The sequence below is a fragment of the Streptomyces sp. NPDC017676 genome (assembly GCF_044329325.1).
GTDB lineage: Bacteria > Actinomycetota > Actinomycetes > Streptomycetales > Streptomycetaceae > Streptomyces.
On the sequence record NZ_JBIRJA010000006.1, the window covers coordinates 113,461 to 228,803 of the forward strand.

The following is a 115,343-nucleotide window of genomic DNA, read 5'->3' on the forward strand; positions in this document are numbered from 1 at the left end:
CCTCGCGGCCCAGGCCGGATTCGTCGACCCCGGCTGGCGGATGCCGCAGGAGACAGGCTTCTTCCAGCCGCTGCTCGTGGCCCGCGCCGGCGAGTAGGGCAGGGCCTCGCTCGGGCACCTCAGCAACCGGGCGTTCGAGCTCATCACGCGGTCGGCCGATGGGCAGCTCCAGTGGGTGCAGGAGGGGGCCAAGTCGCCCGCATTCCGCGGGCAGGCTCGTGCCGCGGTCATCAGCCACAGGACGTGGAGCTCAAGGGGTATCCGGATGCCGAGGCCGCCTTCCAGGGCCGCGATGGCGGCGGGGGGCGGCACCGGCGCGCAGAGCGGCATCATGAGGAGGAGTACGACGTGCCGATCGACATGGGGGAACCGTGCCGTCCGAGACTGGTTCGCAGTCCGTCAGGGAAGCCGCCCGCCGCATCGTGGACTTGGTGCTCACCGAGGACGACGTCTACCTCGACAGCCTCCCGGACGAGGTCGAGGGGGCCATCGGCACTGCGTTGGTCGAGGTGGCGAGGATGCTGGAGGAGCCCAACGGCGACAGGGAGTTCCGGCGCGGCGTCCGGCTCCTGCTGGAGGTGGGCGCGGACGTGGCGCCACGCATGCCGAGCGAACTCCGTGACCTCTTCGAGGAGTTGCGCCTCGCCATGCGTGGGGTGACCGTGCGCTGAACAGGGCCCGCGAAGGGCCGCACCTCCGCGGTGCCGACGTGCGGCACCGGAAGAAGGACGAGGTGATCTCAGGACGGGGCGAGGACGCAGAACTCGTGGCCCTCCGGGTCGGCGAGGCACGTCCACGGGATGTCGCCCTGGCCGACGTCGAGGTCGGTGGCGCCGAGGGCGCGCAGCCGGGCCACCTCCGCCGCCTTGTCGTCACCGGGGTACGGCAGCAGGTCGAGATGGACGCGGTCCGGCACGGTCTTCACGCCGGGCGTGCGGAGGAATTCGAGATACGAGCCGACGCCCTTGGCGGAGCGCAGCACCGCGTGATCGTCGGTCACCTCGTGCAGCGTCCAGTCCATCGCCTCACCCCAGAACCGGGCCATGGCCCGCGGATCCACACAGTCGACCACCACCCGGGCGATGGGCCCGGTGTCCCGGTAGGTCTCCCTCGGCTCCAGCACGCAGAACTCGTTGCCCTCCGGGTCGGCGAGGACCGTCCACGGCACGTGGCCCTGGCCCACGTCGACGGGCGTCGCGCCGAGAGCCTCCAGGCGCGAGGTCAACTCCGCCTGATGGGACGTAGAGGTGGTGGCGAGATCGAGGTGCACACGGTTCTTCGTCGTTGTCCTGGGTTCCGGGACGGGAACGACATCGACGCAGACGGCGACCGGGTCGGGCCAGACGAGGCCGCCGGCGGGGCCGACGTAGGTGGTCACGCCGGGGCTGTAGGCGCTCCAGCCCAGCGCCTCCGCCCAGAACCGACCGACCGCCGAGGCGTCGAGGGCCTTGATGTTCACCTGAACGGGTCGCAGTGCCATGCCGGCGATCCTAGGCGCCCGCTCCGCGCGGACTCCCGCGCCGTCGCTCCTTCGGTCAGCGAGCCTCAAGTGTCGAGGGAGGTCAGGTCGTGGTGGGGTCGCGCTCTCGGAGGTAGGCCTCCAACTCGGCGGCCCCGGCGAGCATCGCGCGCCCGCGGGCGGACAGCCGGCCGTGCCAGTCGCGCAGTGCGGTCTCCAGGGGCTCCAGTCCGCCGGCCGCCCGCACCTGGGCGATCAGTGGGGCGATCTGTTCCAGGAGGTAGCCGCCCCGCCTGAGCTGGTGGGCCAGCCTGGCGTCCCGTACGTCGGCCGCGTCGTAGACGCGGTAGCCGGTCCGCGGGTCGCGGCGCGGACGTACGAGACCGGCGCGCTCCCATTTGCGCAGTGTCGCGGGCCGGATGCCGAGCTTCGCTGCCAGTGGCCCGATGAACGTGTCGCCGCTCCTGGGCACCGCGGTCGGCTCGGACCCCGTGTCGGGCTCGGGCGCGGCGGTGGACGCCAGTTCGCGGAGGGCGTTCTCCACCGCGTGCAGGGTCCGCCGGTCGTCGAGGAGTTGGGCGTGGCTCTCGTCGATGAGGCGGAACGCCTCCTCGACCGCGTCCTGGTTCACGGCTCGCATGATCGACGTCGCCGTCTGGTGGCCGTGGCCGGGCACCAGGGCGAGAAACGCGCGCAGGGCCCGGTCGTGCAGCGAGGTGTAGACGCGGTAGCCGTGGGGTGTGCGACGGGCGGCCGGAAGAATGCCGGCCTCTTCGTAGTTCCTGATCGCCTGCGTGGACAGACCGCTCCCCCGGGCCAGGTCGACCGGTCTGAGTCTGTCGTCGCTTTGAGGGTTTCGTCCCACGGGCCTGCCGATATCGCGGAAAACCTTCCACCGAAGGTTCAAAGATACCGTTTAACGCATGGCTACTGACATCAAGGGCACCGCCCATGCCGTCGAGGCGGCCGCCGTCATGAGGCTGCTCCCCGCCCGGCCGCGGCTTCTCGCCCTGGGCGAGCCCACGCACGGTGAGGACGCTCTGCTCGGCCTGCGCAACGAGCTCTTCCGGCAGCTCGTCGAGCAGGAGGGCTACCGGACGATCGCGATCGAGAGCGACTGCATGAGGGGCCTGATCGTGGACGACTACGTCACCACGGGCACCGGCACGCTCGACGAGGTCGTGGAGCACGGCTTCAGCCACGGCTGGGGCACCTCCGCGGCCAACCGCGAGCTCGTGCGCTGGATGCGCGCCCACAACGACGGCCGGCCCGCGTCCGAGCGGCTCCGCTTCGCCGGTTTCGACGGCCCGTTGGAGATCACCGGCGCCGCGAGTCCCCGGCAGGCCCTCACCGCGCTCCACGACCACCTCGCGGCCCTGGTGGACGCGGAACTGCTCCCCTGCACCGGGGAGACACTCGACCGCCTGCTCGGCACGGACGACCGGTGGACCGATCCCGCCGCGATGACGGACCCGGCCCGGTCCGTGGGGCGGTCGGCCGAGGCCGGTCGGCTGCGGCTGCTCGCCGACGATCTGGTGACGCTGCTGGACACACAGGCCCCGCACCTGATCGCGGCGACCTCGCGGGACGAGTGGGAGCGGGCGCGTCTGTACGGGCGCACCGCCACCGGACTCCTGCGCTACCACTCCTCGATGGCCGACACCTCACCGGCCCACATGACGCGGCTGTGCGCGCTGCGGGACGCGATGATGGCTCACAACCTCCTCGCCCTCGCCGCTCGGGGCCCGGCCCTCGTCCACGCCCACAACTCCCATCTCCAGCGGGAGAGGAGCAGGATGCAGATGTGGGAGGGGCCGGTGGAGTGGTGGAGCGCCGGTGCGCTGGTGAGCGCCGAGCTCGGCGAGGAGTACGCCTTCGTGGCCACGGCTCTCGGCACGATCCGGCACCGGGGGGTGGACACCCCGCCGCCGGGCACCCTGGAAGGACTGCTGTACGTGCTCCCGGAGGACCGCTGCGTCATCGACGCCCCACGGCTGGCCACCGCCCTCGACGGCACACGGCCCGCGCACCGCGTGTCCCCCTGGTTCGGTTACGCCCCGCTCGACCCGGCCCACCTGGCGAGCACCGACGGTGTCGTCTTCGTCAAGGACGTCCCGCGGAAGTAGCCTCGGCCGCGTGAGCCTACGATCGCGGCACCGCCGCGCTCGGACACCCTGTGCGGCAGATCAGAGGCCCACGTCCGACCGGACTTCTGACGGAGCTTCATGGCACGCCTCTGCGGTGGGCCGGCAGCACAGCCGGTCTTCTCACCCTCGGTCCTCGGTGACGCGGATGATCGTGCGGCCGGCGACGCGCTGCTTGCGGGTGAAAGCGGCGGCTGCCTCGGTCAGCGGACGGACCTCGCCGACCCGTACCCGGAGCCGGCCGTCCCGCAGTCGCTGGGCGAGGTCGGCGAGGCGTGCCCGGTCGGGTTCCACGACGAAGAACAGGGCTCGTCCGTCGTCGGGGCGCACGGTGGGCGGGTGGGCGATGGTGACGAGCGTGCCACCGGCGCGCACCAGCGCGGCCGAGCGGTCGAGGATGTCACCGCCGATCACGTCGAAGACGACGTCGACCTGGCCGACGTCCTTGAACCGGTCGGCCTCCAGGTCGAGGAACTCGTGCGCGCCCAGGCCGAGGACGGTGTCCCGGTCGGCGGCGCGGCCGGAGCCGACGACACGGGCTCCCGCCTGGTGTGCGAGCTGGACGGCGATCGAGCCGACCGCGCCGGCGGCGCCGTGGACCAGGACGGTCTGCCCGGTGACGAGGCGGGCGTGGTCGAAGAGGCCCTGCCAGGCGGTCAGTCCGGAGATCGGCAGTGCGGCTGCCACCGTGTGGTCGACGTCGGCGGGCAGCGGGGCGAGGTTGCGGGCTTCCACGGCGACGTACTCGGCCAGCGAGCCGTCGCGGGCCCAGTCGGTCAGCCCGAAGACACGCTGGCCGACGGTGAGACCGGTCGTTCCGTAGCCGAGTTCGCTCACCACCCCCGAGACCTCGTGGCCTGGGACGCTGGGGGTACGGTCGCGGCCGGCCCGGTCGGTCCAGCTGGCGGGCCAGTCGAGCTCTCCTCGGGTGAAGCCCGCGGCGTGCACCCGCACGATGACGTCGTTCTCGGCGGCGTGGGGACGGGGCAGGTCTTCCAGGGTCAGTCCCGTGACCCCGGCTTCGCGGTCCCGGACGGTGATGGCTCGCACGAGCACTCCTTTCTTGGTGTGTGGTGAGAGTTTCTTGGTGTGTGGTGAGAGGTGGAGGACTCAGCGGTCGCCCGGCGGGGAACCGTCGCCGTTCGTGGGTGAGCGATGTGCGACAGCGGGCCCCGCCTGACCGCTACGGCCGGCACAGGCGGTGGGAGCGCCGGCGCCGCGTGGCGATCCGGTGTCGCGCCCCGAGGGCCCGTCGGCCCCCGACCGGGCCGCGTGGACCAGGGCGAGCAGCGACAGGGCGCCGACGAACGCGACGTAGAGAAAGCTGGTGGCCCTCAGGCCGCGTGCCGGTGCCAGGAGGCCGGCCGCGAGGGCGGGAAGACTCAGCGCCGCATAGCTGACGACGTACACGGCCGAGAACACCTCCGATCGTGACTGCGCGGTGGTGACCTCGCCGATGGCGCGGAGACTGCCGTCGTACGTCAGGCCGACGCCCGTCCCCGCCACGACGGCCCCGCACGCGTAGGCGACCGGGGACGCCAGGGCGACGGCCACGGCCAGCCCCGCCGACCCCAGGGTCAGGAGGACGGCGCCCAGCAGTGTGGCCCGCCGTACCGTGTTCCGGGCGGACCACATGCCGCCCAGACCGCCGGCCAGGAACAGGGCGGCGATGTCGAGCCCGCCTGCGGCTCCCCAGGTGACGTGGAGGACACCGGCGACCACCGAGGGGGTCAGTGCGAGGAACAGCCCGGTCACGGACCAGCCCGCCACGAGGGCGGGTACGGCGGCCAGGAACCGGTGCCGGGAGCCGGGCGGGACCCGCACGCTCGGACGGAGCCGGACCGGGCCGCCCGCCGGCCGTGCGACGGTCTCGGGGATGTGCCACACGGCCACCGCGAGGAGCAGGAAGAGGCAGGTGAGGACGGAGAAGACGGAGGTGTCCGGGTGGGCGACCGACTGGACCAGCAGGCCCACCACAGCGGCGCCGGCGGCCAGGCCCACGCTCGTCCCCACCGCCGTCGCCGTGGTTCCCGCGTGCGGACGCCTCGCCGGGGAGAAGTCGACGAGCCCGGCGGCCAGCCCTCCGACGGCGGTTCCGGTGGCGACGCCCTGCACCGTCCGCGCGATCACCAGGGACAGGACACCGCCCGCCGTCCAGAAGATCGCCGTGCTGGCCGCCGCCAGCAGGAGCGCGGTGAGCAGCACGGGACGGCGTCCCAGGCGGTCGCTCACCGGCCCGAGGGTCAGCAGGGCTGCGAGCAGCCCCACGACGTACACGGCGAAGACGACCGTCACCATGGTGACCGAGAAGTCCCAGCGCTCCCGGTACAGGGGGTAGATCGGCGAGGGGGCGCTCGCGGTCGCCATCAGTACGACGGTGGTGACCGTCAGCACGCCGAAGGCGGCAGGCCGGCTCAGACGGCGAGGACCGCGGCGGGGACGCGGCGGTCGCATCGACCCGTGCCCGGCCGTTGCCGGGTCACCGCGGCCAGGGAGCATCGTTGATGCGCTCGACCATGGACGTACGGCGGAATCCGGGAACGAAGTGTTCCAGGATGTCGGCGTTGATGGTGCCGTATGTGGTGTCCGGGCGGTCTTTGAGACCGTCGAAGAATGCCTGCAGGAATTCCTTCTTGAAATCCCCGCGGGGATGTGCGGCGACGATCTCGTCCAGCTGGTCGCCTTCCAGTCTGTCCATCCCCCAGCCGATCGCGTCGGTCAGCACGCCGTAGTTGGTGGCAGCGATCTCGGGGCCCATGCGGCCGGGAATCTCCGGGGTCGTGTGCAGCGCGATCGCCATCCAGACCACCTCGGCGGCGCTCTCGGAGAACCCGCGGTCGAGCAGGAACTTCCGCGCGTGGTCGGCGCCGTCCACCTCGAAACGCTGTGGCGTGTCGGAGAACGGGATCAGAAGGCCCGTGTCATGGAACATCGCGGAGATGTAGAGCAACTCCGGGTCGGGCCGGAGGTCCAGCTTCCGTGCATGCAGGGAACCGATGAGGAACACCCGCCGGGAGTGGTGGAAGATCAGGGGGTTCGTCCGCTCCCGGAGGAATTCCGTGGCCTCCGCGACGGCCGAGGTCTCGGGTATTTCCACGCCTGCGATGATGTCGGTCATGATGTCCGTGCTTTCCGGTGCGATGTGCTACGAGTGGACCGTGCGTCCGTTCTCCACGGTGCCGACCGTGCGGCCTTCGGCGCCGCCTCGGTCCGGCCATGAACCACTCGAATCCAGTCACCTCAGGATGGCTCTGTGAGCTCCGACACGCATCGTGTGGCGATCCTCGTCTACGACGGGGTCAAACTGCTGGACGTCGTCGGCCCCGCCGAGGTCTTCGGGGAGGCGAATCTCCTCGGCGCCGACTACGGCATCGCCCTGGTGTCGACGACGGGTGCCGATGTCGTCTCCTCCATCGGCATGCGGATCGCCGTCGACGGCAGCGCCGCCTCGGAGCCGGACCCGGACACGTTCCTGGTACCGGGCGGAGACGTCTACCCCAGGACCCCGGTCACGCGCGATCTGGTGGATGCCGCCAGGGGTCTGGCGGCCCGTTCCGGCCGGGTCGCCTCCGTGTGCTCCGGTGCCTTCGTCCTGGGCGCGACGGGCCTTCTGGACGGCAAGCGGGCGACCACCCACTGGAAGATCGCGGGGGAACTCGCCGCCCGGCACCCGAAGACCCGCGTCGAACCCGACGCCATCTACGTGCGCGACGGCACGACGTACACCTCGGCGGGAGTCACCGCCGGCATCGACCTGGCGCTCGCCCTCGTCGAGGAGGACCACGGCCCCGACGTCAGCCGGGAGGTGGCCCGCTCCCTGGTGGTCTACCTGCAACGGGCAGGCGGCCAGTCGCAGTTCTCCGCCCCGCTGCAGGGACCCCCGCCCCGGTCGCCCGCCCTGCGCGGGATCGTCGACCTGGTCACGGCGGATCCCACCGGCAACCACTCCCTCACCGAGCTCGCCGGGCACCTCAACCTCAGCACGCGTCACCTCACGAGGCTGTTCCGGGAGGAACTGGGCACCACGCCGGCGCGGTACGTCGAGTCCATCCGGTTCGACATCGCGAAGTCGCTGCTCGACCAGGGGTACACCGCGACGCAGGCGGCGTCCCTGGCGGGCTTCCCGAGTTACGAGAGTCTCCGGCGCGTCTTCGCACGGGAGTTGTCCATCTCCCCCGCCGCCTACCAGCGCCGCTTCGCCAGCGCCCGCCGCGCACAGGCCGAGTAGCGTCCGACCGGCGGCACGGGCGGGGGGCACGGCGACGCCGGTGGGGGGCGGCACGGCGACGCCCGCGGTGTGGCACGGCGACGCCCGCGGTGTGGCAAGGGGACGCCGGTGGGGGGTGGCACGGCGACAGCCGGGTGGTTGACGGTTGAACAAACTCGTTTAAGATTCACCTACCGCGTCGGACAACGTGCCCGCACGGCACCTGCACCCCAGGTGACCTGCGTCCGCCACGGCGCACTGCACGCATCCTCAGGATCGGAGACGACTCCATGACCACCCCTGTCCGCCTCGCCGTCATCTACTACTCCTCCACCGGCTTCTCGGCCGAGATCGCCAAGGAGATCTCGGAGGCGGCCGAGAAGGCGGGCGCCGAGGTGCGCCTGCTGAAGGCCGCCGAGCTGGCTCCGGAGGCCGCCATCGCCTCCAACCAGGCATGGGCCGCCCACGCCGCGGAGAGCGCGGGCGTACCCGAGGCCACGACCGCCGACGTGGAGTGGGCGGACGCGATCGTCTTCGGCACCCCGACCCGCTTCGGCAACATCTCGTCGCAGCTGAAGCAGTTCATCGACACCCTCGGCGGCCTGTGGGCGCAGGGCAAGCTGGCCAACAAGGTCTACAGCGGCTTCGTCACCACCGCCACCGCGCACGGCGGCCAGGAGTCCACGCTGCTCGCCCTTTACAACTCCATCCACCACTTCGGCGGGATCATCGTGTCCCCCGGTTACACCGACCCCGTCAAGTTCGTCGACGGCAACCCGTACGGTACGTCGCACGTCGACGCCCAGGGCAACAACCCCGTCGGCGAGCAGACGCGCAACGCGGCCCGCCACCAGGCCGAGCGTGTGGTTCAGGTCGCCGCCGCCCTGAAGGCCGGCCTGGCCTGACACACCTGACGCGCGGCTCGCCAGTGTGAGTGCCGCGTGCGGCCGGGGCGTTCCTTCCGCGAGATGTCGCGCAAGGAACGCCCCCGCACGTTGTCATCTCCCCCTGGCACACGGCGCGTTGGAGTGGACACGCTCCACCGTGCCGCCTGCGGCGGGTCCGCCGGACGGTGGTGCTCCGCCGCAGACAGCTGCGGCGATCAGGCATCGGTCGCTGCTCCAGCCGGGCCGGTGCAAGCGCACGGCCCGGCTGGAGGAGCGACGCGCTCGTCATCGCACTCACGGCCGCCGGTGCCGGAGGGCTCCGACCTCCGGCACCGTCCGGTCCTCACTGCGGCGGACCGGCTTCTGAGCGGCCACCGGCGTGGCTTCGGGTGGCCCATGCGCCGGACCTGCGGTGCGTCCTCGGTCCGCCCCGGGACGCTCCCCCGACTTCGCGTAGGGTGCTGGTGCGGCGGGGAGCGGATGCGCGACCCGGCTCCGACTGGCCCTGCGTGTCGGGAAGGGATGAGATGGCGAAGGCGAGGACGACGCGTTCCGATGGGCGAGCCGGCGAGCGCGGACGGCGCTCGGGCGCGGAGCAGGCGGCCCCCGCCAGTGGCCGGCCTCGGGATCCGGCGATCGAGGAGGCGATCATCCGGGCCACGCGCAAGCGACTGGCCACGGATGGCTACGCGTCCATGACGATCGGGGACATCGTCGCCGACGCCGGCGTCACCAGGCCCACCCTGTACCGGCGTTGGGCGAACAAGTACGACCTCGTCATCGACGCCCTGCACTACGGACTGCGCAAGCAGCGCGAGGCCTACCCTCCGCTGGACCTGGACCAGCTGGCTCCGCGCGAGGCGCTCGTCGAGGCGGTGCGCCGTCTCGACCCGCGCTATCACAACGAGCGGGCCATGGCCCTGCACGGCAATTTCATGGCCGAGGTGGAGCGGGCGCCGGGCCTGCTGGAGCAGCTACGCGAACACGCCGTGCGGCCCCGCTGCGAGGAACTGCTGATGACGCTCGTCTCGCTGCAGCGCCGGGGCGCAGTGCGTGAGGACGTCGACCTGGACATGATCGTGACCGTCTGTTTCGGCAGCTACTTCGCCGACTACCTGCGGACCGGCCGGGACGTGCCGGCCGACTTCGCCGAGCGGGTCGTCGCAGCCGTGTGGCCCACGCTCGCCGTGGACGGGGAGAGCCACTCCGGCTGAGGAAGGTCCAGTGCCACCCAGTGAGCATCGCCGCCCCCGCTTTACGTTACAGCTATTGACTGTAACGAAAAGCGGAGGGACGGTGGTCGGGTCGGACCCCCTGGCGACACGAGAGGACCCGCGCATGAGCGAGGACAGCCGCAAGGCACTGATCGACCGCAGCATCCCGTTCCTGGCCGAGGTGAGGAACCGTACGGCCGGCAAGGACCTGGAGGCTTGGCTGAACGCCACCTACGGTCCCGGTAGCGGGCTCTACCAGGACTTGGCGCGCCTGATCAGGATCGGTGTCCTGGTAGAGGGGTGGGCGGCGAACATCGAGCTCGACGGCCCCCGCTACCGACGCAGCCGCATCGCCGAACCGACGGAGCAGACCCACTACTTCAGCATCACCGCCGTGTACATGGACAGCGTCGAGCGCTACCGGGGCCAGTACCACGCGCACCCCTACGGCGAGCTGAACCTGGTCGTCCCCGTCGACCCCGGCGCCGAACTGGCCGGACCGAACGGCTGGCAGGGACCGGGCTGGACCGCGCCCGCCCCGGGCAGCCACCACTACCCCGAGGTCCGCGGAGGCGCACTGATCGCCCTCTTCTACCTCCCCGCCGGACGCATCTCGTACGACATCCACCCTTCCCGGCCCGCCGGTACCGTCGTGTAGGAGTCCCCGGGGGAAGGCGTACGGTTCCACGGCCGACCGCGACGAGGAGCGGCCGACCGCCAGGGATCTCGAACGTCAGGCCGTGGCCGGGACACACTTCTCGCCCTCGTCACGCAGCGGGTCCGGGCTCCCCGCCGATGGATTGCTGGTAGACGTCCGCAAAGGTGGGAGAGTCCTTGACCAGGTCGTCGCAGAACGCGGCGACGTCGTCACCGATGAGTTCCAGGACTCCCTTGCCCGCGGCGACGCCCTCCTCGAAGAAGTCGACGATCCCGGGGAGCAGGGGCCCGTCAGTCAGGTCGACCGGTCCGACCTTGAACAGGTACCTCTGCATCTCCTTGTAGACGATCTGGTAGTCCGGCGGGAGCCCCTTGACCCGGGCCATGTGCGCACGCCACTGCTTCTTGCCCTCGATGATGTCCTGGATGCTCACGTCAGCCTCCCAGCCGGCCCAATTTCCTTGCGACGTTCCTGTTCAACTGCTCGCGCCACCGGTCGCGATAGGTGCGAGCCCCCTCTCCACCGACCAGCGCGGTGCAGAAGCCCCGGATGTCGTCGCCGAGCACCTCCTGGACGCTCTGCCCGTCCGCCGCCGCTTCTTCGAGCAGCCCCAGGGCGGCGTCGAGGATCGGGGTCAGGCTGCGGCCGGTGAAGTCCGCATGGGGGAAGAGGTGGCCCTTGATCTGTTCCCACGCCGTGCGGTAGTCGTCCGGCAGGGCCTCGGCCCGGGCTTCGAACGCCTTCCATTCCCTGCTGAGATCGCTGCCGGTGATGGTCTCCCAGAACTTCATCTCCCGCCCTCCTTGAGCCGGTTGATGCGTGATGAGACGTACTGCCATTTCGCCCAGAACTTCGCGAGTTCCTCGTGTCCGGCGTCGTTGAGCGCGTAGAACTTGCGCGGCGGACCGACCCCGGACGGTCGTTTCGTCACCTGGACGAGTCCCTTCCTCTCCAGCCGCAGCAAGATGGTGTAGACCGTCCCCTCGATGACGTCGGCGAAGCCGAGCTCGTTCAGCCGACGGGTGATGGCGTACCCGTAGGTCTCCTCGCTGCCGATGATTTCGAGCACGCACCCTTCGAGCGTGCCCTTCAGCATCTCCGTCAGGTCGTCCATCGCGGGTCCTCCTGAGCCCCCTCGGTACTTGGTGGTACCGAGTACTGCTATACGGTATCACCGACTAGTGGAGGACGGCAGTACCTCCGGCGGACTCGAAGTTCACCCCAGAACCCAGGCCGGCCGAGTCCGGCGAAACCCGGTAGCCCTCCGGGGCCGGCTCCGCATACGTTCGGCCGCATGGCAGACGAATGCTTCGCGCATCCACGACTCGCCGCGATCTACGATCCGCTCGACCCCGACCGCAGTGACCTCGACGCCTACCTCCGGATGGTGGAGGAGTTCGGGGCGCGCCAGGTTCTGGACATCGGCTGTGGCACAGGGGTGTTCGCTCTGCTCCTGGCCGACCGCGGGATCGACGTCGTCGGCATCGATCCCGCCCGGGCGTCCATCGACGTCGCGCGGGCAAAACCGGGGAGTGACCGCGTGCGGTGGTTCTGCGGTGACGTGACGGCCCTCCCGCCGCTGCGGACCGACCTCGTGACGATGACAGCGAATGTCGCCCAGGCGATCGCCGACCCGCTCGCATGGCGGAAGACGCTGCGGGGAGCTCACGAGGCGCTGCGGCCCGGCGGGCACCTGGTCTTCGAGACACGGGATCCGACCAGACGCGCCTGGGAGGAATGGACCCGCGAGAACTCCTACCGCGTCACGGAGATCCCGGGTGTCGGCTCCGTCGAGACCTGGGTCCAGCTGATCGAGGTGAGCCCGCCTCTCGTGACCTTCCGCTCGACCTACGTCTTCGCAGCGGACGGACAGGTGCTGACGTCGGATTCCACGCTGCGCTTCCGGGATCGGGACGAGGTCGAGTCGGACCTGGACGCGCACGGGTACGTGGTGCAGAAGGTGCGCGACGCACCCGACCGGCCAGGCAGAGAGTTCGTCTTCCTGGCACGACGCCCCTGAGCCACAGTGCTCCACGCCAGACGGCACACGCCCGCCTGAACAGCAGCGACTGCTGACACCTTCGCCTGTTACGGCCACTGCGGGATGTCCACGCTCGACCCCGGCGGGGCCGGCTGTTCTCAGCCGGTGTGAAGGACGCGGAAGCGATCCGGGTGCGCCGGGTCGCGGTCAGCGACGTGGATGGGCGCCCCCTCCCACTGCCACACGCTGATGCCCGGGACGCGGGAGAACCGGATCGGCCCGCGGGTGCCTTCGACCGCGACGCCCGGCCAGGATTCGGCGGTGCGCGTCCGGTCCGCGCCGGAAGAGCGGAGCACATCGGCGAGGACGGCGACCGTGTCGTAGCCCTCGAAGGCGACGAAGGAAGGTGCTGCGGTCAGCCGCTCGCGGAGGGCCGTCCCTACTCGTGCGCCGAGCGGGGTCAGGCGCTCGGGCAGGTAACGCAGGAACGGGATCCCGGCGCCGTCCTCGCCCAGCGACGCCGCCCATTCGGCGAACTCCGGCTGCCCGGCCGGAGCACCGATCATCAGCCCGGCGAGGCGCTGGTCGCGGCGGACTGACTCGACGACCGGCACCGCCGGCTCCGGATGGCCGACCAGGAGGAGCAGGGCTGTCGCGCGGTCGTCGACGAGTTCGTCGCACACCTCCGTGGGCGTGAGCGCGCGCATGTCGAGTTCGACGACGGTACCGCCGTACGGAGCGAGGCGGTCCCGCAGCACGCCCGCACCGGATGCCCAGTACACACTCGGCTCGGTTGCCACGGCGATGCGACGGTGACCCTCGCCGAGGAGGAAGTCCGCGTAGAGCCGCCAGCCGCGCGACTGCGGCGGGGCCAGGCGCGCGACCCACTGCGTCGGCTGCTCGGTGAGCCCGTCGAGAACCGCCGACGAACAGAGGAAGGGCAGGCCGAGGGCGTCGGCCCGGGCGGCGACCGCGCGAGCGACGACGCTGTGGTACTCCCCCGCCACGGCGGCCACACCCAGGCCAGCCAGTTCGTCCACGGCCGCCGCGGCCCTGTCAGGATCAGCCGCGGTGTCCCGGACCACCAGTTCCAGTGGCCTTCCGGTGATCCCGCCGGCGTCGTTGACATCGCGCACGGCCAGCTCCAGTCCGGCGAGCAGGTGCCGGCCCGCCTCGGCCCAGCCGGGCCGGGTCAGCGGGGCGAGGGCGCCGATCCGGACGGACGGTCCGCTCGGTCGCCGGCCATCCGGGTCGCGGAGCGGCGAGTCCTGGTGGTACGCGTTCATCTCGTCTCGCCGTGGCCGGCGCACCCGGGTGTCCATGCCGGGCATTGCAGCGACCACCGCCGCCGATCGGCAACCGATTATTCGTCCGCCGGGCTGGGCGGCCCGACCCCGGTCCACGGAGCGGGGTCTCAGGCGGCCATGTCTCCCCCTGGCCGCCGTGCGTCCGACAGCCCGTACGCCAGCCACTCGCGGGGTGTCATGCCGTAGGCGTCGCGGAAGGCCCGGCTGAAGTGGGCGGCGCTCACGAAGCCCCACCGTCGTGCGATGACCGCCACTCCGGTCTCCAGTGCCCGGGGGTGGAGCAGGTCACGGCGGCACCGCTCCAGGCGCTGCGCCCGGATCCAACCGGCCACCGTGGTTCCCTCCTGCTCGAAGATCTTGTGCAGGTAGCGCACGGACATGAAGTGAACGGCGGCGATCGTGCGTGGTGAGAGGTCGGGGTCGCCGAGATTCCTCATGATGTGGTCCTTGACGCGCACCAGAGTGGCGGCGGCCGTCGCCGAGTGCGGCCGGGACAGACGGCCGCTGCGCTCGTCGATGAGCAGGGCCACCAGATCCAGCGCGGTGACCGCGAGCCGGCGGCCGACGGCGTCGTCGACGTCGGCCGCCACGCGCGCCAGGCCCGTGAAGTACTGGGCCAGGACGGCCGAACTGCCCTCACTGCCGGTGAAGGTGGTCGCGGTCAGCAGCCGCAGGTCCTCGGGCCGCACGGAGAGCGCTTCGCGAGGAAAATGGAAGGAGGTGAAAGCGAATCTCTCGTGGAGCGTCTTCCGGAACGCGCGGGAGGAATCCGAGAGGGAGAACTGGCCGGGCCGGACCACGCACTGCCGCCCGTCCTGTTCCTTCATCGCGGTCCCTCGCTCCTGGAGAGTGAGGATGATGAATTCCTGGTCCTCGCCGGTTATCAGGCGTCTGCTCCGCGTCACCGTCTGCGGCCCCGCCTGGACACGGGAGATGCGCAGGACGCCGAGCCGGTCGCTGACGATGTCGGCAGGTGACGGCTCCTCCTCAAGAAGATCGACACCGAGCGGTACGAAGGTGTTCGTCACCGCTTCGTGCCACCGCTCCACCCGGTCGGCGGCGGACAGCTCCGCAGTGGACACAATGACGGGCATCGATCTTCCTCCTCAAGGCGTGCGGTGAACAGGAGGCTGTGGCCGGCATTGGGCCCACCCTTACGCCTGGTGGCCGGAATGTCCACCCATGAGCGGGGCGTATTCATGACCGGCGAGCGGTTGCACCCCGGCCCCGGCCCGAGTGGTCGAGGCGCCTGTGTGGTCCGAGACTGGAGGAGGAGCGCCTTGCTCCTCCAGCGGCGGGTCACAGCGCGCAGGAGATGACGTTGACTTCCTTCTCACCCGGCTTCCGAGGACGACCCCACGCGTTGGCGGGGCGGCTGCCGCCCGGGCAGTATCCGACCGAGTCGTTCCCCGTCCTGTCGGCCGGTCCCACTCCGCGGGTGCCGACCGAGGCGTGGTCCTTCACCCTCACCACGGAGCTCGGTGAGACGCGGAGCTGGACCTGGGACCAGATGATGGCCCTGCCCCAGCAGGACACGGTGACGGACATCCACTGCGTCACCCGCTGGTCCAAGTTCGACACGCGCTGGCGCGGAGTGTCCCTCGACGCCTTCTTCGAAGGAGTGGAGACGACCGCCGAGTACGTGGTGGTCGACAGCTACGGCGGCTACACCACCAACCTTCCGCTCGCCGACCTGCGCGGTGGCAGGGCGTGGATCGCCCACACCTACGACGGCTACGCGCTCTCGCCCGAGCACGGCGGGCCGGCGCGGCTGCTGGTCCCGCACCTGTACTTCTGGAAGTCGGCGAAGTGGGTGCGCGGACTGCGGCTCACGCCCGAGGACGACCCGGGTTTCTGGGAGTCCGCCGGTTACCACAACTACGGCGACCCCTGGCGCGAGCAGCGTCACTGGGGCGACTGACCATGGCACTCGCCTGGCTGCCGGCGCGGCTGGTCGGGCGCCGCGCGCAGAGCGCGACCGCCCGCACCCTGGTGTTCACCGTGCCCGGCTGGCCCGGCCACCTGCCCGGCCAGCACGTCGATGTGCGTCTCACGGCCGACGACGGCTACCAGGCCGTCCGCAGCTACTCCCTGGCCGCGCCCGCCGACGACGACCGGCTGGAACTGGGCGTGCAGGCCGTGGCCGACGGTGAGGTCTCGCCCTACCTGGCCGACCAGCTGCCGCCGGGCGAGGAGGTCGAGGTACGCGGACCGCTCGGCAACTGGTTCGTGTGGCGCCCGGAGCAGACCGAGCCGGTGCTCTCGGTGGCGGGCGGTTCCGGTGTCGTACCGCTCATGGCCATGATCCGCGCCCACCGTTCGGCCGGCTCGCGCAGCCTCTTCCAACTGGTGTACTCCGTGCGCGATCCCGAGGACATCTGGTACCGGGAAGAGCTCGTCGACGGCGGCCCGTTCCTCGACATCCGGTTCGTCCACACCCGTCGGATCCCGCACGGCACCTCCCGCGCGCCCGGCCGCATCACGGCGGCGGACCTGCGGGAGCCGACGGCGCGCCTGGATCCGGTGAGTCCCGTCTACGTCTGCGGTTCCACCGGATTCGTGGAGACCGTCGGCGACCTGCTCGTCGAGCTGTTCGCCGGCCAGGGGAAGGAACCCGCGACCATCCGCACCGAACGCTTCGGCTGACCCTTCTGCTCAGGACAGGGGAGATTCCCATGGGTGACCCCGCCGCCTTCCTCGACGGCAACGCTCTTGCCGGCCCGTTGTCGGAGATCCTCTCCGTGGAGCCCACCACGGCCTGGTGGCGATGCCCGAACTGCCGGCGGTCCGGGACTCTGGCGCAACTCCACCTCTACGGCCCCGAACCAGGGATGACCGCCCGCTGTCCGGGGTGCGCCCATGTCGCGCTGCGCCTGGTCAAGGAGGAGGACCACATCTGGCTGACCCTGGGCAGCGGGAGCGGCGCCTTCCGGTTCCGTACTGCCTGAAGGGAGACGCGCCGGCACGAACCGCGCGCGCGTCCAGGAAGCTCCTGCCGTGTCGCCGTTGGGACATGTCGCAGCTGTGACAGCGCGCGCCAGTGACAGGTCCGGTCTTCTCGCCAAATGATTTCGGACAGTTGTGATCTACGGCTGTTCGAAAGGTGTTCCCCTGATGGCAAAGTTCCGCCTCATGGCGGCGATATCAACAGGATTGATACTGCTTGCTGGAGTCGTACCCACCACCGCCATGGCGCGGACGGCCACCAGCGGTACCGGCACCCGTCCCGCGGCCGGGCCGGGGGCACGCTCCACGACCGTACGGCTGATCACCGGGGACCAGGTGACCGTGACGTCGCTGCCCGGCGGACGGCGCACCGCGTCGGTGCGGCCCGGGCCCGGTCGCGAGCACATCCCCTTCGAGACGTTCGAAGAGGACGACAAGTCGCTGACCGTGCTCCCGTGGGACGCCGAGGACCTGGTGTCCGCGGGCACACTGGACCGCCGGCTGTTCGACGTCACCGCCCTGATCTCCCAGGGCTACGACGAGGCACACGGCTCCGCGCTTCCGCTGATCGTCTCCTCCGAGCCGTCCCGGGAGGGGGCGGCCAGGGTCACCGCCGAGGCGGCACGGGCCGCGGCGGCCACCGCCGACCGGCTCGTGGCGCTCAACACCCCCGGGGTTCCCTCCCGGAACCTGCCGAGCATCAACGCGCGGTCGCTGCGGGTCGCCGACCGCCAACTGGGGAACTTCTGGAAGACGTTGAACCCCGGCGGCAAGGCCGGCGCCGCCCGCGCCGCACTGACCCCCCGGGTGTCGCTGGACGGCAGGGTGAAGGCCGTACTGGACCGCAGCACCGCGCAGATCAACGCCCCCACTGCCTGGAAGGCGGGTGACGAGGGGCAGGGCGTCAAGGTGGCCGTGCTCGACACGGGGGCCGACGCGAACCATCCCGACCTGGCGGGCCGGATCGCCAAGGCCGAGGACTTCTCCGGCAGTTCCAACACCGACGACCACTTCGGTCACGGCACGCACGTCGCCTCGATCGTCGGCGGCAGCGGCGCCGCGTCGGGCGGGACCCGTCGGGGCGTGGCACCCCGGGCCGACCTCCTCATCGGCAAGGTCCTGGGCGACGACGGCTACGGTACCGAGTCGGCCGTGATCGACGGCATGCAGTGGGCGACGCGCGAACACGCCAAGGTCGTCAACATGAGCCTGGGGTCGGGGTCTCCGTCCGACGGCACCGATCCGCTCAGCCAGGCGGTCGACTCCCTGACCGCCTCCAGCGGCACGCTCTTCGTCGTCGCGGCGGGCAACGAGGGGGAGACGGGTCCGTCCAGTGTCAGCTCCCCGGGTGCGGCCGACGCCGCGCTGACCGTGGGGGCCGTCGACCGTGACGACTCCCTCGCCCCGTTCTCCAGCCGCGGCCCGCGCCTGGGCGACGGCGCGGTCAAGCCCGACGTGACCGCCCCCGGGGTCGGCATCGTCGCCGCCCGCGCGTCCGGGACCACCCTGGGCGACCCGGTCGACGCCCACTACGTCGCCCTGTCGGGGACCTCCATGGCCACCCCGCACGTCGCCGGCGCCGCCGCGCTCCTGGCCCAGCGGCACCCGGACTGGGACGCCCAGCAGCTCAAGGACGCGCTGATCAGCACCGCGCACACCGTGCCCCACACCCAGGTGACCGAACAGGGCGGCGGCCGGATCGACGTGGCCACGGCCATGGGCCCCGTCAGGGCCAGCGGTTCCGTCTCCCTCGCCCCGCTGCGGACCGGCGGCCCGGGAGGGCGGCAGCGGTCGGCCACCGTTCGCTACACCAACTCCGGCGACCACCCGGTCACGCTCTCCCTGTCCCTCGCCCTGGCCACCGAGTCCGGGCGCGCGCTCCCGGACGGGGTGGTCGGCCTCGACTCCGACACCGTGCGGCTCGACCCCGGCGCCACGGCGGAGGTACCGCTGAACACCGACGCCCGGCACGCGGTCCGCGGCAACTACTACGGGTATCTCACCGCGAAGTCCGCGGACGGTGCCGTACTCACCCACACCACCGTCTCCCTCGCGGTCCACGCCCCGCAACACCGGCTGACCGTGCTCTACCGCGACCGCGACGGCAAGGTGATGCCGGACTGGCTGCCCACGATCTGGGGCCCCGACGGATTCGTGGACTACGCGGACCGGCAGGCCCACGTCGCCCTCGTGGAGGAGGGCACGTACTACGTCAGTTCGGCCTTCTACGACATGACGGATCACGGCGGCGAGGCGGGCACCGTCGTCGCCCCCGAGGTCAAGGTCACCGAGGACCGGACGGTGACGCTGAACGCCGCCGAGGCCACCCAGGTGCACATCCGCACACCACGCCCGGCCGAGCAGCACGGCGTCCTCAGCACCACCGTGTACCGCCGGATCGACGGGCACGGGCTGATCCAGGGAGCCATGTACTTCGACGACGTCACACGCCTCTACGTCAGCCCGACCTCCCGGGTGACCGACGGCGCCTTCGAGTTCTCCTCGCGCTGGCAGCTGGTGGCCCCGCAACTGCGGGCGAAGGTCTCGGGCGGCTCTCTGGAGTTCGTCCCGTTCTACGAGGCCGACTCCGCCGTCTTCCCGGACCGCGGCGCACGGCTGACCGCCGTGGACGCGGGCACGTCGTCGGCGCCCGACTTCCGCCGCGCACGCGGCAGACTCGCCGTCGTCCGCTACGACTTCTCCGTCACCGGGCCGGAACTCGCCCGGTCCGCCGCGAAGGCCGGCGCCAAGGCGCTGCTGATGGTGTGGCCCGAGGAGCAGGGCAGTGCCTGGACCCGGTGGCAGCCGACGGGTGACCGGACGGCGGTGCCCAGCATGCGAGCCGCCTGGAAGGACGGCACCGCCCTGCTGGAACGCGTCAGGAAGGGCACCACGACGGTGGCACTCTCCGGCACGGTGCGCAGCCCGTACCTGTACGACGTGGTGCAGGTGTCGAAGGACTTCGTCCCCAAGCAGGTCGTGCACACCGTCTCGGAGCGGGAGAGCGCCGTGGTGCGCAGCACGTACACCCGCACCGGTGCCTCGCTGTGGGCCAGCGAGCAGCGTTTCGGGTGGCGGCCGTACCAGGGGACCGCGTGGGACCAGTACAGCCGTTACGTCCCGGTGGGCCGGGAGCGCGTCGAGTACGTGACCGGCGGGGACACGCTGTGGAACCACGTCGTGCACCACAACGTGGTCGACGTCCCCGACCTGCCGTTGGCGGCCGGCATGCGGAACGCGCCGCGTACCTACCGTCCCGGTCAGCGCGCCACGGAGCGGTGGTTCGGAGCGCCGGTGCGCCCGTCCGTCCCCCGCGGCTGGACCATGCCGTCGGTCCGCAACGGCGACACCCTGAGCGTGTACGTCCCGGAGTTCACCGATTCCGGCGCCGGTCACTGGTCGTTCGCGGAGGCGGGTGGCTTCGGCGCCGGCCGGGCGACCGCCGCCGACGACGTCGCCTCGGCGGTGCTGTACCGCGACGGGAAGCAGACCGCGGTCTCCGACAACGGCGCGTGGGGCGGTTTCGAAGTGGCCCCGGGCAGTGCCCGGTTCCGGCTGGACCTGACGACCGCCCGTGTCTCGGACGACTGGCGCCTCGGCGTGCGCACGCGCACCTCGTGGACGTTCCGCTCGGACACCACGGCCGAGTCCACCCCGCTGCCGCTGCTCCAGCTGGACTACGCCGTACCGGTCGACGCGCAGGGCGCCGTGAGCCGGGCGCGCACACATCGCCTGGGCTTCACCGTCCGCATGCAGGACGGCATGGCCGCCCCGCGCGGCGTGCGTCTGAAGGCCGAGGCGTCGTACGACGGCGGGAAGACCTGGACCACGGCGCGCACCGCGCGGCACGGCGACGGCCGGCAGTTCACGGCCACCGTGGAACGGCCGTCGAAGGTGCGTGGTGACGCGTATGTGACGCTCCGCGTGACCGCCACGGACTCCGCGGGTGACAGCGTGCGCCAGACCGTGGAGCGGGCGTACCTCCACCGCGGTACGGCGTGACGCGCGGACGGCGCTGACGCACGCGCGGACACTCGGTACGGCGGGTGCCGGGCTCCTCGTGGGCCCGGCACCCGCCGCGTGTGTCAGAGGACGGGGCGGACCGCGGCAGCGGCCGGCACGCGCCTGCGCGCCGCGTGCCCGTGGTGCGGGCGGCGCCGGGCGGGCCCGTTCACAGCCAGCCGCGTCGCGACGCCTGCCAGGCGAGCTGCATACGGGTCACCGCGCCGGCGCGCTCCATCATCCCCTGGATGCGGCGCTGGACCGTCCGGCGGCTCAGCCCCATCTGCGAGGCGATCGCCTTGTCGGCGACTCCCGCCACGAGCAGCGACAACAGCTTGCGGTCGGTGGCCGAGAGCGAGTCGGCCGGACCGGCACCGTCGGCCCCCGCGAGCATGCCGGTGCCGTCGATGTCCAGGGGGACGGCGTCCTCCCAGTAGCAGTCGAACAGGGCGATGAGGGCCGCGAGCAGATTACTGTCCCTGACCAGCGCCGTGGTCGGTTCCTCCGGGCTGCCGTGCGGCCCGCCGGCCACGAGGGGGAAGACGGCGACGGAGCGGTCGGCGACGGCCAGACGCAGCGGCAGGTGCGGTACGGCACGCGCCACCTCACCGGCCCGGACACCCGCCACCACGTTCTCCAGGGCGCCCTCGTCGTCGAAGAACGCCTTCTCGTACAGCACTCGGTAGCGCACGCCCCGGGCCAGCGCCTCGAACTCCTCGGCGTTGGTGCCCGACGGCATGGCCACGTACTGGGCCTTGCAGAACCACAGCATCTCGTGGCGGGCGCTCGACTGGATCTGCCGGAGCTGCTGGCGCAGGGCCTCCGCCCCGGTGATCACCTCCAGCAACTGGCCGGCGTCATGCCTGCGCATCGTCTCCCGGTAGGACTCGATGAGACGTGCGGCCTCGACCCGGGCCAGGTCCAGCGCGTCGGCGCTGCGCTTCAGCCGGGGCAGCAGCGCCGCCTCCGGCGGAGCCGGACGGAACACGCGAGGTGTCCCGTCCGTGTGGGTGGCGAGGCCCTTGGAGACCAGTGAGCCCAGGATCCGCTCGGTCTGCGCGTCGGTCAGGCGGGCCCGCTGGGCGATGTCCTCCCCGGTGGCCCGGCCGGACGTCACGAGCACCTGGTAGAGGGACTCCTCCTCGGGCGAGACGCCAGCCGCCTCCAGCGCCACGGACGCCTCCCGGAATCTTGGAATCCAACGGTTGAAGAGCGTACTACGCCGGAGGTCGGCGCCGAGAAGCCGCCGGGCCGGCTGCCCGGCTCACCGGCAGCCGCCGCGGATGTGGCCGACGGCCCACCGCGGCCCACCGATCGCCTCCAGCACGGCGCAGATCACCATCGCGTCGACACTGATCACATCTGCAACCACCTGGTGGGTTCAAGGTGAGCAGCCACCCGCACCTCGCCGGGCCGGCCGACACGACACCCCGCGCCGCAGAAGCCCGCATGACACCATCTCGGCGCCGCAGGAGCCGCTCAAGCCTCCACGCCCCCCACAGCACCAGCCCGAGCCACCCGCACACGCACGGACCGACGACCGCGCAGTTCCCGCCATTCGCTATAGCCATGCGCCACCAGACCCGGCACCAGGCGAGGGAAGCGGCCGGACACCGAACCACGCATCAGGGGTTGACATGAGCCGCTGCGCGACCCAGCCTTTGGCAACGTTGTCATGCCTACTGCGGCAGCCCCGGAGAGGTCCGGACCGCGCCGCTTTTTGATGGGACATCACGCTCATGACAGATCAGTCGGATCCGTCGCGCCATCCGTCGCGACGGGCCATCGTCACCACGGGTACCACCCTGCTGGCCGGGTTCGGCCTCGGTTCCGTGCTTCCTGCGGCGACCGCCGTCGCCGCGCCCGACGGCGCGCCGGCGGGTTCCGCCGCCACCCCCGGTGAGCTGGCGCTCTACCGGCCGGTCTCGGTCTCCTCGACGGCCTACGCCGCCACCCCGGGCTCCTTCGTCGTCGACCGGCTCTCCTCCCCCGGCGTCAAAGGCAGCGGCTGGCGTGCCGAGGGCGGCGATCCGCAGTGGATAGCCGTCGACCTCCAGGCGGCCTGCGAGGTCACGCGGGTCCGCCTCACCTTCGAGGCCGACGCCTCCGACCCGGTGTACACGCCGCCCACCACCGGCAATGTGCACAGCGGCACCACGGGCGACGAGATCCAGTCGAGCTTCTCGCTGGTCTTCGTGGTCGAGACGTCCGTGGACCACGAGTCCTGGACCACGGTGTACAGCACCACGGCCGGAACCGGTGGCGTCGTGGACGTCCAGCTCCCCCGCCCGGTGTCGGCGCGCTGGGTGCGCATGACCTCGCGCAAGCGCTCCAGTCCGCTGCCCCTCGGCCTCAACGGCTTCGAGGTGTACGGCACCGCCAAGGGCCACCGCCCCTCGGCCACCGGTTGGACCGACTGGGGTACCCGGCACGACGAGGCACCGGCGCTCACGGTCGCGGACGACGGGACCGTGCCCGTGGAGTCGGGCTGGCGGCTCACCATGGACGACTGGGCCGGCACGGACGGAGCCGGACTGTCGAAGACGTCCGTCGACACCAGCGGCTGGCTGCCCGCGACCGTTCCCGGCACGGTGCTGGGCTCGCTCGTGGAGCAGGGCAAGCTGCCCGACCCGGTGGCGGGTCTGAACAACCTGCGCGTACCGGAGGCGTTGTCGCGCCACTCCTGGTGGTACAAGCGGGACTTCGCGCTGCCGCGCGGTCTGCGCACCGGCGCCGGCCGGCACGTCTGGCTGGAGTTCGACGGCGTCAACCACAAGGCCGATGTGTGGCTCAACGGCGAGCGGGTGGGCGACCTGACGTACCCGTTCGCCCGTGCCGCCTTCGACGTCACCCGGCAGCTCACCGAGAGCGGCGAGAACGCCCTCGCGGTGAAGATCACGCCGATGCCGGTCCCGGGCAGCCCAGGTGACAAGGGTCCGCTGGGCGAGTCCTGGGTGGACGCCGGCGCGCAGCAGATGAACCTCAACTCCCCGACGTACCTGGCGTCCTCGGGCTGGGACTGGATGCCGGCCGTGCGCGACCGCGCGGCGGGCATCTGGAACCACGTCCGGCTGAGGTCGACCGGTCACGTCGTCATCGGCGACCCGCGCGTGGACACCGTGCTGCCCGCGCTGCCGGACGTGTCGGTGGCCGAGCTGACCGTCGTGGTGCCGGTGCGCAACGCGGACACCGCCGACCACCAGACGACCGTCACCGCAGCCTTCGACGGGGTACGGGTGTCGAAGACGGTCACCGTGAAGGCCGGCGAGAGCCTGGACGTCGTCTTCGCGCCGGACGCCTTCGGCCAGTTGAGGGTGCGCGAGCCCAAGCTGTGGTGGCCGAACGGTCTGGGCGAGGCCCACCTGCACGACCTCACGCTCACCGCCTCGGTGGGCGGCCAGGAGAGCGACCGGCGCACCACCCGCTTCGGCATCCGCCAGTTCGGCTACGAGTACGACGTACCGCTCCAGTTCACCGCGTCCGGCGACGCGTACACGCAGACCGTGACCTTCGACCGGCAGCAGGCCCAGCACGTCCGCATCCGCTGTCTGACGCGGGCCACCTCGTGGGGCAGTTCCCTGTGGACCCTGTCCGTGCGGGACAGCACCCGGCCGGACACCGACCTCGCGCTGCACGCCCACGCCGAGGCGTCCAGCACCGATCAGGACGGCAACCGCGCTGCGAACGCCACCGACGGTGACTCCGGCACCCGCTGGTCCTCCGCCTACGAGGACGACCAGTGGATCAGCGTGGACCTCGGCTCCGCCCAGTCCTTCGACCGGGTCGACCTCACCTGGGAGCAGGCGTACGCGAAGACCTTCGTCGTCCAGGTCTCCTCGAACGGCTCGGACTGGACCGATGTGAAGTCGGTCGACAACGGGGCGGTGCCGCTGCCGTTCAACAACGGCAACGCCAGCCTCCAGGTCGAGGACTTCGACCGGCGCACCGCACGCTACGTCCGGCTCGACTGCGGTCTGCGCAACACCAGTTGGGGCAACTCGTTGTGGTCGCTGTCCGTCGTCGACCGCGGTGAACCCGGCACCGACCTCGCCCTGCACCAGAAGGCCACCGCCTCCACGGAGGAGTCCGACCACCCGGCGTCGAACGCCACCGACGGGAACCCGAACACCCGCTGGTCGTCCGCCTACGAGGACCACCAGTGGATCCAGGTGGACCTCGGCTCCCCGCGGGCGTTCGACCGCGTCGCCGTCGTCTGGGAGACCGCGTACCCGAAGACGTACACGATCCAGGTGTCCGACGACGGCGAGCACTGGACCGACGTCAAGTCCGTGTCCAACACACCGGACCCGCTGAAGATCAGTGTCAACGGCGTGCGCGTGCTGGCTCGCGGCGGCAACTGGGGCTGGGACGAACTGCTGCGCCGGATGCCGGCGGAGCGCATGGACGCGGCGGTGCGGATGCACCGGGACATGAACTTCACCATGATCCGCAACTGGGTGGGCAGCAGCGACAGGGAGGAGTTCTTCGCCGCCTGCGACCGGCACGGCATCCTGGTGTGGAACGACTTCCCCAACGCGTGGGGCATGGACCCACCGGATCACGACGCCTTCAACGCGATCGCGCGGGACACCGTGCTGCGGTACCGCATCCACCCGTCCGTGGTGGTCTGGTGCGGCGCCAACGAGGGCAACCCCCCGGCCGCCATCGACAAGGGGATGCGCGAGGCGGTGGAGCGGCAGGTGCCCGGCGTGCTCTACCAGAACAACTCGGCGGGCGGCATCATCACGGGCGGCGGCCCCTACGGCTGGGTGGAACCGGAGAAGTACTTCGACCCGATGACGTACGGCAGCCGTGACTTCGGCTTCCACACCGAGATCGGCATGCCCGTCGTCTCCACCGCGGCGAGCACCCGCAGCATGACGGGCGACGAGCCCGAGTGGCCCATCCGGGGTGCGTGGTACTACCACGACTGGAGCGAGCACGGGAACCAGGCGCCGCAGAACTACAAGGCCGCCATCGAGGCCCGCCTGGGCGAGTCCGGCGACCTGGACGACTTCGCCCGCAAGGCGCAGTTCGTCAACTACGAGAACACCCGCGCCATGTTCGAGGCGTGGAACGCCAACCTGTGGGACAACGCCTCCGGTCTGATGCTGTGGATGTCCCACCCCGCCTGGCACAGCACGGTCTGGCAGACGTACGACTACGACTTCGACGTCAACGGCACCTACTACGGCGCCCGTTCGGCCTGCGAACCGCTGCATGTGCAGGCCGATCCGGTGAAGTGGCGGGTCATCGCGGTGAACCACACGTCGGCGGACCTGCGGGGCGCCACCGTCACCGCCCGGCTGTACGACCTGTCCGGCCGGCAGCTCGGCAGCGGCAGGACCGCCCGGGTGGACGTGGAGCGGGCGGCCACCGCCGAGGCGTTCACGGCCGCGTGGACGGACGGCCTTCCGGACCTGCACCTGCTGCGGCTGACGCTGGAGGACTCCCGGGGCCGGGAGCTGTCGCGGAACACCTACTGGCGCTACCGCGAGGCCGCCGCGCTGCGAGGGCTGAACAAGGCGAAGCAGGTGAGGCTCACCGGTGCGATCACCCGGTGGTCGCGCTCCGGTGACCGCCAGGAGCTGACGGCGGTGATCCGCAACCAGGGCTCGGCGGTGGCCGCCATGGTCCGGCTGTCGCTGCTGGAGGACGCACACGGCCGCCGGGTGCTGCCGACGCTGTACAGCGACAACTACCTGTGGCTGCTGCCCGGCGAGTCCCGGACCGTCCGGCTGTCCTGGCCGAAGGGGGCGGGCTCGGCACGCCGCCCGGTGCTGACGGCGGAGGCGTACAACAGCCCGGTCGCGACGCTGCGCGGCTGAGCCGCTCCGCGCACCGCTCCGCCGCCCGGACCCGGCGCTCGCCGGGTCCGGGCGGCGGCCAGGCTCGGAGGCCCTGTCGTTGCCTTCTCTCGGCCTCGGTTGCCGGTCTACTGCTGCTGCGCGCGTCGGGCGGAGGTGCCGGCCCACAGCACGGTCGCGAGCGCGGTGATGCCGAGGCCGGTCAGGCAGATGCCGGCCCAGCCGGCCCTCGGCCATACGGAGGACGCCAGGGCGGAGCCGAGGGCACCGCCCAGGAAGTAGAACGTCATGTAGATGCTGTTGACCCGGTTGCGGGCCGCCGCGTCGACGTCGTAGATGACACGCTGGTTGAGCACGTGCAGCGCCTGGACGCCGACGTCGAGGACCAGCACGCCCACGATGATGCCGCCCAGCGTGTCGCCCGCGGCCAGGAGCACGGCGTAGGCGAGGCCGATGAGCGCGAGCGCGGCCACGGTGGGCACGGGGTGGGTGTGCCGCTGGACGCGGCCGGTGAGACGGGCGGCCGTCGCACCGGCGGCGCCGAGCAGCCCGAACAGGCCGATGACGGCGGGTGAGTAGCCGAACGGGGCCTGGCTGAGCCGCAGGGCGGCGGTGGACCAGAAGACGCTGAACGCGGCGAAGCCCAGGGCGCCGTAGGCGGAGCGGACGCGGACGGCGGCTTCGGTTCGGTAGATGCGGACGGTGGAGCGCAGTACCTCGCCATAGCCGACGGGCCGGCCCGGGACGATGTCGATGCCGTGCAGAGCGCGGCGCAGCACCACGTTGACGGCGATCATCAGCACCGCGGCCCCGAGGAACAGCGGGCGCCAGCCGACGAGTTCGGTCACGATGCCCGCGACGGTCCGCGCGAGGAGCATGCCGGTGAGCAGGCCACTGATGACGGTGGCCACGGTGCGTCCGCGCTGCGTGTCGTCGGCGAGGTGGGCCGCCACGGGCACGAGCACCTGGGCGGCGACATTCGCGAGACCGAGCACGGCGAAGGCGACGAGGGCGACGGCCAGTCGGGGCGCCAGGCCCACCGCGGCGAGCGCGGCGGTGTCGAGCAGCAGCAGAACGCTCATCAGGGACCGGCGCCTGACGATGTCGGCCAGCGGGAGCACACACACCAGGCCGAATGCGAAGCCGAGTTGGGTGACGGTGACGACGACACCGGCGGCGCCGGTGGAGGTGCCCAGGGAACGCGCGATCACGGCGAGCAGCGGCTGGGCGTAGTACACGTTCGCGGCGATCGCACCGGTGGCCACGGCGAGGAGCAGTGTCAGGGTGCGCGATATGCCGGGGTGCGCGGGAGCCGCCGGGGTGGCGGGCCGCGCCGCGGCGGTCTGGGACATGGGACATCTCCTTCGGGCGTGGCGTTGGTCCGCGTCCCACGCTCCGGGCGGGGCGCCCACGGTGTCCAAGACCTCTTTCGGCGTCCGTGATGCCTGACGGGCATCAGTCGCCGACGGCCGCGGCGCTGATGTCCTTCGGGTATCACAGGCGGCGGAAGAGGTCTTGGACGAGGGTCCGTCCCCGAGCGCAGGCTGGTCAGCGAAGTCAGCGAACTCCCCGAGCTACGGAGACAGGAGCCATCACCATGAAGATCTTCCTCACCGGTGGATCCGGATACATCGGCAAGGCCACGATCAGTGCGCTGATCCGCCACGGACACACCGTCGAGGCGCTGGCCCGCAACGACCGCGCCGCCGAGACGGTCGCCTCCCTCGGGGCGACGCCGGTGCGCGGCGGGCTGGGGGATCTCGGTGTGCTGAACGCGGCGGCGGCCCGCGCGGAGGCGGTCGTCCACCTGGCGCAGGCCGAGTCCGGGGACGAGGACCTCGCGGCGGCCACCGCCATGCAGGACGGCATCGGCACCGGCACCTACGTGCACACCGGCGGCACCTGGGTCTACGGCGACACGGACGGGGTCGTGGACGAGACCGCCCCCTGGAACCCGCCGGCGCTGGTCGCCTGGCGCAAGCCGGTGGAGTACGCCGTTCTGCGGCGCGCGCAGCAGGGTGGCCGTCCCGTCGTGGTGCAGCCCGGCCTGCTGTACGGCGGTGAGAACCGCCTGATCGACTTCTTCTACGCCGTCCCGGGCAAGGAGGCGGGAGCCGTTCCGTACATCGGCGACGGTGCGAACCGCTGGGCGCTGGTGCACATCGACGACATCGCGGAGCTGTACGTCGCCGCCCTGAAGGCGAAGCCCGGTTCGGTGTACGTCGGCGTGGGCGGTGTGAACCCCACCGCCAAGGAGTGCGCGCTGGCCGTCGCCCGCTCGCTCGGCCTCGACGGCAAGGTCGCCTCCATCACGCTGAAGCAGGCCCGTGAGCAGATGGGGCCGGTCGCGGACGCCTTCGCCCTGGACCAGCAGCTCACCCCGGCACGCGCCGAGGCCGAGCTGGGGTGGACCCCCGCGCACACCGACCCGCTGGCCGTCCTCGCCGGCGAGAAGTGACCCGGACCGGGGACGAGGCGGCACCTTCTGCGAAGGCGGCGGGCATCGTCCGTGACGGCTCGCCGTAGCCGGGGCGGGTAGATTCGTGCACAACTGCCTCGGTCGTCCCACGGGGCGATCGAGGAGTCGTTCCAGGAGAGCCGACCGCCCGGCCGGGCCGTCGCCTCGGAGAGAGTGAGCGGTGAGTCCGGGTGGATCTTGACCTGCGGAAGCTCCGGTATTTCGTGGCCGTGGCCGAGGAGCTCCACTTCGGGCGTGCGGCCGAGCGGCTGCACATCGCGCAGCCGGTGCTGTCCCGGCAGATCCGGAGCCTGGAGGACGACCTGGGCGTCGAGGTCTTCGCACGGGACCGGCGCGGCACGCTGCTCACGCCGGCCGGGGAGCAGTTGCTGGAGGACGCCGTCCCGCTGCTCGCCTCGGCCGAGGCGCTGCTGCGGCGGGCGAAGACGGCGGCGCGGGGCACCCCCACGCTGACCGTCGGGTTCATGCCCGGCATCACGGTCACCCCGGCCACGGCTGTCTTCTCCGCCCGCCGCCCCGACGTCAACGTGCGTCTGCTGCGCACCAGTTGGGACAACCAGGTGGAGGTGCTGCAGGACGGCCGGGCGGACATCGGCGTCGTGCGGCTGCCCATCGACCAGCGGGGCCTTCAGGTCCGGCCGCTCTTCAGGGAGCCCCGGGTCGTGATGGTGCCGGCCGGACACCGTCTGGCGGACAGGGCGTCGGTGACCGTCGGCGACCTCGCCGCCGAGCACCTGCTCCAGGACCCGGACGCCGTACCCGAATGGCGTGACGTGGCACTGGAGTTGCGGGAGCGGCGGCGCCCCGAGGTGCCAGTGATCCATCAGGTGGAGGAGAAGCTGGAGCTGGTGGCCTCCGGTGCGGGCATCTGTGTGCTCCCGTTGTCCACCGCCAGCTTCTACACCCGCCCGGACGTGATCCCGCTGCCCGTGGAGGACATCGGCCCCAACGAGGTGGCCCTGGCATGGGCGGCGTCCCGGCGCTCGCCCCTCATCCACGACTTCGCCGAGGCCGCGGCGGAGACCCTCGGCCGGACCCGGCCCGAGGAGCAGCCGCCTCAGCGCTGAGGACCGCACGAGCCTGAGCACCACACGAGCCTGAGCCCCGCACAAGGCTGAGAGCCGCACGAGAGAGCCCTCCTTGTGGGACTGATCCGCCCCGCCTGGCCTCGGATGCCGGTAGACCGGGTGCGGGGCGCTGACGCACCCCCGGCGCGTCCGCGCGGCACTTGCGCCGTACGCCCTACGCCCTACGCCGGCACCGAGCGCACCGGCGACAGCCCTGCCGCCAGACTGTCCGCCAGGCTCAGCAGGCCGGGACCGGCCGTCGTCGGGGACCAGCAGAAGGCGAGCGTGGTGGGCGGCAGGTCGGTGACCGGCACGGCGGCCACCGCGCTCGGCATGCGGTCCACCACCGCCGAGCCGACCACGGTGACCAGGCGCCCCAGCGCGACGCGGTCCATGATCTCGTCGAGCCCCACCTCGGGGCAGTGTGAGCGGTAGCCCGGCTCGCCCTGGACGTCGGCGAGGGTGACGGCGGCGCGGCCGGCCAGCGCGTGGTCGGCGCGCAGCAGCGCGACCGGCTCCTCCTCCCCCACGTCGACGCTCCGCAGCCCGGCCAGGTCGTCGCTGCCGACACAGAGCAGGGCGGCATCCGCGGCTCCGTCACGCACCGCGCCCGCCGGGTCGTGTGTGAAGACCAGCTCGGGTTCGGGTCCGGGGTGGCGGCGCAGCACCTGCGCGAGCAGGCCGCTGCCGGTTCCGGGGCGCACGGCGATGACGACGCGGGGCGCGCCGGCGGACCGCTGGGTGCGCCGGACCGCCACCTCCAGCCGGCGCAGCAGACTCCGGCACTCGTCACGGAAGGTGCGGCCCGCGTCCGTCAGCTCCACCTTCCGGCTCGTGCGGTCCAGGAGGCGGACGCCCATGCGCCGCTCCAGCCGGGCGATGGCGCGGGAGAGCACCGGCTGGGTGATGCCCAGGTCCTCGGCCGCGCGGCCGAAGTGGAGCCGGTCGGCCACGGCCGCGAAGTACACCAGTTCCCGGGTCTCCAGTCGATCCATGCTTTCAGGGTATCGCCCCATGTCGCATCGGTCATGGCTCCCGGCCCCACCCTCTGGTCGACTGAGTGGCGGGGCACGGTCCGAGCGGCCGCCCCTCCCGGATTCCGACCCGTTGCGGTGCCCGCGGCACCGCGACCACGCACCACACGAGGAGAGCCGAATCATGAGCGAGGAGCGCGAAGTGCAGGAGGTGCTCGCCCGCTACGTCCGCGCCACGGACGCGCGCGACGGCAAGGCCCAGGGCGCACTCTTCACGCACGACGCGATCGTGCGGATCCACACCAGGACCGGCCCGGACAGCCACGAGCCGTTCGGGGAGCCGCTGATCGGCGGTGCGGCGGTGGAGTACGCGGTCACGCACTTCATGGAACCCCACCCGGAGGGCGGCTTCAGCCACCACACCACCTCGGACCACATCATCGAGGTCGACGGTGACCGGGCCCACCTGAACGCGCAGTTCATCGTGTTCCGGGTGCGGACCGGACGCCGTCCGGAGGACACCTCCGGCGCTCGGGCCACCGTGGAGCCGTACGAGTCGGGTTACTACGACACCCACCTGCGCCGCGTCGACGGTGAGTGGAAGATCGTACGCCACGACGTCCTGCTGGACATGCCGATGACGGTTGCGGGGGTGTGACCGTGAAGGCCGTGGTCTACCGCGGTTACGGCGGCCCCGAGGTACTGGAACTCGCGGAGCTTCCGCGGCCCAGGACACACGTCGACTCCGTGCTGGTCCAGGTACGGGCGGCGGCGCTCAACCCGGCCGACCTGGCACTGCAGCGCGGTCTGCTCGACAGTGCGCTCGACACCTACTTCCCCGTCATCCCCGGCTGGGACGTCTCCGGGGTGGTGGAGCACGCGGGGCCCGCCGCCGCCGAGTTCTCCCCCGGTGACGAGGTCATCGGGTACCTCCGCGGCGACGTGCAGCGCGCGCACGGCGGCCTGGCTGAGCTGGTCTCGGCCGATGTCCGCACGCTGGTGCACAAGCCCCGCACCATGGGCTTCGCCGAGGCCGCCGGGCTGCCCCTCGCGGGCCTGACCGCCTACCGGGCGGTGGTGCGTGCCCTGCGCGTCCGGCCGGGTGAGACGCTGCTCGTGCACGGCGCGGCCGGCGGTGTCGGCTCGCTCGCCGCCCAGATCGGCCGGGCGCGCGGCGCCCGGGTCGTCGGGACGGCCTCGGCACGTGACCACGACTACCTGCGTTCCCTCGGCGTCCTCCCGGTCGCCTACGGGGAGGGGGTCGCCCAGCGCGTCCTCGGCCTGGTGCCCGCCGGCGCGGACGCCGTCCTGGACACGGTCGGGGGCGGCACGCTGGTGTCGGCCGCGGGCGCCGTCCGGCCGGGTGGCCGTGTCGCCTCTGTCGCGGAGACGGGGCTGCCGGGTGTCGTCCCGGTCTTCTGCCGGCTCGACGGAGACGATCTCAAGGCCGTGGCGGAGCTGGCCGACGCCGGCAGGCTGAGGGTGCGGGTGGGCGCCACGTTCCCTCTGCAACGCGCCGCCGAGGCCCAGCGGGTACTGGCGGCGGGCGGCACCCGCGGCAAGGTCGTCGTGACCGTGGGGGGCTGACCCTGCTCGCGGCCGGCCGTGGGGCAGTCCAGGGGCACCCTACGGCCGGCGCGGTCGGCGCCCGCTGCCCGGCCGGCCCGGACGCGGAATGACGGCCTTTTTCGATCCAGACGTTTGTCTTTTAGGCTGCCGCCATGGGCTATGACTCTTCCGCGACGCGTGCCCGGCTGCTGGAGGCCGCGCACGAGGAGTTCGTCGCACATGGACTCGCCGGGGCACGCGTCGAACGCATCGCCAAGAACGCGCCCGCCAACAAGCAGGCCATCTATGCCTACTTCGGGTCCAAGGACGCCCTCTTCGACGCGGTCCTGGAGGCCCGCGTCCGCATCCTGGCCGATGTCGTCCCCTTCACCCCGGACGACCTGGCGGCCTACGCCGGCGCTCTGTTCGACGCCTTCGTCGCCGACCCGGACCTGATCCGGCTCACCCAGTGGAAGTCGCTGGAGCGACCGGAGGCGTCGACGGCGGAGCTGGAGGCACATCTCAGCAAGGCCCAGGCCGTCGCCGACGCCCACGGCACCGACCTGGAAACCGGCATGGACGCCCTCATGATCGCCCTCGCCGCCGCCCAGGCGTGGCTCTTCACGCCGCCCGCCATCCGCAACCCCACCGACGACGACGAGGCGGCCCGGCTCAAGCGGCACCGCGCGGCCGTCGTCGCCTCGGTCGGGGCGCTGACCGAACGGCTGATGCCGGCCGGGTGACACGCCTCGGCCGGCCCGGGCCGCTCGGCGCGGGACGGGCAGGCCGGTCGTGCGGGTGCCGGTGCGCGTCGTCCGGCCGTCGGCGTTCTTCAGCCCGGTCCGAGCAGGTACGGCATGGCCGCGCCGACGATGAGCTGTGCCCGTGCGTACGGTGCCGGCCTCGGCGGCCGGCGGTCGGGACGCCGCACCAGCGCCTCCGTCGCCCCAGCGGTCGGCTGTGTGCCTGGTCCGCCGAGCCGGGACGGCCCAGGGCGGGGACGGCCACCGGGCCGTGGCCGCCCTCGCCGTGCCCGCCTCCGGTCCCGGGCTCAGCCGATCGTGACGACCCGTGCCCGCTTCCGGTCCCGGCCTCAGCCGATCGTGACGACCCGTGCCCAGAGCGGTGGGGTGTCCGGGACGTAGTCGGGGTCCTCCTCGTCCACGGCGTGGGCGGGGCGTGGGAAGAGGCCGACGACGGTGCGGCAGGGCGGCTGGGTGGAGGGCCACGGGGTCTGTCCGTCCGTGAGGGCGACGATCACGTCCGGACGGGAGCGCAGCGCCCGGGTGAAACCGGAGCGCAGATCGGTTCCGCCGCCGCCGACCAGTGCGATGTTCTCGGCGCGGCACAGGGGGACGGCGACCCCGGCCGCCGCGTCGCAGGAGATCACCGAGACCAGATCGCGCCGTCCGCCCACCGCCCGGGAGATCGCCGCGACCTCCAGCAGCGCGCTGCCCAGTTCGGCGTCGCTCACCGACCCTGAGGTGTCGATCACGACGCAGACCCGGGGTGGCTTGCGGCGCAGGCTCGGCAGCAGTACTCCGGGGACGCCGGCCGAGCGCCGGGACGGACGCCGGTAGCTGTGGTCCTCCCCCGCCCCCGGCGCGCCCGTCGCCGAGCGGACCGCCGCTCCGAGCAACTGCCGCCAGGGCTGCGCCGGATGGAACGCCTCCTCGGCCCATCGGCGCCACCCCTCCGGCGCGTGGCCGGGCCGGCCTCTGATGCCCTCGGCCACCCGGAAGCGGACCGCGTCCCGCTGCTGCCTGCTCAGCCCGTGTGCGCCGTCGGGTCCCAGCTCCCACGGCCGGGCCTGCCCGTCGGCGCCACTGCCGCAGTCCAGCCAGGCCAGCTCCGCGGAGAGCGCGGACAGCGACGCCGTGCGCAGGTACTCCTCCATGAGGAGACCCTCGGGCAGCCGCAGCATGGACGGGTGCACCGCTCCGGCAGGCCGGGGCAGGCCGTCGCCGTAGATGTCGTCGTTGATCTCGAAGTCGGCGGCGATGTTCCGCCGTAGCCTCTCGCGGCTCTCGGTCGGGGAGCTCCCCGTCCCGCTTCGCCCGCCGGGACCGTGCCTCTCGTGCTCCCGCGCGTACCGCTCGCCCCGCGCGTGGTGGTCGCGGAGCAAGTGGGAGACCTCGTGCACCCAGACGCCCGCCAGTTCCTCCACCGGGGTGCGCGCCACGAAGCCGGGTGAGACGTAGCAGCGCCAGTACGCGTCGACCGCCATCGTCGGCACCGAGCGGTCCTCCACCACGTGCAGCGCGAAGAGGGCGACGGCCAGGTAGGGGCGGACCTTCACCGCGTGCAGCCGGGCGGCCAGCAACTTCTCCTGGTCCAGCGGCAGTCCGGGACGGTCGTACGGTCCACCGCGGGCGGTCGGCGGGGCCGGCGCCGTGGCCCGTACCGGGCGGGGCGGCGCGGGCCGGGGCATGGGACGTGGCAGCGGCGGGCGCTTCGCGCTCCCCGTCATCGGCGCGTTCCCGTCGTACGCCCGGCGTCGGCCGCGGTGGCCCGTCCCACCGACCGCTCGGCCCGTCGGGCGAGGCCGACCAGCCCGGCCAGCCGTTCCACCGCCTCCGGCACCTCCCAGTCATCACGCCGCAGCGCCGCCAGTGTCGTCGCCGGGGCCACCAGCAGGTCGGGGGCGCCGGTCTCCAGGGCCCGGACCAGTACCGCCCAGCCCGCCTCCCACCGCTGCCGCTCCGGTCGCGCTCCGACGGCGGCCACCACCGCCTCCAGCGTCGCCTGGCGCAGATCGCCCCGCACGGGCAGCTCGGCGGAGGCGGGATCGGCCAGCAGGGACTCCGGGTCCGGCAGGTCCATCCGGTCCAGGTGGGCGAGGAGTTCGAGCCCTGGGCCGTCCCCCACCGCACCCCGTACCAGCAACGCCAGCACCTCCCGGGAGACGGAGGCCGCCGTGCCGAAGGCCAGCAGGGTCAGCGCGGCGTCCCAGCTGCGGGGCGAGGGCCAGGCGGCGCCGCGTCGTGTCTCCGTGCTCGGCAGCCGGTGGATCAGCGTCGGCCGGGCTCGCAGGAAACCGCAGACCGCGCGCCGGGCGTGGGCCACCGCGTCCGGCAGCCGTTCGGGCACCAGCCGGGGCAGCTCCGCCCGGGGCCAGACCCCGCCCAGCCCGCGCACCACCACCTCCGGGTCGTGCACCCAGTGCAGATGCACGAACCGGTTGGCGAGCGGCGGGCTCAGTTCCCACCCGTCCGCCGCGGAAGCGCGGGGATTGGCGGCGGCCACGATCCGCACCCCCTGCGGCAGTTGGAGGGCACCCACCTTCCGCTCCAGGACGACCCGGAGCAGTGCGGCCTGCACGGCGGGGGTGGCGGTGGAGAGTTCGTCCAGGAAGAGCAGCCCCCGTCCGGCCCGCACCAGCTCCACGGCCCACTGCGGCGGCGCCATCGGCACGCCCTGCTCCGCCGGGTCGTCGCCCACGATGGGCAGCCCGGAGAAGTCGGACGGCTCGTGGACGCTGGCGATCACGGTCGTCAGCGGCAGGCCGAGGGAATGGGCGAGCTGTGTCAGGGCCGCGGTCTTGCCGATGCCCGGTTCACCCCAGAGCAGTACGGGCAGGTCGGCCGCGACGGCCAGGGTGAGGGCTTCGAGCTGGTCATCGGGGCGGGGCTCGGTGCTGGTGGTCCGCAGGAGGGTCAGGAGGTCGTCGGCGACGGCGAGTTGGGCGCGGGTGCCGGACGGGCCGGCGGGGAGGGGTGCGTCGACGGCCGCGGCCGCGGTCCGCAGGAGGGTGCTGGAGGTCATGGGCATCACCTGGGTGGGAGGAGGGAACGGGGCGGCCCGTCCGGATGTCATGAGGGCATGGGGCACCGAGGGCGCGGCGCCGGTGGGTGTGTCGGGCGGAGGACGACTGATCAGCGCAGGGAGCCGGTACGTGGCCGGGCCCGGCTGCTCCGCTTGCGGAGCATGGCGGGCGGGGTACGGCGATCGGGCCGCGGGCGACGACTCGCGTCGGCGTGTCCCGCGTCCGAGGCGTTCCCGCCTCCCGCGGCACGGGCAGCGGGGTGCACGGTGACCAGCCCCGAGCGGAAGAGACCGTGGTCGACGCGCCGGGTCGCGGCCGACTCCAGTTCCCGCCGGAGCGGCCCGTCGGGCAGGACGGCGCCGGGGCCGAGGAGTCCCTCGACCACGGTCAGCGCTCCGGCGACGTCACCGTGGAGGAGCCGTTCCCTGACCGCGGGCAGTGCCTCCGGGCTGCGGTGCACCGCGTCGATGGCCCGCAGACAGGGCAGCGCCGGCCCGCCGAGCGCCACCAGCAGTTCCTCTCGCCGTAGTTCGGCCGGATCGTGGTCGATCGCCGTCAGCACCCCGTCCCGGAGCGCGATCCGGTGGACCTCGCCCCGGCACCGCGCCCGGTGCGGGTCGTGCGGCTCGGGGGCCGGTCCGGTCGCTGCCGCCGGGCTGGGCTCCGCCAGTGCCGCGGCGACGAGCGGATGCAGACGGTCGGCCGCGACGAGCCCGGCGCGCAGCAGTTCGAGATCGGGCAGGACGCGGGCCGCCGCCTCCGGCAGCAGCGGAAGCGCGGCGACCTGCTGCGACGGCAGCGGCTCCCGCAGCGGCCGGAACGTCGGGGCGTGGCTGTCGTCGGGTGCGACGAGTTCGAGCACGGCGCGGCTGCGCGCACCGAGCCGCACGGTGAAGGCGCCGCGTGGACGGCGGCCCTCGGCCCGCAACAGCAACTCGGCCTCGGCGGCCCAGCGGGAGACCGCCCACGACGCGTCGTCACCGCCGGGCCGGTCCGGACGACCTGGATCATCCGGACGGTCCCGAGGATCGGGCGGGGCTGGACGGCGGGGTCCGTCGGAGCGGCCGGACGGCATCATCGGCGATGGGCCGTCCGCCCCGCATCGCCGCGCGAGTTCGCCGCTTCGTCCGGAGTCCCAGAGGTGCCGGTGCAGGTCGAGGCGGTGACGCCGGTCGGGGTAGGGGTGCGGGTGGTGCCCCGGGACACTGCTCCCGGGCCCCTCCCACAGGGCCAGTGACATGCGCTGCCCGGCCTCCGCCCACGTCGGTGGTGTCCGCACCACCAGGTGCAGCGGTGTGCCGCCCGTACTGCCGTAACGGGCCAAGGAGAGGGTGAGGCCGGGCCGGAGCCGTCCGTCGGGGGCGATCCGGGGCATGTGCCAGCGGAGCAGATCCGGCGCCAGCCGACGCAGATCCGCACGAAGCCGGGTGGCGACATCGGTGCCGTGGCGCTTGCGCACGGCGCGCAGATCGAGATCGATGTCGACGCGGGCGGCGGCACAGGCCCCCGACCAGTCACCGACCGCACGGCGCGCGGTCGCGGTCTCGATCATGGACGGTGGCACGGCGTACTCGCGCACGCGCTGCCACATCAACAGGCGGGACGGGATGTCGTTCGCGAAGTGATGTGCCATCAGCACTCACCTTGCGCGGACGATTCCCCCAATCCGTACGAGGAGAAGTTCTTCATCTCCGGCATCCTAACCACACCGACTGACCATCCGCCCCCGACTTTCGCACCCGCTTCCTCCTCCGGATGGGACGGCCGGGTCGGGCCGACCGGATGTATGGCGAGCGCGCGCCCGGAGGTCCTCTCTTGATCAACCACCGGGCGCGAGTCACCGACCTGTTGGCCGAGTACACCTAGACGCTGAGGGAGACCGCGGCGCCGATGCCGCCCAGGCCGAGGGCGACGGCAGCCTCCGCCCAGCCGCCCCTGCCCCAGGGGAGGAAGCGGTCGGCGGCCAGCCGGCCGGGGCCGATGGCCGCGACGGCCAGGGCGGCGACGGCGATCGCCACGTTGTACTCCACACCGCCGTCCGTTTCCCACAGGCCATGGGCGGCGGTCACCGTGACCATCGCGTTGATCATGACGCCGATCAGGGCGGCGGCCGCGAGCGGGGTCAGCAGCCCCACAGCCAGACCGAGACCGCCGAGCAGCTCCGACAGGCCCCCGATGAGCGCGAAGAGCTTGCCCGGGCGATAGCCCAGGGACTCGAAGGCCTTCCCGGTCGCGGTCAGACCGTTACCGCCGAAGAGACCGAAGACCTTCTGAGCGCCGTGCGCGGCCATGAACAGGCCGAAGGTCAGCCGCAGGAGCAGCAGGCCGACGTCGGCCGCGGTCACCATCGCCCCGGTGGCGGCCGCTGTGGGCGCCGTGGCGGTGGGGTGCGCCGCCGATGGCGTGGACTGAGGAGAACGGTTCAGGATGCGTTTGATCAACATGACAATGATCCGGTTGGAGCGCCGAAACGGGCGGTTCCCCCAGCTCGCGCGGATGCCGAGCGACCGATGGCGTGTGGGTGCGCGCGCCGCACACCCTCATGGAGCACTCACGCCTCACAAGCGATCCTTGCGGGGCGGGCCGCGTTGTGCATCTGGGAGGCCCGTCGCCGGGGTGGGTACGGCCGGGCCGCCGGCACAGCACTCACGGCGCGACGCCGACGGCGTTCCGGCAGAACACACGCCACGGACGAGGACACCACGTAGATCGCCGAGTTGGACGGCGTCCCTGCCGCCGGCATCCGCCCGGCGTCCCCGGCACACTCCCTGACGTGAACCCCTCCGCGAGCCAACCGCGTGCGCCTTCACGCAACCACGCACCAGCAGCGCCCACGGCCGCCGATGGTGAACGCCGCGTGACCGAAGACCCGTGGAGGCGCGCCTGATGGTCATCTGCGCCACCGGGTCCGGACACCTGTGCTCCGCCGAACCGGTGTGCGGTGGTCGTGGGCGTCGATGACCATCGGCGCGCACGTCTTCCAGGAATCGCGTGATGACACTTCGTAACAAGAGACCCGCGGCGGCCGGCTCCCGCCGTACCGCGGTGGCCACGGCCCTGGCGCTGGTGCTGGCCGGTGCCGTGGGCGGGGCGGGAACCGCCTTCGGCTCCGCCGACGACACGGCCGCGTCCCGGCACACGGAACACCGTGACTGGCTGCCGGACACACCGCAGAACTGGCCGGTGGTGGTGGACCACACCCGTACACCGGCAGAGACCGTCACCCGTGGGCTGCGGCACTACAGCGAGACGTACGACACCGTCGGCGGTCGCCAGCACATGCAGGTGCTCACGGCCGACCTGACCGATCCGAATCTCCGGGTCGGGACGGTGGAGGCCGGCGACACCCTCACCGACCCGGCGGACGAGACGCCGTCCTCGATGGCCCACCGCACCGGCGCGGTCGCCGGCGTCAACGGCGACTACTTCGAGATCCACGCCAGTGGACGCCCGCTCGGCGGCATCGTCTCCGGCGGGCACATGCTGAAGAGCCCCAAGCCGGGCTTCGCCTCCCAGTTGGGCGTCAAGCCCGACGGCACCATGGTGATGGGTCCGGAGACGTTCTCCGGCACCATCACCGACGGCTCCGCGTCCCGCCCGCTCACCTCGGTGAACACGGTGAACGACGTGTCCGCCGGCGGCATCACCGAGGTCACCCCCGACCTCGGCGAGACCCCGGGCCTGGCCAAGCCGTCCACGCTGGTGCTCGGCCGGGCCACGGACGGCGGCTTCGTCGTCGAGAGCGTGCGGACCGGGGTGACCACCGTGCCCCGGTTGACCGCCGGCCGGCTCGGCCTGCTCGGCGCCGGCGACGGCGGGCAGTGGCTCACCGACAGCCTGCACACCGGTGACGAGGTGGGCATCGCCACCCGCCTCTCCCCCGACAACGATGTCACCGAGCTGATCAGCGGTGTCGACACCCTGGTCAAGGACGGCAAGGTCTACCGGGACCCGACCGGCACCCCGCCGAGCGGCGCCAACCCGGAGACGGCCGTCGGCATCACCGAGGACGGCAAGCACGCCGTCGTCGTCGCGGTCGACGGCCATGGCGGCGCTGCCACGGCCTTCGGCGTGACCAGGGACGAGGTCGCGGGTTACATGGTCGCCCACGGCGCCTGGACCGCGATGCTGTTCGACGGCGGTGGTTCCACCACGATGGTCAGCCGTACTCCCGGCGCCGACCGGGCCGAAGTCGTCAACACGCCGTCCGACCTGCCCGGCAACACCGAACGCCCGGTCGCCAACGGCATCTTCTTCTACTCCACCGCCCAGGAGCCCGGACCGGCCGCGAAGGTCGTCGTCAACGGCGGGAAGACGCTCACCACCGTCGCCGGCGGCTCCGTCCCGCTGCCGGTGTACGCCGTCGACCGGTTCGCCAACCCGGCCGCCGGGCACACGCGGGTCCGCGTCGAGCCCTCCGACCTCGCCACGTACGACGACGGCGTGCTGACCCCGCACCGCACCGGCACGGGCCGGATCATCGCCTCGGACGGCACGGCCTCCGCCTCGGAGAAGCTGGAGGTCGTCGGGAAGCTCAAGACCCTCACGGTCTCGCCCGACAAGGCCGACCTCGACAACGGCGCCACCCAGCAGCTCACCCTGTCGGCCACCGACAAGGACGGCGACCAGGTGCGGATTCCCGCCGAGGCGGCCACCTGGAAGGTGAACCCGGCGGGTCTCGGCAGCGTCGACGCGCACGGCCTGTTCACCGCCGACGCCGACGAGGGCGGGCTCGCCGAGGTGACCGCGACGGTCGCGGGCTCCACCGGCACCACGTCGATCGCCGTCGGCAGCGTCCGCAAGGTCATCGACCCGATGACCAGCCTCGACGTCTGGCGGCTGAGCAACAACACCACCGGCAAGCCCGCCACCCTGGCCGCCGACCCCGGCGTCGTCCCGCCGGGATCCGAGGAGCCGGGATCGCTGAGGCTGGACTACTCGATGCCGGCCGGGTCCGGGGTGAAGCAGCTGGTGCTCTCCCCGAAGACCACCTTGAAGACCGACACGAACAACGGTCAGGTCCCGACCGGCATCGGTGTGTGGATCAAGGGTGACGGCAACGGCATCGAACTCGCCGAGAAGTACATCGGCGTCAACGGGTCCTCCACCACGCTGTACCCGACGTACGTCACCTGGAAGGACTGGCACCTGGCGATCGCCCAGCTGCCCGCCGGCATGCAGTTCCCGCTGACCATCAGCTTCATCGACTTCCTGGCGATCAGCCCGAGCACCCCTTACAGCGGCTCGCTCAACGTCGCGGGCCTCCAGGCGCTGTACTCTCCGCGGCCCGTCACGGCGCCCGAGTACCACGCCGTCCCGGAGAACCCGAAGTGGCTGTCCTTCGAGGAGGACTCCGCGGACTTCGCGAGGCACGGCACCACCCTCCTCACCGGTGACGACGCCCATCTGCTCGCCTCCGACCCCGGGTCGGTGAGCAGCAACGTGCTGGACTCGGTCGCCGAGCGGCTGCCCACGCTCACCCCGCAGGCACGGCCGGACGCCGCCCAGTTCCTCGGCGACATGGCCGACGACGGCAAGCTCGCGGACCTGCGGTTCGCCAAGTCGAAGATGGACGCGCTCGGCGTTCCCGAGCGTGACATCGTCGGCAACCACGAGATCACCCAGGGCGCCGACGCCGAGAACGGCAACTACAGTGACACCTTCGGCGACACCCACTACGCCTACACCCAGGGCGCGGCGCGGCTGATCGTCACCGACAACTCGCACGGAAGCCTGCAGTCCTCGGACCCGTTCCAGGACCCGGAGGGCGCCCAGTACCCCTGGCTGGTCCGGCAGTTGACGGACACGACCGCGAAGGACGTCCTGGTCGTCACGCACATGCCCGCCTACGACCCGCACCCGGCCGCGAACAGCCAGTTCACGGACCGCTGGGAGGCCCGCATGTATCTGCGGCTGGTGCAGCGCTACCAGCAGACGCACCCGAAGCAGCACGTGATCATGATGTACGGTCACGCCCGCGGCTTCGCCGAGCAGATCCTCGATCCCGAGGGGCGGAGCGTGACCACCGAGGAGGGCGGCATCCCGCAGTTCACCTTCGCCGACCTCGGCATGCCGGCCTACGCCCCGGCCGACCAGGGCGGCATCTACCACTTCGGTCTGATCCGGATCGGTGACGACGGCGGCCTTCAGTACACCGTGGAGCCCGCACTCGCGTCGATCACGGTCCACGGTCCGAAGGACCCCGTCGCCAAGGGCGACCACATCGCCCTGAGCGCGACGGGCGAGCAGATCGGCGGCGACAACATCGCACCGCTCACGATCCCGATCGCGGACCCGGCCTCCCACGTCTGGACGTCGAGCGATCCCGAGATCGCCTCGGTGGATCCCGCCACCGGCGCCCTGACCGCCCACCGCCCCGGCACCGTCACCGTCTCGGTGACCGCCGGCGGCGTCACGGGTCGCACCGGGGTCGTCGTCCGGTGACCTGACCCAGGGCCGGGGAGCCCGGGCCCCCTCGGGCACCCCGGCCCACCGGGACCGCTCCCGGCACCGGTCGGGCTCACCGCGGACCTGCCCGCTCCCGCTGCCTCCGCGGCGCGGCCCGGGAGGGGACACGGACCGCGGCCTCCATGATGCTGACGCCCCACGCCCGAGGCTGGGTGGTTCAGGGGTTCGGGGCGGCCGGGGTCGAGGGGGTGGCGCGGCGTTCGGCCTCCGTGCGGCCGCCCCACACGCCGTACCGCTGGTCGGACGCCGCGGCGAAGCCCGCGCACGGGAGGCGCACCGGGCAGTGCCGGCAGATCTCCTGTGCCCTCTGCTCACGCCGGCGCCGTGCGGAGCCCCGCTCACCGGGCGGTGAGAAGAACACGGAGCTGTCCATGCCCCGGCAGGCGGCCTCGGCCTGCCATTCCCACGTCCGCAGAAGCGGCTTGAGCTGCGTCGTCATCGGCTGGTCCTTCCTTTCGGCTGCGGTCTCATGCGGGGGGTGTGTGGGGGCCCTGTGGGCGGATGCGTGCGGGTGAGCTCACCGCGTGGACGGCGTCGCGGATGAGCCGGGCCACGGCCGTGGGCTGCGAGAGGGTGACGGCGTGCGAGGCACCGTCGATCTCGACCACGGTCGACCCGGCCCGCGCGGCACCGAAGCGCTCCACGTCCGGGGCGATCACCCGGTCCGCGCCGGCCACCAGGGCCCACGACGGTTTGGTCCGCCACGCGGCGGCCGTGGCCTTCTCCTCGAACGCGGCCAGGGCCAGCGGAGGTTGACACGAGGCGAGCACCTTGGCGACCGGGGCCGAGACATCGGGGGCGAACACCGTCGCGAACGCCTCCACGCCGAGGGTGACCTCGACGCCCTCACCGCCACCGGGGACCGGGTAGCTCCACCGCTGGAGGTCGCCCGCCGGTCCGTTGGCGGGAAATCGGCCCTGGAGTTCGCCGGGGCTCTCCCCCTCCTCCAGCACATGGGCGGCGACGTAGACCAGGGCGATGACGTTGTCGGCGGTGCCCGCCACGGTGATCACCGCCCCGCCGTAGGCGTGCCCGACCAGGACGACGGGGCCGTCGATCTGCGCGGCCACCGACGCGATGCGCGCGGCATCCGCCGCGAGGCCGCGCAGCGGGTTCGGTGGGGCGACGACCGGGATGCCGTGGCTGTGCAGCTCGGCGACGACGCCGAACCAGACCGCCGTGTCGGCGAACGCTCCGTGGACCAGGACGACGGTGGGGGTGGGGGGCATGGCGGGGTTCCTTCCCGGTGCACGGGTGTGTCGGCGAGGGGTGGCCGGTCAGGGGGGCGGGCGCTTGCGTGCCCGGCGGCCTCGACGGCTTCGCATGGGTGGCCTCATGGGCAGTGGCGGGATGGGGTTGCGGCGGCGGGAGATGCCGGCGGACGGGCCGGCGGATGCGTCTGGCGCCGGCGGGTGGGCGGCTCAGACGTCGGAGGAGGCGGCGGCCTGCCACTCCTTGGGGGTGATGCCGTAGGTCTGCCGGAAGAGGCGGCTGAAGTGGGAGGGGCTGGCGAAGCCCCAGCTGTTGGCCACGGCGGCCACGGTGCGGTGCCGCCCGCGCAGTTCGGCGCGGCAGGCGTCGAGTCTGCGCTGCCGTATCCAGGCGCTCACGGTGGTGCCGCCGGACTGGAAGAGCTTGTGCAGGTAGCGCACCGAGATGTGGTGGGCCCGGGCGATCGACTCGGGCGCGAGGTCCGGGTCCATGAGGTTGTCCTGGATGTGCTGTTGGATCCGCGTCAGCATCTCGTGGGCGCCCGGGGCGGAGCGCCGTCCGCGCGTCTGGAGGACGTCGCCGACGAGGAGGGCCACGAGGTCGGCCGTGTTCAGGGCGAGGCGTCGGCCGCCGGTCAGGCGCTGGTGGCGCGGCGTTCTGGCGAGTGCGGTCAGGAACTGCGAGACCAGCGAGGTCAGACCGCTCCTCCCACTGAGGTGGGTGTGCGAGACCTCGTGCAGGTCGGCCGCCGACGCGTCCAGCAGGCACAGGGGGATACGGAAGAGGGCCAGGTTCTCGCGGCGGGAAAGGAGGTCGGGGCGGAAGGCGCCGCCGATGACGATGTCACCGGGCTCCAGCCACAGAAGGGAATCGTGCGGGAAAGACACTGTCTCGTCGGAGACGTTGACGGCCAGGTACAGGTGTTCGTCGTCGCCGGCGGTCGGCCAGGGCAGGTTGATGAAAGGGCCTGAATCATTTCCCGGGGCCGTGGTGGACGGCTCGTTCTCGGGGGTTTCGGGCAGGGCAGGGGTGATCGACCGGGTCACATCGGGCTCCCGTCGTTTCCTTTTCATGTTCAGTTCTTCACAGAGAAAGCCGGGGCTCAGACGTTCACGTCGGTGTGATCCACCGGATCCGGCTGCTCGGAGAGGAATGCGCCGACGACGTCGTTGAAGGCCGGCGGATTCTCCAGGAAGGGAAAGTGCGAATTGGCCACCGTGGTGGGGAAGACATGGAGCCGCGCGCCCGGGATCCGCTGGGCGACGAACTGCTGCGACCGCGGGTGGACATGGCTGCCGTCGCATCCGATGACCAGCGCCGGAACATCGACACGGGGCAGCACGTCCCGCCAGTCCTGGGCACAGTGGTCGAAGAGCAGCGGCACCCCCGCGTGCGCGGGGGTGGACCTGATCTGCTCGGCCACGAACGAGAGGATGGCGGGGTCGGGATCGCCGGAGAACATGCCGCGGACGAACTCGTACCGCGCCTGTTCACCGTCCGGACCGGCAAGCTCCGCGCCGAGCGCGACCAGACCGGCGACATCGAAGATGGCACCCGACTGCCGTTGCTCCTCGTCCGACATCCACGGCACCGCGGCGACGGCCGCGGGCTGGTCCACGGCGACGAAGCGCCGGATACGACCGGTGCCGTACTGGTCGACGAAGCTCCACCACACCGAGGCCCCCATCGACCAGCCCAGGGCATCGAACCGGTCGAGCCCCAAGTGGTCGACGAGCTCCAGCACATCGGCGGCGAAACGAGCGATGCGATAACCGTGGTACGGCTTGTCGGACACCCCGTGTCCCCGGAAATCCAGGGTGATGACACGGTGCGCGGGGGAAAGTCCCCGCACCTGATGACGGAACATCTCCTGCGTCTGGCCCCAGCCGTGCAGCATGACCAGAGGGAATCCCTCTCCCCCGCTGTCCCGGTACACCAGGCGCACTCCGTCGCCGGTCGTCAGCTGGTTCACGGCCCCCACGTCGACTCCTTCTCGAACTCCACCGTCACGGCGTGCTCCGCGGTGGCGAGTTACGGATTTGTTTCACGGACCGGGCCTCGGCACGGCTCCCGCATACGGAATTCTGTGCCACCCGACACCTCGCGCACCACCGCGCTCCGTAGTGATCGGCCGGCGAAATCTTCGTCATTCTGTAGGGGGCTGGTACAACACCCCGGCGCCGCGTAGTGATCGGCCGGCGCGCATTTCGTCACTCTGTAGGGCGGGCCCGGTTCCGCCCGGCACCGGTGCCCCCCCGCGCTCCCGCGCACCGGGCGGTGACCCGGTCAGACGGCGGGCTGGACGTCGCTCCGCGCCTGGAGCAGTTCGAGGGCGCGCAGGCCCAGGTGCAGGACCAGCCGGTCACCGCCGCTGTCCAGGTCGAGGCCGGTGATCTCCTGGATCTGACGCAGCCGGTAGTACAGCGAGGTGCGGTGGATCTGCAGGGCCTCGGCCGTGCGCGGGATCGATCCGGCGTGTTCGAGGAAGCACCGCAGCGTCTCCTCCAGGCGCTGGCCGCCGGGGCTGCCCAGCAGCCGGCGCAGCGGTGTGGGCAGCAGTGACGGGGTGAGGGCGTGGTCGGGTACTTGGAGGAGTACGGCGAGTTCGCCCAGCGACTCCCATGCGCCGACGCCCTTGAGGTGGGGCAGGCGGCGCGCGGCACGGGCCGCGACCCGCGCCTGCGCGTGCGAGGTCCAGGCGTCGGCGAGGCCGTCGTGGGTGCCGCCGATGCCGAGCACGGGGGCGGCCGAGGCTTCCAGGTAGGCGGCGAGGGCCTCCCGGACGGCCATGGCCTGGTCCCCCAGTTCTTGTGCCGTCAACGGCCGGGCCGAGACCTGGAGGAGGACCGCGCCGTCCGGCGTGGCGGCCATGACGCCGTCCGCCGAGCGAGTGCGCAGAAACTTCTCCAGGGACGCGCGCAGCGCGATCTCGACCTGTCCCGGCGGCTCCACCGAGCGGGAGACCTGGACGACGCTCACCACCGCGTGCGGGGCGTCGGGCAGAACGCCGCCGTCCAGGATCTGCCGACGCGCCGCGGCGCGGGCCGTCTCACCGGTGCCGAAGAGGGAGTCCAGTGTTTCCTGCAGGTCCACCTCGTCGGCGGAGGCGGCCAGTTGGTCCGCGCGGAGCTGGGCGCTGATCGCGGGCACCGCCTGCGCGACAGTGTCGGTCTCCTCGCGGGTGAGCGTTCCCTCCTGCGCGACGACCATCAGCAGGCCGAGCAGTTCGCCGCGCTCGCGCAGCGGAACGCAGTAGCGGGTGAGCAGCCCGAGGTCGTCGCAGGCCGGGATGAACCCCGGCTGGGTCCAGCGGGCCACGCCCTGGTCGAGGACGTACCGGATGGCGACGTCGTCGGCCCGGCCGCGCAGCAGGCTGCGTATGCGGACCGGGTCCTCGTCGCCGAAGTGCTGGCTGGAGCAGATCAGCCGGACCAGGGGGTCGTCGATGACCACGGACCGCTGGAGCCGTTCGGCGAGTTCCTCGATCAGTTCCTGCAGCGCGTCGCTGCCCACCCGGACTCGCAGTCGTCGCTCGGCCATGGCGTCTCCCTCCCTCTGACCGGGCCTTTCTACAAGCCGTGAAAGGGGAGGTTCAAATGTTCAACAAGGTGCGGAAGACCTCGCCGGAGGCCGCGGGAGCTGCCCGTTGGACGCGGCAGGGACGGGTGGGGAGGCGTCGGCGGCCCCGCCGGGGCGGGGAAACGCCGGTTGTTTGCCTCACAGCGCACCGCCCCGGGTCCCCGAGCGCACAAAACGGCTGCCGTCCTTGCTCCGACAGGTCGGCCGGCACCCGCGCAAGAGTGCACTCACGGGAAAATTCCGGTGCACTCGGAGAACACTGGGCCGCGGTGACGCGCCGGGGTCAGCAGGTGCGGCCGACGTAGTGGGCGCCCTGGATCTTGGTTGCGGAGCCCAGCCAGGTCCTGCCCGGGGCGACACAGCGCTCGTAGTCGGGCGCCAAGCCCACCTCGACCTTGATCACCACGTGGGATCCGTCGGAGGTGCAGTGGTTGTAGTAGGCGTCGGAGCCGGTCTCGTAGAAGCCGCACGGATCGGCGGCCGCCGGGGTCGCGGTGGCGGTGCCGGCGCCGAGGAAGGCGAACGCGAGGGCGAGGGAACCGAGGGCACTGGTGAGCTGACGACGGACACGCACGACGAACTCCTTGTGGGGGTGCGGGAGGGAACAAGCCGTACCGCCGGGGCGGCGGGGCCGCCCGGTCAGGCACGCACCCATGCTCACGGACCGCGGCGGCCCGTTACGCCTCCTGCCTCCCGATGTCACCCGCCGAATCATTTCCTCGGTACGCCATCCGGGTCACGGATCCGGACGCGCGCCCGGTTCTGCCCCGAGCCGACGGAAGAGGTGGCACCTCTCCTCCCGCCGCGGGTCGTCGGCCGGCCGAGGTCCGCCACGGCCGGCGGCCCGGCCCCCGTGACGAGCGCGGCGCACATCGCGCTCCGCCGCCGGCGACGTACGTGACCGACCGGACCGGCACCATTCCCCGCGGCCTTGGCGAACACCGACCGCACCGCCCGCGCCGGGCCGGCCGGCATCGGCACGACCCTCGACGCACAGGACCGCAATCACCCGGCGGGGGGCGGTCACTGCTTCAGCGTGTAGAAGTGGATCGGCGAGTTCGGCTTGAAGCCGATGCGGGGATACACGGGCGCTCCCGCCACGGTCGCGTGCAGTGTGGCGCGGGTCAGGCCGGTGACCCGGGAGCCCTCGTACAGGGCCTTGCGCGTCACCGCCTCCCCGTAGCCCCTGCGCTGCCAGTCGGGCGAGGTGGCGACCAGCACGACGAACAGGCGGCCCTCCGCCTCGACGGTTGCGGCGCATGCCACCGGGACGCCGTCCCGCAGCCCCAGGTAGGCATGCACCTGGTTCGTCCACAGCACCGAGCCGAGGAGTCCGTCGCGGCCGTCCTCCAGCGGGAAGCCGTAGGCGCGTGAGTTCAGGTCCGCGTACGCCCGCAGGTGTTCCTCTGTGGTCACGCGTACGAACGTCAGCTCCGGGTGGGACGGTTCGGGGACGGGGAGGAGGTCGCCGGCCATTCCGGTGCCGGGGAAGGCGTACTCAAGGCCCGCCTCCTCGGCGGCGGTCCGTACGACCGCACGGGCCTCGTCGTCGAGGAGGTCCTCGAAGAGCCACAGGAACCCCGGGTGCCGCTTCGCCCGCATGATGTCCGCCGCCTGGCCCAGGCGTTCCTCGACCAGGGCCGTGTCCGCGTCGGTCTCCGTCAAGGTGACGCAGTTCCAGAAGGGGAACCGGCAGTCCGCCCAGCGGACGGCGATACCCGGGAGGTCCCGCACATCGGCGTCCGCGTCACGGTCGAGCACCATGGCGCGCCAGACCACGGCGAGCTGCTCCATCGACTCGACCGACTCCGCACGATTCTCACGATCCGTCACTTGGCCTCCCGGCTGGTGGAGTTGCCGCAGCCTACCCAGTTCCGTCGGCTACAAGTGCTCAACGCAGCAGGTCCCCCGGGGACTTTCTTGTCATCGACTCTTGACGGGTCTGGTCCAGACCTTTAGGTTCACCGGCCAGCAGCATCTACGCATACGACCAGCACTCACGTTCATGAACGCCTTCGTTCATGCCTGGCCCCCCTCCCGGGCCCGGCCGAGAAGGGAGCATCGGATGCAACAGGTGAGATCCGGCGCGGCACGCATCCCCATGTGGCTGGCATTTCTCCTCGCGGCGCTGGTCAGCCTGACAGCGCAGCCACCCGCGCAGGCCGCGGCAGCCGCCGAGCCGTTCCGCGTACTGGCGCTGTACAACGGCACATGGGATGCGGCACACATCAGCTTCGTCCGCGAAGCCAACCAGTGGTTCCCCCAGCAGGCAGCCGCGAACGGCTTCACCTACACCGCCAGTAACAACTGGGACCTCCTCGCGAACGGCGGTGTCAACAACTACCAGGTGGTCCTCTTCCTCGACGACCTGCCCCAGTCGGCCGCCCAACGAGCGGGCTTCGAGCAGTACATGCGGAGCGGCGGCGCCTGGATGGGCTTCCACGTCTCGGCCTTCACCACCGATGCGCAGAGCTGGCCGTGGTACCACAACCAGTTCCTGGGCAGCGGGAACTTCCGCTCGAACACCTGGGGACCGACCACGGCCGTCCTGCGCGTGGAGGACCGTACGCACCCCTCGACCCGGAACCTGCCCGCCACCTTCACCTCGTCGGTGAGCGAGTGGTACAGCTGGTCCAACGACCTGCGCCAGAACCCCGACATCAAGATCCTGGCCTCCGTCGACCCCAGCAGCTTCCCGCTCGGCACCGACCCCAACCAGACCTGGTACAGCGGGTACTACCCGATCCTGTGGACGAACACCAAGTACAAGATGCTGTACGCGAACTTCGGCCACAACGCGATGAACTACGACACCAACACGGCCCTGTCGTCCACCTTCGCCAGCGCCACGCAGAACCAGTTCCTCCTGGACGGGCTGAAGTGGCTGGGCGGAGCGGCGTCGTCCCAGCCCCCCACGGACGGCATCTCCGAGACCGCCTGGTACACGCTGCGCAACGCCGGGAACGGAACGTGTGTCGACGCCCGTGCCGCCGCCACGGCCAACGGGACAGTCGTCCAGCAGTACACCTGCAACTCCACCACGGCACAGCAGTTCCAGTTCCGCTCCACCGACAGCGGCTACACGCGCATCGCCGCCCGCGGCAATCCGCAGCAGGTCATCGACGTCGTCGACCGTTCCACAGCCGACAACGCGCCCTTGCAGCTGTGGTCCTACGGCGGTGGCACCAACCAGCAGTGGCTGCCGGTGAAGGAGGCCGCCGGGCGGTACCACTTCACCGCCCGGCACAGCGGAAAGTGCCTGACCGCGTCCGGCACGGCCGCCGACAGCGTCCAGCTCACCCAGCGGACATGTGACGGATCCACCGCCCAGAGCTTCCAACTGACCGCCCAGCCCTGATCACTCGGCACCCCGGTCCCACCGCCTCGGCGGTATGCCGCCCCGATGCCATGTCCGCCGCGCGGCCGCGGACACCGCATCGGGGCGGCACTCGTCGCCGCATCCGGCCGCGGGCACGCCGGTCACGCGGAGCGCGGCCCTGTCGGGCCGTGTCGCCGACCTGGCCCCGGCGAGCGGGGGTTCTGCGGTTCGGTGTCGCGGCGGGGCCGGAGGTCGGGGCCGGCTCTGCTCAACTCCCCTTCCGCGCGCGGCGCGAGGCACGTGCGGAGCGCGAGTAGGATGATCGAACACATGGCCTGAACCGCTCACCCGCGCAACGGAGCTGCTATGACGACCGATTCACCGCCGCCCCTGGAGATCGACACCAGTAAGGCGCATCCCGCGCGGGTCTACGACTGGCTGTTGGGCGGCAAGGACAACTACCCGGTCGACGAGGCCGTGGGAGAGCGGCTGCCTGCCGAGGCGCGGGACGCGGCACGACAGAACCGCCAGTTCATGCACCGGGCCGCCGCCTGGCTCGCCGGGCAGGGGATCGACCAGTTCCTGGACATCGGTACGGGCATCCCCACGCAGCCCAATCTCCACCAGATCGTCCAGGAGATCGTGCCGACGGCGAAGGTCGTCTACACCGACAACGACCCGATCGTCCTGCGCCATGCCGAGGCGCTGCTGATCAGCAGCGACGAAGGCGTCACCGACTACATCCAGGCCGATGTGCGGGAGCCGGACTCCATCGTCCGTCACGCCCGCCGGATCCTGGACTTCGACCGGCCGATCGCGCTGTCGCTGATCGCGCTGATGCACTTCGTCACCGACGAGCAGGACGCCCACGGAATCGTCCGGAACCTGGTCGCCACGCTTCCGCCGGGCAGTCACCTGGTGCTGTCGCACGCCGCGTCCGACCTCTATCCGGAACTCGCCGCGCAGGTCACGGCCGAGTACGCCAAGGGCGGCATCAAGCTCGGTTTCCGGTCGCGCCCGGAGGTGGAGCGCTTCTTCGACGGCCTGGACCTCGTGCCGCCCGGCCTGGTGACCGCCACGGAGTGGGGCGTGTCGGGTACGGACACGGTGCCGGAGGGGAGCGGGATCTACGCGGCGGTGGCCCGCGTTTCCTGACCGCGCTACGGGTGGGGCGGCGGTGCGCCACCCCACCGCGTCGATTTGCCTTCGAGCGGGCTCCAGCCTCCACACTGATCGCGACGAGAAGGCCGGCATCCGTGCCAGGGCAGAACGGCGGCAGCAGATGGCAACGACGAGCGGGGCGGGGCATCCCCTGCCGTACGACACCTACCGTGAGGCGATCGAGCGGGAGACCCGCCGGTTCGCCGAGGCGGTGCGCGGCGCCGACCCGGCGAGCGCCGTCCCCTCCTGTCCCGACTGGACGCTGGCCGATCTCGCCCGGCACGTGGGGACGTTGCAGCGCTGGTTCGCCACGCTGCTGACCCAGCGCGTGCAGGAGCCTCCGCGCAGCCGTGAGGTGGAACTGGGGTTGCCGGCCGACCCCCGGGACTACGCCGACTGGGTCGCATCCGGGGTCCCCGGGGTGGCGGCCGTACTGCGGGACACGGATCCCGGCGCGGCGATGTGGGCCTGGGGCGAGGACCGGCACGCCCGGTTCTGGGCCCGCCGGATGCTCTGCGAGACGCTGGTGCACCGGGTGGACGCGGAGCGCGCCGTCGGCCGGGAGCCGGACCTCGACCCCGTACTGGCGGCGGACGGCGTGGACGAGTTCCTCGTCAACCTGCCCTACGCGGGGCTCTTCGCTCCCGGTGTGACGAAGCTGCGCGGCGACGGCGAGACCGTCGCGTTCCTCTGCACGGGCCCCGGTGGCGCGGCCGGTGAGCGGTGGCGGGTACGGCTCGACGCGGACGGCTTCCGGCTGCTGCCGCCGACCGGTGGGGACGCCGGGTCCGAGCCGGAGACGGTGGCGGTGCGCGGGGAGGCGGCGGATCTTCTGCTGCTGCTGTACGGGCGGCGCTCGTACCAGGAGCCGGTCTTCGACGTCTCGGGAGACCGCACGGTCCTCGATCGCTGGTTCGCGCACACGGCCTTCTGATCCGGTGGCGGCCCGGGGCGCCGCGCACCGTGCTCAGCCGGGCGGTGGCGCGACCGGCACGGAAGGCTGGTCGGCCGGGAGGCGGACGGCCAGCGCCGCGATGTCGTCCTGGAGCCGGTCGCCGCTGTAGTCCAGCAGGTCCTGGTGGAGCCGTTCCAGGAGCTCCCGGGGCGGCAGGGAGCTCCAGGAACGCAGGCGCTGGAGCAGGGGGTAGAAGGAGCCGGCCGCGTCACGCGTCTCCGTGATGCCGTCCGTGTACAGCAGGAGCTGGTCACCGGGCCGGAAGGAGTATGCGTCCACGTGGTACGGCTCCCCCAGCAGCATCCCCAGGTTCAGCGGCGGCGCCGACCGCCCCCGGTCGAGTTCGCACACCTCGCCGGAGCGGATGCGGACCGGGGGTGGATGGCCGCAGTTGACGACGCGGATCAGCGGCTCCCCGAGGGGGATCTCGGCGAAGACCGCGGTGACGAACCGTTCGCCCACCTCGCCGCCGCCCAGCAGCACGGCCCTGCGGTTCATGCTCGTCTCCACCCGGTCGGTCAGGGCGGGCAGCGCGGGTTCGTCGTGCGCCGCCTCGCGGAACGCGCCGAGCAGGGCCGCGGCGGTCTCCACCGCGAGCAGCCCCTTGCCCCGGACGTCGCCGATGAGCAGCCGGACGCCGTACCGGGTGGGGACGGCCTCGTACAGGTCGCCGCCGATGCGTGCCTCCGCGGCGGCGGACCGGTAGAGGCTCTCCAGGTGGAGGCTGCCGATCCGGTGCGGAACCGGTCGGAGCAGGACCCGCTGGGCGATGTCGGCCACGAAGCGCACGTCGGCCAGTGTGCGCTCGCGGCGGACGCGGTGCGCGGCCAGGCTCATGCCGAGGACGCCGACCAGGCCGGTGCAGATGTAGGCGGCCACGTAGTGGCGGTCCCACAGGTAGCCGACCTCACGGCCCGCGCAGCAGGGGGTACCGGCCAGCACTCCTTCCAGGACGACGGCGAACACGGTGGCGCCGCCGACGGCGACCGGGCCGTGGGCGAAGGCGGCCACGAGCGGCAGGGCGATCAGCACGAAGCTCACCGGCCACTCCACGGGCGTCACGGGCTCCAGCAGCAGAAGGGCCGCGACGTACAGGACCGGTAGCCATCGCATCCATGCCGGAGGGGCCGACAGTTGCGTCCGCGCACCGGCTCCGCCCTCCGGCTCCCGACCGGTATGTCCAGGCTTCGGCATACGTGGTCTTCGCACACGGACTCCTGTCACAGGAACTCGACAAGGCGTCCAGCCTGGTGCGCGGCCCCGCGACGCGCCGTGATTGCTCCACTCAACGGCATGTTCCGTCACGGGCATTGAGTCATGGGCATTGACTCCCTGGGCACGCACTGGTTCAGTGGCTCAGCCACTGAACCAGTGAACCATCTCACCGCGGAACCCCTGTGTCGCCGGAGGCCGGAGTGGAAGCACTGCCACGCGAGACGATCGTCGACGTACTGGAGAGGAGGCTGCGCGAGGACATCCTCGCCGGGCGTCACCCGGCCGGGAGCCATCTGCCGCCGGAACGCGAACTGGCCGACGGGTTCGGGGTCACCCGCACCACCCTCAAACACGCCTTCGGCCGGCTGGTGCAGTCCGGTCTGCTGGAGACCCGCCACGGGGTGGGGACGCGCGTACGGGACTTCCTGCGCCTGGGCGGAGCCGATCTGCTGCCCATGCTCGTGCGCCACAGCCCCGACTGGATCGGTGAGATCTTCGAGGTCCGCCGCAGTATCGGTGCGTTGATCGCCGAGCGCGCCGCGGTCCGCTCCACGGCGGCCGACATCACCGCACTGCGCCGGCTGCTGGCGGCCGTCGCCGAAGCGGACGGCGGCGAACCGGCGCAGCTCGCGGACGCCGAGGTGCACCGGGCGCTCGCCCGGGCCACGGGCAACCGCGTCTACGTGCTGCTGACCAACACCCTGTTCAACGCGTACCTGCCGGTGCGCGCCGCGCTGGCCGGGCCGTTCGAGGACGCCCGGGCCGCGCACGACCGCCTGGCACCGGTCGTCGAGGCCGTGGCGGCCGGCGACCCCGACGCGGCACGCGCCGCCGCCGGGCACTACCTGTCGGCGACGGAGCGCATCATGCTCGAAGGGCTCGCGCGCTCCGGCGGGCACCGGGGGGACGCCTCGTGACCCCGCGCGGAACGGTGTTCCGGGAGACGATGCTGGGCCGGGTCCGCCTGGCCGGCGACGGCGGCGACCGCCCCGTACGGCTGGACCTGCTGGCCCGTGCGGACAGCCTGATGCTGCCCCACCGCACCATCCGGGCGCGGCTGACGGGACGCATCCGGATAGCGGGACGCGCCGACGACCCCTCCGCCGAGGGCGAGTTGGAGATCTCGCCGCTGGCGCGCCGCCGGATCCGCTACCGGCTCGGCTTCGACCTGGGGGGCCGGCGGCTGCTGCTGGACGGCTGGAAGTCGGTGTCGTTCAGGCGTCCCCTGTCCTCGATGACCGTCCTGCCGTACACGCTCTACGAGGACGGCGCACGCGTCGGCGAGGGCACCCTGCGCTTCCCGATCGCCACCGGTCTGCTGCCCTTCCTCGCCGGGTTCCGCTTCCCGCGGGCGGCCGGGTCCGCCGACGGCCGGTATCTCGCGCCGCGCTGGGACGGCACGCCGGGGCGGACGGAGGTCTGGTACACGACCCTGACCGATCCGGCGACCGGCACCGGTGTCTGGCTGCACCACGAACTCGTCGCCCCACGCGACGGCGCGCCCGCCTACGCGCACGGCTGGATCGCCGTGTTCCCCGAGGAGGGCCCGGTGGAACACGCCCGGTTCGGACCGGTGCCGTGGGCGGGGCGGTTCGGGCCGGTGTCGTGGGCGGGGCGGGAGGGCGGCCGAGGGGGCCGCACGGACACCGACGGCTCCACCGACCGGACCGACGGCTGGCCCGACCGGACCGGCACCCCGACCGACGGCTGGCCCGACCGGACCGGCACCCCGACCCACGGCTGGCCCGATCTGGCTGGCGCCCCGACCGACGGCTGGACCAATCTGACTGGCGCCCCGACCGACGGCTGGCCCGACCGGACCGGCACCCCGACCGGTCTGGCCGACGGCTTCGTCGCCGGGGGCGTCGGTGTCACGCCCGGTCGGCTGACCGGTTCGGCGGGGTCGTTCACCTGGACGCTCTCCGAGGAGTTCCAGGGCCCGCCGCTGCACACGTTTCCGCGCTGGTCCTGGCGGCGTCCCTGGCTGCCGGCCACGCACCTGCTGCCCGCCACCACTGCCCGCTACACGGGAACCGTCCGCCACGGGACCCGCGAGCTGCGGCTCACGGACGCTCCCGGCGCGAGCGCGCGTATCTTCGGGCACGGCAACGCCCGCCGCTGGGCCTGGCTCCACGCCGACCTGGGGGGCGGTGACGTCCTGGAGATCGTCGCCGCAGTGTCGACGCGGCGCGGGCTCGACCGGCTGCCCCCTCTGGTGTTCCTCCGCCTGTACCGCAACGGCCGCACCTGGCCCCGGCGGGTGGAGCGGACCGCCGTGGGCTGGGCGGGCATCGGCCGGTTCCGCGCGGACATCGGCCTGCCGCGCTGGCGGGTCGAGGGCCGTGCGGGCCTGCGGCGCATCCGGGTGACGGTGACCCAGCCGCCGGAGGGGACGCTCGCCCTCGGCTACACCGACCCGGACGGTTCCGCCGCCGTGTGCCGCAACAGCGAGCGGGCGGACGCGGACGTGCGCGTGGAGCGCTGGTGGGGCCGGTGGCGGCCGGAGGCGGCTTGGCGGCTGTCGGGCACCGCGCACGCGGAGGTCGGGGGCCGATGAGCACGAATCCCCCGGCCCTGACGGGACTCGTGGCCGCGGTTCTCGCCGACGACGGCACGGCCGAGTGGACCAGGGCCGTGCCCCGGCGCGTCGCGGCCCTGCTCGACGTCATGCCGGCCCCGACACGCGCGGCGGTGCGCGGCGCCGCCGTGGCGATCGACGCGTACGCCGTCGCCCTTACCGGCAGGCGGCTGTCCGCACTCGGCACGGAGGAACGAGAGCACGTCATGACGTCGCTCGCCGCGCGCCCGGCCCTGCTGCCGCTGCTTGACGCGCTCAAGGTACCGGTCCTGCTGGCCGCCGGCACCGAACGCATGCTGCACGACGGTCCAGCCCCTTCGGTGTCCGCGCCGGAGCGTCCGCCGCTCGACGGCACGCCCTCGGAGGCCGCACCCCTGGAGTCCTCGCCCTGGGGCCCCACACCTTCAGGACCCACGCCCTCGGAACCCACGCCCCCGGGATCCGCACGCCCGGACCCCACACCCTCGGGGTCCGCATCCCCGGAGCCCGCGCCCCCGGGATCCGCACGCCCGGACCCCACACCCTCGGGGTCCGCATCCCCGGAGCCCGCGCCCTCGGGGTCCGCATCCCCGGAGCCCGCGCCCTCGGGGTCCGCATCCCCGGAGCCCGCGCCCTCGGGCCCCACGCCCACAGGGCTCACGCCCCCAGGATCCGCCCGCCCGGAGTCGAAGCCCCCGGGATCCGCACCCTCGGACCCCATGCCTTCGCATCCCGTGCCCCCGAGCCCCACTCCCTCGCCGACCACGTCGTCCGGGCCCCCGCCCGCGGACCCCCCGCTCGACTGCACGCCCTCCTCCGGATGGCCCACGCGGTCCACCGCCGACGCGGTCGTCGTGGGATCGGGGGCGGGTGGCGCGATGGCCGCGCGGACGCTCGCCGCCGCCGGGATGCGCGTGGTCGTCGTCGAGGAGGGCGAGCACCACTCCACCGCGTCGTTCGGCCGTCGGGCGCCGCTCGACCGCTTCACGAGCCTGTACCGGGACGGCGGCGCGACCGTCGCCGTGGGGAGTCCCCCGCTGGTGCTGCCCGTGGGCCGTGCGGTCGGCGGTACGACCGTCGTCAACTCGGGCACGTGCTACCGGACACCGGAACACGTGGTCTCCCGCTGGCTCAGCCGGTACGGGTTCGCAGCCGCCGAGGGCTTCGCCGCGTGCCTGGACGAGGTCGAACGCGTTCTGCGGGTGGCACCGCAGCCGCTGGACGTCCTCGGCGCCAACGGGCGGCTCGCCCTGGCCGGGGCCCGGGAACTCGGCTGGACCGCCGCACCCCTGCGGCGCAACGCCCCCGGCTGCCGGGGCTCCTGCCAGTGTGTCGTCGGCTGCCCCACCGGCGCCAAGCAGAGCGTCCAGCTGTCCGTGCTTCCCGAGGCGTGCGCGGCCGGCACGCGCATTGTGACGGGCGCTCGGGTACGGCGGATCCTCACCGACCGCGACGGGCCGGGCGGTCCACGGGCCGCCGGGGTGCTCGCCCGCCGTCCGGACGGCAGCGAACTGGAGATCCTCAGCCCCTTGGTCGTGGTCGCCGCCGGTGCCCTCCACACCCCGCCGCTGCTGCGCCGCTCCGGCCTGGGCGGGCACCCGCGGCTCGGCCGCAACCTCAGCGTGCACCCCGCCATCAGCGTCGCGGGCCGCTTCGGCCGTCCGGTCACCGCCTGGCAGGGCGTCCTGCAGAGCGTCGGCGTGGAGCACCTGCGGGCCGACGGCATCCTGATCGAGGCGACCGCGGCGCCGCCGGGCATGAGTTCCTTCGTGCCGCCGGGGATCGGCCGTGAGCTGCGGCGGGAACTCGAACAGGCGGACCGGCTGGCGACGCTCGGCGCCATGATCGCCGACCGCCCGTCGGGCCGTGTCCTCGGCCGTGACCGCCCGCTGCCGTGCTACCGCCTCGCGGCGCGTGACGCCGGCCGGCTGCTGCGGGCCCAACGGGCCATGGGGCGTCTGCTGTTCGCCGCCGGCGCCGAGGAGGTGCTGACGGGCGTCCCCCGGGCCCCGCGCGCCCGCACCCCTGCCGAGCTGGAGGCCCTGCTCGACACGGTCAGCGCGCGCCACCTGCACCTCTCCGCGTTCCACCCCACCGGTACGGCGGCGGCCGGCGCCGACCCCGAGTGGTCGCCGACCGACCCGGAGGGGTGGTTGCGCGGTGTACACGGCGTACTGATCGCCGACGGTTCCGTCCTGCCGAGCTGTCCGGAGGTGAACCCTCAGCTGAGCATCATGGCCGCCGCCCTGGCCGTGACCCGCCGTTTCGTGACACGCGCCGGATGACGGTCCCCGGCCGACGGGCGGCGCGCCCGACGCTCGGCCCGGGGTGCCCACGAGCCTGGCCGGCGAGACCCGGCAGGGCACGGGCCGCCCGGCCCTCGATCCCCGCGCCGCCCGTGACACGCCCCCTGCCCCGCCCGCACGCATCGGCGACCACCCCACAGGCCGGGCGTCCGCCGACTCGGCCGGGCACGCGCCCCTCTCATCCATCGAGGTCCACACCGGGCGGAGTACCGGCCGCCCCGACACACAGGCCCAGCCGTCCGCCGATCCGACACGCCATGCGCCGGCGACCACCCCACAGGCCAGGCGTCCGCCCACCTCGGCTCGGCACGCGCCCACCGCATCCATCGACGACCACACCCGTCGCAATAGCCACCCCCCGACACACAGACACAGCCATCCGCCCACCCGACACCCGTTCCCCGGCGACCACCCCCACAGGCCAGGCGTCCGCCCAGGCCGCCCAGGCACACACACCCGGCCATCCGCCCACCCCGGCACCGTATGTGCCCGCCCCCACCCATCGGCGGGCACACCGGTCGCCTAGCATGCGGGCGCAGTGCTAGAAAAGGGAGATGAGCGGACGTTCCCGCTGGCCATGGGCGAGCGCGGCGCCGCCGCCCGGCTCACGGGGGGCTTCCGGTCCGGCCCGTGGCCGTGGGCTCTGGCCGCCACGCAGACGCCGTCTTTCGCCGTCCCTGAGCGTCCGCACGCTCGCCGCGCAGGTGTTCGTGCTACAGGCGCTGATCATGCTGGTGCTGGTCGCGGCGGGAGCCGCCGCCCTGGTGGTGCAGGGCCGGTACGACGCCCAGCGCACCGCCGAGGACCGTTCCCTGGCCGTGGCCGAGGCGTTCGCGCACGCACCCGGAACGGCGGACGCGCTGCGGTCGCCGGACCCGGCGGCCCGGTTGCAGCCGGCGACGGAGCAGGTGCAGAAGGGTTCCGGCGTCGACTTCGTCAGCGTCCTCGACCGGCGCGGAGTCCGGATCACCGACACCGATCCCACCCTGATCGGCACGGAGGCCGAGGGCGTCGGCCGGGCCGCCATGGGCGAGATGTACACCGAGACGTTCCACGGCCGGCCCGGCGACGCCGTGCGGGCGGTCGTACCGGTGACGGACCCCGGCAGGCGCGTGGTCGGCATCGTCACCGCCGGGATCAAGTACAGCAACGTCGGCCAGGTGCTGAACCAGCAGCTGCCGATGCTGCTCGGCATGGCGGCGGGGGCGCTGCTGCTGGCGACCGGGGGCACGGCGCTGGTCAGCCGCCGGCTGCTGCGGCAGACCCACGGTCTCGGGCCGGCCGAGATGACCCGGATGTACGAGCACCACGACGCCGTGCTGCACGCGGTGCGCGAGGGCGTGCTGATCGTCGGCGGCGACGGGTGCGTGGTGCTGGCCAACGACGAGGCACGCCGGCTGCTGGGCCTGCCCGGGGACGCCGACCAGCGGCATGTGCGGGAGCTGGGGCTGGGGCCGGGTCTGGCGCGGCTGCTGCTGTCGGGTGAGACGGCCTCCGACGAGGTCGTCCCGGCCGGGAACCGGCTGCTGGCGGTGAACACCCGGCCCACCGCCCCGTACGGCGGCGCCCAGGGACTGGTCGCCACCTTCCGTGACACCACGGAGCTGAGGGCGCTCTCCGGGCAGGCCGAGGTGGCACGGAGCCGGCTCTCGTTCCTGTACGAGGCGGGCGTGCGGATCGGCACGACACTCGACGTACGGCGTACGGCGGAGGAGTTGACCGAGGTGGCAGTCCCCCGCATGGCCGACTTCGTCACCGTGGAACTCCTCGACTCCGTGCTGCGCGGTGAGGAGCCCACGAGCGCGGTCCGCGAGATGCGCCGTACCGCGCTGCGGGCCGCACAGGGCGGTCACCCCTTGCAGGCGGTGGGCGAGGTGATCCGGTTGATGGTGGCCGACACGCCGATGGCGGCGGCGCTGCGCCGGGGCAAGGCGGTCCTGGTCCCGGACCTGCACTCCGCCGGGGACTGGCGGGCGCAGGACCCCGAGGGGGCGCGGCGGGCGCTGGACTACGGCATCCACTCGCTGATCACGGTGCCGCTCCGGGCGCGCGGAGTGGTCCTCGGCATGGTCAACTTCTGGCGTGGTGCGGGCTCCCCCGGGTTCGAGGAGGAGGACGTCGCCGTGGCCGAGGAGCTGGTGGCCCGCGCCGCCGTCGCCATCGACAACGCGCGCCGGTACTCCCGTGAGCACGCGCTCGCCGTGACGCTGCAACGCAACCTGCTGCCGCTGGGCCTGCCGGACCAGGACGCGCTGGAGATCGCCTCGCGTTATCTGCCGGCGGAGTCCGGCGTGGGCGGCGACTGGTTCGACGTCATCCCGCTGCCGGGCTTCCGGGTGGCGCTGGTCGTCGGGGACATCGTGGGACACGGGCTCCAGGCCGCGGTCACCATGGGGCGGTTGCGCACGGCCGTGCTGAACTTCTCCTCGCTGGACCTGGCGCCGGACGAACTGCTCGGACATCTGGACGAGATGGTGACCCGGCTGGACACGCAGAGCGCGACCGCCGCCGACGACGACCAGGTACCGCTGACCGGTGCCACCTGCCTCTACGCCATCTACGACCCGGTCGGCGGGCACTGCACCCTCTCCCGCGCCGGGCACCTGGCACCCGCCGTGGTGGATCCGCAGGGCAGGGTGTCCTTCCCCGACCTCCCGCTGTCGCCGCCGCTGGGGGTGGGCGGTCATCCCTTCGAGGCCGGGGAGCTGGAGCTGCCCGAGGGCAGCCGTCTCGTGCTGTTCACCGACGGGCTGATCGAGAACCGTGGACGGGACGTCGACGAGGGCCTGGCGCTGCTGTCCTCGGCCATCGCCGACGCGGACCGGACACCGGAGGAGACCTGCCGCGCCCTCGTGGAGACGATGCTGCCCGGGCATCCCAGTGACGACGTGGCGCTGCTGGTCGCCCGGACCCGGCTGCACGACCCGGCGTGCGTCGCGACCTGGGACGTCCCCTTCGACGCGGAGGCCGTGCCCCGGGTGCGCGGCGAGGCGAGCCGGCGGCTCGCCGACTGGGGGCTGGAGGAGACGGCGTTCGGCACGGAGCTGATCCTCAGCGAACTGCTGACCAACGCGATCCGCTACGGCGCTCCGCCGGTACGGGTGAGGCTGCTGCTGGGCCGCACCCTGGTGTGCGAGGTGGCGGACGGCAGCAACACCTCACCGCGGCTGCGGCGCGCGGCCGGCACCGACGAGGGGGGCCGCGGTCTGTTCCTGGTGTCCCAGTTCGCGGACATGTGGGGTACGCGCTACGCGGCGAGGGGCAAGGTCATCTGGGCGGAGCAGCGACTGGAGGGTGCCCCGGAACCGGACCCTTCGGCCCTCCTGGACGTCCTGGGCATCTGACGTCCAGGTCCGGCACCGGGGGTGGGTCAGGAGAGCCAGTCCTCGTAGCGGGTGGGGGCGAGACGGGCGTGCGGGTCGGTGAGCACGTCTCCCTTGACGACGGCGAACATCCCGGCGGTGGGATCGGTGACGACGCTGCGGTTGTCGCCCTTGCGGGACAGGGTCATGCGGCCCAGCTCGTCCAGGGTGAAGACCTCGGGGCCGGCGATGTTGCGCGTGCCGTTCAGCGGGGCGCCCATGGCGGCCTCCGCCACCGCGTCGGCCACGTCCTTGGCGGCGATCGGCTGGATCGGCGTGGCGGGCAGCCGGACGGTGTCGCCGTCGCTGGTCCAGGACAGGACGTCGTCCATGAACTCCATGAACTGTGTGGCCCGGACGATCGAGTACGGGACGGGACCGGCCGCGAGGATGTTCTCCTGGAGCACCTTGGCCCGGTAGTAGTCCAGCTCCGGCACCTGGTCCACGCCGACGATCGAGAGGATCACGATGTGGCCGACGCCGCCCTTGCGGGCCGAGGCCAGAAGGTTGTCCATCGAGGTCTGGAAGAAGGCCAGGGAGGCCGCGTCGAAGGTCGGGGAGTTCGTCGTGTTGACCACCACATCGGCTCCCGCCACGGCCGCGTCCAGCCCCGCGCCGCTGATGACGTCGACCCCGGTGGAGTGCGAGTGCGGCACCGCCTCGTGCCCGGCGGCCTCCAGATTCCTGACGACCTGCGACCCGATGAGCCCGGTACCGCCGATGACTGCGACCTTCATGACGCACCTTTCGTCAGGATCTACCGAAATCGGGATCAACCGAAATATGACATATGCGCCACCGAGGAGCGCGGGATGGGGCGGCGGGCGCGGCAAGGGACGACCGGTCACGGCGCCCGCCCGGCAGCCCGTTCGAAACTTTCCGTGGGCCCGCCGTCGCCGGGCCCGTAATATCGGTGATCTCTTGGGGGAGGTGGTCATGGGCAAGCGGCGCCCTGGCTCGCCGACGCTGGAGGAGGTGGCCGCTCACGCCGGAGTGGGCCGGGGCACGGTCTCCCGCGTCGTCAACAACGCGGCGGGCGTGAAGGAGTCGACACGCCGGGCCGTGCAGCAGGCCATCGCGGAACTGGGCTACGTGCCCAATCTGGCGGCCCGTTCCCTCGCCGGGCGACGGGCCGACGCGGTCGCGCTCGTCATGACGGAGCCGGACTGGCGGAAGTTCGCGGAGCCGTTCTTCTCCGAGATCGTCCGTTCGCTGGGCGACGCCCTGACCGACACGGGGATGCAGTTGCTGCTGACCCTGGTCCGCTCGGACACCGAGCGGGAGCGCTTCCTGGAGTACGCACGCGGCGGCCGGGTCGACGGGGTGCTGGTGATGTCCGTGCACGCCGACGATCCGCTGCCCGACATGCTCGCCGAGGCCCGGCTGCCGACCGTCCTGCTGGGCCGCCGTTCGGCCGACGAGCACGTCAGCTACGTCGACGCGGACAACGTCGGCGGCGCCCGCAGCGCGGTCACCCATCTGCTGGACAAGGGCCGGCGGACGATCGCCACGATCACCGGGCCGCTCGACATGTACGTCACCCGCTGCCGCCTGCGCGGCTACCGCGAAGCCCTGGCCCACGCCGGGCTGGACGCCCCGCCGTCCTGGGTCGCGGAGGGCGATTTCACCGCGGAGAGCGGCCGGCGCGCCATGGCCCGGCTGATCGAGCGGCACCCGGAGATCGACGGTGTGCTCGCCGCCTCGGACACCACCGCCGCCGGCGCCCTCGACGCGCTGCGCGCGGCGGGACGCCGGGTGCCGCAGGACGTCGCCGTCATCGGTTTCGACGACTTCCCGCTGGCCGAGCGGACCGAGCCGCGGCTGACCACGGTGCGGCAGCCGCTGGAGGAGATCGGGCGGGCCATGGTGCGGCTGCTCCTGGAGGAGCTGGAGGAGTCGTCCGTGGCGTGGCGGCATGTGATCCTCCGTACGGAGCTGGTGGTGCGCGAGTCGGCCTAGGCGCACTGCTGCCGTGCCCAGGGCGGCCGGTCGTACCGGGCGAGCGTCGGGCTGCGCCGTCCCGTCCGGCGGGTCGCCGTCACGCCAGCGGATCGTGGCCCCAGTTCATCAGGGAGTGCCGCCATTTCGTTGCGCGTACGTCGCCGGAGGGCCGCTGTGCCAGATGCCGGCGGATGTAGCCGACGACCTTGCGCATGTGGCGGTAGTCGTCGTCGGAGAGGTCGCCCTTCTTCGTCCGCAGGATCTCCACGATCCGGCGGCCGGAGGCGTGGCCGGTGGATTCGCCTCCGTCCTTGTGCTGTCCGGCATCGCGTGACCGGTCGGTGGCGAGCCACTCCTCCAGTCCCGCCGGTGTCATGTTCACCAGCTCACGGAACGCCTCGCGCACCTCTTGACGCTCGTCGTCGTCCACGTCGGCTCACTTCTTCTTCAGCGCGGACGGCTTGTGCACCGCGGTCCTGCCGGACTTCGCGCTGCGTACCTGGTACTGCGGGTCGTCCGGCGAGGCGTCCACCGTGCGGCCCGCGGCCTCGGTCCGATCGGTGATCTCCTTTTCCACCTCGCCCTCGGTCCGGCTCCCGTGACTGCGCCAGGTGACGTGATCACCCTTCTTCAACGCCTTGCCCGCTTCGCTCTTCTTCGCCATGCCGCCTCTCCCTTGGCACCTTGTCGGCGGTCTGCTCCCCCTCTTCCAGCCTGGGGGTTCCCGGCGGAGACCGCGACGCGGGGCGGGTCAGCCCGGTCGCCCGTCGTCTGAGGCCGCGGCGCGGTCGGCCCGCCCGCCGGCGCCCAGGCTGCCCGTGGCACGCAGCGGCCACCCGGCGTCCCAGCGGGGCAGATCGTGGCGGGCCAGCCGTAGTACCACGGGCGGCAGGGCCCAGCGCAGGGGCTGGACGAGACGCAGCCACGCCGGAACATAGACAGCGGTACGGCGGCGCTCGACGGCGCGCGCCAGCCGGGCGGCGACCACGTCGGCCGGATGAATGGTCCGAACGCCGGGGGGCATGCGCACGCGCAGTCGGTGCAGGGCCGTGAAGCCCTCGGCTTCGCGGATCATGTCGGTGTCCGCCCAGGCGGGATAGGCGATGCCCACCGCGACCCCCTCGTGCGCCACCTCGGCCTGGAGGGAGTGGGCGAAGGCTTCCGCACCTGTCTTGGAAGCGCAGTAGGCGCTCATCATCGGGGTGGCGCCGAGGGACGCGAGCGACGCCATCTGCAGGAAGTAGCCCGCCGTCGCCGTCAGATCGGGCAGGAACGCCCGGGCCGTGTGGGCGCTGCCGGTCAGGTTCACGTCGATGACGCGGCGCCATGAGGCGGGGTCCGACGTCGCGAAAGGGCCTCCTTGGGCGATTCCCGCGTTCGCCACGACCACCGACGGCCGACCGAGGTGACCGCGGACCCGGGCTGCCGCATCGTCCAGCGCGGAGTGGTCCGTGACGTCGACCTCGACCGCCAGCGCCGCGGTGGGCAGGGATGCCGCCAAGGCGTCCAGTTCAGGCCCCTCATGGCCGAGCAGCGCCAGGCGCGCCCCGCGCCGGGCCAGTTCGCGCGCCAGCGCCGCGCCCAGCCCGCGTGCCGCTCCGGTGATCACGACGGTCCGGTCCTGGAGCGCGCCGGCCCTCACCTGTCGTCCCTTCGCCGGGCGGCCCGGCTCGCGCCCGGCCCACCGGATGCCTCCGCCGACGACGGCTCCGGGCCCGGCGCGCCGCCCGGAGAGTTCCTCCCGGCAGGGGCCGGCGGGCGTACCGGCGCCCTTTCCGGCAGGTCGAGCCGGCGGGTGGAGATGTGCACGCCGTCGACCGGCCGGCCCCCCGACATGGCGGCGGCGGCCAGGCAGAAGCGGACCCACATGTTGAGCTGGATCTCCTTCGCCAGGCGCAGGTGCGAGTACAGGAGGTGCACCAAGCGGTTGCCGGGGCATGCCCAGAGCTCGATCTCGAACACCAGCAGGCCGTCTTCCTCTCGTGCGCGGAACTGCACCTGACCGGCCTCCATGTGACCGCGCAGGGTCACCAGGTGCAGACGGTCGACGTCGCGGTGAACGACCTTGACGGGCCCGTTCCACGGCCCTGGCATCTCCACCAGCAGTTCGTCCCCGACGTCCAGACCGTGGTCGCGGAGCTCACCGGTGCGGATGTTCACCACCTCGGAAGGCACGAAGCGCTTGAAGTCGCAGCAGACCCGTTCGATGAGCCGGTCGGGTCCGACGTCGGCCCCGGTGATGCGCACCCGGAAGTGGCGGTGGAACAGGGGGCCGCAACCGTCCTGGGCCCGTTGCACCCCGCTGTCGACCGCTTCGGCCGGCAGCGGCGGCGGAAGGTCCCTCTCGTCACCCCGGCACTCGCCGCCTCGATGCAGGGGCGTCGTCTCCCACAGATAGCGCCATGTGACCAGGCCCGTGCCCAGCAGCCACCGTGCGAGCGCGGCCAGGATCCGCGGGCAGTGTGAGCGCGTCATCCGTGCCCCCTGGATCGATAAGAAGTCATTAATCACATCAAACTGTTTATAACCGCCAGAAGGGGTACCCAAAACGGACTATCGACGCGAGCAAGAGATCTGGGAGGCGCCCCATGGTGGTCCGGCTCCTGCACCGCGCAGGGGTGCGGAGTTCTCATCTGCACCTCGTCTCGCTCGCCTCCGTCGGTCTGTGCGTGACGCTGTGGGTGCGCGCGAAGACCGTCGACCAGGAGGAGCGGGGGAACGCCGAGCGGCGCGCACTCTTCGTCGGGCTGTGGCCGCCGACACTGTGGCTGATCGGCGACTCGCTCGAAGGTCCGAGTGAGCCCCTTGGGTGACTGGACCTTCGGACGGCTCGACGCCACACAGGTGTGGCGGGACCTCGCGGACGCACGCGTGAACTACTCGGCCGACGAGGTGCGCCGACCGTCCTGGAACATCGACGTCCACCGCACCGCGCTGCCGACGGAGCGACCGGGCCCGCCGGAACCGGGAGGCCCGTGGGAACAGGCCTGCCGTCTGGTCCGCGACTACGAGTTCTCGCCGCCGGAGATCGTGCGAGCGCTCTACGACCCCGCCGCGCCACTGCTCGGCCGGGACATGCTGCTGGAGGCACGCTTCCACGGCATCCACTTCTACTGCGGTGTGCGCGTCACCGAGGTGGCGGACGAGACCCGCGACGGGACGGAGCGCGTCTGGGGATGGGCCTACGAGACCCTGGAGGGCCACCTGGAACGCGGCCAGGCCACCTACGAGGTGGTGAAGCGGCAGGACACCGGTGAGGTGCTGTTCGTGGTCACGTGCCATTCGCAGGGCGCCCCGACTCTGGGCCCGATCACCCTCCTCGGGTGGCGCCTGTTCGGCCGCCGCACCCAACTGCGGTTCTACCGCAGGTGTGCCGCACGGCTGCGCCTGTTCGTCGAGGCCGCGTTGCACGGCCAGGACCCGCTGCCCGGCCCTCCCCCCGCAGTCGGGCGTCTGGTGTGCGCGCCCTCCGACACGAGAACGCACCGCTTGGACGCGCTGGCGATCCACCGGGTCGCCCCGGGCTGAGAGGGCCGGCCTGAATGTCGTGACGACGGACCCCGGGGGCGGTCCGGCCCATGCATTGCGGGACCGCATCTTCGGGAGCGCTCCCAGAAATTGGGGGCCGTCCCAACAGGGGGGCCTTGACGTGCGATTTCGAGACTTCTTCGACACTCACCCTGCGCGGAGCCTTGTCAGGGACATGAACTCTCCCTACAGTCCCTGCCCAACGGAGGGAATGGGAGCGCTCCCATTCGGCTGTGCCCGGGAGCGCTCCCGAACTCCCCTCACCGTCATGGAGAGGACCCGCATGCGACCGTACAAGCACCCTGTCCGTGGAGCGCGCGGCCTGCTGGGCGCACTGCTCACCGCGCTCGCCGCCCTGGCGGCGCTGCTCACCGTCGCTCCCGCGGCCCAGGCCGACACCACGATCTGCGAACAGTACGGCTCGACGACGATCCAGGACCGCTACGTCGTCCAGAACAACCGCTGGGGCACCGGTGAGACCCAGTGCATCGGCGTCACGGACTCCGGGTTCCGCGTCACCCAGGCCGACGGCTCGGTGCCGACGAACGGCGCCCCGAAGTCCTACCCGTCCGTCTACAACGGCTGTCACTACACCAACTGCTCGCCCGGGACGAACCTTCCGGCCCGGCTCAGCAGCATCTCCCGCGCGCCCACCAGCATCTCCTACGGCTATGTGAGCAACGCGGTGTACGACGCCGCGTACGACATCTGGCTCGACCCCACGCCCCGCACCGACGGCGTCAACAAGACCGAGATCATGGTGTGGTTCAACAAGGTGGGCCCCATCCAGCCGGTGGGCTCGCAGGTCGGCACCGCGACCGTCGCCGGGCGTCAGTGGCAGGTGTGGTCCGGCAACAACGGCGGCAACGACGTGCTGTCCTTCGTCGCGCCGTCGGCGATCACCAGCTGGAGCTTCGACGTCATGGACTTCGTCCGACAGGCGGTCTCCCGCGGGCTCGCGCAGGACAGCTGGTACCTGACCAGCGTGCAGGCGGGCTTCGAGCCCTGGCAGAACGGCGCCGGCCTGGCCGTGACCTCTTTCTCCTCCACCGTCGACACCGGCAGCGGCGGCCCCGGCGGCCCCGGGAGCCCGGCGGCCTGCAAGGTGGCGTACGGGACCAACGTCTGGCAGGGCGGCTTCACCGCCGAGGTCACCGTCACCAACACCGGCTCCTCCCCCGTCAGCGGCTGGCAGCTCGCCTTCACCCTGCCCGCGGGGCAGCGGATCACCAGCGCCTGGGGCGCCGGCGTGACGCCGTCCTCGGGGGCGGTCACGGCGAGCTCCCTCGCCTACAACGCGCAGATCCCGCCCGGCGGTCAGGTGTCCTTCGGGTTCCAGGGCAGCTACGGCGGCACGTTCGCCAAGCCCTCCGGGTTCAGCCTGAACGGGGCCGCCTGCACCATCGCGTGACCCGCGCACCCGGCGCACCGCCCGCGTGACCCACCCACCCGCTCCGGGACCCGCTCGTCCCGCACCCGACGATCGGGCGGGTCCCGGCTCCACCCCGCCCCCGGCCCCACCGCAGCGCCGCCCCGCTCCCGGACCGCTCCAGGAAAGGCCCGCCCGCATGAGCCTCCCGCTCGCCCGCCGCCGCCCGGTGACGGCCCTGGCCGTGTGTGCCGCGGTCCTGGCCCTCACCGCGTCCGCGGCCGCACCGGAGCCCGTCGCCGCCTCCCCGGCCGCGGTCCTGCCGTACCAGGACCCGTCCTCCCCCGTGCCGGACCGCGTCACCGATCTGCTGGCGCGGATGACCCTGGACGACAAGCTCGGCCAGATGACGCAGATCGAGAAGGACGCCCTCGTCCCGCAGTCCGACCTCGCCGCCCACCGCATCGGCTCCGTGCTCTCCGGCGGCGACTCGACCGTCAGCCCCAACAACGCCCAGACCTGGGCGGACACCTACGACTCGCTCCAGCGCACGGCCCTGACGACTCCGCTCGGCATTCCGATGATCTACGGCATCGACGCGGTGCACGGCCACAACGCGGTGCGCGGGGCCACGCTCTTCCCGCACAACATCGGCCTCGGCGCCACCCGTGACCCCGCGCTCGTCCAGCGGATCGGGCGGGCGGTGGCCGAGGAGGTGTCGGGCACCGGGATCGACTGGGACTTCGCGCCGTGCCTGTGCGTGGCCCGCGACGACCGGTGGGGCCGTACCTATGAGTCGTACGGCGAGAGCCCCGAACTGCCCGCCTCCCTCACCACGTTCATCACCGGGCTGCAGGGCGAGACCCTGGGCGGCGGGCCGGCGCCCGTGCTGGCCACCGCCAAGCACTACCTCGGCGACGGCGGCACGGCCGGCGGTGTGGACCAGGGCGACACCAAGCTGTCCGAGGCCGAACTGCGCGCCGTCCACCTGCCCCCGTTCAGGGAGGCGGTGCGCCGTGGCGTGGGCGCGGTGATGCTCTCGTACAGCAGCTGGAACGGGGTCAGGTCCCACGCGAACAAGTACCTGGTGACCGACCTGCTGAAGGGCGAACTCGGCTTCGGCGGGTTCGTGGTGTCCGACTGGGCCGCCGTCGACCAGCTCGACGGGCAGAGCGGCTTCACCGGCGCCGAGATCAGTACGGCCGTCAACGCGGGCGTCGACATGGTGATGGTCCCCCATGACTACGGGAAGTTCCTCACCCTGCTGCGCGCCGAGGTCACCGCGGGCCGCGTCCCGCAGTCCCGGATCGACGACGCCAACCGGCGCATCCTGACCAAGAAGTTCCAACTCGGCCTGTTCGAGCGGCCGTTCACCGACCGTTCGTACACCGCCACGGTCGGTTCTGCCGCGCACCGGGAGCTGGCCCGGCAGGCGGTGCGCGCCTCGCAGGTGCTGCTGAAGAACGCGGGCGGTGTGCTGCCCCTGCCGAAGTCGGCCAAGCTGTTCGTCGCGGGCAGGTCCGCCGACGACATCGGCAACCAGAGCGGCGGCTGGACCGTCGGCTGGCAGGGGCGCAGTGGTCCCGTCACGGACGGCACCACGGTCCTGCGGGGCATCCGGGCCGCCGTCACCGACCCGTCCCGGGTCACCTACGACCGGTACGGCAACGGCATCGACTCCTCTTACCGCGCCGCGGTCGCCGTGGTCGGCGAGACCCCGTACGCCGAGGGCCGGGGCGACCGGCCGGGCGGCCTCGGGCTGGACCAGGAGGACCTGGCAACCCTCGCCCGGCTGAAGGCGAGCGGGGTGCCGGTCGTCGTGGTCCTCGTCTCCGGCCGTCCGCTCGACGTCTCCGCCCAGCTGCCCGACTGGAAGGCGCTGCTGGCCGCCTGGCTGCCCGGCACGGAGGGGGCCGGTGTGTCCGACGTCCTGTTCGGCGACTACGCGCCCACCGGCAAGCTGCCGGTGAGCTGGCCGCGGACCTCCGCGCAGGAACCGGTCAACGACGGTGACGGCAAGGACCCGCTCTTTCCGTACGGGTACGGGCTGACGTACTCCGGTGCCGGCCCCACGTCCCCGCCGGCGCCCGGCGCGTGCACCGCGCGGTTCCGCACCACCTCCTCCTGGCAAGGCGGTCACCAGGCGGAGGTGACGGTCGAGAACACCGGCTCCGCCGCGCTGACGGGCTGGTCCGTGGACTGGGACCTGGGCGGCTCCCGCGTCACCAGCCTCTGGAACGGCTCCCTGGCCACGGCCGACGGCCGGGCCACCGTCCGCAACGCCGCCTTCAACGGCTCCCTGCAGCCCGGTGCCACCACATCGTTCGGCTTCACCGCGGAAGGCACCGCAGGCACACCCGACCCGCACTGCGCCGGGAGCTGAGCGGGCGCCCGTCCACCGCCCCTGCCCTGTACCACCCGCAGCCCCGCACGAGGAGGACCCATGACACACCCCACCCGCCGGACACCCGCGCACCGGCCGAGACCGGGGCGCCGACGGCACCGGGCGGCCTCGCTGGGCGCGATGTTCGCCACCCTGGCACTGGGTCTGGCCGGGCAGCTCACCGCGCACCCCGCCGCCGGGACCGGTGCCGGCGACGCGTTCGCCGGCGACCGCACCGGCATGCCCCACACCCACACCCACGCCCCGGCGGTCCCGGCGTACTCCGGTACGGCGCCCGCCCGGGGTTTACCGCCCGTCTGATCCGAATCGGAAGGAGCTGAACGTGGCTCGACGCAACAGACTGATGTCGGTGGCAGCGGCTCTGTCGACGCTGCTGGCGGCACTCGCCCTCACCCTCCTGGGGCAGACCAGCGCCCAGGCGCACGGGGTGGCGATGCTGCCCGGATCCCGCACCTACCTGTGCTACCTGGACGCGCACACGACGACCGGCGGCCTCGACCCGACCAACCCGGCGTGCCGGGACGCGCTGGCCAAGAGCGGTGCGACGGCGCTGTACAACTGGTTCGCCGTGCTCGACTCCAACGCCGGTGGCCGGGGCGCGGGTTATGTCCCGGACGGCACGCTGTGCAGTGCGGGTGACCGGTCGCCGTACGATTTCCGCGCCTACAACGCGGCCCGCTCGGACTGGCCGCGCACCCATCTGACCAGCGGGGCGACGATCCAGGCGCAGTACAGCAACTGGGCGGCGCACCCGGGTGACTTCCGGGTCTACGTCACCAAGCAGGGCTGGTCGCCGACCTCCGCCCTGCGCTGGGCCGACCTCGATCTGATCCAGACGGTCACCAATCCGCCGCAGACAGGGTCGCCGGGCACCGACGGCGGCCACTACTACTGGGACCTGAAGCTGCCCTCCGGGCGGTCCGGTGACGCCCTGCTGTTCATCCAGTGGGTGCGGTCGGACAGCCAGGAGAACTTCTTCTCCTGCTCGGACATCGTCTTCGACGGCGGCCACGGCGAGGTCACGGGCATCCGCACCTCCGGCGGTACCCCGACGCCCACGCCCACGCCGACTCCCACGGATCCGCACACCGGTTCCTGCATGGCCGCGTACTCCGTGGTGAACTCCTGGAGCGGTGGCTTCCAGGCCTCCGTCGAGGTCATGAACCACGGCACGGCGCCGCTCGACGGGTGGGCCGTGGCCTGGCAGCCCGGGGCGGGCACCAAGATCAGCAGCCTGTGGAACGGCACGCTGTCCACCGGTACCGACGGCACGGTCACGGTCCGCAACGTGGACCACAACCGGGTCGTGCCCGCCGACGGCAGTGTCACCTTCGGCTTCACCGCCACGTCGACCGGCAACAACGTCCCCGCCGGTTCCATCGGCTGCGTCACGGCACAAGGCACCACCTGACGCATCCGGCGCCCGCCGCCTCCCCGGCCGGTTCCGGGGAGGCGGCGGGCGCGCCGGGAGAGGCATGACCCGACGCCGGCGGACGCGGGCCCTGTCGGACGACCATGGCACGCATGACTGAGCAACCCGCACGCTGGAGCCAGGCAACCGTCCACCCCGACATGTGGGTCGACCCCGCGGACGATCCCCGGCACAGCGAAGGAGCCGGTCCGGAGGGCGAGCCGGCGACGCTGGAGGACTTCCTGACGGGGTACCGCACCACGCTGCTGATGAAGTGCGAGGGCCTGGACCCCGAGCAGCTGGCCCGCCGGTCGGTACCGCCGTCGACCATGTCGCTGCTCGGCCTGCTGCGCCACCTCGCGGAGGTGGAGCGGGACTGGCGCGGCTGGATCAGCGACGGTGACCCGCTGCCGAAGCTGTACGGCGAGCCGGACGGGGACTTCCACGGGGCGGTCGCCGAGCAGGCCGTGGTCGACGCCGCGTATGCCGATCTGGCGCGCGAGCAGGCCGCGACCGACGCGGCGCTGGCCGAGCACCCGGATCTGGCTGAGCGGCTGGGGAAGGACAGGATCGCGGTGCGCGAGCTGCTGGTGCACAGGATCGAGGAGTACGCCCGTCACTGCGGACACGCCGATCTGCTGCGCGAGTGCGTCGACGGACGGGTGGGTCAGTGAGCGGGGCTGTCCTCGGCCGGTGAGGTCCCGGGGGCGTGCGGGCCGACTCATCCCCCTGCACCAGGGGCCGGGCTCAGGAGGTGCCGGCTGTCGTCCTCGCCGACGCGTGCCACGGGACGGCGTACGTGATGCGTGTCAGGTCGGTCATGAGGGAGTCCAGCCATGCCACGGTCGCGTAGTACCGGCGGGGGGCGCCGGGCGGCTCGGCGGTGAGGCCGGGCAGGGTCGGATCGATCAGCGGTGTCGCCGCGACGGGGGTGTCGTCCCCCGGGTCCAGCGCGGCCGAGACCAGCAGCATCCGGCCCGCCACCCGCTCCCCCAGCATGCCGGCCGACTGGGCCGCCGCCGGGCTCAGCGGGGTGAGCGGCGGCTCCAGCAGCCGTGCCGAGCCCCACAGGGTGTGGTGCCCGGCGATCAGCGTCGCCTGCCAGTCCACGGCGGGCGGCCGCACCCGGCGGCCACTGCCTCCGAAGGGCGGCGTCGGCTCGCTCTGCACCTGTGCGTACGCGGACTCCGCGAGGACGATGGCACGTTGCAGGCAGCGGTGGTGGGGCGCCCTGGACAGCGGGGGCGACACCGTGCCGCACGCCACCGAGGCACTGGTGGCCACGACGATCTCCGCGGCCCTGCGCAGCAGATCGGCCGCCGTCCGGCGCAGTTCCTCGTGGCCGCCCCGGGGCCAGGCCAGCACGCCGAAGACCGCGCCGATCGCACTGCCGATGAGCACGTTCAGCACGCGGACCTCCGCCAGCCGCCAGGTCGGCGGCGCCAGCTGCGCGAAGACCAGCGCCACGAGCACGGTGAACAGTCCCTGCGCCCATCCGACGCCCCTGACCGGCCCCACCGTGAAGCCGAGCAGCATCCACAGCGGCAGGAGGACGGCGTACACGGTGGTGTCGGAACCCACGAAGATCAGGACACCGGCGCTCAGCAGGGCCCCGGCCAGCGTGCCCGCCAGCGCCAGACGGATGGTGCTCCAGGTCTCGCCCATGGTGGTGCGGGTCAGGGTGAGGGTCGCCAGCATCGCCCAGAAGCCGTGCGGCAGGGTGTCCACCCCGGCGACCAGCCGGGCCGCCGTCAGGGCCAGGGCGATGCGCACGGCGTTCTGGAAGAACACCGAGCGGCGCCCGGCATGGCCGCGCAGCCGGTGCCACCACAGGACGGGGGCCCTGGTGGTGGCGTACCAGAACCGGCCGGGCTGCAGTTCCACCGAGGCGTTCCTGCCCCGCACCGCCAGATCGGCCGCCGCGCCCATGGCCAGCGCCGCGTCGGCGATCTCCAGCACGGCGGCGTGGCAGCGCAGGACGGCGGGCGGGAGGCAGTCGTCGGCCGGGGTGGCAGGGAGCCCCGCGGACACGGCGGACAGGTCGGCGCGTGCCGCGGTCAGCTCCTTGTGCTGTGCCGCGGGGGACGTCCCGGCCCGCAGACAGCTCGTGGTCGCCGTGGCCATGCGCGCCACCGCCCGCAGTACGGCGGTCACCTCGGGTGCCGGGCCGTGGTGCGGCAGGGCGGGCAGCTCGGCCAGCCTGCCGAGCAGCGTACGGGTGGCCAGGCCGGTGTGGGCGAGGGCACGGGCGCGCACCCCGGGCCCCGCCGGCCGCTCCGCCTCGGGCACGCTGAGCGACCGCAGCGACTGGCTCACGTCCTGGGCCGCCAGGATGTCGGTGCCGGCGAGGGTGTCCCGGTGTGCCGCGAGCTTCGCCGCGCACCGCTCGGCGACCGCCGCCGCCCGGGCGACCCGCTCCCGGTACGACGCCGGGGCGGGCTCCGGGAAGAGCAGGGCCTCGGCCGCGACGAAGAGGGCCAGCCCCGTCGTCGTACCGATCAGCCGATCACCGAGCGAGCCGGGGTCGTACGGCGGGAAGGAGGGGAGGATGTAGAGGAGTTGGAGGCCCGGCGCCGCGCCCGCCGGGCGGGGTCCGCCGACGGCGGCGAAGGCCAGCGTGAAGCCGACCACCAGCATGCCGACGACCGCGCTCCAGGTCCGCACCGACAGATAGGTGCCGGCGGCCACCAGCACCCAGCACACCGGCAGCAGCCGCGTCATCACGGCCGCGCGCTGCCGCCCGGTACCGGGGATCCTGGCCAGTCCGCCGAGTGCGACCACGGTGAACAGCGCGTAGGTCGCCGCCACGGGGCGGTCGAAGCCGTAGCGGAAGGCGTAGAAGCCGGCCGCGGCCACGAGTGTCACGCGCAGGGCACGAAGACCGGAGGCGGCGTAGGCCTCCCGGAGCCGCGCACCTCGCTCACCCCACATTCCTACAGGATCACCCACCACGGGGCATCCGGCACCTCGCTGGGCAGGCGGCGGCACGTGGGGTAACCGGCTCAGGTGTCAGCCGAGGTGCTGCTGGAAGAAGGCGGCCGCCTCCCTGCCGACTCGGAGGCGGACAGCCGGGTCGGCGGGTTCGGGGGCGAAGAAGTCGTCGTGGCGGACGTCGGGGCCGGCCGAGCTGCCACTCGCAGTGGGGATGTGCTCCAGGTACGGCCTGGTGTCGACGTCGTACGGGTTGACCGTGTCTGCTCCGCCCCAGCGGATGCCCACGGGCACCCGCACGGTTGCCAGGCTTTCCGGGGTCACGAGAGCGCCGACTCCGGGGGCCACCAGGAAGACCGCCCGCACTCGGGGATCCGAGAGGTCCGCTGCGGCGGCGTCCAGCGCACCTCGGGACCACTCGTCCAGCGGATGCTTCTTCCGCAGCGCCTGCAACGCGCCGGGGAACTCGGGGATCTCCGGCAGAGGGACCGTTCCCGTCAGTACGGCCCACACGATCCGCGGATCGATACGGGCCCCCGCAAGGGCCGCCGCCGTGTAGCCGCCGAGGGAGAAACCCGCCACACCGACCGGACCGAGCAGCTGTTCCCGGGCGAGTGCTTCGAGGGCGAAGGAGACGTCCCGGGGCCGTTCCCACACGTGCAGAAAGCCCTCCGGCTCGTAGCCGTCGACGTAGTTGTTGCCGTGGTGATCAAGGGCGACGACCCGGAAGCCCGCCTCGTGCAGCGGTCGTACCAGCCATTCCATGTCGCCGCCCGAGCCTCCGGTGCCGTGGGAGACGACGACCAGCGGAGCGGGTGCGGCGTGCGGGCGGCTCGGCTCCCACAGGTAAAGACGGACAGGGCGCGGGCGAGTCGGATCCCGCAGGTCATATCGGAACTTGTCGTGCAGGACACGTATCAGCGGCTGTCCCTGTCCGGAGATCGTCATGGCGACATCGTAGGGAGGCCGCCCCGGCACGGGCGCGGCTGTGGGGGGTGCTCCCCACTGCGCCCCGACCTCCGCGCCCCTCCCCGCCCTGACCGGCGCCCGCGGGCAGCCGCAGGAACCGCGGCATAGGGGCCGCAAGAACAAAGGCAAGGAGTCAGCCACTCCTTGCCACCCTCAACTTATAGCGCACCGGGGGGCTTGCGGCAAGGCCCCGGTCGTGGCGCAGAATTGCCGGCCCAGGCCAGGAAGCTGCGGAAACAGGTGATTCACGAAGTGCGCGTACTTCTGTCGACGTATGGGTCACGCGGGGGCGTCGAACCCCTGGTGGGGCTCGCGGCGCGGTTGCGGGGACTCGGCACTCAGGTGCGGGTGTGCGCGCCGCCGGACGAGGACTTCGCGCAGCGGCTGGCCGAGGTCGGCGTCCCGCTGGCCCCGGTCGGCCCGTCGGCGCGCGCGCTGACGCGGGCGGCGCCCCCGCCCGCGTCCCTGCCCCGGCGCGCGGCCGAGCTGATCGCCGGTCAGCTCGATACGGTCACCGAGGCGGCGCAGGGCTGCGATGTGCTGGTGGCGACCGGCGCGCTGCCCGCCGCGGCCGGCGCGCTGTCGGTGGCGGAGAAGCTCGGCGTCCGCTCCGTGTCCGTGACCTTCCAGCAGCTCACCCTGCCCGCTCCGCACCGCCGGCCGCTGGCGTACCCGGGCCGCCCGCTCCCGCCGGAGGTGACCGACAACGAGGTGCTGTGGGAGCTGGACGCCCGGAGCACCGACGCGCTGTTCAATGAGGCGCTCAACACGAACCGGGCGTCGATCGGGCTGCCGCCGGTGGAGAGCGTGCGCGACTACGTCATCGGCGACCGGCCGTGGCTGGCGACGGACCCGGTGCTGGACCCCTGGCGCAAGAGCCCGGACCTCGAAGTGGTCCAGACCGGTGCGTGGGTCCTGCCCGACGGACGCCCGCTGCCGGCCGACCTGGTGGCGTTCCTGGAGGCCGGTGCACCACCGGTGTACGTGGGCTTCGGCAGCATGCCCCTGCACGCGGCGGCTGACATCGGCCGGGTCGCCGTCGAGGCGGTCCGCGCGGGGGCGGCGCGCGGGGGCGGCCCGGGGGTGGGCCGGTCTGTCCCCGGTCGACGGCCGGGACGACTGCTTCGTCGCCGGCGAGGTGAACCACCAGGCGCTGTTCGGCCGGGTGGCCGCCGTCGTGCCCCACGGCGGCGCCGGTACGACGACGGCCGCGGCGCCGGCCGGTGCGCCCCAGGTGTCGTGGACCAGCTGGCGGACCAGCCGTGCTGGGCGGGCCGGGTGGCCGGGTTGGCCATCGACGCGGCGCACGACGGTCCCACGCCGACGTGCGCCTCCCTGCCGGCCGCCCTGGGGACGGCCCTCGCCCCGGAGACCCGCGTACGAGCGGCTGCCGTGGCCGGCCGCGTCCGCACCGACGGGGTGTCGGTGGCCGCACGGCTGCGGCTCGACGCGCACGGCTGAGCCCGTCGGCCTGGATCGAGAGCTGCCGCGGGGGCACGGAGCACCGTGCGTCGTGGCCGCGGGTTCGTCATGCCCATCCCCCCGTTCTCCGTTCTCCGTCTCCCCGTCCGCCCATCCCCCAGTCCCACCGCCGCGCCGCCTGCCGCCTGCCGCGGCCGTAACCGGCCTCACAAGGGAGCCCCTGACGTGAAACTTCCCCTGCCCACCCGCGCCTTCGACCTCCCCGGCCGCCTCGCCGCCAAGGCCGACCCGGCGCTGATCGCCGACGACGAGCGGCACTTCGCGGCCATCGCGGAGTGTCTTGAGGAGTCGATCGCCGAGCTCTCCGACCGTCTCGACGCCGAGCGCAGGGCGCCGGGCGGCAAGGGACGGCAGGCGATGGACCGGGACGCCGAGATCCACCGGCTGACCGGCCGTCTGCGCGCCCTGCGCCGCTACGGACTGGACCTGTGCCTCGGACGCATGGTCGGCGCGGACGGCCGGGAGCCCGTCTACGTCGGCCGGCTCGGGCTCACCGACAATGCGGGCCGCCGGTTGCTGGTCGACTGGCGCTCCCCCGCGGCCGAGCCGTTCTTCGGAGCCACCCACGCGCACCCGATGGGTCTGGTGAGCCGCCGCAGGTACCGCTGGACCGATGGCCGGATCACCGACTACTGGGACGAGGTGTTCACCCCGGACGGGCTGGCCGGGCATGCCGCGCTGGACGACCAGTCCGCGTTCATCGCCAGTCTGGGCGGCAGCCGGTCGCCGCGGATGCGGGACGTGCTCGGGACCATCCAGGCCGACCAGGACGCGGTGATCCGGGCGGGCTCGCGCGGCGCCCTCGTCGTGGACGGCGGTCCGGGCACGGGGAAGACCGTGGTCGCCCTGCACCGCTCCGCCTACCTCCTGCACTCCGACCCGCGCCTGGGTCACCGCCGGGGCGGCGTCCTGTTCGTCGGTCCGCACCGGCCGTACCTGTCCTACGTCGCCGACGTCCTGCCCAGCCTGGGCGAGGAGGGCGTGCAGACGTGCACCTTGCGGGACCTGGTCGCCGAGGGCGCCGCAGCGGTGGCCGAGGCCGATCCGGAGGTGGCCCGGCTGAAGTCGTCCGCGGACATGGTGAAGGCGATCGAGAAGGCCGTCGCGTTCTACGAGGAGCCGCCGGCCGAGGGGATGACGGTCACCACCCACTGGTCCGGCATCCGGCTGACCGCCGATGACTGGGCCGTGGCGTTCGACGCGGCGGAACCCGGTACTCCGCACAACGAGGCGCGCGAGCAGGTGTGGGAGGAACTGCTCACCATCCTGGTGGACAAGCACGACGGTGACGCCCCGCCCGAACTGCTGCGCAGGTCACTGCTGCGGAACAGGGAGCTGCGCACGGCCTTCGGCCGTGCCTGGCCGCTGCTGGAGGCGGCCGACCTCGTCGGAGACCTGTGGACGGTTCCGGCGTATCTGCGGATGTGCGCCCCGTGGCTGAGCCGCGAGGAGGTGCGGCTGTTGCGGCGCGCGGAGGCCCAGGCCTGGACGGTGTCCGACCTGCCGCTCCTGGACGCGGCCCGGCAGCGGCTCGGCGACCCGGAGACGGCCCGGCAGAAGCGCCGGCACGCCGCCGCCCTCGCCGCCGAACGCGAGCGCATGGACAGGGTCGTCGACAACCTGCTGGAAGCCCACACCTACGACGACGGCGAAGGCGTGCTGGTCATGCTGCACGGGCAGGACATGCGGAACTCCCTGGTCGACGACAGCGCCCTGCCCGCTGCCGACCCCGACCTGCTCGCCGGGCCGTTCGCGCACGTCGTCGTGGACGAGGCGCAGGAACTGACCGACGCGGAGTGGCAGATGCTGCTCCTGCGCTGCCCGTCCCGGAGCTTCACCATCGTCGGGGACCGCGCCCAGGCCCGGCACGGGTTCACGGAGTCCTGGCAGGAGCGGCTCGCCCGGGTGGGGTTCGACCGGATCCGCCTGGCGTCCCTGACCGTCAACTACCGGACGCCGGAAGAGATCATGACGGAGGCCGAGCCGGTCATCCGGGCGGTGCTGCCGGACGCCAACGTGCCGACGTCCATCCGCAGCAACGGCGTTCCCGTCGTCCACGGGTCCGTCTCGGAGTTGCGCTCGGTCCTCGACGCCTGGCTCGCCGCACACGCCGACGGGACCGCCTGTGTCATCGGCGATCCCGCGTTCCGGCCGACCGCCCGCGTCCGTTCCCTGACGCCGGAGCTGTCGAAGGGGCTGGAATTCGACCTGGTCGTCCTCGTCGACCCGGAGAGGTTCGGCGAAGGCGTCGAAGGGGCGGTCGACCACTACGTCGCGATGACCCGGGCGACCCGGCAACTGGTCGTCCTCACGAGCCCCTGACGTCAGTCGGCGCAGGCCGGTACGCCGTCCAGCCAGGCCGGGCCCTGGACGTAGATGTTGGTCACCCGGGTGTTCGGTCCGGACGCCGGTGCCCCGGGTGCGGAGGACGGGATCCCTCGACGGTGCCGGTGTTGACGCGGACGGCTCCGAAGCAGCCGCCGTCGAGCCGGACGTCACCGACCATCAGCCTGGTGCCGGACCGGCGGGCCTCCTCCACCTTCCCGGCACCGAGGCAGAGGGTGTTGGGGGCCGGGCTGGGCGCCGTGGCGGGTCCGGGCCGGGGAAACAGCGCGTGACCAGGGGGAGGCTGGAGGGACGGGCAACCCGCACACCCGCTTCGTATACGGCCCCGGCCTATAGGGCTCAGAGGTTCCCCCGGCAATGGGCCCTGCCCGAACGGGCAGCGGAAGCGCTTTCCCGTGACCGATGTCACGATTGACGGTGTCCGGACCCTTTCTTTAACCGTCCGGTAAATCAACGGACTGTAAAAGGACGTCTCGGTGGACCATCCACACAGTAGGGCAGGGGGCCATCAAGGGAGCCAGTTGACAACGTTGGCCTGGACAGATAGCGTTTCTGCCTGCTATGAGCACCTAATCTTTATTCGGTACTTCACCAGCAAAGCCGCGGACATCCGAACCAAAGTCAGCCATAAATTGGCCGAAATCATTCGGGTACATCGATGCGATACTCTTCGCCGCCGGTCAGGGGCCGTTCCGACCGATTACGAGCCGACCCGGCGCGCCGCCTTTGCGACAGTGCCGTCGCCTTACAAACTCTCCACGCAGCGTCGCACGACGCCGCCTCGTCATGGGGGAAACGGGGCACCATCTCGCTCGAAAAAATGAATCTAGGGGGATCCTCGATGCACCTTTTCGGCCGTACGCGAGAACTGCAGGCCTTGGGTGAGGCGTTCACTGACAGCGCGCGGGGACACGGCCGTCTCGTGATCATCACGGGTGGTCCCGGATCGGGCAAGACCCAGCTGGTGCATGAATTCCTCACCACGCTGAACGGCACCGGCGCGCACATACTGACCGGTACTGCCGGTTCGGCCGAACGAGATCAGCCGATGAGTCTGGCCGGGCAATTGCTCCGCAATGCCGAGGCGGAGTGCGCCATGTCACACCCTGCCGCGTCGGCAGCGCACCCCTCGGCGGAAGTCCGCCGGCCCGCGGACCCCGTGCACGAGCCCGTCGGCGCGTCCGCCGGGCACGAGACGGCGGTCGAGACGCTCCTGCGTCTCGCCGGTGGCGACCGGCCCCTGGTCATCGCCGTGGACGACGCCCACGCCATGGACCGGGCCTCGTTACAGACCATCGTCCACCTGCTGCACCGCAGCCGCTCCCGGCGGGTCCTCGTGGTGTGCGCCACCTCGGGGCACTTCGGGGAGACCCGCTCGCCCGCGCACACGGAGCTGCTCCGCCAGCCGCACCGACGCGTACGCCTCGCTCCCCTGTCGGAGGCGAGCGTCGGCGAACTGCTGGCCGCACAGGCCGGCCGGGCCCTGCCCGCACACATCCGCGACGCCTACCACCGGGCCACCGCCGGCAGCCCGCTCCTCGTCCACGCCCTGCTGGACGACAGCACCCACTTCGCCCCCGAGATCGGACCGCCCATCGCCGGCGCCGCCTACCGCCAGGCGGTGCTGTCCCTGCTGCACCGCGGCGAGCCGGGCCACGTCCGGGTGGCCCGGGCAGTGGCCGCGCTCGGCACCCTGGCGGGGACCGTCCCCGTGGGAGAGCTGGCCGGCACCACACCGGCCGGCACCCAGGAAGCCGTGGACGTCCTCAACTCCTCGGGTCTGCTGGACGGTCACGCCTTCCGGCACCCGACCGCCGCCGCGGCCGTGCTGGAGGACATGGACGCCGTGGCCCGCACCCGGCTGCACGGCCGGATCGCCCACATGCTGTACCGTTCCGGCGCCCCGGCCGTCGAGGTGGCACGCCACCTCCATCTCGCGCAGTTGGTCCCGGCGGGCTGGGGCGCGGGCATCCTGCGCACCGCCGCGGATCAGGCACTGGCCGCGGACGACGTGGAGCGCTGCACCCACTACCTCGGCCTGGTCCTGCGCGACTGCGCCGACGAACGGGAACGCCACGCGCTGTCGGTGGCCCTCGCGCGCGCGGAGTGGCGCACCAACCCGGCGGCGGCCGCCCCCCACCTGGAACCGCTGCGCGAGGCCGCGCTCGCCGGCGAACTGAGCATGCGGGACGCCGCCACCGTCCTGCGGTACCTGCTGTGGCAGGGCGACACCGAACTGGCCGCCCAGGCCGTGGCCACCCTCGTCCACGCGCAGTCGCCCGCCGACGCCCAGATCGTCGCCGAGGTCGAGTTCGTGCGGCAGTGGTTCTACGGCGTGGCGCTCCCCGGCAAGGGCGCCCCCGTGGCCGGCCTCGACCCGCACCGCCGGCAGGCGCACGCCGGTGCCGGCGGGCTGGCCGCCCGGGTGGCCGCGCTCATCGGCGGTGAGGCCACCGACGACTCCGCGGCGGCCGTCGCCCAGGCCCTCCAGGGTCACCAACTCGACCACCTCAACCTGGAGTTGGTCGCCATGTCCCTGCTCGCGGTCGCCCACGCGGACCGGCCCGCGATCGCCGCCGAGGCCTGCGCCGCGCTGCTGGAGCGGGCCGTGGAACGCCGGGCGACGACCTGGCGGGCCCTGCTCGGCGGCATCCGGGCGGAGATCGCCCTGCTCCAGGGTGACGTGACCACCGCGTCGCAGGGCGCGCTCGCCGCGCTCGGCACCCTGCGCGCCGAGAGCTGGGGGGTGCTCATCGGCCTCCCGCTGTCGACGGCGATCTCCGCGTACACCGCCATGGGCTCCTACGACGAGGCCGAGGAACTGCTCAAGCACGACGTGCCCGAACCGATGTTCCGCACCGTGTTCGGCATCCAGTACCTGCGTGCCCGCGGTCACCACTTCCTCGCCACCGAAAGGCCCTTCGCGGCACTGGGCGACTTCGAGACCTGCGGACGGCTGCTCCGGGAGGGCAACCCCAGCCTGCAGAAGGGCATCCCCTGGCGGTCCGACCTGGCCCTGGCCAACCTGCGGATCGGGAAGGCCCGCACCGCCCGGGAGTGGGCCGAGGAACAGCTGCGGCTGCCCGGTGGGCACAGTTCCAGGGCCCGGGCGATGGCGCTGCGCCTGCTGGCAGCCACCTGCAAGCCGCACCGCCGCGCCTCGCTGCTGCGCGAGTCGATCGACCTGCTCAAGGCGTGCGGCGACCGGTACGCGCTGGCCCAGGCGTACGCCGACCTGTCCGCGGCGCACTACGAACTCGGCGAGTACGCCCGGGCCCGGCTGGTGGCGCGGCAGGCGGCACGGGAGGCCGAGGCCTGCCGCATCGAGTCGCCGGTCGACGCGCACCTGCTGGAGGACCCGGTACGGACCGACAGCGCCGAGTCCGACGCCGGCCCCGCCATCCTGAGCGACGCGGAGTGCCGGGTCGCCGGGCTGGCCGCGCTCGGCTACACCAACCGGGAGATCAGCGCCCGCCTGCACGTCACGATCAGCACGGTGGAGCAGCACCTCACCCGGGTCTACCGCAAGCTGAACGTGGCCAACCGTTCGGAGCTGCCGTCGAAGATGCTGGACCACCGCATACCGAAGCTGTCGGACCGCTGGGCCAGCACCCACTCGTCCGCGGGCTGAGCGGTCCCGGCGGCTCGCCGTCCACGGACCGGGACCACCGAACGGAGCGCGGCCCCACCGGAGAGACCTCCGGTGGGGCCGCGCTCCGTCGGGCGTGCGCCTCAGCTGAAGCTGCCCAGTTCGTCGTCCAGGATGTCGAACAGCTCGTCGGCCGTGGCCGTCTCCAGTCCCGTGTCCCCGGTGGGACCGGTGCCGCTCTCCCGCCACTCGCCGGTGCCGTCCCAGCGCGCGCTCAGGGTGCGCAGCCGGGCGGCCACCCGGGCCCGCTGCTCCTCGTCCAGCGCGGCCGAGTCCAGCGCCGTACCCAACAGCGTCTCCAGCCGTACCACTTCGGCCTCGATGTCGACCGGGTCGCCGGAGCTGTCGCCGCCCAGCTCCTCGAAGAGGTGCCGGGCGAGGGCTTCGGAGGTCGGGTAGTCGAAGGTGAGCGTGGTGGACAGCCGGAGGCCGGTGTCGGCGCTGAGCCGGTTGCGCAGGTCGAGGGCGGCGAGCGAGTCCACGCCCAGGTCGCCCAGGGAACGCTGCGGGTCGACGGCACTGCCGGAGCCGTGGCCGAGGACGTCGGCGACGTGCCCGCACACCGTCTCCACCAGCAGCCGCACGGCGTCGGCGGCGCTCAGCCGGGCCAGCCGCCGCGGCAGCGACTCGACGGCTGCCGGCGCCTCGGTGGCCGCCGCCCCGGCGGTGCGGCGTACGGCCGCCGGGGCGAGGCCCCGCACCAGGGCGGGGGCGTCGGCGGTGATCTGGACGCGGACCGGGAGCAGCAGGGCGCGGTCGGCGGCCGGGGTGCCCGCCTCGGTCAGCGCCCGGTCGAACAGGTCCAGCGCGCGGTCGGCGGGCAGCGGCAGGATGCCGTCGCGGGCCAGCCGGCGCAGTTCCGTCTCGCCGAGACCGGCCGCCATGCCCTCCCCCGTGTCCCACAGTCCCCAGCCCAGCGACAGGGCCGGCAGCCCCTCGGCACGGCGCCGCGCGGCGAGGGCGTCCAGGAAGGCGTTCCCGGCGGCGTAGTTGGCCTGCCCCGCCGCGCCCAGGGTTCCGGCGGCGGAGGAGAACAGGACGAACGCGGCGAGACCGAGGTCGCGGGTCAGCTCGTGCAGATGCCAGGCGGCGTCGGCCTTCGGGCGCATCACCGCCTCCAGCCGCTCGGGGGTGAGGTCGGTGAGCAGCCCGTCGTCCAGGACGCCGGCGGCGTGCACCACGGCGGTCAGCGGGTGCTCGGCCGGCACGGACGCCAGCAGGGCGGCGAGCGCGTCCCGGTCGGCGGCGTCGCAGGCGGCGACGGTCACCTGCGCGCCGAGGGCGGCGAGGTCGTCCAGGGCGCCGGGCTCGGACAGGCGCCCGCCGCGGCCGGTCAGCAGCAGGTGGCGCACGCCGTGCCGGGTGACCAGGTGCCGGGCCAGCAGCCGGCCGAGGCTGCCGGTACCGCCGGTGACGAGGACGGTGCCCTCGGGATCCAGCGCGGGCGCCGGGCCGGGCTCCGCGTCCGTGGCCCTGGCCAGTTCCGGCACGTACACCGTGCCCGCGCGCAGGGCGAGTTCGGGTGCGCCGGTGGCCACGGCGGCCGGGAGGACGGCGGCCGAGGCCGGGTCGTCGTCGGTGTCGACGAGCACGAACCGGCCGGGGTGCTCGACCGCCGCCGCCCGCACCATGCCCCAGAGCACGGCCTGTGCCGGGTCGGGCACGGCGTCGGCGTGCACGGCGACGGCGGACCGGGTCACCACCGCCAGCGGCGCGCCGCCCTCCGGCACGTCCGCGAGGTCCCGCCGCAGCGCGGCGAGGGCCTGCACGGCGGTCCGACGCGCCAGCGCGGGCAGGTCGGCACCCGGTTCGCCGTCCGGGGCCCCGGTGGGGGCCGGGGAACCGTCCGCCGGGCCGGCACCGGGGTTCCCGGGCACGGTGAGGGTACGGGGCCCGGGGCCGTCGGTCTGACCGGCCCGGGGAACACCGTTCGCGGCCACGGGGGGAGTCCCGGGCACGGAGGGGGTCTCGGTAATGGACGCGGAACCGTCCCCCGAGCCGGCACCGGCACCACCCTCCGCCGCCACTGTGAACATGCCCGACGCGGACGCGGAGCCGTCCGCCGTCACGGTGAGGGTGCGGGGTTCGGGGGCCGGGTCGGTGAGGGTGAGTGGGAGTTCGGTCCAGCGCACGCGGAACAGGTCGCCGGGGGCGGGTGCGGCCGCTTGCAGTTGCCCGGTGGTGACCTGGCGGACGCGCAGCGCGGTCACCTCGGCGACGGGGGCGCCCGTGCCGTCGTACAGGCGCAGGGTCATGTGGTCGGTGCCGTGCGGGGTGAGGCGCAGCCGGACGGCCGTGGCGCCGGTGGCGTGCAGGGTGACGCCCTCCCAGGAGAAGGGCAGGGTCATCACGGTCGGGTCCTGGCCGGCGAGCAGGTCGATGGCGTGGAGCGTGGAGTCGAGCAGCGCAGGGTGCAGTGCGAAGCCGTCGGCCGCTTCGGCGTCGGGCAGGGCGAGTTCGGCCCACACCTCCTCGCCGAGCCGCCAGGCGCCGCGCAGGCAGCGGAAGGACGGGCCGTAGTGGTAGCCCTGCTCGGCGAGGTGGTCGTAGGTGCCGCTGACGTCCACGGGGACGGCTCCGGCGGGCGGCCAGTCGGTGACGGGGGCCGGCTCGGGGACGGTGTGCGGGGCGAGGACGCCGGTGGCGTGCCGGGTCCACTCCGCTTCCGCTCCCTCGGGCCGGGCGTGCACGGTCAGCCGCCGGCGCCCGTCGGCGTCGGGGGCCGCCGCGGCCACCTGGAGGTGGACGGCGCCCCGCTCGGGCAGGACCAGGGGCCGTTCCAGGGTGAGTTCCTCCACGCGCGGGCAGTGTGTGCGGTCGCCGGCCTGTACGGCCAGTTCGACGAAGGCGCTGCCGGGGACGAGGACGACTCCGGCCACGGCGTGGTCCGCGAGCCACGGGTGGGTGGCGAGGGACAGCCGCCCGGTGAGTGCCACCTGGTCGTCGCCGGCCAGGTCCAGGGCGGCGCCGAGCATCGGGTGGCCGGCCGGTGCCTGGCCCAGCCCGCCGGCGTCGGTGACCGCGCCGGGCTCGTCGTCCAGCCACAGCCGCCGCCGCTGGAAGGCGTAGGTCGGCAGATCGGTGCGGCGGGCGCCGGTACCGGCGAAGACCCGTTGCCAGTCGATGGTCACACCGCGCACGTGGGCGGCCCCGAGCAGCGTCGCGAAGGTCTGCTCCTCGTCGCGGTCACGGCGCAGCGCGGGGACGAACGCCGACCGTTCGGCGTCGGCGACGGCCTGCGCCCCCATGGCCGACAGGACGGCGTCGGGGCCGAGTTCGAGGAAGGTGCGCACGCCGTCGGCCTCCAGCGTCCGGACGCCGTCGCCGAAGCGGACCGCCTCGCGGACGTGCCGGACCCAGTACTCGGGCGCGCACAGCTGGTCCTCGCCCGCGCGTACGCCGGTCACGTCGGACACGACGGGGATCGCGGGCGGCGCGTACCGCAGTTCGCGGGCGGTCTTCTCGAACTCCGCCAGCATCGGGTCCATCAGCGGGGAGTGGAAGGCGTGGCTGACCCGCAGCCGCTTGGTGCGGCGGTCGGAGAAGGCCTCGGCGACGGCGGAGACGGCGGCCTCGGTGCCGGAGACGACGACGGCGCGGGGCCCGTTGACGGCGGCGACGGACACCTCGGGCCCGAGGTGTTCCAGCACCTCCTCCTCGGTGGCGTCGACGGCGAGCATCGCGCCGCCGGCGGGCAGCGCCTGCATCAGCCGGCCGCGGGCGGCGACCAGCCGGGCGGCGTCCGCCAGGTCCCAGACCCCGGCCACGTGCGCGGCCGTCAGTTCGCCGATGGAGTGCCCGGCGAGCCAGTCGGGCCGTACGCCGGAGGACTCCAGCAGCCGGTACAGGGCGGTCTCGACGGCGAACAGGGCGCTCTGCGTGTAGAGGGTGTGGTCGAGCAGGCCGGCGTCCTCGGTGCCGGGCTCGGCCCACATCACGTCCCGCAGCGGGCGGTCGAGGTGGGCGTCGAGCGCCTGGCAGACCTCGTCGAGCGCCCGCCGGAAGGCCGGGTGGGCGGCGTACAGGGCGCGGCCCATGCCGGGGCGCTGGGCGCCCTGGCCGGTGAAGAGGAAGGCGACCTTGCCGCCGGCGGGCCGGCCGCGGACCACGGTGTCCGATGCGGTGCCGTCGGTCAGCGCGGTGAGCCCGGTGAGGAGTTCGTCCCGGTCGCGGGCCACGACGGCGGCCCGGTGGGTGAGGGCGGCGCGGCCCGAGGCCAGGGAGCGGGCGAGGTCGGGCAGCGGCCGGTCGGCGACCGCGCGCAGCCGTCCGGCCTGCGCGGCCAGGGCCTCGGGGGTGGCGCCGGAGATCACGAGGGGCAGCAGCGGGGCCGACGCCGCGTCCGTCTCCGATGCGGGCTCCTCGGCCGGGGCCTCCTCGATGATGGTGTGGACGTTGGTGCCGCTGATCCCGAAGGAGGACACACCGGCCCGGCGCGGCCGGTCGGTCCGGGGCCAGGGCTGCTCCTCCGTCAGCAGCCGCACCTGCCCGGTGTCCCAGTCCACCTTCGTGGACGGCCGGTCCACGTGCAGCGTCCTCGGCAGCACCCCGTGGCGCATCGCCATCACCATCTTGATGACACCCGCCACACCGGCGGCGGCCTGCGTGTGACCGATGTTGGACTTGACCGACCCCAGCCACAGCGGCGTGTCAGAGGGACGTTCCTGGCCATAGGTGGCCAGCAGCGCCTGCGCCTCGATCGGGTCGCCCAGCGTCGTGCCCGTGCCGTGCGCCTCCACCACGTCCACGTCCGCCGCCGACAACCGGGCCGACGCAAGCGCCTGCCGGATCACCCGCTGCTGCGACGGACCGTTCGGCGCGGTCAGGCCGTTGGAGGCGCCGTCCTGGTTCACGGCGGAGCCACGGACGACCGCCAGCACCTCGTGGCCGTTGCGCCGCGCGTCCGACAGCCGCTCCAGGACGAGCATGCCGGCGCCCTCGGACAGGGCCGTGCCGTCGGCGGCGTCGGCGAAGGACTTGGCGTGGCCGTCGGCCGCGAGGTTGCGCTGCCTGCTGAAGTCCACGAAGGTGTCGACGGTCGACATCACGGACACACCGCCGGCCAGGGCCAGGGTGCACTCGCCCTGGCGCAGCGCCTGCGCGGCCAGGTGCAGTGCCACCAGGGACGACGAGCAGGCCGTGTCGACGGTGAGCGTCGGGCCCTCCAGGCCGAGGGCGTAGGCGACCCTGCCGGAGGCCACGCTGCCGAGGCTGCCGTTGCCGAGGTAGTCCCGGACGGACTCGGGGACGTGCCGCAGCCGGCTGCCGTAGTCGTGGTACATGACGCCGGCGAAGACGCCGGTGCGGCTGCCGCGCACGGAGTGCGGGTCGATGCCGGCCCGTTCCAGCGCCTCCCAGGACGTCTCCAGCAGCAGCCGCTGCTGCGGGTCCATGGCGAGGGCCTCGCGCGGGCCGATGCCGAAGAAGTCGGGGTCGAAGTCGGCGGCGTCGTACAGGAAACCGCCCGCACGGGTGGGGGAGTGCCCGGCCTTGCCCGGCTCCGGGTCGTACAGGCCGTCCAGGTCCCAGCCGCGGTCGGTGGGGAAGGCGCCGATGCCGTCACCGCCGTCGGCGAGCAGCCGCCACAGTTCCTCGGGTGTGCTGACGCCGCCGGGGTAGCGGCAGGCCATGGCGACGATGGCGACCGGCTCGTCGGCTTCCCGCACGGTGGCCTCGGCGGCGGCCTCGGCCTGGTCTCCGAAGAGTTCGCTCCGCAGGAATCCCACGAGGGCGCCCGCGTCGGGGTAGTCGAAGACGAGGGTGGCGGGCAGGCGCAGGCCGACCGCGGTGCCCAGGCGGTTGCGCAGTTCCACGGCGGTCAGCGAGTCGAAGCCCAGCTCGCGGAAGGAGCGGCGCGGATCGAGCGTCATGTCACCGCCGTGGCCGAGGACGGCGGCGACATGGGTGCGGACGAGTTCCGTGAGGGCCGCGTCGCGTTCGGCGGGGCCGAGGGCGGCCAGCCGGTCGGTGAGCGACCCGGCGTCCGCACGGGAGGCCGCGGCACGGCGGGCACGCACGGGCACCAGGCCGCGCAGCACGGCCGGGACGTCGCCGGCGCGGCGCAGGACGGCCAGGTCCAGGCCGACCGGGAGCAGCAGCGGCTCGGCGGCGCCCAGGGCGGCGTCGAGCAGCCGCAGGCCCTCCTCGGTGGTCAGGGGGCGGACGCCCGCGCGGGCCATGCGGGCCACGTCGGCGTCGGTGAGGTGGGCGGTCAGTCCGGTGCGCTGCTCCCAGAAGCCCCAGGCCAGCGAGTGCGCGGGCAGACCGTGGTGCCGGCGGTGGGCGGCCAGCGCGTCGAGGAAGGCGTTGGCGGCGGCGTAGCCGGACTGCCCGGCGCCGTCGAGCGTGCCGGCGGCTGAGGAGAACAGCACGAACGCGGTGAGGCCGAGGTCGCGGGTCAGCTCGTGCAGGTGCCAGGCGGCGTCGGCCTTGGGGCGCAGTACGGCGTCCAGGCGCTCGGGCGTCTGGTCGGTCACCAGTCCGTCGTCGAGGACGCCGGCGAGGTGGACGACGGCGGTCAGCGGGTGCTCGGCCGGTACGCCGGCGAGGAGGCGGGCCAGTTGGTCGCGGTCGGCGGCGTCGCAGCGGGCCACGGCGATCTCCGCGTCCAGGTCGGCGAAGCCGTCGGCGGCGGTGCCGCTGCGCCCGGCCAGCACCAGGCGGCGCACGCCGTGCGCGGCGACCAGGTGCCGGGCGACCAGGGCGCCGAGCACGCCGGTGCCGCCGGTGATCAGCACGGTGCCGTCGGGGTCGAGGGCGGGCGCCGGTCCTCGCGGGGTGGCTCGGGTGAGCCGGGGCACGTGCACGGTGCCGTCGCGCAGGGCGAGTTGGGGTTCTCCGGTGACCGCCGCGACGGCCACCGCGGCTTCGGCGTCGGCGCCGTCCACGAGCACGAACCGCTCCGGGTGCTCGCCCTGCGCGGCCCGGACCAGGCCCCACACGGCGGCCCCCGCCAGATCGGTGACGTCCTCCTCCCCCACCGCGACGGCGCCCCGCGTGAGCACCAGCAGCCGGGCGGAGGCGGTGCGTTCGTCGGCCAGCCAGTCCTGAAGGGCGGCCAGTACCCGCTCGGTCGCCCGGCGCGCGCCGGTGACCGGGTCGGGGTCGCCGGCCGGCAGCACCACCCAGGCGGGCACGGTGTCCAGCGCGGCCGGGCCGTGCTCGTCCAGGACGGCGTACCCGGGCGCGGGCGCCTCGGGCACGGGCAGGGCCGGCCAGTCCAGGCGGTACAGGTCGTCCGGGCGGGCGGCCGGGGTGAGGGCGGCCGGGTCGACGGGCCGGGAGACGAGGGCCTCGACCTCGGCGACCGGGGCGCCCGTGGGGTCGGCCAGCTGGACGGAGAGCGTGTCGCCGCCGTGCAGCCGGACGCGCAGGGCGGTGGCCCCGGCCGCGTACAGCGAGACGCCGGTCCAGGCGAAGGGCAGCCGGGCGGTGCCCTGGCCGTCGGCGGAGGGGCCGTCGGCCGGCGAACCGTCGGCGGTGAGGCCGTCGGCGTGCAGGGCGGCGTCGAACAGCGCCGGGTGCAGGGCGAAACCCTCGCGCTCGACGGGCAGTTCCACCTCGGCGAAGGTCTCGTCGCCGCGCCGCCAGACCGCGCGCAGCCCCTGGAAGGCGGGCCCGTAGTCGTAGCCGAGGCCGGCCAGACGGTCGTAGGCGTCCTCGACCGGTACGGGCTGCGCGCCCTGGGGCGGCCAGGCCGTCAGGTCGAAGGACGGCGGGGCTGCCGACGGGGCCAGCAGGCCGGTGGCGTGCAGCGTCCAGGCCGTGTCGTCGGCGCCCTCGGGGCGGGAGTGGACGGTCAGCGCGCGGTGGCCGCTGTCGTCGGCGGCGGCCACGTGCAGCTGGAGCTGGACCGCGCCCCGCTCGGGCAGCGGCAGCGGTGCCTGGAGGGTCAGTTCGGCGAGATGCCCGCAGCCGAGGTCGTGGCCCGCGCCGAGCGCCAGCTCGACCAGGCCGGTCCCGGGCAGCAGGGGGGTGCCGGACACGGCGTGGTCGGCCAGCCAGGGGGCGGTGACGGTGGAGAGACGGCCGGTGAACAGGGTGCCGCCCTCGGCGACCGGGACGGCGGCGCCCAGCAGCGGGTGGCCGGTGGTGTCCAGGCCGGCGGCGGTGACGTCACCGGTGGCGGCGGACCCGCCCAGCCAGTACCGCTCGCGCTGGAAGGCGTAGGTGGGCAGGTCGGCGGCACGGACCGGCATGCCGCCGAACACGGCCGACCAGTCGACCGGCACGCCCGCGACGAACGCCTCGCCCAGGGCGGTCAGGACGCGCTCGGGGCCGCCGTCGTCGCGGCGCAGCGAGCCGAGGCCGGTGACGTCGGCGCCCGCGGCGTCGGCGGTCTCCTCGATGCTGTGCAGCAGCACGGGGTGCGGGCTGCACTCCACGAACACCCCGTACCCGGCGTCGAGCAGGGTGCGGGTGGTGGGCTCGAACAGCACGCTCTGGCGCAGGTTGGTGTACCAGTACCCGGCGTCCAGGCGGGTGGTGTCGAGCCGGGCGCCGGTGACCGTGGAGTAGAACGGCACCTCGGCGGGCCGGGCCTGGATGCCCGCCAGGTCGGCGAGCAGCCGCTCCCGGATCGACTCGACGTGCGCGGAGTGCGAGGCGTAGTCCACGGGGAGCCGCTTGGCGCGGTCGCCGCCGGCCACGATGGTCTCGCGCAGTTCGTCCAGGGCGTCGGCGTCGCCGGACAGCACCACGGAGGAGGCGCCGTTGACGGCGGCCACCGATACCCGGCCGTCGTAGCGGGCGGTGAGCTCGCGCACCCGGGCCTCGGGCAGGGCCACCGACATCATGCCGCCGCGGCCGGAGAGTTCGCGGGCGATGGCCTGGCTGCGCAGGGCGACGACACGGGCGCCGTCGGCGAGGGAGAGCGCGCCGGCCACACAGGCGGCGGCGATCTCGCCCTGGGAGTGGCCGATGACGGCGGCGGGCCGGACCCCGTGGGCGCGCCACACCTCGGCGAGCGACACCATGATCGCCCACAGCACGGGCTGGACGACGTCCACCCGCTCCAGCGGCTGCCGCGCCCGCACGGTCTCCATGAGGTCCCAGTCGGTGACGGGCGCGAGGGCGGCGGCGCAGTCGGCCATGCGCGCGGCGAACTCGGGTGAGGTGTCGAGCAGGTCGGCGGCCATCCCGGCCCACTGGGAGCCCTGTCCGGGGAAGACGAAGGCGATCCGGGACTCGGCCGCGGGCCTGCCGCGCACCACGTTCGGTGCGGTGCCGCCCTCGGCGAGGGCGGTCAGGCCCGCGGTGAGGGCGGGCAGGTCGGCGCCGGTGACGACGGCCCGCTCGGTGAGCGCGGCGCGTCCGGTGGCGAGGGTGTGGGCGATGTCGGGGACGGGGTCGGTGCCGGTGGTGAGGTGGTCCAGCAGGGTGCGGGCCTGGGCGGCGAGGCCCTGTTCGCCGTGGCCGGACAGCACCAGCGGGAGCGGGCCCGTCCAGGAGGGCTCCTGCGCGCGGGCCTCGGGCTCCGGGGCCGCCTCGATGATGACGTGGGCGTTGGTGCCGCTGATGCCGAAGGAGGAGACGGCGGCGCGGCGGGGCTCGCCGTCGGCGGGCCAGTCGCGGGCGTCCTTCAGCAGTTCGACGGCGCCCTCCTCCCAGTCCACCTGGGAGGTCGGCCGTTCGGCGTGCAGGGTCCTGGGCAGCCGGCCGTGCCGCATGGCCATCACCATCTTGATGACGCCGGCGACACCGGCGGCGGCCTGGGTGTGCCCGATGTTGGACTTGACCGAGCCCAGCCACAGCGGTTCGGCCCGGTCCTGGCCGTAGGTGGCCAGCAGGGCCTGGGCCTCGATCGGGTCGCCCAGCGGGGTTCCGGTGCCGTGGGCCTCGACGGCGTGCACCTGGCGGGGTTCCAGGCGGGCGTCGGCGAGGGCGGCGCGGATGACCCGCTGCTGGGAGGGGCCGTTGGGGGCGGTGAGGCCGTTGGAGGCGCCGTCCTGGTTGACGGCCGAGCCGCGCACCACGGCCAGCACCCGGTGGCCGTTGCGCCTGGCGTCGCTGAGCCGTTCCAGCAGGAGCAGTCCGGCACCCTCGCCCCAGCCGGTGCCGTCCGCGCCCTCCGCGAAGGACTTGCAGCGGCCGTCCAGCGCGAGCCCGCGCTGGCGGGAGAAGTCGATGAAGGTGTCCGGGGTGGACATGACCGTGACGCCGCCCGCGAGAGCGAGGTCGCACTCGCCGGTGCGCAGTGCCTGCACCGCGAGGTGGAGGGCGACGAGCGAGGAGGAGCAGGCGGTGTCGACGGTGACGGCGGGCCCCTCCAGGCCGAGGGTGTAGGAGACGCGGCCGGAGGCGACGCTGCCCAGGTTGCCGTTGCCGAGGTAGCCCTCGACGCCCTCCGGCACCTCGGTGAGCCAGCTGCCGTAGTCGTGGTACATGACGCCCGCGTAGATGCCGGTGCGGCTGCCCTTGAGGGCGTGCGGGTCGATGCCGGCGCGTTCGAAGGCCTCCCAGGACGTTTCCAGCAGCAGCCGCTGCTGCGGGTCCATGGCGATGGCCTCGCGGGGGCTGATGCCGAAGAAGCCGGGGTCGAACCGCGGCGCGTCGTACAGGAAGCCGCCCTCGCGCACATGGGTCTTGCCGGGGGCGTCGGGGTCGGGGTCGTAGATGCCCTCGACGTCCCAGCCGCGGTCCGCGGGGAAGTCGCCGACGGCGTCCGTGCCGGTGTCGACCAGCTCCCAGAGCTGTTCGGGGGTGGTGACGCCGCCGGGGTAGCGGCAGCTCATGGCGACGATCGCGACGGGCTCCTGCGCCGCCTCGGTGAGCTGGGCGTTCTGCTGGCGCAGCCGCTCGTTTTCGAGCAATGACTCGCGCAGCGCCTCGACGATCTGCTCGACGGATGTGTCCACGGTCGGTGTCGCTCCCTGCTGGTTCGGCGGCGCTGGTGACGCGGTGGAGGTGCGCCGGTACGGGTGGCCCGGTGCCGGACGCGGCGCGTCGTCCGGCACCGGGGCGGGGTCACTGGGTGCCGCTGCGGTCGAGCGCGGCGCGCACCAGGTCGGCGACGGCCATGGACTTGATGTCCAGGGCGCGGTCGGCGGGGGCGGGGGCCGGGGCCCGCTCGGAGAGCTTCAACAGGCTGTCGAGCAGGCCGGCTTCGCGGATGCGGGCGACGGGGATGCGGGAGATCAGGGCGCGCAGCTCGTCGTCGCCGTGCGTGGCGGCCGGGGGCTCGGGGTCCGCGGTGTCCGGGAGGAGCCGTTCGAGGAGGTGGCCGGCGAGGGCCGCCGGGGTGGCGTAGTCGAAGATCAGCGTGGACGGCAGGCGCAGTCCGCAGACCGCGTTCAGCCGGTTGCGCAGTTCCACGGCGGCGAGCGAGTCGAAGCCGAGCTCGGTGAAGGCGCGGCGCGGTTCGACGGCTGCCGGTCCGGCGTGGCCGAGGACGGCGGCGACCTCGGTGCGGACCGCCTCCAGGACGGTGTGTTCGTGGTCGGCGGCGGGGAGTTCGGCCAGCCGCTCGCCCAGGGTGCGGGCCCGGTCGTCGCCGTCCGCGCGGGCGGTGACGCCGGCCAGGGTCCGCAGGGCGGCCGGGACGTCGTCGCCGCGCCGGCGCAGGGCCGCGGTGTCGAGCCGTACCGGTACCAGGGCGGGGCTGCCGGTGGCCACGGCGGTGTCGAACAGCTCCAGTGCCTCGCCCGGGTCGAGCGCGCCGATGCCGGAGCGTTCGATGCGCTGGACCCCGGCCTGGTCGAGGGCGGCGCCCATGCCGCCGCCGGACCACAGTCCCCAGGCGAGGGAGGTGGCGGGCAGGCCGAGCCCGGCGCGGTGGGCGGCCAGCGCGTCGAGGAAGACGTTGGCGGCGGCGTAGTTGCCCTGGCCGGAGGCGTCGAGGGTGCCGGCGGCCGAGGAGAACAGCACGAAGCGGGACAGCTCCCGGTCCAGGGTGAGGTCGTGCAGGTGCCAGGCGGCGTCCGCCTTGGGCCGCAGCACGGTGTCCAGCCGCTCCGGGGTCAGCGAGGCCACCAGGCCGTCGTCCAGGACGCCTGCGGTGTGGACGACGCTGTCGACGGGGTGCGCGGTGAGCAGGGCGGCGAGCGCGGCGCGGTCGGACACGTCGCAGGCGACGATCTCGGCCTTCGCGCCCAGTTCCGCCAGGTCCGCGCGCAGCTCGGCGGCGCCGGGCGCGTCGGGTCCGCGGCGGCTGGTGAGCACCAGGCGGGTGACGCCGTGCCGGGCGGCCAGGTGGCGGGCGACGAGGGCGCCGAGTCCGCCGGTGCCACCGGTGACGAGGACGGTGCCCCACGGGCGGTCCTTCGCCGGGGAGTCGTCGGCGCGCACCAGGCGCGGGGCGTGCGCGCGGCCGTCCCGCCAGCGGACCTCCGGCTCCCCGGAGTCGAGGAGGGCGGCGAGGGCGGCCCGGTCCGGTACGGGGCCGTCGGGGCCGGTCCGTGCGACGAGCAGGATCCGGCCGGGGTCCTCGGCCTGCGCGGCCCGCACCAGGCCGTGGACGGCGGCGTCGGCGAGGCCGCCGCCGGTGAGCACCACCAGTACGGAGCCGGCGTACCGGTCGTCGGCCGTCCAGGCCCGCAGGGCCTGGAGGGTGCGGCCGAGCACGGTCCGCACGGCGCCGGGCAGTCGCTCGCCGTCGGCGCGCGGTGCGGTGACCGGCAGGATCACCACGTCGGGGACGGAGGCGCCGAGCGCGTCCAGGCCGGCGTGCACGGGGACGCCGAGGCCCAGGTCGTCGTCCCCGAGGACCGCCCAGGTACGGCGGTCGGGGCGTCCGGCGGCCTCGGGCAGCGGTTCGTCGGTGACGGCGTACAGGTGGCGCTGCCGCTGGGTGAGCCGGTCGGCGGTGACCGGCCGGGTGACATAGGACTCGACGGTGGCGAGGGGCCGGCCCTCGCCGTCGGCGAGGTCGATGCGGGTGCCGTCGGTGCCGGGGGTGACACGGACGCGGGCGGTGAGCCCGCCCTGGGCGTGCGGGGCGACGCCGGTCCAGGCGAAGGGCAGGGCGATGCCGTCGGTGCTCTCGTCCGGTTCGCCGTCCAGGAGGGACGTGACGTGCAGGGCGGAGTCCAGCAGGGCCGGGTGCAGGGTGTGCCGGGCGGCGTCCTGCCGTGCGGAGTCGGGCAGTTCGAGTTCGGCGAGGAGCGCGTCGCCGTGCCGCCAGGCGGTCTTGACGCCGCGGAAGACGGGGCCGTAGTCGTAGCCCTCGGCGTGCAGCCGCGGGTAGAGGCCGGTGACGTCGAGCGGGGTGGCGCCGGGCGGCGGCCAGGCGCCGGGGGCGGGCGCAGGCGCGGTGACCGAACCGGTGAGGGTGCCGGTGGCGTGCCGGGTCCAGCCCTCGTCCGCCGGGGCGTTCTCGGGGCGTGAGTGGATCTCGACGGTGCCGTCGGGGCCGGTGGCGACCTGGAGGTGGACGGCGGTGTCCGCGGCCAGCACCAGGGGGGCCTGGAGGGTCAGTTCCTCCACGACGGGGCGTCCGGTGAGGCGTCCGGCGTGCAGGGCGAGGTCGACCAGCGCGGCGCCGGGCACCAGGACCGTGCCCAGTACGGCGTGCTCGGCGAGGACGGGGTGGGTGGCGGTGGAGATCCGGCCGGTGAGCAGGACTCCGGCGTCGCCGGGCAGGTCAAGGCGGGCGCTGACCAGCGGGTGGCCGGCGGCGGCGAGCCCGTGCCCGGCGGCGTCGCCGACGGCGACGGCGGGCGTGGGCAGCCAGTACCGGCGGTGCTCGAAGGCGTAGGTGGGCAGCTCGACCCGGCGGCCCTCGTACGAGGCGTACAGCGTGGCCCAGTCGACGTCGAAGCCCCGGGTGTGCACGGTGGCCAGGGCGGCCAGCAGGCCGGGCAGCGGGTCGGTGTCCTTCCGGCCGGCCGGGACGAACGCGGTGTCCTCGGCGTCCGGCAGGCAGTCGGGGCCCAGGGCGGTGAGCACGGGTGCGGCGCCGAGTTCGAGGAAGGTGCCGGCGCCCTTCGCGGCCAGCGTGGTGACGGCGTCGGCGAAGCGCACGGTCTGCCGCACGTGCCGTACCCAGTAGTCGGCGGCGCCGAGTTCGGCGGCGGTGGCCGGGGCGCCGGTGAGGGTGGAGACGATCGGCACGGTCGGTTCGGCGGCCTCGATGCCGGTCATGACCTCCCGGAACTCGGCCAGCATGGGCTCCGTCCGGGGCGAGTGGAAGGCGTGTGAGACCCGCAGCCGGCGGGTCGTCGTGAAGTGTGCGGCGACCTCGGTCACGGCGTCCTCGTCACCGGAGACGACCACGGCTCGGGGGCCGTTGACGGCGGCGATCCCGCACCGCCCGTCCAGCAGCGCCGCCACCTCCTCCTCGGCGGCCTGTACGGCGATCATCGCGCCGCCCTCGGGCAGTGCCTGCATGAGCCGGCCCCGGGCGGCGACCGCGGTGACGGCGTCCGGCAGCGACCACACGCCCGCGACGTGCGCGGCGGCGAACTCGCCGACGGAGTGGCCGGCCAGCCAGTCGGGGCGCAGTCCGAAGGACTCCAGCAGCCGGTAGAGCGCGACCTGGGTGGTGAACAGCGCGGCCTGGGTGTAGGCGGTCTGCTCCAGGGTCTCGGGGTGGTCACCGAACACGACCTCTGCCAGGGGGCGTTCGAGGTGCTTGTCGAACAGGGCGGCGGCGCGGTCGAAGTGCTCGGCGTAGACGGGGAAGGCGTCGTACCATTCGCGGCCCATGCCGGGGCGCTGGGCGCCCTGACCGGAGAACAGGTAGGCGAGCGTGCCGTCGGTGGCGGAGCCGGTGACGAGCAGCCCGGGTGCCTCGGTGCCGTGGGCCAGGGCGTCCAGCGCGGCGGCGGCCTGGTCGTCGCCGTCGGCGAGGACCACGGCGCGGTGCGGATGGGTGCCGCGGGTGGTGGCCAGGGCCAGGCCGAGGTCGGCCGCGGTCGTGCCGGTCAGCTCCCGCAGGCGGCGGGCCTGGCCGCGCAGGGCCTCGGGCGAGCGGGCGGAGACGGGCAGGGCGAGCACCGGCGGGGCGGTGGCGAGGTCCGGCTCGGCGGGCTCGGGCTGCGCGAACTCCTCCAGGATCACATGGGCGTTGGTGCCGCTGATCCCGAAGGAGGACACCCCGGCGCGGCGCGGCCGGTCCGGGGCCGGCCACGGGCGTCGCTCGGTGAGCAGCCGTACCGCGCCCGCGTCCCAGTCGACCTGGGGGGACGGCGCGTCGACGTGCAGGGTCTTCGGCAGGACCCCGTTGCGCATCGCCATCACCATCTTGATGACTCCGGCGACTCCGGCGGCGGCCTGCGTGTGCCCCATGTTCGACTTGACGGAGCCCAGCCACAGCGGTTCGGCGCGGTCCTGGCCGTAGGTGGCGAGCAGCGCCTGGGCCTCGATCGGGTCGCCGAGGGTGGTGCCGGTGCCGTGCGCCTCGACGGCGTCGACGTCGGCGGGGCCGAGCCCGGCGGCGGCCAGCGCGGCACGGATGACGCGTTGCTGGGAGGGGCCGTTGGGGGCGGTCAGGCCGTTGGAGGCGCCGTCCGAGTTGACGGCGGAGCCACGGACCAGGGCGAGCACGCGGTGGCCGTTGCGGCGCGCGTCGGAGAGGCGTTCCACGACGAGCACGCCGGCGCCCTCGCCCCAGCCGGTGCCGTCGGCAGCGGCGGCGAAGGACTTGCAGCGGCCGTCGGCGGCCAGCCCGCGCTGCCGGGCGAAGTCGATGAACGTGTCCGGCGTCGACATGACGGTCACGCCACCGACCAGGGCGAGGTCGCACTCGCCCTGCCGCAGCGCCTGGGCCGCCAGGTGCAGGGTGACCAGGGAGGAGGAGCAGGCCGTGTCCACGGTGACGGCCGGTCCCTCCAGGCCGAGGGCGTAGGCGACCCGGCCGGAGACGACGCTGCCGAGGCTGCCGTTGCCGAGGTAGGCGGCGAGGTCCTCGGGCACCTCGGCGAGCCAGGTGCCGTAGTCGTGGTACATGACGCCCGCGAACACGCCGGTGCGGGAGCCGCGCAGCCGGTGCGGGTCGATGGCGGAACGCTCCAGCGCCTCCCAGGACACCTCCAGGAGCAGCCGCTGCTGCGGGTCCATGGCGGTGGCCTCGCGGGGGCTGATGCCGAAGAAGCCGGCGTCGAACTCGGCCGCGTCGTACAGGAAGGCGCCCTCGCGGGTGTAGGTGCGGCCGGGGGTGCCCGGCTCGGGGTCGTACAGCGCCTCGGTGTCCCAGCCGCGGTCGGCCGGGAAGCCGCCGACCGCGTCGACGCCGTCGGCGACGAGCCGCCACAGGTCCTCCGGGGAGCGGACCCCGCCGGGGTAGCGGCAGCTCATGCCGACGATGACGATCGGGTCGTCGTCCGGTGCGGTGCGGGCGGCGACGGCGGGGGCGTGCCGCGGGCCGGCGCCGAAGAGCGTGTCGCGGATGTGCTCGGCGAGGGCGCGGGAGGTGGGGTGGTCGAAGACGAGGGTGGCGGGCATCCGCAGCCCTGTGGCGGTGCCCAGCCGGTTGCGCAGTTCCACGGCGGCCAGCGAGTCGAAGCCGAGGTCGGTGAAGGCCCGGCCGGGGTCGATGGCGGACGGCCCGTCGTGCCGGAGGACGGCCGCGACCTCGGTGCGCACCAGGTCGAGCAGGGCGCGATCGCGGTCGGCGGCGGGCAGCGCCGCGAGCTGTCCCTCCGTGGCCGTGGCGGGCGCGGCACTCGCGGCGGCGCGGCGGGTGACCGGCCGGACCAGGCCGGTCAGCAGCGGCGGTATGCCGTCGGTGCGGCGGCGTACGCCGGCGGCGTCGATCTCGACGGGGACGAGGTGAGGCGCGCGGGAGCGGACGGCGGTGTCGAACAGCTCCAGGGAGCGGTCGGCGGACAGGCCGGGGACGCCGTAGGCCGCGATGCGCTCGCGGGCGGCCTCGTCCAGTTGAGCGCCCATACCGCTGTCGGTGTCCCACAGGCCCCAGGCGAGCGCGGTGGCGGGCAGGCCGAGGGCTGCGCGGTGCGCGGCGAGGGCGTCGAGGTAGGCGTTGGCGGCGGCGTAGTTGCCCTGGCCGGGGCCGTCGAGGACGGCGGCGAGGGAGGAGAACAGCACGAAGTGGGCGAGATCGCGGTCCCGGGTCAGCTCGTGCAGGTGCCAGGCGCCGAGCGCCTTGGCGTGGAAGACCTCGTCGACCATCGCGTCGGTGAGGGAGTCCACGACGCCGTCGCGGACGGTGCCCGCCGCGTGCACGACGGAGTCGACGGGGTGCTCGTCGAGCAGCCGGCGCAGCGCCTCGCGGTCGCCCACGTCGCAGGCGGTGACGGTCACCTCGGCGCCGAGCGCGGTGAGTTCGGCGTGCAGCTCGGGGGCCGTACCGCGGCGGCCGGCGAGCACCAGGCGGCGCACGCCGTGGGTGCGGACCAGGTGCCGGGCGAGCAGCGCGCCGAGGCCGCCGGTGCCGCCGGTGACGAGGACGGTGCCCCAGTCGGCGGTGGCCGCGTCCCCGGAGGGCTGGACGGTCAGCCGGGGCACGGCGAACGCGCCGACGGCGAGCGACAGTTCGGGTTCGCCGGTGGCGAGGGCCTGGCGCAGGTCGGCCTCGCCGGGCAGCTCCTCGTGCTCGACGAGGACAAAGCGGCCGGGGTTCTCCGCCTGGGCGGACCGGACGAGGCCGCGGACGGCCGCGTGGGCGGGGCTGCCGGGCGGGGTGACGACGACGAGCCGGGTGCCGGCCAGCCGCTCGTCCCGCTGCCAGGTGCGCAGCAGCCGCAGGACGTGGTGGACGTGGGCGCGTGCCGCGGTGGCGTCGGCGTCCGCCGGGCCGGGCACGCGGTGCACGACGGCGTCGGGGGCGGGGCCTCGGAGCAGGGCGTCCACGGAGTCCGTGAGGACCGCGGTGCGCAGGGGTGGTGCGGAGGTCGCCGGTCGGGGGTACGGCGACCACCGCACCGCGTACAGGACGTCGCTGTCCGGTACGGGACGGGAGGTCAGGGCCTCGATGTCGGCCACCGGGGCGCCGGTGGCGTCGGCGAGGCGCAGGGCGATGGTGTCACCGCCGGCGCGGGTGATCTTCACGCGGAGGGCGGGCGCGCCGGTGGCGTGCAGGGTGACGCCGCTCCAGGCGAACGGCACCAGGACCTCGGGGCGCGGCGGGGCGTCGAGGTCGGCGGCGTGCAGCGCGGCGTCGAGCAGGGCCGGGTGCAGGCCGAACTGTGCGGCGTCGGTGGCCGCTTCCTCGGGCAGGGCGACCTCGGCGTAGACGTCGTCACCCTGCCGCCAGGCGGCGCGCAGGCCCTGGAAGGCGGGGCCGTACCCGTAGCCCTGGTCGGCGAGGTCCGCGTAGACGCCGGCGGTGTCGAGCGGCTGTGCGTCCTTCGGAGGCCACACGGTCAGGTCGGCCGTGGCGGCGGGGGCGGTGGTGGTGAGGACGCCGGCGGCGTGCTGGGTCCAGGGGGCGGCCCGGTCGGCGCGGGTGTGGACCGTGACGGGACGGCGCCCGGCCTCGTCGGGTTCGCCGACGGCGACCTGGACGGCGACGTCCTCGTCGGCGCGCAGCACGAGCGGTGCGCCGAGGGTCAGTTCCTCCAGGGTGTGCGCGCCGACGTGCTCGCCTGCGCGCAGCGCGAGTTCGACGAAGGCGGTGCCGGGGAACAGCACCCGTCCGGCGATGACGTGGTCGGCGAGCCAGGGCTGGGTCCGGGTGGACAGCCGCCCGGTCAGTACGACGCCCTCGGCGCCGACGGCCACCACGGCGGCCAGCAGCGGGTGGCCGGCGGGGAGCTGGCCGAGGCCGGCGGCGTCGGTGGCGGCGCGCTGCTCCAGCCAGAAGCGGCGCCGCTGGAACGGGTAGGGCGGCAGGTCGATGCGGCGCCCGCCGAGGCCGGCGAAGTGCCGCCGCCAGTCGACGGGGACGCCCCGGGCGTGGGCGGCGGCGAGCGCGCCGACGGCCTCGCGGGCCTCGGGCCGCTCGCGCCGCAGCACCGGCAGGAAGGCGGTGCCGGGTACGTCGGTGCAGTCCGGGCCCATGGCGGTCAGTACGGCGTCGGGGCCGACCTCCAGGAAGGTCCGGACCCCGGCGTCGGCGAGGGTGCGGACGGCGTCGTGGAAGCGGACCCGGGCGCGTACGTGCTCCACCCAGTACTCGGGGTCGCACAGCTCGGTGGTGACGGGTCCGCCGGTGACGGTGGAGACCACCGGCAGTCTCGGCTCGGCGAAGTCGAGCACGTTCACCACGCGCCGGAACTCGGCCAGCATCGGTTCCATCAGCGGCGAGTGGAAGGCGTGGCTGACCCGGAGCCGCTTGGTGTCGTGGCCGCGCGCGGCGAGTTCGGCGGCGATGCGTTCCACGTCGTCCGCGGCGCCGGACACCACGACGGCGGCGGGCCCGTTGACGGCGGCGATGCCGGTGCGCGGGGTGAGCAGCGGCGCCACCTCGTCCTCGGTGGCGCGTACGGCGACCATGGCGCCGCCCTCGGGCAGTCGCTGCATGAGCCGGCCACGGGCGGCGACCAGGATCGTCGCGTCCTGGAGGGTGAGCACGCCGGCCACGTGCGCGGCGGCGATCTCGCCGACGGAGTGCCCGGCGAGCTGGTCCGGGGCGAGGCCCCAGCTCTCCAGGAGCCGGTGGAGGGCGACCTCCACGGCGAACAGGGCGGGCTGCGCGTACTCGGTACGGTGCAGCAGCTCGGCCTCGGGGGTGCCGGGGTCGGCGAACAGGACGTCCGTCAGCGGCCGGGCGAGCTGGAGGTCGAAGTGGGCGCAGACGTCGTCCAGGGCGTCGGCGAACACCGGGTGGGCGGCGGCCAGTTCGCGGCCCATGCCGATCCGCTGGCTGCCCTGCCCGGTGAACAGGAAGGCCAGCTCGCCGTCGACGCGCTGAGTGAGCGGGGTGGCCCCCGAGGCCAGATCCTCCAGTGCGGTGCGCAGTTCGTCGCGATCGGTGGCGACGAGGACGGCCCGGTCGTCGAGGGCGGCCCGGGTGGTGGCCAGCGAGTGAGCGAGGTCGAGCGGATCGGCCTCGTCCACGAGCGGCAACAGACCGGCGGCACGGGCCCGCAGGGCGGCCTGGCCGCGGGCGGACAGAGCGAAGGGCAGGGGGGTGCCGGGGGGCGGGGCCGGGCGGGCGCCGGTGCCGGCGTTCTGGGACGCCGGCTCCGGGGGCACCGGTATGCCGGCCGCCGGGGACTCCGACCGCCGGGAAGGGGCGCTGCCCAAGGACTCCGACCGCCCGGAAGGACCGGCGTCCGCACGCACCGGCCGCTCGGGGGCACCGCCGCGCGAGGATTCCGACCGCTCGGAGGCGCCGTCGCCGTCCGCGAGCGCCGACCGCACCGGAAGCTCACCGGCCGCGTCACCGCCCGCGCCCTGCGGCCGTGCCGGAAGGCCGGCGTCCGCGGGGTCCGGCTCCTCCAGGATGACGTGGGCGTTGGTTCCGCTGACGCCGAAGGACGACACACCCGCTCGTCGGGCCCGGCCGGTGTGCGGCCAGGCGCGTTCCTCGGTGACGAGTTCCACGGCGCCGGAGGACCAGTTGACGTTCGGGGTGGGCGCGTCGACGTGCAGGGTCGCCGGCACGCGGCCGTGCCGCATGGCGAGGATCGTCTTGATCATGCCGGCGGCACCGGCGGCGGCCTGGGTGTGCCCGAGGTTGGACTTGACCGAGCCGAGCAGCAGCGGGGCGCCGTCGGGCCGGCCCTGGCCGTAGGTGGCGAGGAGCGCGGTCGCCTCGATGGGGTCGCCGAGCCGGGTGCCGGTGCCGTGTGCCTCGACCACGTCGACGTCGGCGGCGGTGAGGCCGGCGTCGGCGAGTGCCCGACGGATCAGCCGCTGCTGGGACGTGCCGTTGGGCGCGGTGAGGCCGTTGGAGGCGCCGTCCTGGTTGACGGCCGAGCCACGCACGAGGGCCAGGACGCGGTGCCCGTTGCGGCGCGCGTCGCTCAGCCGCTCCAGGACGAGCACACCGACGCCCTCGGCGAATCCGGTGCCGTCCGCGGCGGCGGCGAACGCCTTGCAGCGGCCGTCGGGCGCGAGGCCCCGCTGCCGGCTGAAGGCGGTGAACACACCGGGACCGCCCATGACGGCGACACCGCCCGCGAGCGCGAGCGAGGACTCGCCCTGGCGCAGCGAGCGGCACGCCAGGTGGACGGCGACCAGGGAGGCGGAGCAGGCGGTGTCGACGGTGACGGCCGGCCCCTCGGCGCCGAGCACGTAGGCGACCCGGCCGGAGATGACGCTGCCCGCGTTCCCGGCGAGCAGGTAGGCGTCGAGCCCGTCCGGGGCGTCGTGCAGGCGCGGCCCGTACTCCTGCACCTCGGCGCCGAAGAACATGCCGGCCGGCGTGCCGCGCAGCCCCGTGGGGTCGATGCCGGCGTCCTCCAGCGCCTGCCAGGACGTCTCCAGGACGAGCCGCTGCTGCGGGTCCATGCCGAGCGCCTCGCGCGGGCTGATGCCGAAGAAGTCGGCGTCGAACTCGGCGGCGGTGTCGAGGAATCCGCCGCTGCGGACGTAGGCGCTGCCGGGCACCTCGGGGTCCTCGTCGAAGAGGGCGTCCAGGTCCCAGCCGCGGTCCTGCGGGAAGCCGGACAGCACCTCGCCGCCCTCGGTGAGCAGCCGCCACAGGTCGGCGGGCGAGGAGATGCCGCCGGGGAAGCGGCAGCCGATGCCGACGACCGCGACGGGCTCGTCGGCGTCGCCGTCGGTGGCCGGCTCGTCCGGGGCGTCCGTCGTACCGTGCACCTCGGCGAGCAGCCGGGCCGCCAGGTCGTGCACGGTCGGGCAGTCGTAGGCGAGACCGACCGGCAGGTCGAGCCCGGTGCGCTCGGTCAGCCGCCGGTGCAGGTCGACGGCGGCGAGCGAGTCGAGTCCCTGCGTGGCGAACGGGGCGGCCGGGTCGAGGGTGTCCACCGTGCCCGGCCGGGCCGCTTCGATCGCCTCGGTCACGGCGGTGCGCACCAGTTCGGTCACCAGCCTGCGGTGCTGGGACGGTACGGCCGTGGCGAGCCGTCGTGCCAGAGCTGAGTCGGTTCCGGGCCCGTTCATCCACGCATCTCCACTTTCGGCCGACACCGGTTTTCCTCACCTTTTTCCACACCGTAGTGACGGCCTCGGAAAGGCCACACCCTTAAGCACCCCTAGGGGCCGGCAGATCGACCGGCGCCGTGTCCTCGGGGTGGTGCCGGTCGAACGAACGGCGTACATAGGACAGCGAGTCGAGCAGTTCCGCGGAGGTGATGGCCCGGGCCGGGCGTACGTCGGCGACACCGTGCAGCGGCATCCTTCCGATGTCGGCCCAGCACAGCCGGCCGTCCGCGGCGATGTAACTCCGGCTGCATCCGGCGTTGTCCGGATGCAGACAGTACGGAACGTCGAGATATCCCTTGGCGAAGGCCGCGAGCAGCGCGGCACCGAGGTCGTCGTCCAGCTCCAGCACGGCGTTCACCAGCGCCGACGCCTCGGCGTAGGTCTGGGTGGCGGTGCCGTCGAGCGGGGCGCGCGGTGTGCGCGCGGCGACGGCCGCGGCGTGTTCGAGCGCGGCGACGTTCTCGGCGACCGACGGAATACGGCGGGATTCCGCGACGGTTTTCACGATGAGCCGTTCGGAGCCGCTGGCGACGGCGAGTTCCGCCGCTTTCCCGAGCAATCGGTAGGCACCTTCCTCGGTTTCCGGGAACAGCCCCATATAGGCGTAGACGACGACATGCCATTCGGTGTCCGGCAGCAGGCGCGCGCACAGGCTGCGCAACGCGGCCACCGCTTCGGCGTCCTGGCGCGGGTCGGTCTGCTGCGCGTAACTCACCGAGATGCTCCGGATGCCGTGCCGGCGGAAGAACAGCGCCTCCAGCACGCTGACCGCGACGAGCAGGGCGGGCGGGCAGAGCTGGCCGAGGACGCAGCCGCCGAAGGTCTCCAGGTGCGGTTCGGTGCCCGACTCCCGCCGCGCGGCGAGCAGTTCGCAGGAGACGGCCCAGTGGGCGACGGACTCGCGCAGCGGGACCCGGCCGTAGGGCAGGCAGTAGGAGACCGGTCCGCCCTCGGAGGCGTCGAGCCCGACGGCCGTCAGCGCCCGGAAGATGTCCTCCGGCGCGGCCGAGCCGTGCCGGACCTGGACCGGGAAGTCGGGGCCGTGGATCCCTTCGAGGACGCTCAGGGTGGTGGTCGTCTCGTGGCTCACGATCGGGTAGCCGTTGAGGGCGACGCCCTCCAGGACGGCCAGTTCGGCCGACTCCAGGTCGCCGACCCGGGTGTAGCTGTCCAGGGTGATCGTGCCGACGGTGGTCGCCGCGGCGCTCCGGGTGGCGAGCAGCCCGGCCCGCATCCGTTCCGGGCTGCTCATCCCCATCCGGGGCTGGACCACCAGGTGGCCGGCGTCGTGAGCCCGGCGCACGAACGCGCCGAACCCGACGCCGGTCACACCAGGGCCCGCTGCGGCAGCGTGTCGAGCATCCGCCGGAAGGCGGCGACGCCCTCGGGGCTGTCGTCGAACACCGCGTCGTAGCCGGCGGCGCGCAGCGCGGCCACCTCGTCGCCGCCGCAGGGGCCGGCGATGCCGAGCTTGCCGCCGATGACGGCGGGCACACCGGCGAGCCCGGGGTGTTCGCGCAGCCGGGTGACGGTCCGCATGCCGTCGTGGTAGCCGTGGCCGTTGACGCTGCTGATCACGACGAGGGCCGGGCGGTGCGCGAGGGCTTCGGCGATGAGGAGGTCCTCGGGGACGCAGGGGCCGAGGTTGACCACGCGGTGCCCGTGCTCCTCCAGGAGGAGCTGGAGGTAGACGAGGTTCCAGGTGTGGGAGTCGGAGATGCCGCCGGCCACGAGGACGGGCTGGTCTTCGGGGGCGGGGGCGGTCGGGAAGGGGCTCATCACAGGGCCTGTCCGTGGTCGTAGGTGCGGGTGTGCTGGATGCGGGAGACGGAGACGAGGGCGTCGCCGCGGACGACGATCTCGGCGGGGGCGGGCCGGCCGAGGAACATCAGCAGGCTGGCCGTGGGACCGTAGGCGCCGGCGTTGGGCACGGTGAGCAGGTCGCCGGGTGCCAGCTCGGGCAGCGGGACGTTCCGGCCGAGCAGGTCGCCCGGGGTGCACAGCGGCCCGGCGAGGCTCGCGGGGGTGCCGTCCGCGCCGGTGGACTCGTGCGGCTCGACGGACACGGGCAGGATGCGGCCGAGTCCGGACATGCCGCCGAAGGTGTTGATGCCGGCGTCGAGGACGAGGTAGCGGGTGTCGCGGCTGTCCTTGACGTTGACGACGGAGGTGAGCAGGGTGCCGCTGTCGGCGACCAGGTAGCGGCCCGACTCGCAGGCGATCCGCGGGGCGCCGTCCCGCCAGCCGGGGAAGTGCTCGTCCAGGGTCTCGGCGAGGGCGTCGCGGAGGCCGCCGTAGACGGGCCGCTCGCCCTGTACGGCGTAGGGCGCGGCGAACCCCCCGCCGATGTCGAGGAAGCGGAAGGTGACACCGAGAGCGTCCTGGAGGGCGGCGGCGGTGGCGATGGTGTGGCGGAACTCGGCGACGAGGCTGGCCTCGTCCTTGGCGTTGCTCAGCGGGAAGAAGTGCAGTCCGGCGATGCTCGTGCCGGGTACCTCGCGCAGTGCGGCGGCGAGGCCGGGCAGGGTCTCGCTGTCGAAGCCGAACTGCGAGGGGACGCCGGTCATGCGGATGCTGGTGGCGGCGGCGCCGGTGGCGTTGTTGACCCGGATCAGGCAGTCGGCGGTGAGGCCGAGCTTCAGCGCCGTCTCGCCGACGCGGCGGAGGTCGCCGCAGGACTCGGTGGAGAACAGGCGGACGCCGCGCGTCAGCGCCTCGGCCAGTTCGCCGGTGGTCTTGCCGGGTCCGGTGTAGAGGATCCGGTCGCCGGTGAAGCCGGCCCGCAGGGCGGCGTCGAGTTCTCCGACGGAGCTGATCTCGGCGCGGCAGCCGCGGGTGCCGCCGGAGCGCAGCTCGCGCAGCAGTTCGGGGTGCGGGTTGGCCTTGGCGGCGTAGAACACCTCGACCTCGTCGGGCAGCGCGGCGAACAGGTCGTCGCGGGCCGCCGCCACCCGGTCCAGGTCGTAGACGTAGGCCGGGGTGCCGAAGCGTTCGGCCAGCTCGGTGGGGCCGGTCACGGGGTGGTTCCTTCCAGGAGGCGGGCGAGCTGCTTGCGGTCGTGCTTGCCGTGCGGGGTCAGCGGCAGCTCGGCCACGACGCGGCTCACGCCGGGCACCTTGGCGGGCTCCAGCCGCAGGGACAGCTCCTTCAGCAGGGCGTGCGGGTCGATGTCGCCCTCGGCGAACACCGCGAGGTCGCGGCCGGGGGCGGGGGGCAGCACGGCGGCGGCGCGGACGCCGGGGACGTCGGTGGCGGCGCTCTCGATCTCGGTGGTGCTCATGCGCACACCCTTGTGCTTGAACATGTCGTCGCGGCGGCCCTCGTAGTAGAGGAAGCCGTCCTCGTCGACATGGCCGAAGTCGCCGGTGTGCAGCCGCAGTCCGCCGTCGGGGGCGGGGCGGAAGGCGCGTGCGGTCTGTTCCGGCGCGCGCCAGTAGCCGGGCATGACGTGCGGGCCCTCGACCACGATCTCGCCGGTCTGCCAGGGCGGCAGCGCGTTGCCGTCGTCGTCGACGACGAAGGCGCGGGTGCCGGGCAGCGGACGGCCGACCGAGTCCGCTTTGGCGTCCTGGAACGCGGGCGGCAGCACGGAGACGCGCTTGCACTCGGTCTGCCCGAACTGGATGATCACCTCCGCGCCGGGGAACGCCGTGCGCAGGCCGTCGGCGGTGGACTTCGGCAGCGCGGCACCGGTGTTGGTGAACATACGCACCCGGGACTCCCGGCCGGGTTCGCGTTCGGCGAGGGCGCAGATCATGGTGGCCAGGGACGGCACGATGGGGACGATGGTGGCGCCGGTCTCGCGGATGCGGCGCAGCAGCACCAGGTCGGACTCGCCGTCGGCGAGCACGATCTCGCAGCGGCCGGCCGCGGTGAGCAGCACCTTGTACAGGCCGTAGTCCCAGGAGATGGGGAAGCGGCAGAACACCACGTCGTCGGGGCGGTAGCCGAGTTCGAGGTTGATGGCCTCGGTGGCGAAGACCATCCGGCCGTGCGGGCAGATGACCGCCTTGGGGGCGGCGGTGGAGCCGGAGGTGTAGACGAGGACGGCGATGTCCTCGGGGTCGACGTCCGCTCCGCCGGAGCGGGCCCCCCGCACCCGCAGCGCGGTGATCTCCCGCCACGCCTCGCCGAGGCCGAGGACCGGGACGCCGCCGGCGAGGGCGGCGATGCGGTCGACGGCCGGGTCGGTGACGACGACCAGCGCGGGGTCGGCGTTCTCGGCGACCGACCGCAGGTGGTAGTCCTTCATGCCGGTGTTGACGGGGACCAGGACGGCGCCCCGGCGCGCGGTGCCGTACAGCAGCGCGACCAGTTCGCGGGTGCTGGGCAGTTGGACGAGGACCCGGTCGCCGTGGCCGATGCCGCGCTCTTCCAGCCAGGCGTCGACGGCGTGGCTGTGGGCGGCGAGTTCCCGGTAGGTCCAGCGGCCCGTGCCGTCGGTGACCGCCGGCGCGTCGGGGCGTTCGGCGGTGGCCTCGTCGAGCAGGTCGTGGACCCGGGCGTCGGTACGGGCCTGCGCTGTCGGTTGACCGTTCACTGCGACTCCTGCCGCCTTTCGTGTGTGCGTCCCGCCCCGGTGGCCTGCCGCATGGCCGTGGCCCGGGCGGCGAGCTTCCTGCGGTCGGTCTTGCGGTTGGAGTTGAGCGGGAGCGCGTCCAGGTGGTGGAAGGCACGCGGGACGACCGCGGCCGGCAGCAGCTCCCGCAGGTGCCGGGCGAGCCGGGCGGGCGGCACGGGCTCGCCGGTGTGGAAAACGGCCAGCTCCACCGTGCCGTCCACGGGCACCGCCACGGTGACGGCGTCCTCCACGCCGGGGCAGGTGCGCGCGGCGGCGTCCACCTCGGCGAGTTCCATCCGCACCCCGTGCACCTGGACCTGGGCGTCCTGGCGGCCCAGGTACAGCCAGCCGCCGTCACCGGCGCGCCGGACCCGGTCGCCGGTGCGGTAGAAGCGCCGGCCGTCGTGTTCCAGGAACCGTCCGGTGTCATCGGTCGGGTCCAGGTAGCCGGGGGTCAACTGGGGCCCGGCGACGCACAGTTCACCCTCGTCCCCGGCGGTGGGCGCCCCGGAGGGGTCCAGCAGCAGCGTCTCGTGGCCGGGGTGGACGGCGCCGATGGGCACCATGTCGTTCAGGTACCGGCCGGGCGTCCAGCGGTGCGCGGTGACGGTGATGGTGAGTTCGGTCGGGCCGTACAGGTTCTCCAGGGCCGAGCCCGGCGCGGCGGCGGCCCAGTCCTCGGCGTCCTTGCAGCTGAGCGCCTCCCCCGCGAAGAAGCTCCACCGCAGCGACGGCAGCGCGCCCGGCCCCAGCCCGCCGGTGCGGCGCACCAGGGTGATCGCGCTGGGCGTGGAGAACCACACGGTCATCCGCTGCTCGGCCACGAACTCCGGCAGGTGCGCGTACGCCCGTGCCGGGACCGGTACGACGGCGGCGCCCGCGCCCCAGGCGCAGAACAGGTCGAACATCGCGCAGTCGAAGTTGAGGTCGAAGGTCTGCGAGAAGACGTCGTGCGGTCCGAAGTCGTAGCGCTCGTCGAGCAGGCGGAAGTAGTGCGCGGTGTTGGCGTGGGTGACCGGTACGCCCTTGGGCCGGCCGGTGGAGCCGGAGGTGAACAGCACGTAGGCGATGTCGGTGGGCCGGGCCGGCAGGGGCGCCTTCAGGGCACTGTCCGGGTCGACGGCGAGCGCCGGCAGGGGGTGCCCGCCGGGTGCGAACAGGGTCGGCAGGGTGACACCGGCCTCGTGCAGCGCGGTCAGGGCGGGCAGGGCGTCGTCGTCGGCGAGCAGCGCGCCGACCCCGGCGGCCTCGATCATCTGCCGGGTGCGGGCGGCGGGGAAGGCCGGCTGGAGGGGTACGACGGTGACGCCGCTGTACAGGCCGGCCAGCAGGGCCGCGTACGCCGTGGGTCCCTTGCCGGCCAGCACCCCCACGGCGGGCTGCCGCTCCGGGAGCCCGGCCAGCAGCGAGCCGGCCAGGAGCAGGGCGCGTTCGTGCAGTTCGCGGTAGGTGAGCTCGACGCCGTCGGCGCGCAGGGCGGGCCGGTCCGGGGCGAGGGCCAGGCCGCGCGCGAACCGGCCGGACAGCGTGCCGTCCATGGTGGGGTCCACGGTGGCCGTCCCGTCAGCTCGCGGTGCTCTGGAGCATGCTCCGCACGGTGTCCCACAGCACGCCGGCGGTGCGGAAGGTGTCCATGGTCAGCGCGCTGTCGCGGAAGCGGACCTGGTAGTCCTCCTCCAGCGTGCCGAGGAGCTGGACGGTGCCGAGCGAGTCCAGGCCGAGGTCCTTCAGGTCGGATTCCGGCGTCAGCTCCTCCTGTGGCGGAAGGAACGGCAGGAAGGGGCGGAGTATCTGTTCGAACCGGTCGTCCCACATGGGGGCCTCCAACGTGTCGGGCGGGGTCAGGCGGCGCGCGAGCGGCGCCGGGGGGTCATCGCCAGCCGCGGCTGCGCGGCGACGACGTCGAACTGGCGGGTGGTGCTGGGGACCCGGCCGAAGAGGCTGTCGGGCCCGGCGACGCACAGGCGACGGACGCCGGCGTCCTTGAGGGCCGTGGTGACGCTCGGCCAGTCCATCGGGTGGTCGAAGCCGTCGAGCAGCATGGTGCGCAGTTCCTCGCCGGTGTGCAGCAGCCTGCCGTCCTGATCGGCTACGACGGGCAGCTTCGGGTCGGCGAAGGTGTACCGGGACACCACCTCGCGCGCGGCCTTGTCACGCAGCGAGCGGAACGCCGAGGCGTGCATGGGGGGCCGCATGGTGTACAGCGGGAGGCTGCCGATGGCGCGCAGCCGCTCCTGCATCCACTCCACGCGGCGCTCGGAGAGGGAGACCATGTAGAAGCCGTCGTCGACGTGGCAGGAGATCTCGTGCCACTCCCCCGCCGCGTCGAGGTCGGCGAGGATGGCGTCGAGTCCGTCGCGGGGGGCGCGGACGAAGGACAGGGTGACCTTGTCCCGGTGCTCCTCGGCGAAGTACTCCTCCAGGCAGCGGGCGATCTCGGCGGTCAGCCGGACCGCGTCGGGCAGCTCCAGGACGCCGGTCCAGGCGAGGGCGGCCTTCTCGCCGAAGCTGGGGCCGGCGACGATGTCGGGTTCCACGCCGAGGTGGTCCCGGGCCCAGTGGGCGCAGGCCAGGCAGTTGACGAAGAAGGCGACCTGGGCGGCCTCGGAGTAGTCGCCCGGTGAGGTCCGGAAGGCGTCCACGAGGGAGTAGCCGAGCGCTTCGTCGGCGACGGCGACCAGGTCCCGGGCGAAGGGGTTGGCCACCATGAACCTGCCGACCTCGGCGAACGGGACGGGGCCCATACCGGGGAAGACGAGCGCGGTGTCGTGTGCCATGGCGGGATCCCCGCCCCCTTTCACGGACTCGTGGATGTCGGAGCTCTGCGGGCTGTCGTGGACGTCGGAGGCTGTCGTGGACGTCGGAGGCTCTCGTGGACGTCAGAGGCTCTTGAGGAAGTCGGTCAGCACCGCGAAGAACCGTTCCGGTTCCTCCAGGTGCGGAAGGTGGCTGGACTCCTCGAAGATCTCCCAGCGCGCTCCGGGGATCTCGTCGTGGTACGGCTGGACGACGGCCGGCGTGGCCTCGTCGTGGCGGCCGCTGATCAGCAGGGTCGGCGTGCGGACGCGGTGCAGGTCTTCGACGATCGACCAGTCCTTGAGCGAGCCGATGACATGGAACTCGTTGGGTCCGTTCATGGCGTAGTAGACCGTCGGGTCGTTGTAGATCTCCATGAAGGAGGACAGGAAGTCCCGGGGCCAGGGCGTCACACGGCACACGTGGCGGTCGTAGAAGACCCGCATCGCGGCCAGGTACTCCTCGCTGTCATAGGTGCCGGCGGCCTCGTGCCGCAGCAGCGCCTCCTGCACGTCCGGCGGCAGCTCGGCGCGCAGCCGGGCCATCTCCTGGAGCCAGATCGGGTATGAGGCGGGCGCGTTGGCGATGACCAGTCCGCGCAGACCGGCCGGGGCCGCCATGGCGTGCCGGGCGCACAGGGGTCCGCCCCAGGACTGGCCGAACAGCACGTAGTCGTCGGCGATCCCCAGTTTCTCGACCAGGTTGGCGAGTTCCCTCTCGAACAGCTCGACGGTCCAGAACTCGGTGCCCCTGTCGGGCAGATGGGTGGAACCGCCGTTGCCTAGCTGGTCGTAGTGGACTACGGGCCAGCCGTCCTCGGCGAGCCGGGCCAGCGGCAGCAGGTAGTCGTGGGTGCTGCCGGGGCCGCCGTGCACGGCGACGACCGCCGGCCGTCCCGCGCCGAGTTCACCGGTCACCCGGTACCAGGTCCGGTACTCCCCGAAGGGGACGGTGCCCTTCGCGCTGGGATCCGGGGACACGCTGATCACCTCTGCTCGGCTGCGGGACGCGGCGGCGGCCGGGGACGGGACGCCGGCCGGGACCGGGAGAGCCGGGGCGGTGGGGATCCGTGTCCCCGTCCGGTCCGCCGTGCCTCTGCCCGTGTTCCGCAGCCGACGCTAACCGCCGCCGAGCCGCCGCCGGACCCCTAACCGCCCCTAGGCAAAGTCCGACCCGGAGGGCAGCGCCTAGGGGTCGGCGGGCGGTGGGACGCCGGCCCGGCCACGCACCGCGACGGGCCCCGAAGAACCGGATCGCACGTCTCCACGCGAGCTCATGACGGGGGACGCGGACAGTCGGAGTACCGGGCCGGGTCCTGGAACCGACGGCGTCACCGGTCGAGGCCACTGCTCACCGGGCGGCCGACGGTGCGTGGTGGCACGGCCGCCGGTCCGGTGACCGGCCGCCGGTGCGCTGGTCGGCCGC

Annotated in this window: 77 protein-coding genes and 1 pseudogene (1 of these 78 running past the window's edge); 36 read left to right on the forward strand and 42 right to left on the reverse strand. The window is 73.3% G+C overall.

Annotation, left to right across the window (positions count from 1 at the left end; translation table 11 throughout):
- Both ACH4LD_RS14965 and ACH4LD_RS14970 read left to right on the forward strand, forming a co-directional pair.
- Nucleotides 1–97: the final stretch of a class I SAM-dependent methyltransferase gene (locus ACH4LD_RS14965; RefSeq protein ID WP_398055125.1), read on the forward strand. It extends 671 nt beyond the left edge of the window; only the last 97 of its 768 coding nucleotides appear in the window; the start codon falls outside the window, past its left edge; it ends in the stop codon at nt 95–97.
- A gap of 274 nt (nt 98–371) precedes the next feature.
- Nucleotides 372–671 (forward strand): hypothetical protein, encoded by a 300-nt coding sequence (locus ACH4LD_RS14970; protein ID WP_398055126.1) that lies wholly within the window; start codon nt 372–374, stop codon nt 669–671.
- A gap of 68 nt (nt 672–739) precedes the next feature.
- Here ACH4LD_RS14970 and ACH4LD_RS14975 read toward each other — a convergent pair whose 3' ends face one another.
- Nucleotides 740–1,480 (reverse strand): VOC family protein, encoded by a 741-nt coding sequence (locus ACH4LD_RS14975; protein ID WP_398055127.1) that lies wholly within the window; start codon nt 1,478–1,480, stop codon nt 740–742.
- An 82-nt stretch (nt 1,481–1,562) separates the two neighbouring features.
- Nucleotides 1,563–2,324, reverse strand: a complete 762-nt coding sequence (locus tag ACH4LD_RS14980) for a TioE family transcriptional regulator (protein WP_398055128.1) — start codon at nt 2,322–2,324, stop codon at nt 1,563–1,565.
- Between the two features lie 58 nt (nt 2,325–2,382).
- Here ACH4LD_RS14980 and ACH4LD_RS14985 point away from each other — a divergent pair, with 58 nt between their 5' ends.
- On the forward strand, nt 2,383–3,585 hold the full coding sequence (locus tag ACH4LD_RS14985; RefSeq protein ID WP_398055129.1) for an erythromycin esterase family protein: 1,203 nt from the start codon (nt 2,383–2,385) through the stop codon (nt 3,583–3,585).
- A gap of 141 nt (nt 3,586–3,726) precedes the next feature.
- Here the strand turns inward: ACH4LD_RS14985 and ACH4LD_RS14990 are convergent, their stop codons facing one another.
- Genes ACH4LD_RS14990 through ACH4LD_RS15000 form a run of 3 tightly spaced genes read right to left on the reverse strand, consistent with a single transcriptional unit; the run spans nt 3,727 to nt 6,721 of the window.
- On the reverse strand, nt 3,727–4,653 hold the full coding sequence (locus ACH4LD_RS14990; RefSeq protein ID WP_398055130.1) for an NADP-dependent oxidoreductase: 927 nt from the start codon (nt 4,651–4,653) through the stop codon (nt 3,727–3,729).
- A 60-nt stretch (nt 4,654–4,713) separates the two neighbouring features.
- A complete protein-coding gene (locus tag ACH4LD_RS14995) occupies nt 4,714–6,102 on the reverse strand; it encodes an MFS transporter (protein ID WP_398055131.1) in 1,389 nt (462 codons plus the stop codon).
- The gene (locus ACH4LD_RS15000) at nt 6,083–6,721 is read right to left on the reverse strand and encodes an HD domain-containing protein (RefSeq protein ID WP_398055132.1); all 639 of its coding nucleotides are present in this window, start codon (nt 6,719–6,721) and stop codon (nt 6,083–6,085) included. Before ACH4LD_RS15000 ends, ACH4LD_RS14995 begins: the two co-directional genes overlap by 20 nt.
- Before the next feature lie 135 nt (nt 6,722–6,856).
- On the opposite strand from ACH4LD_RS15000, the gene ACH4LD_RS15005 reads away from it, so the two are divergent.
- The 4 genes from ACH4LD_RS15005 to ACH4LD_RS15020 all read left to right on the forward strand — a co-directional run bounded on the left by ACH4LD_RS15005 (nt 6,857) and on the right by ACH4LD_RS15020 (nt 10,569).
- Entirely contained in the window at nt 6,857–7,831 is a 975-nt protein-coding gene (locus ACH4LD_RS15005; protein ID WP_398055133.1) for a GlxA family transcriptional regulator, read from the forward strand.
- Between the two features lie 269 nt (nt 7,832–8,100).
- Nucleotides 8,101–8,715 (forward strand): NAD(P)H:quinone oxidoreductase, encoded by a 615-nt coding sequence (wrbA, locus tag ACH4LD_RS15010; protein ID WP_103815451.1) that lies wholly within the window; start codon nt 8,101–8,103, stop codon nt 8,713–8,715.
- Nucleotides 8,716–9,224: 509 nt separating this feature from the next.
- On the forward strand, nt 9,225–9,911 hold the full coding sequence (locus ACH4LD_RS15015) for a TetR/AcrR family transcriptional regulator (RefSeq protein ID WP_398055134.1): 687 nt from the start codon (nt 9,225–9,227) through the stop codon (nt 9,909–9,911).
- Nucleotides 9,912–10,035: 124 nt separating this feature from the next.
- Nucleotides 10,036–10,569 carry a DUF4863 family protein gene (locus ACH4LD_RS15020; RefSeq protein WP_398055135.1) on the forward strand — a complete coding sequence of 178 codons (534 nt, stop codon included), beginning with the start codon at nt 10,036–10,038 and terminating at the stop codon, nt 10,567–10,569.
- 109 nt (nt 10,570–10,678) lie between these two features.
- On the opposite strand, the gene ACH4LD_RS15025 is transcribed toward ACH4LD_RS15020, so the two are convergent.
- The 3 genes from ACH4LD_RS15025 to ACH4LD_RS15035 are packed head-to-tail and all read right to left on the reverse strand — an operon-like array spanning nt 10,679 to nt 11,683.
- Nucleotides 10,679–11,002, reverse strand: a complete 324-nt coding sequence (locus ACH4LD_RS15025) for a DUF1048 domain-containing protein (protein WP_398055136.1) — start codon at nt 11,000–11,002, stop codon at nt 10,679–10,681.
- A 1-nt stretch (nt 11,003) separates the two neighbouring features.
- Nucleotides 11,004–11,360, reverse strand: coding sequence for a DUF1048 domain-containing protein (locus tag ACH4LD_RS15030; RefSeq protein WP_398055137.1), 357 nt, complete (start codon nt 11,358–11,360; stop codon nt 11,004–11,006).
- Entirely contained in the window at nt 11,357–11,683 is a 327-nt protein-coding gene (locus ACH4LD_RS15035; protein WP_398055138.1) for a PadR family transcriptional regulator, read from the reverse strand. The genes ACH4LD_RS15030 and ACH4LD_RS15035 overlap by 4 nt, the downstream gene beginning before the upstream one ends.
- A 180-nt stretch (nt 11,684–11,863) precedes the next feature.
- On the opposite strand from ACH4LD_RS15035, the gene ACH4LD_RS15040 reads away from it, so the two are divergent.
- The gene (locus ACH4LD_RS15040) at nt 11,864–12,589 is read left to right on the forward strand and encodes a class I SAM-dependent methyltransferase (RefSeq protein WP_398055139.1); all 726 of its coding nucleotides are present in this window, start codon (nt 11,864–11,866) and stop codon (nt 12,587–12,589) included.
- Nucleotides 12,590–12,708: 119 nt separating this feature from the next.
- Here the strand turns inward: ACH4LD_RS15040 and ACH4LD_RS15045 are convergent, their stop codons facing one another.
- The gene (locus ACH4LD_RS15045) at nt 12,709–13,836 is read right to left on the reverse strand and encodes an ABC transporter substrate-binding protein (RefSeq protein ID WP_398055345.1); all 1,128 of its coding nucleotides are present in this window, start codon (nt 13,834–13,836) and stop codon (nt 12,709–12,711) included.
- Between the two features lie 128 nt (nt 13,837–13,964).
- Nucleotides 13,965–14,951, reverse strand: a complete 987-nt coding sequence (locus ACH4LD_RS15050) for a helix-turn-helix domain-containing protein (protein WP_398055140.1) — start codon at nt 14,949–14,951, stop codon at nt 13,965–13,967.
- Nucleotides 14,952–15,172: 221 nt separating this feature from the next.
- On the opposite strand from ACH4LD_RS15050, the gene ACH4LD_RS15055 reads away from it, so the two are divergent.
- The 4 genes from ACH4LD_RS15055 to ACH4LD_RS15070 all read left to right on the forward strand — a co-directional run bounded on the left by ACH4LD_RS15055 (nt 15,173) and on the right by ACH4LD_RS15070 (nt 20,805).
- Nucleotides 15,173–15,778 carry a sulfite oxidase-like oxidoreductase gene (locus ACH4LD_RS15055; protein ID WP_132784384.1) on the forward strand — a complete coding sequence of 202 codons (606 nt, stop codon included), beginning with the start codon at nt 15,173–15,175 and terminating at the stop codon, nt 15,776–15,778.
- Between the two features lie 2 nt (nt 15,779–15,780).
- A complete protein-coding gene (locus tag ACH4LD_RS15060; protein WP_398055141.1) occupies nt 15,781–16,503 on the forward strand; it encodes an FAD-binding oxidoreductase in 723 nt (240 codons plus the stop codon).
- 29 nt (nt 16,504–16,532) lie between these two features.
- On the forward strand, nt 16,533–16,805 hold the full coding sequence (locus ACH4LD_RS15065; RefSeq protein WP_398055142.1) for a DUF6510 family protein: 273 nt from the start codon (nt 16,533–16,535) through the stop codon (nt 16,803–16,805).
- Between the two features lie 166 nt (nt 16,806–16,971).
- The gene (locus ACH4LD_RS15070; RefSeq protein WP_398055143.1) at nt 16,972–20,805 is read left to right on the forward strand and encodes a S8 family peptidase; all 3,834 of its coding nucleotides are present in this window, start codon (nt 16,972–16,974) and stop codon (nt 20,803–20,805) included.
- A gap of 169 nt (nt 20,806–20,974) precedes the next feature.
- On the opposite strand, the gene ACH4LD_RS15075 is transcribed toward ACH4LD_RS15070, so the two are convergent.
- On the reverse strand, nt 20,975–21,979 hold the full coding sequence (locus tag ACH4LD_RS15075) for a helix-turn-helix domain-containing protein (protein WP_398055144.1): 1,005 nt from the start codon (nt 21,977–21,979) through the stop codon (nt 20,975–20,977).
- Nucleotides 21,980–22,544: 565 nt separating this feature from the next.
- Here ACH4LD_RS15075 and ACH4LD_RS15080 point away from each other — a divergent pair.
- On the forward strand, nt 22,545–26,633 hold the full coding sequence (locus ACH4LD_RS15080) for a discoidin domain-containing protein (protein WP_398055145.1): 4,089 nt from the start codon (nt 22,545–22,547) through the stop codon (nt 26,631–26,633).
- A gap of 107 nt (nt 26,634–26,740) precedes the next feature.
- Here ACH4LD_RS15080 and ACH4LD_RS15085 read toward each other — a convergent pair whose 3' ends face one another.
- Complete coding sequence (locus ACH4LD_RS15085; RefSeq protein ID WP_398055146.1) at nt 26,741–27,964, reverse strand: MFS transporter; 1,224 nt, start codon at nt 27,962–27,964, stop codon at nt 26,741–26,743.
- A gap of 245 nt (nt 27,965–28,209) precedes the next feature.
- Here ACH4LD_RS15085 and ACH4LD_RS15090 point away from each other — a divergent pair, with 245 nt between their 5' ends.
- Both ACH4LD_RS15090 and ACH4LD_RS15095 read left to right on the forward strand, forming a co-directional pair.
- Nucleotides 28,210–29,070 (forward strand): NAD-dependent epimerase/dehydratase family protein, encoded by an 861-nt coding sequence (locus ACH4LD_RS15090; RefSeq protein WP_398055147.1) that lies wholly within the window; start codon nt 28,210–28,212, stop codon nt 29,068–29,070.
- A 191-nt stretch (nt 29,071–29,261) separates the two neighbouring features.
- On the forward strand, nt 29,262–30,158 hold the full coding sequence (locus tag ACH4LD_RS15095; protein ID WP_398055148.1) for a LysR family transcriptional regulator: 897 nt from the start codon (nt 29,262–29,264) through the stop codon (nt 30,156–30,158).
- A gap of 182 nt (nt 30,159–30,340) precedes the next feature.
- Here the strand turns inward: ACH4LD_RS15095 and ACH4LD_RS15100 are convergent, their stop codons facing one another.
- The gene (locus ACH4LD_RS15100) at nt 30,341–31,153 is read right to left on the reverse strand and encodes a LysR family transcriptional regulator (RefSeq protein WP_398055149.1); all 813 of its coding nucleotides are present in this window, start codon (nt 31,151–31,153) and stop codon (nt 30,341–30,343) included.
- A gap of 163 nt (nt 31,154–31,316) precedes the next feature.
- On the opposite strand from ACH4LD_RS15100, the gene ACH4LD_RS15105 reads away from it, so the two are divergent.
- From ACH4LD_RS15105 to ACH4LD_RS15115, 3 genes are all read left to right on the forward strand, one after another.
- A complete protein-coding gene (locus ACH4LD_RS15105) occupies nt 31,317–31,790 on the forward strand; it encodes a nuclear transport factor 2 family protein (protein ID WP_398055150.1) in 474 nt (157 codons plus the stop codon).
- Entirely contained in the window at nt 31,787–32,719 is a 933-nt protein-coding gene (locus ACH4LD_RS15110; protein ID WP_398055151.1) for an NADP-dependent oxidoreductase, read from the forward strand. The genes ACH4LD_RS15105 and ACH4LD_RS15110 overlap by 4 nt, the downstream gene beginning before the upstream one ends.
- A gap of 134 nt (nt 32,720–32,853) precedes the next feature.
- On the forward strand, nt 32,854–33,423 hold the full coding sequence (locus ACH4LD_RS15115; RefSeq protein WP_398055152.1) for a TetR family transcriptional regulator: 570 nt from the start codon (nt 32,854–32,856) through the stop codon (nt 33,421–33,423).
- Nucleotides 33,424–33,773: 350 nt separating this feature from the next.
- On the opposite strand, the gene ACH4LD_RS15120 is transcribed toward ACH4LD_RS15115, so the two are convergent.
- The 4 genes from ACH4LD_RS15120 to ACH4LD_RS15135 all read right to left on the reverse strand — a co-directional run bounded on the left by ACH4LD_RS15120 (nt 33,774) and on the right by ACH4LD_RS15135 (nt 38,794).
- On the reverse strand, nt 33,774–35,150 hold the full coding sequence (locus ACH4LD_RS15120; protein WP_398055153.1) for a VWA-like domain-containing protein: 1,377 nt from the start codon (nt 35,148–35,150) through the stop codon (nt 33,774–33,776).
- Nucleotides 35,147–36,445: an AAA family ATPase gene (locus ACH4LD_RS15125; RefSeq protein ID WP_398055154.1), complete on the reverse strand. Its 1,299-nt coding sequence runs from the start codon at nt 36,443–36,445 to the stop codon at nt 35,147–35,149. Before ACH4LD_RS15125 ends, ACH4LD_RS15120 begins: the two co-directional genes overlap by 4 nt.
- Before the next feature lie 110 nt (nt 36,446–36,555).
- Complete coding sequence (locus tag ACH4LD_RS15130) at nt 36,556–38,079, reverse strand: hypothetical protein (RefSeq protein ID WP_398055155.1); 1,524 nt, start codon at nt 38,077–38,079, stop codon at nt 36,556–36,558.
- A gap of 229 nt (nt 38,080–38,308) precedes the next feature.
- Nucleotides 38,309–38,794, reverse strand: a complete 486-nt coding sequence (locus tag ACH4LD_RS15135; RefSeq protein WP_398055346.1) for a DoxX family membrane protein — start codon at nt 38,792–38,794, stop codon at nt 38,309–38,311.
- A gap of 646 nt (nt 38,795–39,440) precedes the next feature.
- Between ACH4LD_RS15135 and ACH4LD_RS15140 the strand changes: the two genes are divergently transcribed.
- The gene (locus ACH4LD_RS15140) at nt 39,441–42,890 is read left to right on the forward strand and encodes a phosphodiester glycosidase family protein (RefSeq protein WP_398055156.1); all 3,450 of its coding nucleotides are present in this window, start codon (nt 39,441–39,443) and stop codon (nt 42,888–42,890) included.
- 181 nt (nt 42,891–43,071) lie between these two features.
- Here ACH4LD_RS15140 and ACH4LD_RS15145 read toward each other — a convergent pair whose 3' ends face one another.
- The 7 genes from ACH4LD_RS15145 to ACH4LD_RS15175 all read right to left on the reverse strand — a co-directional run bounded on the left by ACH4LD_RS15145 (nt 43,072) and on the right by ACH4LD_RS15175 (nt 49,499).
- Nucleotides 43,072–43,353 (reverse strand): WhiB family transcriptional regulator, encoded by a 282-nt coding sequence (locus ACH4LD_RS15145; RefSeq protein WP_398055157.1) that lies wholly within the window; start codon nt 43,351–43,353, stop codon nt 43,072–43,074.
- A gap of 28 nt (nt 43,354–43,381) precedes the next feature.
- Nucleotides 43,382–44,143, reverse strand: coding sequence for an alpha/beta fold hydrolase (locus ACH4LD_RS15150; protein WP_398055158.1), 762 nt, complete (start codon nt 44,141–44,143; stop codon nt 43,382–43,384).
- A gap of 192 nt (nt 44,144–44,335) precedes the next feature.
- Nucleotides 44,336–45,199 (reverse strand): helix-turn-helix transcriptional regulator, encoded by an 864-nt coding sequence (locus ACH4LD_RS15155; protein WP_398106176.1) that lies wholly within the window; start codon nt 45,197–45,199, stop codon nt 44,336–44,338.
- Between the two features lie 29 nt (nt 45,200–45,228).
- Complete coding sequence (locus ACH4LD_RS15160) at nt 45,229–46,098, reverse strand: alpha/beta fold hydrolase (protein ID WP_398055160.1); 870 nt, start codon at nt 46,096–46,098, stop codon at nt 45,229–45,231.
- 314 nt (nt 46,099–46,412) lie between these two features.
- Nucleotides 46,413–47,666, reverse strand: coding sequence for a PucR family transcriptional regulator (locus tag ACH4LD_RS15165; RefSeq protein ID WP_398055161.1), 1,254 nt, complete (start codon nt 47,664–47,666; stop codon nt 46,413–46,415).
- A 322-nt stretch (nt 47,667–47,988) separates the two neighbouring features.
- A complete protein-coding gene (locus tag ACH4LD_RS15170; RefSeq protein WP_132784408.1) occupies nt 47,989–48,279 on the reverse strand; it encodes a DUF6355 family natural product biosynthesis protein in 291 nt (96 codons plus the stop codon).
- Between the two features lie 449 nt (nt 48,280–48,728).
- Nucleotides 48,729–49,499, reverse strand: coding sequence for a GNAT family N-acetyltransferase (locus ACH4LD_RS15175; RefSeq protein WP_398055347.1), 771 nt, complete (start codon nt 49,497–49,499; stop codon nt 48,729–48,731).
- 271 nt (nt 49,500–49,770) lie between these two features.
- Between ACH4LD_RS15175 and ACH4LD_RS15180 the strand changes: the two genes are divergently transcribed.
- The 3 genes from ACH4LD_RS15180 (at nt 49,771) to ACH4LD_RS15190 (ending at nt 53,119) form a co-directional block, all read left to right on the forward strand.
- Nucleotides 49,771–51,063, forward strand: coding sequence for a ThuA domain-containing protein (locus ACH4LD_RS15180; protein ID WP_132784410.1), 1,293 nt, complete (start codon nt 49,771–49,773; stop codon nt 51,061–51,063).
- A 327-nt stretch (nt 51,064–51,390) separates the two neighbouring features.
- On the forward strand, nt 51,391–52,179 hold the full coding sequence (locus tag ACH4LD_RS15185) for an SAM-dependent methyltransferase (RefSeq protein ID WP_398055162.1): 789 nt from the start codon (nt 51,391–51,393) through the stop codon (nt 52,177–52,179).
- A 127-nt stretch (nt 52,180–52,306) separates the two neighbouring features.
- Complete coding sequence (locus ACH4LD_RS15190) at nt 52,307–53,119, forward strand: maleylpyruvate isomerase family mycothiol-dependent enzyme (RefSeq protein WP_398055163.1); 813 nt, start codon at nt 52,307–52,309, stop codon at nt 53,117–53,119.
- 33 nt (nt 53,120–53,152) lie between these two features.
- Here the strand turns inward: ACH4LD_RS15190 and ACH4LD_RS15195 are convergent, their stop codons facing one another.
- Nucleotides 53,153–54,253, reverse strand: coding sequence for a PP2C family protein-serine/threonine phosphatase (locus ACH4LD_RS15195; RefSeq protein WP_398055164.1), 1,101 nt, complete (start codon nt 54,251–54,253; stop codon nt 53,153–53,155).
- A 302-nt stretch (nt 54,254–54,555) separates the two neighbouring features.
- Between ACH4LD_RS15195 and ACH4LD_RS15200 the strand changes: the two genes are divergently transcribed.
- The 4 genes from ACH4LD_RS15200 to ACH4LD_RS15215 all read left to right on the forward strand — a co-directional run bounded on the left by ACH4LD_RS15200 (nt 54,556) and on the right by ACH4LD_RS15215 (nt 62,562).
- The gene (locus ACH4LD_RS15200) at nt 54,556–55,272 is read left to right on the forward strand and encodes a FadR/GntR family transcriptional regulator (protein WP_398055165.1); all 717 of its coding nucleotides are present in this window, start codon (nt 54,556–54,558) and stop codon (nt 55,270–55,272) included.
- Between the two features lie 29 nt (nt 55,273–55,301).
- Nucleotides 55,302–56,912: a hypothetical protein gene (locus ACH4LD_RS15205; RefSeq protein ID WP_398055348.1), complete on the forward strand. Its 1,611-nt coding sequence runs from the start codon at nt 55,302–55,304 to the stop codon at nt 56,910–56,912.
- 719 nt (nt 56,913–57,631) lie between these two features.
- Complete coding sequence (locus ACH4LD_RS15210) at nt 57,632–59,197, forward strand: GMC family oxidoreductase N-terminal domain-containing protein (RefSeq protein WP_398055166.1); 1,566 nt, start codon at nt 57,632–57,634, stop codon at nt 59,195–59,197.
- A 731-nt stretch (nt 59,198–59,928) separates the two neighbouring features.
- On the forward strand, nt 59,929–62,562 hold the full coding sequence (locus ACH4LD_RS15215) for a SpoIIE family protein phosphatase (protein ID WP_398055349.1): 2,634 nt from the start codon (nt 59,929–59,931) through the stop codon (nt 62,560–62,562).
- A gap of 26 nt (nt 62,563–62,588) precedes the next feature.
- On the opposite strand, the gene ACH4LD_RS15220 is transcribed toward ACH4LD_RS15215, so the two are convergent.
- A complete protein-coding gene (locus ACH4LD_RS15220; protein WP_132784416.1) occupies nt 62,589–63,317 on the reverse strand; it encodes an SDR family oxidoreductase in 729 nt (242 codons plus the stop codon).
- A 199-nt stretch (nt 63,318–63,516) separates the two neighbouring features.
- Between ACH4LD_RS15220 and ACH4LD_RS15225 the strand changes: the two genes are divergently transcribed.
- Nucleotides 63,517–64,539 (forward strand): LacI family DNA-binding transcriptional regulator, encoded by a 1,023-nt coding sequence (locus ACH4LD_RS15225; protein WP_132784417.1) that lies wholly within the window; start codon nt 63,517–63,519, stop codon nt 64,537–64,539.
- Nucleotides 64,540–64,618: 79 nt separating this feature from the next.
- Here the strand turns inward: ACH4LD_RS15225 and ACH4LD_RS15230 are convergent, their stop codons facing one another.
- From ACH4LD_RS15230 to ACH4LD_RS15245, 4 genes are all read right to left on the reverse strand, one after another.
- On the reverse strand, nt 64,619–64,951 hold the full coding sequence (locus tag ACH4LD_RS15230; protein WP_132784418.1) for a DUF3140 domain-containing protein: 333 nt from the start codon (nt 64,949–64,951) through the stop codon (nt 64,619–64,621).
- Nucleotides 64,952–64,957: 6 nt separating this feature from the next.
- Nucleotides 64,958–65,185, reverse strand: coding sequence for a DUF2945 domain-containing protein (locus ACH4LD_RS15235; protein ID WP_398055167.1), 228 nt, complete (start codon nt 65,183–65,185; stop codon nt 64,958–64,960).
- A gap of 87 nt (nt 65,186–65,272) precedes the next feature.
- Nucleotides 65,273–66,163: an SDR family oxidoreductase gene (locus ACH4LD_RS15240; protein ID WP_398055168.1), complete on the reverse strand. Its 891-nt coding sequence runs from the start codon at nt 66,161–66,163 to the stop codon at nt 65,273–65,275.
- Nucleotides 66,160–66,996, reverse strand: a complete 837-nt coding sequence (locus tag ACH4LD_RS15245) for a DUF1990 domain-containing protein (RefSeq protein WP_398055169.1) — start codon at nt 66,994–66,996, stop codon at nt 66,160–66,162. Before ACH4LD_RS15245 ends, ACH4LD_RS15240 begins: the two co-directional genes overlap by 4 nt.
- Nucleotides 66,997–67,109: 113 nt before the next feature.
- On the opposite strand from ACH4LD_RS15245, the gene ACH4LD_RS15250 reads away from it, so the two are divergent.
- The 6 genes from ACH4LD_RS15250 to ACH4LD_RS15275 all read left to right on the forward strand — a co-directional run bounded on the left by ACH4LD_RS15250 (nt 67,110) and on the right by ACH4LD_RS15275 (nt 73,907).
- A complete protein-coding gene (locus tag ACH4LD_RS15250) occupies nt 67,110–67,334 on the forward strand; it encodes a hypothetical protein (protein ID WP_398055170.1) in 225 nt (74 codons plus the stop codon).
- Nucleotides 67,318–68,049 (forward strand): DUF1990 family protein, encoded by a 732-nt coding sequence (locus ACH4LD_RS15255; protein ID WP_398055171.1) that lies wholly within the window; start codon nt 67,318–67,320, stop codon nt 68,047–68,049. The genes ACH4LD_RS15250 and ACH4LD_RS15255 overlap by 17 nt, the downstream gene beginning before the upstream one ends.
- A gap of 283 nt (nt 68,050–68,332) precedes the next feature.
- Nucleotides 68,333–69,460, forward strand: a complete 1,128-nt coding sequence (locus ACH4LD_RS15260) for a cellulose binding domain-containing protein (RefSeq protein ID WP_398055172.1) — start codon at nt 68,333–68,335, stop codon at nt 69,458–69,460.
- Between the two features lie 157 nt (nt 69,461–69,617).
- Nucleotides 69,618–71,801, forward strand: a complete 2,184-nt coding sequence (locus ACH4LD_RS15265; RefSeq protein ID WP_398055173.1) for a glycoside hydrolase family 3 N-terminal domain-containing protein — start codon at nt 69,618–69,620, stop codon at nt 71,799–71,801.
- A 343-nt stretch (nt 71,802–72,144) separates the two neighbouring features.
- Nucleotides 72,145–73,233, forward strand: a complete 1,089-nt coding sequence (locus ACH4LD_RS15270; RefSeq protein WP_398055175.1) for a lytic polysaccharide monooxygenase — start codon at nt 72,145–72,147, stop codon at nt 73,231–73,233.
- A gap of 113 nt (nt 73,234–73,346) precedes the next feature.
- Nucleotides 73,347–73,907 carry a DUF664 domain-containing protein gene (locus ACH4LD_RS15275; RefSeq protein ID WP_207928293.1) on the forward strand — a complete coding sequence of 187 codons (561 nt, stop codon included), beginning with the start codon at nt 73,347–73,349 and terminating at the stop codon, nt 73,905–73,907.
- A 73-nt stretch (nt 73,908–73,980) separates the two neighbouring features.
- On the opposite strand, the gene ACH4LD_RS15280 is transcribed toward ACH4LD_RS15275, so the two are convergent.
- Together ACH4LD_RS15280 and ACH4LD_RS15285 are read right to left on the reverse strand one after the other, a co-directional pair.
- Nucleotides 73,981–76,164, reverse strand: a complete 2,184-nt coding sequence (locus ACH4LD_RS15280; RefSeq protein WP_398055176.1) for an FUSC family protein — start codon at nt 76,162–76,164, stop codon at nt 73,981–73,983.
- A gap of 78 nt (nt 76,165–76,242) precedes the next feature.
- Nucleotides 76,243–77,112, reverse strand: a complete 870-nt coding sequence (locus tag ACH4LD_RS15285; protein ID WP_398055177.1) for an alpha/beta hydrolase family protein — start codon at nt 77,110–77,112, stop codon at nt 76,243–76,245.
- A 273-nt stretch (nt 77,113–77,385) separates the two neighbouring features.
- On the opposite strand from ACH4LD_RS15285, the pseudogene ACH4LD_RS15290 reads away from it, so the two are divergent.
- The 3 genes and pseudogenes from ACH4LD_RS15290 (at nt 77,386) to ACH4LD_RS15300 (ending at nt 84,592) form a co-directional block, all read left to right on the forward strand.
- A pseudogene (locus ACH4LD_RS15290) lies at nt 77,386–78,594 on the forward strand (nucleotide disphospho-sugar-binding domain-containing protein).
- A gap of 186 nt (nt 78,595–78,780) precedes the next feature.
- Entirely contained in the window at nt 78,781–80,937 is a 2,157-nt protein-coding gene (gene helR, locus ACH4LD_RS15295) for an RNA polymerase recycling motor ATPase HelR (RefSeq protein ID WP_398055178.1), read from the forward strand.
- A gap of 865 nt (nt 80,938–81,802) precedes the next feature.
- The gene (locus ACH4LD_RS15300) at nt 81,803–84,592 is read left to right on the forward strand and encodes an AAA family ATPase (protein ID WP_398055179.1); all 2,790 of its coding nucleotides are present in this window, start codon (nt 81,803–81,805) and stop codon (nt 84,590–84,592) included.
- Between the two features lie 101 nt (nt 84,593–84,693).
- Here the strand turns inward: ACH4LD_RS15300 and ACH4LD_RS15305 are convergent, their stop codons facing one another.
- From ACH4LD_RS15305 to ACH4LD_RS15350, 10 genes are all read right to left on the reverse strand, one after another.
- A complete protein-coding gene (locus tag ACH4LD_RS15305; RefSeq protein ID WP_398055180.1) occupies nt 84,694–95,466 on the reverse strand; it encodes an SDR family NAD(P)-dependent oxidoreductase in 10,773 nt (3,590 codons plus the stop codon).
- Nucleotides 95,467–95,575: 109 nt separating this feature from the next.
- Nucleotides 95,576–106,519 carry an SDR family NAD(P)-dependent oxidoreductase gene (locus ACH4LD_RS15310; RefSeq protein WP_398055181.1) on the reverse strand — a complete coding sequence of 3,648 codons (10,944 nt, stop codon included), beginning with the start codon at nt 106,517–106,519 and terminating at the stop codon, nt 95,576–95,578.
- Nucleotides 106,520–106,601: 82 nt separating this feature from the next.
- Complete coding sequence (locus ACH4LD_RS15315; RefSeq protein ID WP_398055182.1) at nt 106,602–107,891, reverse strand: methylaspartate mutase; 1,290 nt, start codon at nt 107,889–107,891, stop codon at nt 106,602–106,604.
- Nucleotides 107,888–108,340 (reverse strand): cobalamin B12-binding domain-containing protein, encoded by a 453-nt coding sequence (locus ACH4LD_RS15320; protein WP_398055183.1) that lies wholly within the window; start codon nt 108,338–108,340, stop codon nt 107,888–107,890. The genes ACH4LD_RS15315 and ACH4LD_RS15320 overlap by 4 nt, the downstream gene beginning before the upstream one ends.
- Complete coding sequence (locus ACH4LD_RS15325; RefSeq protein ID WP_398055184.1) at nt 108,340–109,578, reverse strand: type III PLP-dependent enzyme; 1,239 nt, start codon at nt 109,576–109,578, stop codon at nt 108,340–108,342. Before ACH4LD_RS15325 ends, ACH4LD_RS15320 begins: the two co-directional genes overlap by 1 nt.
- Complete coding sequence (locus ACH4LD_RS15330) at nt 109,575–111,101, reverse strand: class I adenylate-forming enzyme family protein (protein ID WP_398055185.1); 1,527 nt, start codon at nt 111,099–111,101, stop codon at nt 109,575–109,577. The genes ACH4LD_RS15325 and ACH4LD_RS15330 overlap by 4 nt, the downstream gene beginning before the upstream one ends.
- Nucleotides 111,098–112,660: an amino acid adenylation domain-containing protein gene (locus tag ACH4LD_RS15335; protein ID WP_398055350.1), complete on the reverse strand. Its 1,563-nt coding sequence runs from the start codon at nt 112,658–112,660 to the stop codon at nt 111,098–111,100. Before ACH4LD_RS15335 ends, ACH4LD_RS15330 begins: the two co-directional genes overlap by 4 nt.
- Before the next feature lie 25 nt (nt 112,661–112,685).
- Nucleotides 112,686–112,937 (reverse strand): phosphopantetheine-binding protein, encoded by a 252-nt coding sequence (locus ACH4LD_RS15340; protein WP_030656347.1) that lies wholly within the window; start codon nt 112,935–112,937, stop codon nt 112,686–112,688.
- 26 nt (nt 112,938–112,963) lie between these two features.
- Nucleotides 112,964–113,899, reverse strand: a complete 936-nt coding sequence (locus ACH4LD_RS15345) for an ACP S-malonyltransferase (protein WP_398055186.1) — start codon at nt 113,897–113,899, stop codon at nt 112,964–112,966.
- Between the two features lie 102 nt (nt 113,900–114,001).
- A complete protein-coding gene (locus ACH4LD_RS15350) occupies nt 114,002–114,898 on the reverse strand; it encodes a proline iminopeptidase-family hydrolase (RefSeq protein WP_398055187.1) in 897 nt (298 codons plus the stop codon).
- Nucleotides 114,899–115,343 lie beyond the last annotated feature (445 nt).

Excerpts from the sequence above, each read along its gene's own strand:
- ACH4LD_RS14975 (WP_398055127.1), bottom strand. The coding sequence starts at position 1,480 with ATGGCACTGCGACCCGTTCAGGTGAACATCAAGGCCCTCGACGCCTCG.
- ACH4LD_RS14985 (WP_398055129.1), top strand. The coding sequence starts at position 2,383 with ATGGCTACTGACATCAAGGGCACCGCCCATGCCGTCGAGGCGGCCGCC.
- ACH4LD_RS14995 (WP_398055131.1), bottom strand. The coding sequence starts at position 6,102 with ATGCTCCCTGGCCGCGGTGACCCGGCAACGGCCGGGCACGGGTCGATG.
- ACH4LD_RS15000 (WP_398055132.1), bottom strand. The coding sequence starts at position 6,721 with ATGACCGACATCATCGCAGGCGTGGAAATACCCGAGACCTCGGCCGTC.
- wrbA (WP_103815451.1), top strand. The coding sequence starts at position 8,101 with ATGACCACCCCTGTCCGCCTCGCCGTCATCTACTACTCCTCCACCGGC.
- ACH4LD_RS15015 (WP_398055134.1), top strand. The coding sequence starts at position 9,225 with ATGGCGAAGGCGAGGACGACGCGTTCCGATGGGCGAGCCGGCGAGCGC.
- ACH4LD_RS15020 (WP_398055135.1), top strand. The coding sequence starts at position 10,036 with ATGAGCGAGGACAGCCGCAAGGCACTGATCGACCGCAGCATCCCGTTC.
- ACH4LD_RS15030 (WP_398055137.1), bottom strand. The coding sequence starts at position 11,360 with ATGAAGTTCTGGGAGACCATCACCGGCAGCGATCTCAGCAGGGAATGG.
- ACH4LD_RS15035 (WP_398055138.1), bottom strand. The coding sequence starts at position 11,683 with ATGGACGACCTGACGGAGATGCTGAAGGGCACGCTCGAAGGGTGCGTG.
- ACH4LD_RS15040 (WP_398055139.1), top strand. The coding sequence starts at position 11,864 with ATGGCAGACGAATGCTTCGCGCATCCACGACTCGCCGCGATCTACGAT.
- ACH4LD_RS15045 (WP_398055345.1), bottom strand. The coding sequence starts at position 13,836 with ATGAACGCGTACCACCAGGACTCGCCGCTCCGCGACCCGGATGGCCGG.
- ACH4LD_RS15050 (WP_398055140.1), bottom strand. The coding sequence starts at position 14,951 with ATGCCCGTCATTGTGTCCACTGCGGAGCTGTCCGCCGCCGACCGGGTG.
- ACH4LD_RS15055 (WP_132784384.1), top strand. The coding sequence starts at position 15,173 with ATGACGTTGACTTCCTTCTCACCCGGCTTCCGAGGACGACCCCACGCG.
- ACH4LD_RS15060 (WP_398055141.1), top strand. The coding sequence starts at position 15,781 with ATGGCACTCGCCTGGCTGCCGGCGCGGCTGGTCGGGCGCCGCGCGCAG.
- ACH4LD_RS15065 (WP_398055142.1), top strand. The coding sequence starts at position 16,533 with ATGGGTGACCCCGCCGCCTTCCTCGACGGCAACGCTCTTGCCGGCCCG.
- ACH4LD_RS15070 (WP_398055143.1), top strand. The coding sequence starts at position 16,972 with ATGGCAAAGTTCCGCCTCATGGCGGCGATATCAACAGGATTGATACTG.
- ACH4LD_RS15080 (WP_398055145.1), top strand. The coding sequence starts at position 22,545 with ATGACAGATCAGTCGGATCCGTCGCGCCATCCGTCGCGACGGGCCATC.
- ACH4LD_RS15085 (WP_398055146.1), bottom strand. The coding sequence starts at position 27,964 with ATGTCCCAGACCGCCGCGGCGCGGCCCGCCACCCCGGCGGCTCCCGCG.
- ACH4LD_RS15090 (WP_398055147.1), top strand. The coding sequence starts at position 28,210 with ATGAAGATCTTCCTCACCGGTGGATCCGGATACATCGGCAAGGCCACG.
- ACH4LD_RS15100 (WP_398055149.1), bottom strand. The coding sequence starts at position 31,153 with ATGGATCGACTGGAGACCCGGGAACTGGTGTACTTCGCGGCCGTGGCC.
- ACH4LD_RS15105 (WP_398055150.1), top strand. The coding sequence starts at position 31,317 with ATGAGCGAGGAGCGCGAAGTGCAGGAGGTGCTCGCCCGCTACGTCCGC.
- ACH4LD_RS15115 (WP_398055152.1), top strand. The coding sequence starts at position 32,854 with ATGGGCTATGACTCTTCCGCGACGCGTGCCCGGCTGCTGGAGGCCGCG.
- ACH4LD_RS15120 (WP_398055153.1), bottom strand. The coding sequence starts at position 35,150 with ATGACGGGGAGCGCGAAGCGCCCGCCGCTGCCACGTCCCATGCCCCGG.
- ACH4LD_RS15125 (WP_398055154.1), bottom strand. The coding sequence starts at position 36,445 with ATGACCTCCAGCACCCTCCTGCGGACCGCGGCCGCGGCCGTCGACGCA.
- ACH4LD_RS15130 (WP_398055155.1), bottom strand. The coding sequence starts at position 38,079 with ATGGCACATCACTTCGCGAACGACATCCCGTCCCGCCTGTTGATGTGG.
- ACH4LD_RS15135 (WP_398055346.1), bottom strand. The coding sequence starts at position 38,794 with ATGGTGACCGCGGCCGACGTCGGCCTGCTGCTCCTGCGGCTGACCTTC.
- ACH4LD_RS15140 (WP_398055156.1), top strand. The coding sequence starts at position 39,441 with ATGACACTTCGTAACAAGAGACCCGCGGCGGCCGGCTCCCGCCGTACC.
- ACH4LD_RS15145 (WP_398055157.1), bottom strand. The coding sequence starts at position 43,353 with ATGACGACGCAGCTCAAGCCGCTTCTGCGGACGTGGGAATGGCAGGCC.
- ACH4LD_RS15150 (WP_398055158.1), bottom strand. The coding sequence starts at position 44,143 with ATGCCCCCCACCCCCACCGTCGTCCTGGTCCACGGAGCGTTCGCCGAC.
- ACH4LD_RS15155 (WP_398106176.1), bottom strand. The coding sequence starts at position 45,199 with ATGAAAAGGAAACGACGGGAGCCCGATGTGACCCGGTCGATCACCCCT.
- ACH4LD_RS15165 (WP_398055161.1), bottom strand. The coding sequence starts at position 47,666 with ATGGCCGAGCGACGACTGCGAGTCCGGGTGGGCAGCGACGCGCTGCAG.
- ACH4LD_RS15175 (WP_398055347.1), bottom strand. The coding sequence starts at position 49,499 with ATGGAGCAGCTCGCCGTGGTCTGGCGCGCCATGGTGCTCGACCGTGAC.
- ACH4LD_RS15180 (WP_132784410.1), top strand. The coding sequence starts at position 49,771 with ATGCAACAGGTGAGATCCGGCGCGGCACGCATCCCCATGTGGCTGGCA.
- ACH4LD_RS15185 (WP_398055162.1), top strand. The coding sequence starts at position 51,391 with ATGACGACCGATTCACCGCCGCCCCTGGAGATCGACACCAGTAAGGCG.
- ACH4LD_RS15190 (WP_398055163.1), top strand. The coding sequence starts at position 52,307 with ATGGCAACGACGAGCGGGGCGGGGCATCCCCTGCCGTACGACACCTAC.
- ACH4LD_RS15195 (WP_398055164.1), bottom strand. The coding sequence starts at position 54,253 with ATGCGATGGCTACCGGTCCTGTACGTCGCGGCCCTTCTGCTGCTGGAG.
- ACH4LD_RS15205 (WP_398055348.1), top strand. The coding sequence starts at position 55,302 with ATGCTGGGCCGGGTCCGCCTGGCCGGCGACGGCGGCGACCGCCCCGTA.
- ACH4LD_RS15210 (WP_398055166.1), top strand. The coding sequence starts at position 57,632 with ATGCCTTCGCATCCCGTGCCCCCGAGCCCCACTCCCTCGCCGACCACG.
- ACH4LD_RS15220 (WP_132784416.1), bottom strand. The coding sequence starts at position 63,317 with ATGAAGGTCGCAGTCATCGGCGGTACCGGGCTCATCGGGTCGCAGGTC.
- ACH4LD_RS15225 (WP_132784417.1), top strand. The coding sequence starts at position 63,517 with ATGGGCAAGCGGCGCCCTGGCTCGCCGACGCTGGAGGAGGTGGCCGCT.
- ACH4LD_RS15235 (WP_398055167.1), bottom strand. The coding sequence starts at position 65,185 with ATGGCGAAGAAGAGCGAAGCGGGCAAGGCGTTGAAGAAGGGTGATCAC.
- ACH4LD_RS15245 (WP_398055169.1), bottom strand. The coding sequence starts at position 66,996 with ATGACGCGCTCACACTGCCCGCGGATCCTGGCCGCGCTCGCACGGTGG.
- ACH4LD_RS15250 (WP_398055170.1), top strand. The coding sequence starts at position 67,110 with ATGGTGGTCCGGCTCCTGCACCGCGCAGGGGTGCGGAGTTCTCATCTG.
- ACH4LD_RS15260 (WP_398055172.1), top strand. The coding sequence starts at position 68,333 with ATGCGACCGTACAAGCACCCTGTCCGTGGAGCGCGCGGCCTGCTGGGC.
- ACH4LD_RS15265 (WP_398055173.1), top strand. The coding sequence starts at position 69,618 with ATGAGCCTCCCGCTCGCCCGCCGCCGCCCGGTGACGGCCCTGGCCGTG.
- ACH4LD_RS15275 (WP_207928293.1), top strand. The coding sequence starts at position 73,347 with ATGACTGAGCAACCCGCACGCTGGAGCCAGGCAACCGTCCACCCCGAC.
- ACH4LD_RS15280 (WP_398055176.1), bottom strand. The coding sequence starts at position 76,164 with ATGTGGGGTGAGCGAGGTGCGCGGCTCCGGGAGGCCTACGCCGCCTCC.
- ACH4LD_RS15285 (WP_398055177.1), bottom strand. The coding sequence starts at position 77,112 with ATGACGATCTCCGGACAGGGACAGCCGCTGATACGTGTCCTGCACGAC.
- ACH4LD_RS15300 (WP_398055179.1), top strand. The coding sequence starts at position 81,803 with ATGCACCTTTTCGGCCGTACGCGAGAACTGCAGGCCTTGGGTGAGGCG.
- ACH4LD_RS15310 (WP_398055181.1), bottom strand. The coding sequence starts at position 106,519 with ATGAACGGGCCCGGAACCGACTCAGCTCTGGCACGACGGCTCGCCACG.
- ACH4LD_RS15320 (WP_398055183.1), bottom strand. The coding sequence starts at position 108,340 with ATGAGCCCCTTCCCGACCGCCCCCGCCCCCGAAGACCAGCCCGTCCTC.
- ACH4LD_RS15335 (WP_398055350.1), bottom strand. The coding sequence starts at position 112,660 with ATGGACGGCACGCTGTCCGGCCGGTTCGCGCGCGGCCTGGCCCTCGCC.
- ACH4LD_RS15340 (WP_030656347.1), bottom strand. The coding sequence starts at position 112,937 with ATGTGGGACGACCGGTTCGAACAGATACTCCGCCCCTTCCTGCCGTTC.
- ACH4LD_RS15345 (WP_398055186.1), bottom strand. The coding sequence starts at position 113,899 with ATGGCACACGACACCGCGCTCGTCTTCCCCGGTATGGGCCCCGTCCCG.